The 115,343-nt window shown below is 57.4% G+C and carries 102 protein-coding genes and 2 tRNA genes (1 of these 104 cut by a window edge); 30 read left to right on the top strand and 74 right to left on the bottom strand.

From position 1 onward, the window contains the following. Nucleotides 1-74: 74 nt before the first annotated feature. The 7 genes from PQR62_RS04335 to ndk form a co-directional block, all read right to left on the bottom strand. Entirely contained in the window at nucleotides 75-719 is a 645-nt protein-coding gene (locus PQR62_RS04335) for a YfgM family protein (RefSeq protein ID WP_408155177.1), read from the bottom strand. Between the two features lie 22 nt (nucleotides 720-741). Further along, on the bottom strand, nucleotides 742-2,100 hold the full coding sequence (hisS, locus tag PQR62_RS04330) for a histidine--tRNA ligase (protein WP_408155175.1): 1,359 nt from the start codon (nucleotides 2,098-2,100) through the stop codon (nucleotides 742-744). Between the two features lie 274 nt (nucleotides 2,101-2,374). Next, nucleotides 2,375-3,640, bottom strand: a complete 1,266-nt coding sequence (gene ispG / locus PQR62_RS04325; protein ID WP_408155173.1) for a flavodoxin-dependent (E)-4-hydroxy-3-methylbut-2-enyl-diphosphate synthase — start codon at nucleotides 3,638-3,640, stop codon at nucleotides 2,375-2,377. A gap of 22 nt (nucleotides 3,641-3,662) precedes the next feature. Then, a complete protein-coding gene (locus PQR62_RS04320; RefSeq protein ID WP_408155171.1) occupies nucleotides 3,663-4,754 on the bottom strand; it encodes a RodZ domain-containing protein in 1,092 nt (363 codons plus the stop codon). Continuing rightward, nucleotides 4,747-5,160: a hypothetical protein gene (locus tag PQR62_RS04315; protein WP_408155169.1), complete on the bottom strand. Its 414-nt coding sequence runs from the start codon at nucleotides 5,158-5,160 to the stop codon at nucleotides 4,747-4,749. The genes PQR62_RS04320 and PQR62_RS04315 overlap by 8 nt, the downstream gene beginning before the upstream one ends. Next, nucleotides 5,157-6,329 (bottom strand): dual-specificity RNA methyltransferase RlmN, encoded by a 1,173-nt coding sequence (rlmN, locus tag PQR62_RS04310; RefSeq protein WP_408155167.1) that lies wholly within the window; start codon nucleotides 6,327-6,329, stop codon nucleotides 5,157-5,159. Before rlmN ends, PQR62_RS04315 begins: the two co-directional genes overlap by 4 nt. Nucleotides 6,330-6,402: 73 nt before the next feature. Further along, nucleotides 6,403-6,828, bottom strand: a complete 426-nt coding sequence (gene ndk, locus PQR62_RS04305; protein WP_408155165.1) for a nucleoside-diphosphate kinase — start codon at nucleotides 6,826-6,828, stop codon at nucleotides 6,403-6,405. 238 nt (nucleotides 6,829-7,066) lie between these two features. On the opposite strand from ndk, the gene PQR62_RS04300 reads away from it, so the two are divergent. Then, a complete protein-coding gene (locus PQR62_RS04300; protein WP_408155163.1) occupies nucleotides 7,067-7,759 on the top strand; it encodes a Bax inhibitor-1/YccA family protein in 693 nt (230 codons plus the stop codon). A gap of 148 nt (nucleotides 7,760-7,907) precedes the next feature. On the opposite strand, the gene rlmD is transcribed toward PQR62_RS04300, so the two are convergent. The 21 genes from rlmD to PQR62_RS04195 form a co-directional block, all read right to left on the bottom strand. After that, nucleotides 7,908-9,263: a 23S rRNA (uracil(1939)-C(5))-methyltransferase RlmD gene (gene rlmD / locus PQR62_RS04295; RefSeq protein WP_408155161.1), complete on the bottom strand. Its 1,356-nt coding sequence runs from the start codon at nucleotides 9,261-9,263 to the stop codon at nucleotides 7,908-7,910. Nucleotides 9,264-9,423: 160 nt separating this feature from the next. Then, entirely contained in the window at nucleotides 9,424-10,443 is a 1,020-nt protein-coding gene (rpoS, locus tag PQR62_RS04290; protein ID WP_408155159.1) for an RNA polymerase sigma factor RpoS, read from the bottom strand. Nucleotides 10,444-10,446: 3 nt separating this feature from the next. Beyond that, nucleotides 10,447-11,439, bottom strand: coding sequence for a peptidoglycan DD-metalloendopeptidase family protein (locus PQR62_RS04285; RefSeq protein WP_408155157.1), 993 nt, complete (start codon nucleotides 11,437-11,439; stop codon nucleotides 10,447-10,449). A 264-nt stretch (nucleotides 11,440-11,703) separates the two neighbouring features. Next, on the bottom strand, nucleotides 11,704-12,663 hold the full coding sequence (locus PQR62_RS04280) for a protein-L-isoaspartate(D-aspartate) O-methyltransferase (RefSeq protein WP_408155155.1): 960 nt from the start codon (nucleotides 12,661-12,663) through the stop codon (nucleotides 11,704-11,706). After that, the gene (surE, locus tag PQR62_RS04275) at nucleotides 12,660-13,397 is read right to left on the bottom strand and encodes a 5'/3'-nucleotidase SurE (protein ID WP_408155153.1); all 738 of its coding nucleotides are present in this window, start codon (nucleotides 13,395-13,397) and stop codon (nucleotides 12,660-12,662) included. The genes PQR62_RS04280 and surE overlap by 4 nt, the downstream gene beginning before the upstream one ends. Before the next feature lie 104 nt (nucleotides 13,398-13,501). Then, nucleotides 13,502-13,894, bottom strand: a complete 393-nt coding sequence (locus tag PQR62_RS04270) for a hypothetical protein (protein WP_408155151.1) — start codon at nucleotides 13,892-13,894, stop codon at nucleotides 13,502-13,504. Nucleotides 13,895-14,036: 142 nt separating this feature from the next. Further along, nucleotides 14,037-14,987, bottom strand: a complete 951-nt coding sequence (locus tag PQR62_RS04265; RefSeq protein WP_408155149.1) for a flagellar brake protein — start codon at nucleotides 14,985-14,987, stop codon at nucleotides 14,037-14,039. Nucleotides 14,988-15,094: 107 nt separating this feature from the next. Further along, nucleotides 15,095-17,230 carry a DNA repair helicase YoaA gene (gene yoaA / locus PQR62_RS04260; protein WP_408155147.1) on the bottom strand — a complete coding sequence of 712 codons (2,136 nt, stop codon included), beginning with the start codon at nucleotides 17,228-17,230 and terminating at the stop codon, nucleotides 15,095-15,097. A gap of 357 nt (nucleotides 17,231-17,587) precedes the next feature. After that, nucleotides 17,588-17,794: a YdcH family protein gene (locus PQR62_RS04255; RefSeq protein ID WP_408155145.1), complete on the bottom strand. Its 207-nt coding sequence runs from the start codon at nucleotides 17,792-17,794 to the stop codon at nucleotides 17,588-17,590. Between the two features lie 254 nt (nucleotides 17,795-18,048). Then, entirely contained in the window at nucleotides 18,049-18,951 is a 903-nt protein-coding gene (locus tag PQR62_RS04250) for a hypothetical protein (RefSeq protein ID WP_408155143.1), read from the bottom strand. Nucleotides 18,952-18,959: 8 nt separating this feature from the next. After that, nucleotides 18,960-20,057 (bottom strand): cell division protein ZapE, encoded by a 1,098-nt coding sequence (zapE, locus tag PQR62_RS04245; RefSeq protein ID WP_408155141.1) that lies wholly within the window; start codon nucleotides 20,055-20,057, stop codon nucleotides 18,960-18,962. 179 nt (nucleotides 20,058-20,236) lie between these two features. Beyond that, nucleotides 20,237-21,664, bottom strand: coding sequence for a dihydrolipoyl dehydrogenase (gene lpdA / locus PQR62_RS04240; RefSeq protein WP_408155139.1), 1,428 nt, complete (start codon nucleotides 21,662-21,664; stop codon nucleotides 20,237-20,239). A gap of 215 nt (nucleotides 21,665-21,879) precedes the next feature. Next, the gene (odhB, locus tag PQR62_RS04235; RefSeq protein ID WP_408155137.1) at nucleotides 21,880-23,136 is read right to left on the bottom strand and encodes a 2-oxoglutarate dehydrogenase complex dihydrolipoyllysine-residue succinyltransferase; all 1,257 of its coding nucleotides are present in this window, start codon (nucleotides 23,134-23,136) and stop codon (nucleotides 21,880-21,882) included. 80 nt (nucleotides 23,137-23,216) lie between these two features. Beyond that, nucleotides 23,217-26,081, bottom strand: coding sequence for a 2-oxoglutarate dehydrogenase E1 component (locus PQR62_RS04230; RefSeq protein ID WP_408155135.1), 2,865 nt, complete (start codon nucleotides 26,079-26,081; stop codon nucleotides 23,217-23,219). A 396-nt stretch (nucleotides 26,082-26,477) separates the two neighbouring features. Next, nucleotides 26,478-27,782: a citrate synthase gene (gene gltA, locus PQR62_RS04225; protein WP_408155133.1), complete on the bottom strand. Its 1,305-nt coding sequence runs from the start codon at nucleotides 27,780-27,782 to the stop codon at nucleotides 26,478-26,480. 139 nt (nucleotides 27,783-27,921) lie between these two features. Next, nucleotides 27,922-28,191 (bottom strand): FAD assembly factor SdhE, encoded by a 270-nt coding sequence (locus PQR62_RS04220; RefSeq protein WP_408155726.1) that lies wholly within the window; start codon nucleotides 28,189-28,191, stop codon nucleotides 27,922-27,924. A 128-nt stretch (nucleotides 28,192-28,319) separates the two neighbouring features. Continuing rightward, nucleotides 28,320-29,030 (bottom strand): succinate dehydrogenase iron-sulfur subunit, encoded by a 711-nt coding sequence (locus tag PQR62_RS04215; protein ID WP_408155131.1) that lies wholly within the window; start codon nucleotides 29,028-29,030, stop codon nucleotides 28,320-28,322. Between the two features lie 11 nt (nucleotides 29,031-29,041). Further along, nucleotides 29,042-30,820 carry a succinate dehydrogenase flavoprotein subunit gene (sdhA, locus tag PQR62_RS04210; protein ID WP_408155129.1) on the bottom strand — a complete coding sequence of 593 codons (1,779 nt, stop codon included), beginning with the start codon at nucleotides 30,818-30,820 and terminating at the stop codon, nucleotides 29,042-29,044. A gap of 2 nt (nucleotides 30,821-30,822) precedes the next feature. After that, a complete protein-coding gene (gene sdhD / locus PQR62_RS04205; RefSeq protein WP_408155127.1) occupies nucleotides 30,823-31,188 on the bottom strand; it encodes a succinate dehydrogenase, hydrophobic membrane anchor protein in 366 nt (121 codons plus the stop codon). 3 nt (nucleotides 31,189-31,191) lie between these two features. Further along, entirely contained in the window at nucleotides 31,192-31,602 is a 411-nt protein-coding gene (gene sdhC, locus PQR62_RS04200) for a succinate dehydrogenase, cytochrome b556 subunit (RefSeq protein WP_408155125.1), read from the bottom strand. A 166-nt stretch (nucleotides 31,603-31,768) separates the two neighbouring features. Next, entirely contained in the window at nucleotides 31,769-32,554 is a 786-nt protein-coding gene (locus tag PQR62_RS04195) for a GntR family transcriptional regulator (RefSeq protein ID WP_408155123.1), read from the bottom strand. A 523-nt stretch (nucleotides 32,555-33,077) separates the two neighbouring features. Between PQR62_RS04195 and PQR62_RS04190 the strand changes: the two genes are divergently transcribed. The 5 genes from PQR62_RS04190 (at nucleotide 33,078) to PQR62_RS04170 (ending at nucleotide 40,035) form a co-directional block, all read left to right on the top strand. After that, nucleotides 33,078-34,067, top strand: coding sequence for a malate dehydrogenase (locus PQR62_RS04190; protein ID WP_050477250.1), 990 nt, complete (start codon nucleotides 33,078-33,080; stop codon nucleotides 34,065-34,067). A 72-nt stretch (nucleotides 34,068-34,139) separates the two neighbouring features. Then, a complete protein-coding gene (locus PQR62_RS04185) occupies nucleotides 34,140-35,132 on the top strand; it encodes an HpcH/HpaI aldolase/citrate lyase family protein (RefSeq protein WP_408155121.1) in 993 nt (330 codons plus the stop codon). A gap of 58 nt (nucleotides 35,133-35,190) precedes the next feature. After that, the gene (locus PQR62_RS04180) at nucleotides 35,191-35,763 is read left to right on the top strand and encodes a hypothetical protein (protein WP_408155119.1); all 573 of its coding nucleotides are present in this window, start codon (nucleotides 35,191-35,193) and stop codon (nucleotides 35,761-35,763) included. A gap of 136 nt (nucleotides 35,764-35,899) precedes the next feature. Next, complete coding sequence (gene acnA / locus PQR62_RS04175) at nucleotides 35,900-38,593, top strand: aconitate hydratase AcnA (RefSeq protein ID WP_408155117.1); 2,694 nt, start codon at nucleotides 35,900-35,902, stop codon at nucleotides 38,591-38,593. 194 nt (nucleotides 38,594-38,787) lie between these two features. Further along, nucleotides 38,788-40,035, top strand: a complete 1,248-nt coding sequence (locus tag PQR62_RS04170; protein WP_408155115.1) for a DUF2863 family protein — start codon at nucleotides 38,788-38,790, stop codon at nucleotides 40,033-40,035. Nucleotides 40,036-40,230: 195 nt separating this feature from the next. Here the strand turns inward: PQR62_RS04170 and PQR62_RS04165 are convergent, their stop codons facing one another. The 15 genes from PQR62_RS04165 to phaC all read right to left on the bottom strand — a co-directional run bounded on the left by PQR62_RS04165 (nucleotide 40,231) and on the right by phaC (nucleotide 55,815). Continuing rightward, complete coding sequence (locus tag PQR62_RS04165; protein WP_408155113.1) at nucleotides 40,231-40,737, bottom strand: chemotaxis protein CheW; 507 nt, start codon at nucleotides 40,735-40,737, stop codon at nucleotides 40,231-40,233. Between the two features lie 20 nt (nucleotides 40,738-40,757). Further along, nucleotides 40,758-42,908, bottom strand: coding sequence for a chemotaxis protein CheA (cheA, locus tag PQR62_RS04160; protein ID WP_408155111.1), 2,151 nt, complete (start codon nucleotides 42,906-42,908; stop codon nucleotides 40,758-40,760). A gap of 61 nt (nucleotides 42,909-42,969) precedes the next feature. After that, complete coding sequence (locus tag PQR62_RS04155; RefSeq protein ID WP_408155109.1) at nucleotides 42,970-43,335, bottom strand: response regulator; 366 nt, start codon at nucleotides 43,333-43,335, stop codon at nucleotides 42,970-42,972. Nucleotides 43,336-43,451: 116 nt separating this feature from the next. After that, on the bottom strand, nucleotides 43,452-44,006 hold the full coding sequence (locus PQR62_RS04150) for a chemotaxis protein (protein WP_408155107.1): 555 nt from the start codon (nucleotides 44,004-44,006) through the stop codon (nucleotides 43,452-43,454). 39 nt (nucleotides 44,007-44,045) lie between these two features. Next, nucleotides 44,046-44,972, bottom strand: coding sequence for a flagellar motor protein MotB (gene motB, locus PQR62_RS04145; RefSeq protein ID WP_408155105.1), 927 nt, complete (start codon nucleotides 44,970-44,972; stop codon nucleotides 44,046-44,048). Nucleotides 44,973-45,045: 73 nt separating this feature from the next. Continuing rightward, nucleotides 45,046-45,906 (bottom strand): flagellar motor stator protein MotA, encoded by an 861-nt coding sequence (motA, locus tag PQR62_RS04140; protein WP_408155103.1) that lies wholly within the window; start codon nucleotides 45,904-45,906, stop codon nucleotides 45,046-45,048. 167 nt (nucleotides 45,907-46,073) lie between these two features. Next, nucleotides 46,074-46,835 (bottom strand): class I SAM-dependent methyltransferase, encoded by a 762-nt coding sequence (locus tag PQR62_RS04135; RefSeq protein ID WP_408155101.1) that lies wholly within the window; start codon nucleotides 46,833-46,835, stop codon nucleotides 46,074-46,076. A 96-nt stretch (nucleotides 46,836-46,931) separates the two neighbouring features. Next, the gene (gene flhC, locus PQR62_RS04130; RefSeq protein WP_408155099.1) at nucleotides 46,932-47,531 is read right to left on the bottom strand and encodes a flagellar transcriptional regulator FlhC; all 600 of its coding nucleotides are present in this window, start codon (nucleotides 47,529-47,531) and stop codon (nucleotides 46,932-46,934) included. Between the two features lie 143 nt (nucleotides 47,532-47,674). Then, on the bottom strand, nucleotides 47,675-47,992 hold the full coding sequence (gene flhD, locus PQR62_RS04125; RefSeq protein ID WP_408155097.1) for a flagellar transcriptional regulator FlhD: 318 nt from the start codon (nucleotides 47,990-47,992) through the stop codon (nucleotides 47,675-47,677). A gap of 702 nt (nucleotides 47,993-48,694) precedes the next feature. Further along, nucleotides 48,695-49,918 carry a cystathionine beta-lyase gene (locus PQR62_RS04120; RefSeq protein WP_408155095.1) on the bottom strand — a complete coding sequence of 408 codons (1,224 nt, stop codon included), beginning with the start codon at nucleotides 49,916-49,918 and terminating at the stop codon, nucleotides 48,695-48,697. Nucleotides 49,919-50,110: 192 nt separating this feature from the next. Next, a complete protein-coding gene (locus PQR62_RS04115) occupies nucleotides 50,111-50,554 on the bottom strand; it encodes a hypothetical protein (RefSeq protein WP_408155093.1) in 444 nt (147 codons plus the stop codon). Nucleotides 50,555-50,573: 19 nt separating this feature from the next. After that, nucleotides 50,574-51,950, bottom strand: a complete 1,377-nt coding sequence (gene rimO / locus PQR62_RS04110) for a 30S ribosomal protein S12 methylthiotransferase RimO (RefSeq protein WP_408155091.1) — start codon at nucleotides 51,948-51,950, stop codon at nucleotides 50,574-50,576. Between the two features lie 314 nt (nucleotides 51,951-52,264). Next, nucleotides 52,265-52,822, bottom strand: coding sequence for a polyhydroxyalkanoate synthesis repressor PhaR (gene phaR / locus PQR62_RS04105; RefSeq protein WP_408155089.1), 558 nt, complete (start codon nucleotides 52,820-52,822; stop codon nucleotides 52,265-52,267). 269 nt (nucleotides 52,823-53,091) lie between these two features. Continuing rightward, the gene (locus PQR62_RS04100) at nucleotides 53,092-53,832 is read right to left on the bottom strand and encodes a 3-ketoacyl-ACP reductase (protein WP_408155087.1); all 741 of its coding nucleotides are present in this window, start codon (nucleotides 53,830-53,832) and stop codon (nucleotides 53,092-53,094) included. Nucleotides 53,833-54,051: 219 nt separating this feature from the next. Then, nucleotides 54,052-55,815: a class I poly(R)-hydroxyalkanoic acid synthase gene (phaC, locus tag PQR62_RS04095; RefSeq protein WP_408155085.1), complete on the bottom strand. Its 1,764-nt coding sequence runs from the start codon at nucleotides 55,813-55,815 to the stop codon at nucleotides 54,052-54,054. A gap of 56 nt (nucleotides 55,816-55,871) precedes the next feature. On the opposite strand from phaC, the gene PQR62_RS04090 reads away from it, so the two are divergent. Then, a complete protein-coding gene (locus tag PQR62_RS04090; RefSeq protein WP_408155083.1) occupies nucleotides 55,872-56,144 on the top strand; it encodes a hypothetical protein in 273 nt (90 codons plus the stop codon). A gap of 174 nt (nucleotides 56,145-56,318) precedes the next feature. Here PQR62_RS04090 and PQR62_RS04085 read toward each other — a convergent pair whose 3' ends face one another. Continuing rightward, entirely contained in the window at nucleotides 56,319-56,597 is a 279-nt protein-coding gene (locus PQR62_RS04085) for a GNAT family N-acetyltransferase (protein WP_408155081.1), read from the bottom strand. A 4-nt stretch (nucleotides 56,598-56,601) separates the two neighbouring features. Next, a complete protein-coding gene (locus tag PQR62_RS04080; RefSeq protein WP_408155079.1) occupies nucleotides 56,602-57,366 on the bottom strand; it encodes a sulfite exporter TauE/SafE family protein in 765 nt (254 codons plus the stop codon). Nucleotides 57,367-57,557: 191 nt separating this feature from the next. Here PQR62_RS04080 and PQR62_RS04075 point away from each other — a divergent pair, with 191 nt between their 5' ends. From PQR62_RS04075 to epsC, 3 genes are all read left to right on the top strand, one after another. Next, a complete protein-coding gene (locus PQR62_RS04075) occupies nucleotides 57,558-58,463 on the top strand; it encodes a LysR family transcriptional regulator (protein WP_408155077.1) in 906 nt (301 codons plus the stop codon). A 283-nt stretch (nucleotides 58,464-58,746) separates the two neighbouring features. Beyond that, the gene (locus PQR62_RS04070; protein WP_408155075.1) at nucleotides 58,747-58,908 is read left to right on the top strand and encodes a hypothetical protein; all 162 of its coding nucleotides are present in this window, start codon (nucleotides 58,747-58,749) and stop codon (nucleotides 58,906-58,908) included. A gap of 262 nt (nucleotides 58,909-59,170) precedes the next feature. Next, on the top strand, nucleotides 59,171-60,097 hold the full coding sequence (gene epsC, locus PQR62_RS04065; protein ID WP_408155073.1) for a serine O-acetyltransferase EpsC: 927 nt from the start codon (nucleotides 59,171-59,173) through the stop codon (nucleotides 60,095-60,097). A gap of 154 nt (nucleotides 60,098-60,251) precedes the next feature. On the opposite strand, the gene PQR62_RS04060 is transcribed toward epsC, so the two are convergent. After that, nucleotides 60,252-61,895 (bottom strand): methyl-accepting chemotaxis protein, encoded by a 1,644-nt coding sequence (locus PQR62_RS04060; RefSeq protein WP_408155071.1) that lies wholly within the window; start codon nucleotides 61,893-61,895, stop codon nucleotides 60,252-60,254. A 433-nt stretch (nucleotides 61,896-62,328) separates the two neighbouring features. On the opposite strand from PQR62_RS04060, the gene PQR62_RS04055 reads away from it, so the two are divergent. Then, a complete protein-coding gene (locus PQR62_RS04055; RefSeq protein WP_408155069.1) occupies nucleotides 62,329-63,900 on the top strand; it encodes a methyl-accepting chemotaxis protein in 1,572 nt (523 codons plus the stop codon). 131 nt (nucleotides 63,901-64,031) lie between these two features. Here PQR62_RS04055 and PQR62_RS04050 read toward each other — a convergent pair whose 3' ends face one another. Beyond that, nucleotides 64,032-65,120 (bottom strand): NADH:flavin oxidoreductase/NADH oxidase, encoded by a 1,089-nt coding sequence (locus PQR62_RS04050; RefSeq protein ID WP_408155067.1) that lies wholly within the window; start codon nucleotides 65,118-65,120, stop codon nucleotides 64,032-64,034. A 91-nt stretch (nucleotides 65,121-65,211) separates the two neighbouring features. Here PQR62_RS04050 and PQR62_RS04045 point away from each other — a divergent pair, with 91 nt between their 5' ends. Next, nucleotides 65,212-65,514: an ArsR/SmtB family transcription factor gene (locus PQR62_RS04045; protein WP_408155065.1), complete on the top strand. Its 303-nt coding sequence runs from the start codon at nucleotides 65,212-65,214 to the stop codon at nucleotides 65,512-65,514. Between the two features lie 396 nt (nucleotides 65,515-65,910). After that, complete coding sequence (locus PQR62_RS04040) at nucleotides 65,911-66,129, top strand: hypothetical protein (protein WP_408155064.1); 219 nt, start codon at nucleotides 65,911-65,913, stop codon at nucleotides 66,127-66,129. Between the two features lie 94 nt (nucleotides 66,130-66,223). On the opposite strand, the gene PQR62_RS04035 is transcribed toward PQR62_RS04040, so the two are convergent. From PQR62_RS04035 to PQR62_RS04025, 3 genes are all read right to left on the bottom strand, one after another. Beyond that, complete coding sequence (locus tag PQR62_RS04035; protein WP_408155063.1) at nucleotides 66,224-66,730, bottom strand: DUF1269 domain-containing protein; 507 nt, start codon at nucleotides 66,728-66,730, stop codon at nucleotides 66,224-66,226. Between the two features lie 227 nt (nucleotides 66,731-66,957). Next, on the bottom strand, nucleotides 66,958-67,206 hold the full coding sequence (locus PQR62_RS04030) for a hypothetical protein (RefSeq protein ID WP_408155062.1): 249 nt from the start codon (nucleotides 67,204-67,206) through the stop codon (nucleotides 66,958-66,960). A 145-nt stretch (nucleotides 67,207-67,351) separates the two neighbouring features. After that, complete coding sequence (locus tag PQR62_RS04025; protein WP_408155060.1) at nucleotides 67,352-67,636, bottom strand: hypothetical protein; 285 nt, start codon at nucleotides 67,634-67,636, stop codon at nucleotides 67,352-67,354. A gap of 372 nt (nucleotides 67,637-68,008) precedes the next feature. On the opposite strand from PQR62_RS04025, the gene PQR62_RS04020 reads away from it, so the two are divergent. From PQR62_RS04020 to PQR62_RS04010, 3 genes are all read left to right on the top strand, one after another. Further along, nucleotides 68,009-68,572, top strand: a complete 564-nt coding sequence (locus PQR62_RS04020) for an FxDxF family PEP-CTERM protein (protein WP_408155058.1) — start codon at nucleotides 68,009-68,011, stop codon at nucleotides 68,570-68,572. 174 nt (nucleotides 68,573-68,746) lie between these two features. Then, entirely contained in the window at nucleotides 68,747-69,472 is a 726-nt protein-coding gene (locus PQR62_RS04015; RefSeq protein ID WP_408155056.1) for a Crp/Fnr family transcriptional regulator, read from the top strand. A gap of 144 nt (nucleotides 69,473-69,616) precedes the next feature. Further along, the gene (locus PQR62_RS04010) at nucleotides 69,617-70,306 is read left to right on the top strand and encodes a Crp/Fnr family transcriptional regulator (RefSeq protein ID WP_408155054.1); all 690 of its coding nucleotides are present in this window, start codon (nucleotides 69,617-69,619) and stop codon (nucleotides 70,304-70,306) included. On the opposite strand, the gene PQR62_RS04005 is transcribed toward PQR62_RS04010, so the two are convergent. Then, nucleotides 70,301-70,648, bottom strand: a complete 348-nt coding sequence (locus PQR62_RS04005) for a hypothetical protein (RefSeq protein WP_408155052.1) — start codon at nucleotides 70,646-70,648, stop codon at nucleotides 70,301-70,303. The two genes, PQR62_RS04010 and PQR62_RS04005, sit on opposite strands and share 6 nt — an antisense overlap. A gap of 341 nt (nucleotides 70,649-70,989) precedes the next feature. Here PQR62_RS04005 and PQR62_RS04000 point away from each other — a divergent pair, with 341 nt between their 5' ends. The 4 genes from PQR62_RS04000 to PQR62_RS03985 all read left to right on the top strand — a co-directional run bounded on the left by PQR62_RS04000 (nucleotide 70,990) and on the right by PQR62_RS03985 (nucleotide 73,709). Next, on the top strand, nucleotides 70,990-71,256 hold the full coding sequence (locus PQR62_RS04000) for a hypothetical protein (RefSeq protein WP_408155050.1): 267 nt from the start codon (nucleotides 70,990-70,992) through the stop codon (nucleotides 71,254-71,256). A 129-nt stretch (nucleotides 71,257-71,385) separates the two neighbouring features. After that, the gene (locus PQR62_RS03995; protein WP_408155048.1) at nucleotides 71,386-71,880 is read left to right on the top strand and encodes a YciE/YciF ferroxidase family protein; all 495 of its coding nucleotides are present in this window, start codon (nucleotides 71,386-71,388) and stop codon (nucleotides 71,878-71,880) included. Nucleotides 71,881-72,399: 519 nt separating this feature from the next. After that, nucleotides 72,400-72,825: a response regulator gene (locus PQR62_RS03990; protein WP_408155046.1), complete on the top strand. Its 426-nt coding sequence runs from the start codon at nucleotides 72,400-72,402 to the stop codon at nucleotides 72,823-72,825. 566 nt (nucleotides 72,826-73,391) lie between these two features. Then, complete coding sequence (locus PQR62_RS03985) at nucleotides 73,392-73,709, top strand: hypothetical protein (protein WP_408155044.1); 318 nt, start codon at nucleotides 73,392-73,394, stop codon at nucleotides 73,707-73,709. A gap of 129 nt (nucleotides 73,710-73,838) precedes the next feature. Here the strand turns inward: PQR62_RS03985 and PQR62_RS03980 are convergent, their stop codons facing one another. Then, entirely contained in the window at nucleotides 73,839-74,465 is a 627-nt protein-coding gene (locus PQR62_RS03980) for a PEP-CTERM sorting domain-containing protein (RefSeq protein WP_408155042.1), read from the bottom strand. 503 nt (nucleotides 74,466-74,968) lie between these two features. Here PQR62_RS03980 and PQR62_RS03975 point away from each other — a divergent pair. Further along, complete coding sequence (locus PQR62_RS03975) at nucleotides 74,969-75,400, top strand: response regulator (RefSeq protein WP_408155040.1); 432 nt, start codon at nucleotides 74,969-74,971, stop codon at nucleotides 75,398-75,400. A 223-nt stretch (nucleotides 75,401-75,623) separates the two neighbouring features. On the opposite strand, the gene PQR62_RS03970 is transcribed toward PQR62_RS03975, so the two are convergent. The 3 genes from PQR62_RS03970 to PQR62_RS03960 form a co-directional block, all read right to left on the bottom strand. Continuing rightward, entirely contained in the window at nucleotides 75,624-75,992 is a 369-nt protein-coding gene (locus PQR62_RS03970) for a response regulator (protein WP_408155038.1), read from the bottom strand. A gap of 87 nt (nucleotides 75,993-76,079) precedes the next feature. Beyond that, the gene (locus PQR62_RS03965; RefSeq protein WP_408155036.1) at nucleotides 76,080-79,862 is read right to left on the bottom strand and encodes an ATP-binding protein; all 3,783 of its coding nucleotides are present in this window, start codon (nucleotides 79,860-79,862) and stop codon (nucleotides 76,080-76,082) included. A 904-nt stretch (nucleotides 79,863-80,766) separates the two neighbouring features. Then, nucleotides 80,767-81,390 (bottom strand): TetR/AcrR family transcriptional regulator, encoded by a 624-nt coding sequence (locus tag PQR62_RS03960; protein ID WP_408155034.1) that lies wholly within the window; start codon nucleotides 81,388-81,390, stop codon nucleotides 80,767-80,769. 62 nt (nucleotides 81,391-81,452) lie between these two features. Here PQR62_RS03960 and PQR62_RS03955 point away from each other — a divergent pair, with 62 nt between their 5' ends. Further along, entirely contained in the window at nucleotides 81,453-82,517 is a 1,065-nt protein-coding gene (locus PQR62_RS03955; protein ID WP_408155032.1) for an NAD-dependent epimerase/dehydratase family protein, read from the top strand. Nucleotides 82,518-82,757: 240 nt separating this feature from the next. Here the strand turns inward: PQR62_RS03955 and PQR62_RS03950 are convergent. Next, nucleotides 82,758-82,848: transfer RNA gene (locus PQR62_RS03950), tRNA-Ser, on the bottom strand. Between the two features lie 278 nt (nucleotides 82,849-83,126). Beyond that, the gene (gene acs / locus PQR62_RS03945) at nucleotides 83,127-85,109 is read right to left on the bottom strand and encodes an acetate--CoA ligase (RefSeq protein WP_408155030.1); all 1,983 of its coding nucleotides are present in this window, start codon (nucleotides 85,107-85,109) and stop codon (nucleotides 83,127-83,129) included. Between the two features lie 327 nt (nucleotides 85,110-85,436). On the opposite strand from acs, the gene PQR62_RS03940 reads away from it, so the two are divergent. From PQR62_RS03940 to PQR62_RS03925, 4 genes are all read left to right on the top strand, one after another. Further along, on the top strand, nucleotides 85,437-86,054 hold the full coding sequence (locus PQR62_RS03940; protein WP_408155028.1) for a YqhA family protein: 618 nt from the start codon (nucleotides 85,437-85,439) through the stop codon (nucleotides 86,052-86,054). A gap of 31 nt (nucleotides 86,055-86,085) precedes the next feature. Beyond that, nucleotides 86,086-87,627 (top strand): fumarate hydratase, encoded by a 1,542-nt coding sequence (locus PQR62_RS03935; RefSeq protein ID WP_408155026.1) that lies wholly within the window; start codon nucleotides 86,086-86,088, stop codon nucleotides 87,625-87,627. Nucleotides 87,628-87,781: 154 nt separating this feature from the next. Further along, nucleotides 87,782-88,597, top strand: a complete 816-nt coding sequence (gene murI / locus PQR62_RS03930) for a glutamate racemase (RefSeq protein WP_408155024.1) — start codon at nucleotides 87,782-87,784, stop codon at nucleotides 88,595-88,597. Between the two features lie 165 nt (nucleotides 88,598-88,762). Beyond that, nucleotides 88,763-88,838: transfer RNA gene (locus PQR62_RS03925), tRNA-His, on the top strand. A gap of 109 nt (nucleotides 88,839-88,947) precedes the next feature. On the opposite strand, the gene PQR62_RS03920 is transcribed toward PQR62_RS03925, so the two are convergent. The 8 genes from PQR62_RS03920 to PQR62_RS03885 form a co-directional block, all read right to left on the bottom strand. Then, complete coding sequence (locus tag PQR62_RS03920; RefSeq protein WP_408155022.1) at nucleotides 88,948-89,097, bottom strand: hypothetical protein; 150 nt, start codon at nucleotides 89,095-89,097, stop codon at nucleotides 88,948-88,950. A 175-nt stretch (nucleotides 89,098-89,272) separates the two neighbouring features. After that, on the bottom strand, nucleotides 89,273-89,413 hold the full coding sequence (locus tag PQR62_RS03915) for a hypothetical protein (protein WP_408155020.1): 141 nt from the start codon (nucleotides 89,411-89,413) through the stop codon (nucleotides 89,273-89,275). A 451-nt stretch (nucleotides 89,414-89,864) separates the two neighbouring features. Continuing rightward, nucleotides 89,865-90,314 carry a glycosyltransferase family 8 protein gene (locus PQR62_RS03910; protein ID WP_408155018.1) on the bottom strand — a complete coding sequence of 150 codons (450 nt, stop codon included), beginning with the start codon at nucleotides 90,312-90,314 and terminating at the stop codon, nucleotides 89,865-89,867. Between the two features lie 91 nt (nucleotides 90,315-90,405). Next, nucleotides 90,406-93,006, bottom strand: a complete 2,601-nt coding sequence (locus tag PQR62_RS03905; RefSeq protein WP_408155016.1) for a fimbria/pilus outer membrane usher protein — start codon at nucleotides 93,004-93,006, stop codon at nucleotides 90,406-90,408. 61 nt (nucleotides 93,007-93,067) lie between these two features. Beyond that, nucleotides 93,068-93,895, bottom strand: coding sequence for a fimbrial biogenesis chaperone (locus PQR62_RS03900; RefSeq protein ID WP_408155014.1), 828 nt, complete (start codon nucleotides 93,893-93,895; stop codon nucleotides 93,068-93,070). Nucleotides 93,896-93,997: 102 nt separating this feature from the next. After that, the gene (locus PQR62_RS03895; protein WP_408155012.1) at nucleotides 93,998-94,522 is read right to left on the bottom strand and encodes a fimbrial protein; all 525 of its coding nucleotides are present in this window, start codon (nucleotides 94,520-94,522) and stop codon (nucleotides 93,998-94,000) included. Nucleotides 94,523-94,918: 396 nt separating this feature from the next. Beyond that, nucleotides 94,919-95,587, bottom strand: a complete 669-nt coding sequence (locus PQR62_RS03890; RefSeq protein ID WP_408155010.1) for a response regulator — start codon at nucleotides 95,585-95,587, stop codon at nucleotides 94,919-94,921. Between the two features lie 406 nt (nucleotides 95,588-95,993). Further along, nucleotides 95,994-96,251, bottom strand: coding sequence for a hypothetical protein (locus PQR62_RS03885; protein ID WP_408155008.1), 258 nt, complete (start codon nucleotides 96,249-96,251; stop codon nucleotides 95,994-95,996). Here PQR62_RS03885 and PQR62_RS03880 point away from each other — a divergent pair. Continuing rightward, nucleotides 96,246-96,503, top strand: coding sequence for a hypothetical protein (locus tag PQR62_RS03880; protein WP_408155007.1), 258 nt, complete (start codon nucleotides 96,246-96,248; stop codon nucleotides 96,501-96,503). The genes PQR62_RS03885 and PQR62_RS03880 overlap by 6 nt on opposite strands. Here PQR62_RS03880 and PQR62_RS03875 read toward each other — a convergent pair. The 3 genes from PQR62_RS03875 to PQR62_RS03865 all read right to left on the bottom strand — a co-directional run bounded on the left by PQR62_RS03875 (nucleotide 96,490) and on the right by PQR62_RS03865 (nucleotide 97,907). Beyond that, nucleotides 96,490-96,636 carry a hypothetical protein gene (locus PQR62_RS03875; protein ID WP_408155005.1) on the bottom strand — a complete coding sequence of 49 codons (147 nt, stop codon included), beginning with the start codon at nucleotides 96,634-96,636 and terminating at the stop codon, nucleotides 96,490-96,492. The two genes, PQR62_RS03880 and PQR62_RS03875, sit on opposite strands and share 14 nt — an antisense overlap. Beyond that, entirely contained in the window at nucleotides 96,633-97,415 is a 783-nt protein-coding gene (locus PQR62_RS03870; RefSeq protein WP_408155003.1) for a ferredoxin--NADP reductase, read from the bottom strand. Before PQR62_RS03870 ends, PQR62_RS03875 begins: the two co-directional genes overlap by 4 nt. Nucleotides 97,416-97,634: 219 nt before the next feature. Then, complete coding sequence (locus tag PQR62_RS03865) at nucleotides 97,635-97,907, bottom strand: hypothetical protein (RefSeq protein ID WP_408155001.1); 273 nt, start codon at nucleotides 97,905-97,907, stop codon at nucleotides 97,635-97,637. Nucleotides 97,908-98,126: 219 nt separating this feature from the next. Between PQR62_RS03865 and PQR62_RS03860 the strand changes: the two genes are divergently transcribed. Next, nucleotides 98,127-99,902, top strand: a complete 1,776-nt coding sequence (locus PQR62_RS03860; protein ID WP_408154999.1) for an autotransporter assembly complex protein TamA — start codon at nucleotides 98,127-98,129, stop codon at nucleotides 99,900-99,902. 124 nt (nucleotides 99,903-100,026) lie between these two features. Continuing rightward, nucleotides 100,027-104,163: a translocation/assembly module TamB domain-containing protein gene (locus tag PQR62_RS03855; RefSeq protein ID WP_408154997.1), complete on the top strand. Its 4,137-nt coding sequence runs from the start codon at nucleotides 100,027-100,029 to the stop codon at nucleotides 104,161-104,163. 137 nt (nucleotides 104,164-104,300) lie between these two features. On the opposite strand, the gene PQR62_RS03850 is transcribed toward PQR62_RS03855, so the two are convergent. The 3 genes from PQR62_RS03850 to PQR62_RS03840 form a co-directional block, all read right to left on the bottom strand. After that, entirely contained in the window at nucleotides 104,301-105,287 is a 987-nt protein-coding gene (locus PQR62_RS03850) for a magnesium and cobalt transport protein CorA (protein ID WP_408154995.1), read from the bottom strand. Between the two features lie 164 nt (nucleotides 105,288-105,451). Beyond that, on the bottom strand, nucleotides 105,452-106,342 hold the full coding sequence (locus PQR62_RS03845; protein ID WP_408154993.1) for a DMT family transporter: 891 nt from the start codon (nucleotides 106,340-106,342) through the stop codon (nucleotides 105,452-105,454). Between the two features lie 81 nt (nucleotides 106,343-106,423). After that, nucleotides 106,424-107,833: a DHA2 family efflux MFS transporter permease subunit gene (locus PQR62_RS03840; protein WP_408154991.1), complete on the bottom strand. Its 1,410-nt coding sequence runs from the start codon at nucleotides 107,831-107,833 to the stop codon at nucleotides 106,424-106,426. A 264-nt stretch (nucleotides 107,834-108,097) separates the two neighbouring features. Between PQR62_RS03840 and PQR62_RS03835 the strand changes: the two genes are divergently transcribed. Further along, nucleotides 108,098-110,032: a chorismate-binding protein gene (locus tag PQR62_RS03835; protein WP_408154989.1), complete on the top strand. Its 1,935-nt coding sequence runs from the start codon at nucleotides 108,098-108,100 to the stop codon at nucleotides 110,030-110,032. Nucleotides 110,033-110,114: 82 nt separating this feature from the next. Here PQR62_RS03835 and PQR62_RS03830 read toward each other — a convergent pair whose 3' ends face one another. The 3 genes from PQR62_RS03830 to PQR62_RS03820 all read right to left on the bottom strand — a co-directional run. Next, complete coding sequence (locus tag PQR62_RS03830) at nucleotides 110,115-111,617, bottom strand: efflux transporter outer membrane subunit (protein WP_408155724.1); 1,503 nt, start codon at nucleotides 111,615-111,617, stop codon at nucleotides 110,115-110,117. Between the two features lie 99 nt (nucleotides 111,618-111,716). After that, nucleotides 111,717-114,953 (bottom strand): efflux RND transporter permease subunit, encoded by a 3,237-nt coding sequence (locus tag PQR62_RS03825; RefSeq protein WP_408154987.1) that lies wholly within the window; start codon nucleotides 114,951-114,953, stop codon nucleotides 111,717-111,719. 12 nt (nucleotides 114,954-114,965) lie between these two features. After that, nucleotides 114,966-115,343, bottom strand: the 3' portion of a protein-coding gene (locus tag PQR62_RS03820; RefSeq protein WP_408154985.1) for an MdtB/MuxB family multidrug efflux RND transporter permease subunit. The gene runs 2,775 nt beyond the window's last position; only the last 378 of its 3,153 coding nucleotides appear in the window; its start codon lies off the right edge, out of view; the stop codon is at nucleotides 114,966-114,968.

Raw genomic sequence — 115,343 nt, 5'->3', positions numbered from 1 at the left:
TCTGAGCGAATGAATTGAGTCGCGGGCCGCCATGCGGCCTCGGAATGCATGAAATTTCAGGTTCAGTTTCGGTATCAGGCCTTGGCCGGAGCGCCGCCAATCGCATCCAGCTTGAGCTGAATCAGCTGACGGCCCGGATCTTTTTCTTCCGTCTTTTCCAGCGCCAGCTGGTAAGCAGCGCGTGCATCATCACGCTTGCCCTGCGCCAACAGGATATCGCCCTTGCGATCGGCGATGGTGCCGGCAAACTGCACCGGGTAATCGGCGGACAGCACCTTCAGCGCTTCATCGTAAGCCTTGGCATCAAGCAACACGCCGGACAGACGCACGGCTGCGATCGCCTTGTATTCTGCGCCGCGACCGTGATCGATGACCCATTGCAATTGCTTCTTGGCGTTGTCGGTGTCATTCGCTTCGAATGCCGCCTTGGCGGCAACCAGCGCGCTCATTTCAGCATAAGCCGTGCCACCGAACTTGTCCTGGATATCGGACGCCATGCGTTGTACCTTGGCATTGTCGCGGGTTTCCATCGACTTCTGCAGCTCTTCGTACAGCATGGAAGCCTGCGCCGACTGACGGCTCTGATAGGTGTTCCAGCCGGTCCACGCAGCGTAGCCGGCCAGCGCGATGATCAGAACCCAGGTCACCAGGCTGCCGTACTTGCCCCACCAGGCCTTGATGGAATCAAGCTGTTCTTGTTCTTCGAGATCGTATGCCATGAATATTTACTGGTAACTGAAATTAAGGATGGTAATGAACGTGGTCGTGATCATGGTCATGATCGTGACCATGGCCGACGATCTGGTCGACCACATAATCGACGACGGCATCGAATTCGACGCTGACCTGATTCTGTTCTGCGCCCTCTTCCGCGCGCAGGTGTTTGACCACCGCGGTATTGGCGGTCACTTCGTCTTCGCCGATGATCACCGCAAAGGCAGCGCCGCTGCCGTCGGCGCGCTTCATCTGCGCTTTGAAACTGCCGCCGCCGTTCGCCGATGCGCAATGTAGCACAACATCGAGTCCGGCAGTCCGCAAACGTTCCGCCAATACAAATGATTGCAGTTGTGCGGCTTCGCCTTGATGCACGACGTAGACGTCGCACTGGTTCGGCGCGTATTGCTCGCCGCTGGCTTTCATCAACTCCAGAATGCGCTCCACGCCCATCGCGAAACCGCAGGCCGGCGTCGGCTTGCCGCCGAACATTTCGATCAGCGGATCGTAACGCCCGCCGCCGCAGACCGTACCTTGCGAACCCAGTTGATCGGTGACCCATTCGAACACGGTACGGTTGTAATAATCCATGCCGCGCACCAGACGCGGATTGATGGTGAACGGAATATTGTTGTGATTCAGAATCTTCTGCACGCCTTCAAAGTGCGCACGCGATTCTTCGCCGAGGTAATCCAGCAGCTTGGGCGCGGCATTGACCATCTCTTGCATGGTCGGATTCTTCGTATCAAGGATGCGCAGCGGATTGGCATGCAGACGACGCTGGGCATCGGTGTCCAGCAATTCCTTGTGCTGCTCGAAATACGCGATCAGGTCCACGCGATGCTTGTTGCGCTCTTCGGCGTTGCCGATGGAATTGAGCTCCAGACGGATATCGCTCAGGCCGAGGTCATCCCACAGGCGCTGACACATCATGATCAGTTCGGCATCCACATCCGGGCCGGTGAAACCGACTGCCTCCGCACCCACCTGATGGAATTGACGATAGCGGCCGCGCTGCGGACGCTCATGACGGAACATCGGCCCGACATACCACAGACGCTTGGGGCCGTCGTAAGTCAGATTGTGTTCCAGCGCAGCGCGCACCACGCCGGCGGTATTTTCCGGACGCAGGGTCAGTTGATCGCCGTTCATGGAGTCGGTGAAGGAATACATTTCCTTCTCGACAATATCGGTCACCGCGCCGAGGCCGCGCGCAAACAAGGCGGTCGGTTCGACAATAGGGGTGCGGATCTGCTGAAAGCCATAGCTCTTGAGCACCGAATGCACGGTGTTCTCGAACAACTCCCACAGAGGCGCATCAGCAGGAAGAATGTCATTCATCCCTTTGACGCCAACGATCTTTTCGGCTTTCTTTTGCTCGGACATGCGGACACCAGATAGTGTTGTGTTCTTCAAAAATGGAGCGGCGCCGCTCTCGTTGTTTCCGCGCGGCGCTGCTTCGCTATAGGACTGTGATTCTTGTCACGATTCTTGCCATGATGCTGCGGCTGAGGACGCATCGCAGCATGCGTCTGGCTTGTGGTCTCGCTGTATTGCGTCATGCCTGCCGCGCGCCGGTCGGCACGCTGGCCCGGGCAATTATTCGACCCTGGCTTCCAGCAATAAATCGATGTCGATCAGGCGACGATCAAACCGGTCATCACACCGCAGCTTGCTTGCCGTAGTGCGATTGCACGTATTCCAGCACGATGCCCTGAAACTCTTCGGCAATACGATCGCCGCGCAAGGTCATTCGCTTCTCGCCATCAATGAACACCGGCGCAGCCGGCGATTCGCCGGTACCCGGCAAGCTGATACCGATATTGGCGTGCTTGGATTCACCGGGGCCGTTGACGATACATCCCATCACCGCCACGTTCATGCCTTCCACGCCGGGATACTCACCCTTCCAGATCGGCATCTGATCGCGCAGATAGGTCTGGATCTTGTCGGCCAGATCCTGGAATACGGTAGAGGTGGTCCGACCGCAACCCGGGCACGCAATCACCATCGGCGTGAATTTGCGCAAGCCCATGGTCTGCAGGATTTCCTGCCCGACCACCACCTCCCTGGTGCGATCACCGCCCGGCTCCGGCGTCAGCGAAATACGGATGGTGTCGCCTATGCCTTCCTGCAGCAGCACCGACAAGGCCGCCGTAGAAGCGACGATACCCTTGCTGCCCATGCCCGCCTCGGTCAGGCCGAGGTGCAGCGGATAATCGCAGCGGCGCGCCAGTTCACGGTACACCGCGATCAAATCCTGCACGCCCGACACCTTGCACGACAAAATGATCTTGTCTCCGGCCAGACCCAGCTCTTCGGCGCGCTGGGCGTTTTCGATGGCCGAGGTCACCAGTGCTTCATACATCACCGCCTGCGCCGGCCATGGCGTCGCGCGCTGCGCGTTTTCATCCATGATGCGCGCCAGCAGCGCCTGATCCAGGCTGCCCCAGTTGACGCCGATGCGTACCGGCTTGTCGTACTTGCAAGCCGCTTCGATCATCTGCGCATACTGCGTATCGCGCTTGGCGCCCTTGCCGACGTTGCCCGGGTTGATCCGATACTTGGACAAGGCTTGCGCGCACTCCGGATAGTCCATCAACAAGGTATGGCCGTTGTAGTGGAAGTCGCCGACCAGCGGCACATCCACACCCATGCGATCCAGTTGTTCGCGGATCGCCGGCACCGCTGCTGCAGCTTCCGGCGAGTTGACAGTCAGACGCACCACTTCGGAACCGGCACGCGCCAGATCCTTGATCTGAATCGCGGTGCCGATGGCGTCGGCGGTATCGGTATTGGTCATCGACTGCACCATCACCGGCGCCCCGCCGCCCACCTGAACTTGATGAGCGCCCTGGCTGATAGTTACCTGGCGGCTGACGCGGCGGGCCCAGGGGCCGGAAGCAATCGGAGAAGACGAAGACATAGCTGTTGGCTGAGTTGGCGGTTTAATTCAGATTCAGACGAGCAACATTGCCGCCGTTGCTGACCTTCAGGTCCAGCGGCTGACCGCGCAAGGAAGCATCGACACCGGCCGCATTCCCGATCACCAGCGCACTGGCATCGGACACATCAAAAGTTTCGGTGCTGCCGGCCTTCAGCAGACGCGAAATGATCGTGGTCTTGTCCGCGCGGCGGATTTCCACCCAGGAATCTTCGCGCAGAGTCAGACGCAGCAAATCCTTGCTGCTGGTAATTTTCAAACCGCTTTCGGCCGCACTGGTATTTTCACCCACTGCAGGAATATTTGCCGCAGGCGCCGAACTTGCAAGCGGCTTGACCGGCGCCTGAACCGGAGCAGGCATCGCTGCCGGCGGCGGTACGGAGGCGACGGCTGGAGTTGCCGGCACGCTTGCAGCCGGCGCCTCGATCTTGCTGGCATTTTCTGTGCTGGCGCCGTTAGTCAGTTCAACACGGGCATTGGCAGGCAGCTCGGTAGAAGATTCCGCAGCCGCCGGCGCAGTTTGCGCCGCTGCGTTCGCATTTTCGCCGGCTTCCGGCGTCGCCACAGCCGATGCATCGCTCTGGCTGGCCTTGAGCCAGGCCAATTGCGGCACATCATTCAATACATTGCCCCAGCGCACCGCGCCGGCGCCGGCCAGCAGCACCACCACGACCACGCCCGCTGCGATCCAGGCGGCACTTCCGCCCGAACTGCCGCGATTGCCGAGGTTGGGCAAAGGTGTTTGTGAAAACGGCGTCGACAGACTGCGCTGCGGCACGATGGCATCACGCTGAGCGGCCGGACCATCTTGCGGCAGTCCCAGCAGCAGGGCACTTGCGTCCATTCCCATCAACTTGGCATAGGCGCGCACAAAACCGCGCGCAATCGCCAGACCGGGTAAAGCGCCAAAATTATCCGCCTCGATGGCCGCAACCTGACGCGGGGCCAGCTTCAACTGACTGGCCACCTGCTCGACCGACCAGCCGCGGGCCTGACGTTGCGCGGCCAGCAAAGAGCCGGGCGCAACTGGCGGCGGTGGTGCCATGGATGCAGCGACTTCAGGATTTTGCGATTCGTTCATTTGCTGATCACTCATCAAATGCTCCACGTTGATAAGCTGCGTATTCTGGAAAATTCACTGAAAAACCTGCAGTCAAGGCCGACAAATTTCTCAGGGAATGCCGGCTTGCCACACGGCCCGCCGAGTAATATTTCAAGCGGCCGGCAAGCGCATTCCACACTTGCCCCGCACGTGCCGCAAAAAATGCCGCGCTCTGGCCTGACAACCGCTCTACCTGATCCGCCGAGCGCGCATTCGCCATGCACACACGCACCCGGCTCGCCACTTTCAGGCATGGCAAACCGAATGCAAAAAAACTGAAATCGAGATTCTTGAAAGGGGTTGGCAGCAACGGCAAATACGCTCTCAAAAACTTTGAGAAATCAAAGATGCCGATGCTGCTCAGAGAAGCAAGCTGCGAATTCCGCCCGACTATGCTCAACCGGATATCTCCACGATGCGCCCGAAATTCTTGCCGAATTTGTCCTGATACTCGGTCATCTTCTGCATGCGTTCCTGCACGCGGGTGCGATCCTTGACTTCGCCGGCCAGTTGACCACAGGCCGCATCGATATCATCACCACGCGTCTTGCGGATGGTGGTGACGATGCCGGCATCCATCAGCACCTGCGCGAAGGCCTTGATACGAGGATTATTGGAACGCTTGAGACCCGACTCAGGAAACGGATTGAACGGAATCAGATTGAATTTGCATGGAATAGCGGTATCGCCGTTCAGCACCAGATCGACCAGCTCGCGCGCATTCGCGTCACTGTCGTTGACTCCGTCCAGCATGCAATATTCAAAGGTGACGAAATCGCGCGGCGCGAATTCCAGATAGCGTTTGCAGGCCGCCATCAATTCACGCAGCGGATGTTTTTTATTCAGAGGAATCAGTGCATCGCGCAAGGGATCGTTCGATGCATGCAAGGACACCGCCAGTGCCACCGGACACTCCTGCGACAGCTTGTCGATCATCGGCACCACGCCGCTGGTCGAGAGCGTCACGCGGCGGCGCGACAGGCCGTAGGCATTGTCGTCCAGCATCAGACGCAGCGAAGTCACGGTCGGCTCAAAATTGAGCAGCGGCTCGCCCATGCCCATCATCACCACGTTGGTGATCTGACGCTCGCCCTTGGGGCCGCCTTCTATGCCCTTGGTCTTGCGCAATTCGAATTCGGCCATCCACAGCTGGCCGATGATTTCAGACACCGACAGATTGCGATTGAAGCCTTGCTTGCCGGTCGAACAAAAACGGCAGTTCACGGCGCAGCCCGCTTGCGTGGAAATGCACAGCGTGCCGCGATTTTCTTCAGGAATGAATACGGTTTCGACCGCATTGCCCTGGCCCACGTCGACCAGCCACTTGCGCGTACCGTCGGTGGAGGTGTGATCGCTGATGATGGCTGGCGCGCGAACTTCGGCGCGCGTCATCAGCTTTTCGCGCAGGGATTTGGCCAGATCGGTCATCTGACTGAAGTCAGCGACGCCGTACTGGTGTATCCAGCGCTGCAATTGCTTGGCGCGAAACGGCTTCTCACCCAACTCGCCGCAATAAGCGACAAGTTGCGCGGGATCCAGATCCAGCAGATTGGTGAGAGCTGTAGTCATACTATTTTCCGTAGCCAATCATTGAAGTATTTCATAAACACATCAATTCAAAGGCCTGAATTGACGGAATAAATTAACGCGAATAGATGTTCAGTGCCGGGAAGAAATAGGCGATTTCAGCCTTGGCAGTGTCAGCAGCGTCCGAACCGTGCACGGCGTTAGCGTCGATCGAGTCAGCGAAATCGGCGCGGATTGTGCCCTTTTCTGCCTTCTTTGGATCGGTTGCGCCCATCAGGTCACGGTGCTTCAGAATTGCGTTTTCGCCTTCCAGAGCTTGCACGATCACAGGACCGGAAACCATGAAGTCGACCAGATCCTTGAAGAAAGGACGTTCGCGGTGAACCGCGTAGAAACCTTCTGCTTCAGCGCGCGACAGGTGCATCATGCGTGCAGCGATGATTTTCAGGCCTGCGCCTTCGAAACGGGAATAGATCTGACCGATCACGTTCTTTGCGACGGCGTCCGGCTTGATAATCGACAGGGTGCGTTCAATTGCCATGAGTAAAAACTCCAATAAAAATAATGGCTTAAAGCCATAAATTGATGATCCAATGAACCTTGTATTTTAGCACGAAACGGCCGAAATACAGCGCATTTACCCCGCACTGCACTGACTAAGGCGCCGCCTGCCATGGATTCATGCAAATAGCCCTCGAACTTCGCCTGGTCCGCCCCTGTCTTAATCAAGCTTTCCCGTGCTATGCTTGACTCGCATTTTTAACGCAACAGGAGGACGCATGAACCAACATTTAGACACCACCTTTGGCAATGCCGGCAGCGTTTCGCGCACGCGCAATCGTGTGCTGCGCAACACATACTGGCTGCTGGCGCTGTCGATGATTCCGACCGTGCTGGGCGCCTGGCTCGGCGTACAACTGCATTTCAGCCTGATGGCAGGCAGCCCGATGATCGGCTTCGTGCTGTTCATGGCAATTGCCTTCGGCTTTTTCTACGCGATCGAAAAAACCAAGAATTCCAGCCTCGGCGTGGCAGTGCTGCTGGGCTTCACCTTCTTCATGGGTCTGATGCTGTCGCGGCTGATCGAATTCACGCTGGGTTATTCCAACGGCGGAACGTTGATCATGACGGCCTTCGGCGGTACTGCACTGGTGTTCGGCGTGATGGCCACAGTTGCAACTGTGTCCAAGCGCGACTTCTCCGGCATGGGCAAATGGCTGTTCGCCGGCCTGCTGGTGATCATCGTTGCCGCAGTCGCCAACATCTTCCTGCAATTGCCAGCTTTGCAACTGACAATTTCGGTGGTGGCGATCGCGATCTTCTCGGCCTACATCTTGTTTGATGTACAACAGGTGATCAACGGCGGTGAAACCAACTACATCTCCGCAACACTGCGCATTTATCTGGACGTCTACAACGTCTTTGTGAATCTGCTCTCGATTCTGGGTATTGTCGGCGGTAATCGCGACTGATAGACATGAATGCCGCGAAAGCGGCAACAAAAGAAAAAGCCAACCTTCATGGTTGGCTTTTTTTCATCCTGAACTCGGGCGCGCTGCCGAAAACCGCAGGCAGCCCGAATCGCAAATGCCGGCTCGCCATCTTGCATCTGCATTCAACTCAGGCCAGATCAAACACCGCAATCGACTCTACGTGCGCGGTATGCGGGAACATGTTGACCACGCCAGCCAGCTTCAGAACATAGCCGGCGTTCTGCACCAGCAAACCCGCGTCGCGCGCCAAGGTCGCCGGATTGCATGACACATAAACAATCCGCTTCGGCCTCAGTTCCGGTTGCGTTGCGCTCAGGTCGCCCAAGGCGTTGCAGATTTCCATCGCACCCTCGCGCGGAGGATCGATCAGCATGCGATCAAACTTGCCCAGCGCGACAAAATCCTCTGCCTTGGCCTCAAACAGATTACGGCAGTAGAAGCTGGTCTTCTCCGAAACATGATTGACCTTGGCATTCTCCAGTGCGCGCTCGGTAAGCGCAATGCTGCCTTCGATGCCCACCACTTCACGCGCCAGCGTAGCGAGAGGCAAGGTGAAGTTGCCAAGGCCGCAAAACAGATCGGCCACGCGATCCTCAGGCTGCACATCCAGCAGACGCAAAGCACGCGAAACCAGCACGCGATTGATCTGATGATTGACCTGCGTGAAGTCGGTCGGTTTGAACGGCATCTTGATGCCGAATTCCGGCAAGGTGTAATGCAATTGCGACTGCGCAGGGTAGTAAGCTTGTGCGGTATCCGGCCCCTTGGTCTGCAGCCAGAACTCGACCCGGTACAGATCGGCAAAGGCCTTGAGCTTGACCTCGTCTGCGGCCGACAGCGCCTCCATGATGCGCAAGACCAGCACCGTCACCTTGCTACCCTTGTCGCCTTCGCCGACCGCCAGCTCGATCTGCGGCACGCCGTCCCGAATGCTCAGTTCGCTTACCAGCACACGCAGCGGCACCAGCATCTGCGACACATTGGGCGGCAAGATTTCGCAGGTCTTCATGTCGGCGATGAACGAAGAGTGACGCTCGTGAAAACCGACCAGCACGCCCCCCTTCTTGGCCACATGACGCACCGAAATCCGCGCGCGGTAGCGATAACCCCAGGTCGGCCCATACACCGGCCGCAACATGGTTTCAGCCCTCGTCTTGCCGATATGCCAGAGATTGTCTTCCAGCACGCGCTGCTTCATAGCGACTTGCGCCGCAGGCTCCAGATGCTGCATGGCGCAGCCGCCGCAGACGCCGAAATACTCACAGGCCGGCTTGACGCGTTGCGAGGATTCACGATGTACGGCGGTGAGTTTGGCGGCTTCCCATTTGGGCTTGCGGCGGAAGGATTGAAAGCCCACCCGCTCGCCAGGCAAGGCGCCCTCGACGAAAATGACCTTGCCTTGGGAGCCGTCTTCATTGCTCAGATGGCCGACGCCGCGACCTTCCATGTCGAGCGATTTGATATCGATGATGTCTTGTTGCATACCGGAAACTTGGGGCAGGACTGTATCTGCCCGATGAACGAAAGGCGCTATTGTGCGCGATCTGTGGAATGGATGGAAGAGCGGGAGAACAACGAAAAGCAGAATGAAAAGCGAGGGTTTCAGGCAGACTCAGCGCACGCCTCGTCCAAGACTTCAGATCTCAGAACAAGGCATCCTTGCCGACGCCGCGCGCGGTCAGCATGCGCTTCAGCTTGAGGAGCGCCTCCTGCTGCACCTGACGTACGCGCTCGCGGGTGATGCCCATCTCGGTCGCCAGCTGTTCCAGCGTGGAAGGATCATCATTGTCTAGACCGAACCGGCGCGCCACCACCACGCGTTGTTTTTCGGAAAGACTCTTCAGCCACTCCCGGATCAGCAGCGACATTTCATGGCTTTCAGCGCGGGTATCGGGATTTTCTTCGACCGCGCTTGGCAGCAGATCCATTAAACTGCCCTGGGGATCATTATCCAGCGGCGTATCCAGCGAGGCGGCATGCTCGGACAGCGCCAGCACGTCTTGCACGTCTTCCACCGGGCGATCGACCAGATGCGCGATGTCTTCGGCAGTGGCATCGCGGCCATCGTGATGCTGAGCTTCGAGGTGATATTTGGCGCGCAGCACCTGGTTCAGCTCACGCACCATGTGCACCGGCAAGCGCACCGTACGCGCCTGATTCATGATGGCGCGCTCTATGCTCTGGCGTATCCACCAGGTGGCGTATGTTGAAAAACGGAATCCGCGCTCAGGTTCGAACTTGTCGATGGCGCGCATGAGGCCGAGGTTGCCCTCTTCGATCAGGTCGAGCAAGGCCACGCCGCGATTGATGTAGTGCTTGGCGATCGACACCACCAGACGCAGATTGTGTTCGATCATCTTTTGCCGCGCCAGAAACTCGCCCTGCTTGGCCAGCGTCGCAAAATGGAGTTCTTCGGCCGCCGACAGCAAGGGCCGCGTGCCGATCTGATTCAGGTAATGCTGGGTGGTATCGGTGGACAGCTCGGCTGCCAGCACCTTCTTCAATTCTTCTACGCCTTCAGCCGGCGCCGCTGCTTCGGCTGAGTCCTCAGCCGCATCGTCACCCTCAATCACCTCAGGCTCTTCATCGCCGTCAGGCTGCTCTCCCATGTCGTCCATCCGGGGATCTTCAGCTGGCAGGTGATCGCGGTGATTGATGGTCATAAGCTAACGAGAGGGTAAATATTTTGAGGGATCGACAGGCTTGCCCTGCTGCCGGATTTCAAAGTGCAATTTCACGCTGTCGCTGTCGGAATTGCCCATCTCAGCGATTTTCTGCCCCTTGGTCACACTCTGGCCTTCTTTCACCAGAATCGTCTTGTTGTGCGCGTAAGCGGACAGCAGATTGTTGGTGTGCTTCACGATCACCAGATTGCCGTAACCGCGAATGCCGCTGCCTGCGTACATCACCTTGCCGCTGCCGGCTGCCAGCACCGGCTGGCCACTCTTGCCTGCAATGTCCAGACCTTTCTTGCCGCCGTCGAATGTGCCGACCACTTTGCCCTCTGCCGGCCACATCCACGACACGCTGTCGTCATCACCCGAGTTTGTCTTGTCGGTCGCAGCATGTTGCGGCTGCGGCTCCGGCTTGGCAACGCCTGCGGCGGCCGGTGCCGCAGGTGCAGCTGTTGTTGCCGGTGCGCTGGTCGGCGCGGTATCCGGCTTTTCCAGCTCCGCCAACGTGCTGTCGGAGTAAGCCCGCTTGTCGCCGCGCGGACCGATCTTGTTCGATGCCATTGCTCCGCTTGCAACCGGAGCAGTCCCCGAAGGTGCGCCCAGCGGCTTGACTTCTACGCCGGAGCTGGCCGGCGCAGCGATCGCGCCTGTCTGCGCGCCGCCGCTCAGATTGCTGTCAGGCGGCGCTACGCGCAGCACCTGATCGACCTTGATGTCGTTTGGATTGGTCAGGCTGTTCCAGGCGACGATGTCGCGATAGCTTTGCCCCACTTCCAGCGCGATGCGATACAGCGTGTCGCCCTTCTTCACGGTGTAGTAGCCGCGCCCTTGCGGCGCTGCCGCTGCGGCTGGCTTGCTCACCTCTACAGGTTTGGCGTCTCCCGTACGATCAACAATCGGAGCGGCAGTACGCGGGGTGGTGGTGCCGCACGCGGCCAGCAAACTGACAACCATCCCCAACAGGGCAAAACGAATTTTCTTCATGCTCGTTACAATTTAATTTTTTACAACGCTAGCGTTGACCCGCGCCCGACGCGAGAAGTTCATCCGGACAAAACGAGATCCGGCGCTGCAACGTATCCCACCGCGCCGTATTGTCATTTATCCATCATTCATGATTGCGTGGCCGTCGGCGGCAGAACAACTTGATATACGCCGGCCAGCCCACGCATTCCCCACAAGGTAAGACATCGCAGCAGTGCGCTTGCGGTGATCTGCCCTGCTATTCACTATTTTTCACCTGCTGTTTTATATCGTTCCCGGCCGCAGCGGCACAAAGTGGCACTGCTCCATGGTGGTACTGGTCCATTCGAATTTGCCGACGCGCTCGATCAGTTCCAGCACTTGCTGGCGGCCACCGACCGGCGCTACCAGCCGGCCGCCAATGGCCAGTTGTTCGAGCAAGGCCTGCGGCACTTCGAGTCCGGCAGCTGCCAGAATGATGCCGTCGAATGGCGCCACCTGAGGCAGGCCAAGCATACCATCTCCGTAATGCAAGCGGATGTTCGCGATCCGCAGCGGCCGTAAATTGGTTTTGGCCAGTTCATGCAGCGGCTTGATGCGCTCTATCGAATAGACTTCCTTGGCCACCCGCGACAATACCGCCGCCTGATAGCCGCAGCCGGTGCCGATCTCCAGCACCCGCTCCAGCCTGCCGCCGTTCTTGTTGTCACGCATCAACTCAATCATGCGGGCCACGATGTAAGGCTGGGAAATCGTCTGATGATGGCCGATGGGCAAGGAAGCGTCGATGTAAGCCTGGCTGGACAAGCCGGGCTCCATGAACATGTGGCGCGGCACGGCCTCCATGGCCGCCAGCACCAGCGCGTCCTTGACGCCCTGTTTGGCCACGCGCGCCACCATCGCCTTGCGCACCGCTTCGGAAGCGCCCGGCGCAGCATGATTGGACGAATTGGTCTGCGTTACCGGCATCACGTTGCGTACCGCCGTCTTCGGCGCAGCCGTCGCACTGAGCAGCGCATTGGGCGTTTGCGGCGACTGAATCGATTGCTTCAGCAAACCCTGTTGCACCGGCTTGAGCGAATCGCGCTGGGGCGTCACCGGCACGGCAACGTTGCGGGCGGCAGTCTGCGTGGTCACGCTGACGCGCGCATTCACGGGCGCCTTGGCGGGTGCATTCGGGCCGGATTTTTTCTTGTCCACCACGGAAGACAAGGTCAGCGGAAAGCGGCTGGTCTTGCCGGTCATGCCAGCGCCTTTTTCAGATTATCCAGCTGCGCGGTGTGAGTCAGATCGATTTGCAGCGGTGTGATTGACACGTAGCCTTGCGCCGTCGCGTGGAAATCGGTGCCCTCGCCTGCATCACGGGCGGCGCCGGCAGGGCCTATCCAATACAGATCGCGGCCATGCGGATCGGTCAGCTTGTGTACCGGCTCCGAGGTATGCCGCTTGCCCAGACGCGTGGCAACGCAGCCCTTGATCTGCTCATAAGGCAGGTTGGGAATATTGACGTTCAGCAGATAAGGCTTTGGCAGACTGTCGAACTGGCGTTCGACCACTTCGCGTGCGATGCGGGCGGCAGCTTTCAGTTCGGCCCATCCCTTGTGCTGCTGAGAAAATGCGATCGCCGGAATACCGAACAGATAACCTTCGGTGGCGGCAGCAACAGTGCCCGAATACAAGGTGTCATCGCCCATGTTCTGTCCCTGATTGATGCCGGAGACGATCAGATCGGGACGCTCGCTCAGCAAACCGGTCAGCGCCACATGCACGCAATCGGAAGGCGTACCGTTCAGATAATAAAAACCGTTGGCGGCCTGCTCAACCCACAGGGGGCGATCCAGCGTCAGTGAATTGGAGCTGCCCGAACGATTGCTGTCGGGCGCAACCACGGTGATATCGGCGATGGGCGCCAATACTTCTGCCAGGGCAATGATGCCGGGCGCAAGATAACCATCGTCGTTGCTGATCAAAATCTTCATGTAAGTCGAGCCAGTCTGGAATCCAGCGCTATTTTAGCCGGAGTCCCCCCGGCAAAACTGGCGCAGAGGAAAAATTGATTGCAAACGCAAGCGGCCGGCGCAGGCTAGACGTTGACCGGATCGGGATTGCCCCACAAGGTCTGCAAGGGCGACTCAAAACGCTCACCGCCAGCCGGATCCAGCAACTGGGCGCAGATCACCTTGCCGCCGCGTTCGATCACGCGCACCCGCATTGCAGGACTTTCCCATAAATAGACCCGCCGCCCCCAATCCCAATCGTCGTGCTGTGCCGGACAACCGATGCGCGCGAACAGCTTTTCCATGGGTTGATCGGCGTAGTTGCTCCGATCGCCGAAGAAGCCTTCCAGCTCCTGGCTGGAGCTCGACGCCGGGCTATATTTACGCTTGCCCCAGCTTGGCACGCATTGCTTGAGCAGCGAGCGCGGCACAGCCCAAAGAATCAGTACAACAGTCAACAAGGTAAGAAATATAGTCATTGCATGCAATCCGGCGGAAGCGTCAGACCGGAATTAATCTGTCAATCGTAAATGTGTTGCGAAATCCTGAGGCACTTCAAGGGGCCTCAACTGTTCTACTGGCGTTGCTTAAAAAATCTGAGCGCCCGATGCACTCATCACGCTACTCTTGCTCGCTCATGGCCTGATAAATGTAGGCCGACAAGATCAGGCGATCACGCGCTGTCAGTCCGGCGAATTCGATCCCGTATTTCTGCAGTTGCGGATCGCTGTCGGCCTCCACCGTTCTCAGCACGAACGGCAGATCCAGGCGCAGACTCTCATCGGCTACCGGCGCCACCAGACGCAGTTGTCCGGTGCCGCCTTTCTGCACCTGCAGCTTGCCAGGCAAAGGCGGCGCCAGCACCGAGGCGCCATTGATGCTGAGATCGAGCAACACGGCCGGCAGCGGTTCGGCACTGCCCAAGGCCAGATACCCCTCCTGCGAGACATCGACCCGGGTATCCTGGCGGATCACGGTGCTGCGCACTTCCTTCGGGCACGTCAGATGCATGTAGACGTACGGCGTCTGCTGATGCTTCAGCAATTGCGCGCTGAATGCATAGGCGCGCTTGCCTGTCAGCGCGCGCACCACGAAGGACTGCCCTTCGCGCATGAAGACATATTTGCCATCCTTGACCGGCGCGCTCACCAGCAGACTCTTGCCCGCCAGGCAGCCGATCAGATTGACGCTGTAGCGCAGATTGGCGTCCTCCTTCATCTGCAGCCACAAGGTGTCGCCGATGCGCCAGCGCACATCCTGCAAGGCCACCACGCTTTCACTGCCGCGTACCGCGCCCGATGGTTTCAGATGCCGGCGGCCGGCGGCGGCGCGTTTTTGCAGCACGTCGCGTGCTTGCGGCAACGGCACGGATTCGGTATCCGGCTCGCTGACCCAGTTGCTGTTGCGGTACAAGCCGTCACGCACCAGCCCTTCCAGTTGACCCGCCGTTTCGATGACGGTGCCGCGCGCCAGCAACAGTTCGCCGGCATCGTTATAGATCGGCCATGGTGCGGGTTTCCCCAATATCAATTCGGTCGCGCGGACCGGCACCAGTGAAGTCGAACTCGACATTGTTTTTCCCTTATAGGCCTGCTGAGCCAGGCCAGCGGCGGATTCGTCTTACACGACAAATTTTATTCTCTCGACGGTGATCGGTGACCGTCGTGCAAGGACCTGTATCAGGCCGCGCCGATCTGCGTTACCGCTGCGCTCGCCTCGGCGCTCTTGATGGCCGCCTGGCGCAGAAAGAAATCCTGCACCACCGACAGTTCGCGCGTGCGCTTGAACGGCGGCAGACTTTGCCAGATCCGGCGGCCATAGCCTTTTGAAATCAGGCGCGGATCACACAGCATCAGCACGCCGCGATCGCCTTCGTCACGGATCAGGCGCCCGGCACCCTGCTTCAGATTGATGATGGCCGAGGGCAACTGATGATGCACGAAACCGTTCAGGCCCTGCTTTTCCATTTCGATGATGCGCGCCGCCAGCACCGGATCGTCCGGCGGTGAAAACGGCAGCTTGTCGATGATCACCAAGGACAAGGCATCGCCGCGCACGTCCACGCCTTCCCAGAAACTCTGGCTGCCGATCAGCACGCCGTTGCCGGAAGCGCGGAAGCGATCCAGCAATTCGGTGCGCCCTGCTTCGCCATGCACGAACAGTGGAAACGGCAGCTTGCGCGCCTCGAACTCGGCACGCAGACGCTCGGCCGCGCGATGCACCGCGCGCAAGGTGGTGCACAGAAAGAAGCAGCGGCCGCCGGCCGATTCGATGGCCGGCAAGGCGGCGTCGATCACCGCGTCGGTGTACTCGAATGAGTTCGGTTGCGGCAGGTTCTGCGGCACGTACAGCAAGCCCTGCTGCTCGTAGTCGAAGGGACTCGGCCAGGATTGCGCCGGCTCGTTCCACAACCCCATCTGCGCCGCGTAGTGATTGAAATCCTTCTTCACCGCCAGCGTGGCTGAAGTAAAAATCCAGGAGCGCGGTGAACCTTCGCGCTGCTTGTTGAAGATGGGCGCGATCGACAAAGGCGTGCGATGCAATTGCAGCGAGGACGCGTAGGCTTCGACCCACAGCACGTAAGTCTGCTTTTCTTCGCCGTCCTTCTTGTCACCGTTTTTTTCGCTGCTTTTGTCGCTGTCTTTTTTCGCTGCCGACTTTGCCGGTTTGGCATCGGCGGCCTTCGTCACCTTCACATCCTGCGGACCGTTCCAGCTATCGAGCTGACGCATCAATTCGATCGCCCGGGTACGGCATTGCTCTATCGTCTCAGCGCGCTCGGCATTTTTTTCCAGCACCGCCAGCAACTCGTCCAGGCAATCCTTGAGCGTGTCGAGGGCCGGGAAAAACACGCTGGACGGTGCAATCTGATTCAAGGCCAGCCGTATCGAATCTTCAGGGAAGGCCAGACGCAAATCGCGTGCGGCGCGTTCCACCGGCGACACCACGCGCGGCCAGTCGGCGCCATCGCGCGCGTGCGACAAGCCTTCGGCCAGCACATCGCGGCACAACTCCAGCACTTGCGAAGTCGATACGGTTTCGCCGAAGAACAGCGTGGCGGTTTCCGGCAGTTGATGCGCCTCATCGAAGATCACGGTATTGGCGGCGGGCAGCAATTCAGCGATACCGTTGTCCTTGAGCGCCACGTCGGCAAAAAACAGATGGTGATTGACCACCACCACATCGGCCTGCTGGGCCTCCTTGCGCGCCTTCATGACGAAGCAGTCCTGGTAATACTGGCATTCGGCGCCGAAGCAGGTGTCGCGCGTGGAGGTCACCAGATTCCAGACCGAAGCGGTTTCCGGCACCTGCGTGAGCTCGGCCTTGTCGCCCGAGGAAGTGGTCTTCATGAAGCGCGAAATATCGCGCAGATAACCGACGTCTTCGCGCGCGGTCAGGCGACCGTTCTGCAGCGTGCGTTCCAGATGAAAGTGGCAGACGTAATTCGAACGGCCCTTGAGCAAGGCAATCGAGACCGGCGCATTGAGCGCCTTGCGCACGGTCGGGATATCGCGCATGTAGAGCTGATCCTGCAGCGTCTTGGTGCCGGTCGATACGATCACCTTGCCGCCCCACAGCAAGGCCGGCACCAGATAGGCGAAGGTCTTGCCGGTACCGGTGCCGGCCTCGGCGATCAGTGTGCCCTGGCGCGCGATAGCGCCGGCGATGGCCTTGGCCATTTCGGTCTGTGAATGGCGCGGACGATAGCTGCCGACAGCGCCGCCCAAGGGGCCGCCGGCGCCGAACAAGCGGTCGATTTCGGCATCGTGGATACCTGGCGATTCGGTTACAACGGTATCTTCGATCGAACTCACTGCGGCATGCCTATGGTTGAATATTGGTGATGGGAGAGCGCATCCTGAGGCTACGCCTGAGCCCTGTGGCTCATCGGTGCCAGGGCATGCGCGCTGAGCGCGGCCTGGTAGCAACTGCGCCAAGAACCCGGCGCTTCAGGTACGGCCTTACTGCCGGACGGTTAATGATGCCTGCCATGCAAAAGGCGCCAGATGCGTATTTTACGCGGGTGCACGGCAGCGCGTGGCAGTCTTGCGCGGATCAGCCTTCAGACCAGGCTTTGGGGCCGACGGCGTACGGGGCAAATCGGATTTCTTATTGATGAGCGGGCATCAGGCAACGGCATCCAAAATGAAAACGCTTTGCAAAGACCGCACTCAAGCCGGAATATCCGGCACCAGTTGCATTTTCAGCAAGGCAATATGATCTTTCAGTTGCAGCTTGCGCTTCTTGAGGCGGCGCAGCTGCAATTCTTCGGGACGGGCGTCGCGGGTGAGCATCTCAATCACGTTATCCAGGTCTCGGTGCTCCACTTCCAGTTCGATGATACGGCGCTGAATATCTTCACGATGCGTGATGGTCATATGGGCTCTGAATGATGTCCGAAAGCAAATCCGCGCTTTGGCCGGGGCTCACCGGCGGGAGTTTTGGGCGGACAAAGCTGCAAGGCGACAGTTTAATCCACCCGGGGCGTGGCAACAATCGCCATATGTGCTGTGGCGCAAATGCAAAACCGCCCGCAAGGCGGGCGGCCGGCGATTGCATGGAGCAAATCTGTCGTCCGATGTTGCCGGACGACAGCGCCGCTGATGCAAACGTTGATACGATTATTTGGCGCTTATTTTGCCGGCGTCGCGTTACTGTCGACCGGTTTCTGTCCCTGGCTTTCACGCTTGGCGGCGCGCTCGCGTTCGTTTTCGGCCTTCTTGGCTTCGACGTCCAGCTTGTGCTGCTCAGCATCCTTGATGCGCTGCTGATAGTCCTTGGCATTGGCCGCGCGTTGAGGCGCTTCGGCTGCGTCCTTGGCCTGCTGCGCCTTCATCTTCGCGTCTTGCTCGCGCACGCGGTAATCGGCCGGCACATCCTTTTGCTGATCCTTGCGCTGCTGCACCTGTTGCTGCTTGGCCTGGCTATCCTTCAACGTGCGCGCCGACTTGGCGGCCTTGTCCTTCTGTTCCTGTATGCGCTGGGCGGAATCGGCCTCATCCTTCTTGCGCTGATCGGCCAGCGCGCGATCGCGATCGTCCACCGTGGCCTGACGCTTGTAGGCATTGGCTTCAACTTCGACCTGCTTGATCTTTTTCTCGGACGCGCGATGCTGGTACTTGGCGTCTTCCAGACAGGAAGAGACCAGGAATTTCTTGTAGCAGGCGCGCTGCTCATCCAGATAGATATCGGCCAGCACACCGCGATCCTGCCCTGCTTCGATCAGCGCGCGATCGGCCTGTTCGACGGTATGGATGGAGCCGGACGGATAGCGTTCGTTGAGCGGCGCACGCGCAGCGATTTCATCCCATGCGGGCGACGGCATTGCGGTGCTCGCGGTGGATGCGGTAGCTGTTGCTGCAGCCGCTTGCGACTTCAGCGGCCCTTGCGTTTGAGCCGGAGTTTGAGCCTGCATTTGCGCAGACGCCGCCAGCGGCAATCCGCAAGCCAGCATTGCGCTCAGCTGCAATGTCGCTTGCGCCAGAGTCTGGCGCGTGCGTTTTGAAAAATGACCTTCCATGTCTACCTTGTCCATGTTCAACATCAGGCCAGCCTGTCGGCGGCGAGGCGGCGATCGGAGTCCAGATACTCCTTCGACTGCATTTCAATGATACGTGAAACGGTGCGGTGAAATTCATTCGACAACGTTCCTGCGGTGTAAAGTTCGTCCGGCGCCACTGCGGCCGACATGATCAGCTTGACCTTGTGATCGTAGAACACATCGATCAGCCAGGTGAAACGGCGCGCTTCCGACGACATCGAGGCCGACATCTGCGGAATGCCCGACAGGATCACGGTCTGGAAGCGGCTTGCCAGTTCCAGGTAATCATTCTGCGAGCGCGGGCCGCCGCACAAGGTGGCAAAGTCGAACCAGATCGCGCTGCCGGCGCGGCGCAGGGCCTTGATTTCGCGCGCTTCGATGTGCACGCGCGGATCTTCGTCGGCAGTCTCGGCAACGCCGGAAAAAGCCTGGCGCAGCGCTTCATCGGTTTCTGCATTGAGCGGCGTGTGATAAATCTTGACCTGCTCCAGCACGCGCTTGCGATAGTCGATGCCGGCGTCGATGTTCATCACGTCCAGCTTTTCCTTCAGCAGCGCGATGGTCGGCAGCATGCGGTCGCGATGCAGGCCATCCGGATACAGCGTGCCGGGTTCGTAGTTGGAGGTCATCACGAACGAAACGCCGTGATCGAACAGCGCCTTCAGCAGGTTGTACAAAATCATGGCGTCGGCGATGTCCGACACGTGGAATTCGTCGAAGCAGATCAGGCGGTATTTCTTGGCGATACGCTTGGCCACTTCATCCAGCGGATTGGCGATGCCCTTGAGCTCGTCCAGCTGGCGATGCACCTCGCGCATGAATTCGTGGAAGTGCAGGCGCGTCTTGCGCGCCAGCGGTACCACGGAATAGAAGCTGTCCATCAGGAAAGATTTGCCGCGCCCGACGCCGCCCCACATGTAGACGCCACGCGGCACATCAGGGCGATTGATCAGCCGCTTGAAGGTGCTGGAGCGCTGCGCCTTGAAATCCACCCATTCTTCATAGGCGCGCTGCAGCCTATCGATGGCGCGCTGCTGGGCTTCATCCGATGTATAGCCGCGCTCGGCCAGCGCATGATCGTAAAACTCGCGGACATTCATGATTCAGTTTTTCATTCCGTTTTTTCCGGCGCCATCTTACCGCATTCGCAGGCGGCACCGGCGGTCGGTGCGCCAGACCATCAACGACGATCTGGCAGGAAAATAAAAATGGGCGAGCCAGGCTCACCCATTTTCACTTCATCCCAAGGATGTGCATTGGCTTGCGCCAATGAACATCATCAGAAGTTCAGTGCACGCTTGTCGACTGCCAGCGCTGCTTCCTTGGTCGCTTCCGACAGCGAAGGGTGAGCATGGCAGATACGCGCGATGTCTTCCGCCGACGCGCGGAACTCCATCGCCACGACGGCTTCGGAGATCAGTTCCGAGGCCATTGGGCCGACGATGTGCACGCCGAGGATTTCATCGGTCTTGGCATCGGCCAGGAACTTGACCATGCCCGAGGTATCGCCCAGCGCACGTGCGCGGCCGTTCGCCAGGAACGGGAAAGTGCCGGCCTTGTAAGCAATGCCTTCGGCCTTCAGTTGCTGCTCGGTCTTGCCGACCCAGGAGATTTCCGGCGAAGTGTAGATCACCCAAGGGATGGTATTGAAGTTGACGTGACCATGCTGACCGGCGATACGCTCGGCCACCGCAACGCCTTCTTCTTCCGCCTTGTGCGCCAGCATCGGGCCGCGCACCACGTCACCCACCGCCCACACGTTCGGCAGATTGGTCTTGCAATCGCCGTCGACTGCGATGAAGCCGCGCTCGTCCAGCTTCAGGCCAACGCCTTCGGCATTCAGACCGTTGGTGTTCGGAGTACGGCCGATCGAGATGATCAGCTTGTCGAACACGGCCTTTTGCGCATTGCCCTTGTCGTCCGCGTATTCCACGGTGACATCCTTCTTGCCGGCCTTGATTTCGCCGATCTTCACGCCCAGGTTGATCGCCAGGCCTTGCTTGACCAGCAGCTTGTGCGCTTCCTTGGCAATCTGTTCGTCAACCGCGCCGAGGAAAGTCGGCAGCGCTTCCAGCACGGTCACTTCCGCGCCCAGACGACGCCAGACCGAACCCATTTCGAGGCCGATCACGCCGGCGCCGATCACGCCCAGCTTCTTCGGCACTTCGGTGATGGCCAGTGCACCTGTGTTCGACAGGATCAGTTCTTCATCGAACGGAGCACCCGGCAATGCGCGTGCATTGGAACCAGTCGCAACGATGATGTGCTTGGCGGTGACGCTTTCTTCAGTCGCGCCTGCCACCTTGATTTCATAGCCGTTGGCATCGCCCTTGACGAAAGAACCGCGACCATGGAAAAAGGTGACCTTGTTCTTCTTGAACAGGTACAGGATGCCGTCGTTGTTTTGCTTGACCACGGTGTTCTTGCGACCCAGCATTTGCGGCAGGTTCAGGCTCAGACCCTTGACATCGATGCCGTGGTCCTTGAATGCGTGACCGGCATGCTCATAGTGCTCCGACGACTGCAGCAGCGCCTTGGATGGAATGCAACCAACGTTGGTGCAAGTGCCGCCAGGAGCAGGACCGCCCTTTTCATTCTTCCACTCATCGATACACGCCGTGCTGAAACCCAGTTGTGCTGCACGGATGGCCGCAATGTAGCCGCCAGGACCACCGCCGATGACGACCACGTCAAAATTCTTGCTCATGTTTTTTTTCCTAACTTTGTGTGTCGCGGACAAACACTCCGCGGATACAAAAAAGCGCTGAACGAAACAAGCCGTTCAGCGCGTAGCCGGCTTTGTGGCATGGCAGGCAAGCGTAGCGAGCGCCCCGAGGTCGTCGCGAGAAGCGCAGCCGTACGGTTGTACGGCGAGCATCACAGCGGCGAGATCGGGTCGCGCAGTAGCTTGCCTGGCATGCATTACAAGTCGAGCAGCAGTCGTGCCGGATCTTCCAGCGCTTCCTTGATCGCCACCAGGCTCAGGACGGCTTCACGGCCGTCGATGATGCGGTGGTCGTAGGACAGTGCAAAGTAGTTCATCGGGCGCACCACGATCTGACCGTTTTCAACCACGGCGCGATCCTTGGTGGCGTGAATGCCCAGAATCGCCGATTGCGGCGGGTTGATGATCGGGGTCGACAGCATCGAACCGAAAGTACCGCCGTTCGACACGGTGAAGGTGCCGCCGGTCATTTCTTCGATCGACAGCTTGCCGTCCTTGGCCTTTTGACCGAATTCGACAATCTTCTTTTCGATGTCGGCGATCGACAGCTGATCTGCATCACGCAGAACAGGCACCACCAGACCGCGCGGCGAACCGACGGCGACGCCGACGTCGAAGTAGCCGTGGTAGACGATGTCGTTGCCGTCAACCGAGGCGTTCACGATCGGGTATTTCTTCAGTGCGTGCACCACGGCCTTGACGAAGAAGGACATGAAGCCCAGCTTGACGCCGTGTTCTTTTTCGAAGCGATCCTTGTACTTGGCGCGCAGGTCCAGCACAGGTTGCATGTTCACTTCGTTGAACGTGGTCAGAATCGCGTTGGTTGCTTGCGATTGCAGCAGACGCTCAGCCACGCGTGCGCGCAGACGACTCATCGGCACGCGCTCTTCAGGACGGTTTTCCAGACCTGCCTTGATCGGCGCAGCAACTTGTTGCAGTGCCGGTTTGGCAGCAGCGGGAGCCGCTGCTGGTGCAGCTGCCTTCGGTGCGCTGACTGCGCCCAGCACGTCGCCCTTGGTCACGCGGCCATCTTTGCCGGTGCCGGTCACTTGCGAGGTGCTCATGTTGTTGTCGGCCAGCAGCTTGGCTGCGGCAGGCATCGCGACATCCGACTTGGTGGCCGATGCGGGTGCAGCGGCAGGTGTCGGTTCGTTCAAAGCAGGTTGTGGTACTGGCAGCGGCTTGACTTCCAGCGGGCTGACTTGTGCGGAGGCTTCAGTATCCAGAATTGCGATGACTTCGCCGGCGACGACAGTAGCGCCATCCGACTTGATGATCTGGGTGATCACGCCGTCAGCTGGCGACGGCAGTTCGAGCACAACCTTGTCGGTCTCGATGTCGATCATGTTTTCGTCACGAGTGACGGGCTCGCCAACCTTCTTGTGCCACTGCAGCAGAGTTGCTTCAGCAACGGATTCTGACAATTGCGGGACTTTTACTTCGATTTGTGCCATGTAACTTCTCCGATTCGGGTTATTCGTTTCAACGAACGGCTACGCGCTGCCCTCGCAGCGCGTAGCGTTTCAATGTGGGTTTATTTGGTCAGGACAAAGCCCTTGAGCTTGGAAAATGCAGTCTCGATCAACGCCTTTTGCTGCGCATAGTGCTTGTCGTAGTAACCGACGGCAGGCGATGCGCTGGCCGGACGGCCTGCATAGGCGAGCTTTTGACCTTCGCTCAGGTTTTCAAAGATGTTGTGCTGAATTTGCAGCCATGCACCTTGGTTTTGCGGTTCATCCTGCGTCCACACCAGTTCATTGAAGTTCGGGAACTGCTTGAGGGCGGCGGCGAATGCCTTGTGCGGGAACGGATACAGCTGCTCCACACGGATGATCGCGGTATCGGTCTGGGCACGTTCCTTACGGGCGTTGACCAGATCGTAGTACACCTTGCCGGAGCAAGCGACGATGCGCTTGACCTTCTTTGGATCGATCTTGTCGTCCTGCTCGGGGATCACGGTCTGGAACGAACCCTTGGCCAGATCGGCCAGCGGCGAACCGGCATCCTTGTTACGCAGCAGCGACTTCGGCGTCAGGATGATCAGCGGCTTGCGGAACAGGCGGATCATCTGGCGACGCAGCAGGTGGAAAATCTGCGCAGCGGTAGTCGGCTGCACCACTTGCATGTTGTTGTCTGCACACAGTTGCAGATAACGCTCGAGACGCGCGGACGAGTGCTCAGGACCCTGGCCTTCGTAACCGTGCGGCAGCATCTGCACCAGACCGGAAGCACGGCCCCACTTCACTTCGCCGGAGCTGATGAACTGATCCATGACAACCTGAGCGCCGTTGGCGAAGTCGCCGAACTGCGCTTCCCAGATGGTCAGAGTGTTTGGCTCTGCAGTCGAATAACCGTATTCAAAACCCAGCACCGCTTCTTCCGACAGCACCGAGTCGATCACCGTGAATGGCGATTGACCCTCGGCTACGTTTTGCAGCGGCACGTAAGTACCTGCATCCCAACGTTCGCGGTTCTGATCGTGCAGCACGGCGTGACGGTGAACGAAGGTACCGCGACCTGCATCCTGGCCGGTCAGACGGATTGCGTAACCCGACGACACCAGTGTTGCATAGGCCAGATGTTCGCCCATGCCCCAGTCCAGATTCATCTCGCCACGCGCCATGGCTGCGCGGTCGTTGATGACCTTTTCAACCAGCGCGTGCGCCTTGAAGCCTTCAGGAATGGTGGTGATCTTGGCGCCCAGGCGCTTCAGCTCAGCCAGCGGCACGGCGGTTTCTGCAGCGTCGGTCCACTTGCGGTTCAGGAACGGCAGCCAGTCGACGGCGTACTTGCTCTTGAAATTGGTCAGCACCGGATCGATGGTGTGCTTGCCGGCATCCATCGCATCGCGGAAGGCCTTGACCATGACTTCGCCGCCATCGGCAGGAATGGTGCCTTGGGCAGACAGCTTGTCGGCGTACAGCTTGCGGGTGCCCGGGTGTTGCGCAATCTTCTTGTACATCAGCGGCTGAGTCAGCGCCGGCGTGTCTTGCTCGTTGTGACCCAGCTTGCGGAAGCAGATGATGTCGACGACGATGTCTTTCTTGAACTGCATGCGGTAATCGACAGCGATCTGGGTCGCGAATACCACCGCTTCCGGATCATCGCCGTTGACGTGCAGTACAGGCGCTTCGATCATCTTGACCACGTCCGAGCAGTACAGCGTCGAACGGGAGTCGCGTGGGTCGGATGTGGTGAAACCGATCTGGTTGTTGATCACGATGTGCACGGTGCCGCCGGTGCCGTAACCACGAGTCTGCGCCAGATTCAGGGTTTCCATCACAACGCCCTGGCCGGCGAAAGCTGCATCGCCGTGCACCAGGATCGGCAACACTTGCGCGCCATCCTTGTCGCCGCGACGCTCCATACGCGCCTTGACCGAACCTTCAACCACAGGGTTGACGATTTCCAGGTGCGATGGATTGAACGCCAGCGACAGGTGAACCGGGCCGCCTGGGGTGCTGATGTCGGACGAGAAACCTTGGTGATATTTGACGTCGCCGGCCGGCAGGTCATCAGCGTGATGGCCTTCGAACTCGGAGAACAATTCTTGAGGGGTCTTGCCCAGGATGTTGACCAGCACATTCAGACGACCGCGGTGGGCCATGCCGATCACGATTTCCTGCACACCCTTTTCGCCGGCGCGCTGGATGGTTTCATCCAGCGAGGCGATGAAGCTTTCGCCGCCTTCCAGCGAGAAACGCTTCTGGCCGACATACTTGGTATGGAGGTAACGTTCCAGACCTTCAGCTGCCGTCAGGCGATCCAGAATGTGCTTTTTCTTTTCCGGCGAGAAGTTCGGCACGGCACGGGTTGGCTCCAGACGTTCCTGGATCCAGCGCACTTCGTCCGGCGCAGAGATGTAGGTGAATTCAGCGCCGATCGAACGGCAGTAGGTATCGCGCAGGGAATTCAACAGATCGCGCAGGGATGCGGTCTCGCTGCCGAAGTAGGTATTGTTGATATTGAACACGATATCCATGTCGGCGTCGGAGAAGCCGTAAAACGCTGGATCGAGTTCAGGGATGCTTGGACGTTCCTGGCGTTGCAGCGGGTCCAGATTGGCAAAGCGCGAACCGAGGTCACGATAGCCGGCGATCAATTGCGTTGCAGCAACACGCTTGCGACCCATTTCGGAGTCGGCGGAAGCAACTACGGTACGGATCGGGCCTTGCTTTGCACGTTCGGCGAACGAAGCGATGACGGGCGCGTGAGCGACGTCCGGGCGGTTCGAACCATCGGTGGCAGGCACATGCTGCACCGCGTCGAAATAGGCGCGCCAGTTGTCGGGTACGGATCCGGGATTATTGAGATAGGCTTCGTACAGTTCTTCCAGGTACGGAGCGTTCCCACCGAAGAGGTAGGAGTTGAGGTTGTACTGCTCGTAGAGCTGCGTCATGCTTGCTCACCTTTCTTCGCGTTTCGCGAGATTAGCGGGTTCTCTTTAACCTTCCGCGACACGGCCTGACCGGTTAGCGGATTGCACATCAAGTTGTGGGGGAAGGACCTTGTCTACCTGAATTTTTTCTATACATCCAGTCAGCGCTGTCCGAATTATATATCCTTCTTTCCAATAAAAAAGCGAATCCTCAGGATTCGCTTTTTTATTTATTGCTATTGCAGCTTATTGCCACATCGGCTTGAAAACGCCGACACAGGCCGTTTCGTCTATCTTGTCAGGCACGCTTCTATTACCTGGACAGCGCTGTTTTTTCCCCTGCCCGCCTTTGCCTGATGCTCGGAGCCAAGGTATCTGGACAGGTTAAAAAATGAAACGCTCGTGCTTTAGTGGCTATCAGCCGCGCTTGTCGATAGGCGTCACGTCGCGATGCGCCGAACCGACAAACAACTGACGTGGACGGCCGATCTTTTGCTCCGGATCCGAAATCATTTCGTTCCATTGCGCGATCCAGCCGACGGTGCGCGCCATCGCGAAGATGCAAGTGAACATCGACGTCGGGATGCCCAGCGCGCGCTGCACGATACCCGAGTAGAAGTCGACGTTCGGGTACAGCTTGCGCGATACGAAATAGTCGTCTTCCAGCGCGATCTTTTCCAGTTCCATGGCCAGCTTGAACAATGGGTCGTCATGCAGACCCAGTTCATTGAGCACTTCGTAGCAGGTTTCACGCATCAGCTTGGCGCGTGGATCGTAGTTCTTGTAGACGCGGTGACCGAAGCCCATCAGCTTGACGCCGGAGTTCTTGTCCTTCACTTGCTTGATGAACTCAGGAATCTTGTCGACCGAACCGATGCTTTCCAGCATGGTCAGTGCGGCTTCGTTGGCGCCGCCGTGTGCAGGGCCCCACAGGCAAGCGATACCGGCTGCGATACACGCAAACGGATTGGCGCCCGAAGAACCGGCCAGACGCACGGTCGAAGTCGATGCGTTCTGCTCGTGGTCTGCGTGCAGGATCAGGATACGATCCAGCGCGCGCACCAGCACGTCGTTGACCTTGTACTCTTCGCATGGATTGGCAAACATCATGCGCATGAAGTTGGCGCTGTACGACAGGTCGTTGCGCGGATACACGAACGGCTGACCGATGTTGTACTTGTAAGCCATGGCGACCAGCGTCGGCAGCTTGGCGATCATGCGGATCGCCGAAACGTCACGGTGCTTAGGATTGCTGATGTCCAACGAGTCGTGATAGAACGCCGACAGCGCACCGACCGAACCGGTCAGCACAGCCATCGGGTGAGCGTCACGGCGGAAGCCGCGGAAGAAGAAATTCATTTGCTCATGCACCATGGTGTGCTGAGTCACGGTTTCGACGAACTCTTCCTTCTGCGTTGCAGTCGGCAGTTCGCCGTGCAGCAACAGGTAGCAGGTTTCCAGGAAGTCGCAGTTGACCGCCAGTTGCTCGATCGGGTAACCGCGGTACAGCAGCTCACCCTTGTCGCCGTCGATGTAGGTGATCGACGAATTACATGCCGCAGTCGACATGAAGCCCGGGTCATAAGTGAATTTGCCGGTGGCGCCGTACAACTTGCGAATATCGATTACGTCCGGGCCGATGGTGCCCTTGTAGACAGGAAAATCTACGGATGAGGACCCGTCGGAGAACGACAGGGTAGCTTTGATATCAGTATTAGACATAGCTTTTCCTTTTGCTGAGAGATGAAACCGTTAATCAAAGACCGCGAACCGGTTTCCTGTAGCGCCACTGCACTACCGGGCCTGGAACGCTTTTGAGCAAAATCTGCCCGGCTTTTGGCCGGGCGCGAGATCGGGCAGATCAGGCATTACGCAATTTTTTCAGCAACGCATGTACATGCGGCAAATCCACTGCTGCATCGGGCTCCTTGCGAGCCAGCAGCAGCTCCATCAAATCGATGTCCGTCAGATCCATCAGACGCGAAAACGCGTCCACTTCATCGTCCGTCATTCTCTCTTCGTTTTCGTCGAGATAGCGGGTCAGAATCAGATCGTTCTCCAGCAAACCACGGCGCGCGCGCCAGCGCAGACGCGCTCTTTTTGCCGGATCTTCCTGATGACGGATAGTCATTAAAGCACTCACTTCCATACTATGACCGGATCGCGCCGGCCCGCCTGAACACCGTCTTTACTGCCAACCAGACGGCGCGGAGACGGGAATCATCCCGTCTCCGCCTTACAGCATCTTGACAGCTGTTCTTACACCGCGCGACGAACCATCAGTTCCTTGATCTTGCCGATCGCCTTGTTCGGGTTCAATCCCTTGGGGCAGACATCGACGCAGTTCATGATGGAACGGCAACGGAACAAGCGATACGGATCTTCCAGCTCATCCAGACGCTGACCGGTCGCCTGATCGCGGCTGTCGGCGATGAAGCGGTAGGCCTGCAGCAGGCCGGCAGGACCGACGAACTTGTCCGGATTCCACCAGAACGACGGGCACGATGTCGAGCAGCAGGCGCACAGAATGCACTCATACACGCCATCCAGCTCTTCGCGCTGTTCAGGCGACTGCAGACGTTCCTTTTCAGGTGGAATGCTGTCGTTGATCAGGTAAGGCTTGATCGAATCGTATTGCTTGAAGAAGTTGGTCATGTCCACGATCAGATCGCGGATCACCGGCAAACCTGGCAGCGGCTTCAGAACGATAGGCTCCGACAGCTCATTCAGGTTGGTGGTGCAGGCCAGACCGTTCTTGCCGTTGATGTTCATGGCGTCGGAACCGCACACGCCTTCACGGCAGGAGCGGCGCAGCGCCAGCGAATCATCGACATCGGACTTGATGCGTTGCAGGGCATCCAGCAACATTTTGTCGGTCGGCTTCAGCTCAACCGTCAGATCCTGCATGTACGGCTTGTCGTCCTTGTCCGGATCGTAACGGTAGATTTTGAATTTCAGAGTGCGAGTCATGTTGCGACCTCTTAGAAAGTACGTGCTTTAGGTTTAAATGTCTCAACGGTCAGCGGCTGCAGATTGACCGGCTTGTAGTCGAGACGATTCCCCTCGGAAAACCACAGTGTGTGCTTGAGCCAGTTCACGTCGTCGCGCTGCTCGAAATCGCTGTGCGCGTGGGCGCCGCGGGATTCCTTGCGAGCGGCAGCCGATGTGATGGTGGCCTTGGCGGTTTCGATCAGGTTGCCCAGTTCCAGCGCTTCGACTCGCGCCGTGTTGAACACCTTGGACTTGTCCTTGAACGAAACATGCTTGCGGCGCTCGTCCAGCTCCATGATCTTTTGGGCGCCTTCGTTGAGCAAGGCATCGGTACGGAACACGCCGCAGTACTTTTGCATGGTGGCGCGAATGTCGTTGGCGACATCCTGCACGCGCTCGGAACCGGTGCTGGTTTCCAGACGTGCCACACGCTCCATCACGCGATCGATTGCATCAGCCGGAACCGGCTTGTGGCTACGATCCTGCAGACGGCTTTCAACGATGTGATTGCCGGCGGCACGACCGAACACCACCAGATCCAGCAGCGAGTTGGTGCCCAGACGATTGGCGCCGTGCACCGATACGCAGGCGCATTCGCCGATGGCGTACATGCCCTGCACCACTTCCTTGTACGAACCATTCTTTGGCGCAACCACCTGACCATACACGTTGGTCGGGATACCGCCCATCTGATAGTGAATGGTCGGCACGACAGGAATCGGTTCCTTGGTGGCGTCGACGTTGGCAAACTTGTGCGCGATTTCCAGAATCGACGGCAGACGCTTCTGAATGGTTTCAGCGCCGATGTGACGCAGATCCAGCAGCACGTGATCCCTGTGCTGACCGACGCCGCGGCCTTCCTTGATTTCCTGGTCCATCGAACGCGACACGAAGTCGCGCGGCGCCAGATCCTTCAGCGTCGGCGCATAGCGCTCCATGAAACGTTCACCGTTGCTGTTGATCAGGATGCCGCCTTCGCCGCGCACGCCTTCAGTAATCAGCACGCCTGCACCAGCCACGCCGGTCGGGTGGAACTGCCAGAACTCCATATCCTGCAGTGGCAGGCCGGCGCGTGCCGCCATGCCCATGCCATCGCCGGTATTGATGAAGGCGTTGGTCGAAGCCGCCCAGATGCGACCGGCGCCGCCGGTAGCAAACAGCGTCGTCTTCGCGTGCAGCATCATGATTTCGCCGGTTTCCATTTCCAGCGCCACCACGCCGATCACATCGCCTTCGTTGTCGCGGATGATGTCGATCGCCATCCATTCAACGAAGAAGTGAGTCTTGGCGCGGACGTTGCGCTGATACAGCGTGTGCAGCAGTGCATGACCGGTACGGTCGGCTGCAGCACAGGCACGCTGCACCGGCTTTTCACCGAAATTCGCAGTGTGACCGCCGAACGGGCGCTGATAAATGGTGCCGTCCGGATTACGGTCGAAAGGCATGCCGAAGTGTTCCAGCTCGTAGACGGCCTTCGGTGCTTCGCGGCACATGAATTCGATGGCATCCTGGTCGCCCAGATAGTCCGAACCCTTGACGGTGTCGAACATGTGCCAGTACCAGTTGTCTTCCGACATATTGCCCAGCGAAGCGCCGATACCGCCCTGAGCGGCGACCGTGTGCGAGCGGGTCGGGAAAACCTTGGACAGAACTGCCACGTTCAGACCGGCCTCAGCCAGTTGCAACGAAGCACGCATGCCGGAACCGCCGGCGCCGACGATGACCGCGTCAAAGCGACGGGTAGTGATTGTGGATTTGATAGCAGCCACGATTACATTCTCCACAAAATCTGCGCCGCCCATCCGGCGCAACCGATCAGCCACAGAATAGTGGCAACTTGCAAGACCAGACGCAGTGCGACCGGTTTGACGTAGTCCATCCAGATGTCGCGCACGCCGATCCAGGCGTGATAGAACAGCGCCATGAATGCAACGAAGGTGGCGATCTTGAACCATTGATGCGACAGCAGCGCCGCCCAGCCTTCATAGCTGAAATGCGTCGAGGTCAGGAAGCACACCAGCAGAATCACCGTGTACACCGCCATCACAACCGCGGTGGCGCGTTGCGCCAGCCAGTCACGCAGGCCGTAATGCGCGCCGACGACCAGGCGCTTCGATCCGATATTGTTGTTTGCCATTTTTTAGAATGCTCCGAACAGTTTCAATGCAACCACGATCATCAGCGTGATGCTGACGACCAGAACGCCGGTCGACGACTTGCGCGCGCTGTCCTTGTCCAGACCGATGTGGTTGTCCATGATCAGATGGCGAATGCCGGCGCAGAAGTGGTGGAGATAGGCCCAGGACAGAGCCAGAATGATCAGCTTGACGAACCAGTTGGAAGCAAAGCCCTTGAGATATTCGAAGGTGCCTTCGGATAGCAGGCTGTTATCCAGCAGATACAGGATGAACGGCAGCATCAGGAACAGGAACAGCCCGCTGATGCGGTGCATGATCGAGACCAGCGCAGCCAGCGGCATACGGTAACCAGCAATTTGGGTAAGGTGTATGTTACGAAATTGCGGCCGTTGTGGTTTAGCGGCTTCAGACATACAAGGTTCTCCTCAGATTAAAACAATCTTGCAATTTTCGCCGATTTTACAAATCATCACCAACAATTATTCTGCTGCGCAGCAAACCGGTGCATCCCCGCACAGCCCCTTCCGGCGCACTTGAATACGAGCAACATCCGCACTCCAAGCACCGCAAAAGGCACAGTCAGCTAAGCTCGCTCTGGTAGTGATAATTCATCGTCAAATACAAACCGCGCCGCATTTCCACCGGCTTGTCGCCATAGGTAAAGGAAGCGCGATCCACACTCAACAATGGCGTTTGGGGCGGAACGCCCAGTAATTTCGCAGACTCCGGATCCGCCCCCACGGCACGAATCTGCTCTTCAGCGCGAATCATGCGTGTCCCGAACTCCGATTCAAAGAGACCGTACAGCGGCCCTTTGTATTCCATCAGGCGCTCCGCGGTCAGGCCCTTAAAGATAAGGCCCGGCAACCAGATTTCTTCTAGGATGGTCGGAACGCTGTTGAAAGATTTTACCCGCTTGATGAAAATCACCGAGTCGCCGGATTTGATATCCAGTTGCCGCGCCACTTCGGCCGGCGCGCGCATGCGCTTGGTTTCGATGATTTTGTTCTCAGGACGCTGCGGCTCGTCGCTGTCGGCCATCAGCCGAAGGAAGCGGAACTGCGCCTGAGTTTCGTGATGCGTGGCGACGAAGGTGCCTTTACCTTGCCGCCGCACCACCAGATTTTCTGCAGCCAGTTCATCGATGGCTTTGCGCACCGTGCCCTGACTGACCTTGAAGCGATTGCCGAGCTCCACCTCGCTGGGGATCAGCTCGCCCGGCTTCCACTCACCCGACTCCAGACGCTGAGTGATCAGCGCCTTGATTTGCTGATATAGCGGACTGAAAGTCGGCGCTGCGCTGACAACAGTAGAGCCCACGCCTTGCGCGTCACTGGAATTCGAATTGGGCTGAACGTTGCTCATAGGCCGAGATTTCACCACAAAACCTTCCCCGACGTCCAGCACAAACTATTAAATAAGATGTCTTATATAAGATATAAGATAGCCATTGACAGGCTGCGCATGCAAGCCTAAACTCGCGAGCAGATTTTGCAGTAATGCGCGTAACGCGCAGCCAGCCGGCGCCGCCTTGATGACTATTGCATGAAATCGGCGCCACCGCAAAATGCGGCGAAAAAGTAATTGAGATTCATTCGCATTTTGCGCAAGCCAGCGTGAATTCATATGTAAGAAATCGGCAGCCCTGCTCTTACATATATTAAGCCACATCGGAAAATCGAAGAGACGCGCAAGAGGCGAAAGCAACTGACTCGCCGCGTTTTCAACGGTATGATGGCGGTCTAATAAGAATACGAGGAAGTCGCGCATTTTGCGCAAACAAGAAGCAACCGCAGACGGCCTTGCCGCGCAATGCGCGACGTGACCGCAACGGAAACTTCAATGCAGTCCGGAATGCTTTTTTTCATCACCTCTTTGGAGATTCAACATGGCTAAAGCCCCCAAGCGTGTCGCCGTCACCGGCGCCGCCGGTCAAATCGGTTATTCCCTGCTGTTCCGCATCGCCAACGGCGATCTGCTCGGCAAAGACCAGCCGGTCATTCTGCAACTGCTGGAAATCCCTGATGAAAAGGCCCAGAAGGCGCTCAAGGGCGTGATCATGGAAATTGACGACTGTGCATTCCCGCTGCTGGCTGGCGTGACTGCACACAGCGATCCGATGACCGCATTCAAGGATGCCGACATCGCTCTGCTGGTCGGCGCACGTCCGCGCGGCCCAGGCATGGAACGCAAGGATCTGCTGGAAGCGAACGCACAAATCTTCACCGTGCAAGGCAAGGCACTGGATGCAGTCGCTTCGCGCGACGTCAAAGTACTGGTGGTCGGCAACCCAGCCAACACCAACGCTTACATCGCCATGAAGTCGGCACCTAACCTGCCAGCCAAGAATTTCACCGCCATGCTGCGCCTGGACCACAACCGCGCGCTGTCGCAAGTTGCAGCCAAGATCGGCCAACCAGTGTCGGCCATCGAGAAGCTGTGCGTCTGGGGCAACCACTCGCCAACCATGTACGCCGACTATCGTTTCGCTACCGCAGACGGCAAGGCAGTCAAGGATCTGATCAACGATCAGGTCTGGAACAAGGACACCTTCCTGCCCACAGTGGGCAAGCGCGGCGCAGCGATCATCGAAGCGCGCGGGCTGTCCTCGGCAGCCTCGGCAGCCAACGCAGCGATCGATCACGTGCATGACTGGATCCTCGGCACCAACGGCAAGTGGACCACCATGGGTGTGCCATCCGACGGTTCCTACGGCATTCCTGAAGGCACCATGTTCGGCTTCCCGGTGACTACCGAGAACGGCGAATACAAGATCGTTCAAGGTCTGGAAATCGATGAGTTCTCGCAAGAACGCATCAACATCACGCTCAAGGAATTGTCCGAAGAGCGCGAAGGCGTCAAACATCTGGTCGGCTAATTGATCAGTGCGCGGCGTGCGGATGTCCGCCGCCGCGCCATTTCGAATACCTAACGAATTCAATCAGCAGCAATGCATCCCTCCCAGGTCTTGTTCCCAGGTCAGCAGCAACCGGTATCGCTTCCGGTTTGCGATCATTACGCCGGATCAGAAAAACTGATGCGCAAGTCGATCGCCCTGCAACAGGAACTCGGCCCTATTTTCGATATCACGCTCGATTGCGAAGACGGCGCCAGCGCCGGCAATGAAGCCGCTCACGCGCAACTGGTCGCGTCGCTCATCGCCGGTCCGGAAAACCGACACCGCCGCATCGGCGCCCGCGTTCACGACGTCGGCAGCCGCCACTTCGAGCAAGACGTTTCCATCATCTGCTCCACCGCCGCGCAAGCGCTGGCCTTTGTCATGCTGCCCAAGCCGGAGAGCGTGGACGATGTGCTGCGCGCGCTGGATGCGATCAATCGCAAGGCACAGCCGGCCGGGCGCGATGCGCTGCCGCTGCATGTCCTGATCGAGACCCATGGAGCACTGGCCGACGCGCACAAGATCGCGGCGTTGCCGCAGGTGGAATCGCTCTCTTTTGGCGTGATGGATTTCGTTTCCGCACATTACGGTGCGATTCCGAGCGCGGCGATGCGCTCGCCAGGACAATTCGACCATCCGCTGGTGCGCCGCGCCAAGCTGGAAATTACCGCCGCCTGCCATGCGCACGGCAAGGTGCCATCGCATAACGTGACCACCGACATCAAGAATCCCGCCACCGTCAGCGCCGATGCGCGACGCGCGGCATCAGAATTCGGCTACACCCGGATGTGGAGCATTCATCCGGATCAGATCAGACCGATCGTGCAAGCCATGTCGCCTTCCGTCGAGGAAGCCGATGAAGCGGCACACATTTTGCTCAAGGCTCAGGCAGTGCAATGGGGTCCGATTCAGCATCAAGGGAATCTGCACGACCGGGCAAGTTACCGCTATTACTGGTCCATCCTGCAACGGGCACACGCCGCCGGCGTGCGTCTGGCGCCGGATGCGGCCAGCCTGTTTCCGGCTGCGGCCGGGCAGCAGTGAAAGCGGCCCTTCGACAGTATCAAAGCAATCATTCATTCCGAAAAGAGTTAGCAGTTACATGAAAAAATACCTGACCGCCGTTGCCCTTCTGAGCGCCCTGTTTGCAGCCGCCGGCATCCATTCCGCCGTCGCGCAGACTAGCCAGACCAGCGACACCACCAAGACGAAGACGACCACGGCCAAGAAGAAGGCCCCCGTCAAGAAGAAGTCCGGCACCAAAGCCAAGGCAGGCGCAGCTGCCGCCGCGGCCGCTGCACCGGCCGCCGCCAAGATGCCCTTCTCGTCCGAAGCTGAAGATGACGAAAGCGAACCGGAACTGGGCGGCACCAAGTCGGCGGACTTCAATTGCGAACTGAGCCAGAAACTGACCATCTGGAAGAACGACGACGATGACAAGCACATCGCCATTCGCTGGAACAAGCGTATTCATCGCCTGACCCGCGTCTCAACCACGACCGGCGCCAACCGTTTTGAAAATCGCAAGATGGGCCTGGTCTGGATCGGCATCCCGGCCAAGGGCATTCTGCTCGACTCGAAAAAGGGTCAGCAGTTGGCCAATGAATGCAAGAACGCCGACCAGCAGGCAGCAGCTGCAGCCCCCGTGGCTGTGGCGGCAGCGCCCAAGAGCTGAGCCGGCAACAGCCATCGACTGAACCGTTTGCAACACCCGTTTTAAGTTTTTGAATCAGGCATTACCGCGCAGCATTGCAAAGCAAACCAGATTCGACTAGCTAACACCACCAATAGCCATCTAAGGAGAAGAGGCCATGTCCCGCAACACATTGAACACCCTTAAGGAATTCAAGATTTCCGGTTCCAAGAAAGGCAAGTTCTACTCCCTGCCCGCCCTGGAAAAAAAACTTGGCGTCAACATCTCCCGTTTGCCGGTTTCCATCCGTATCGTGCTGGAATCCGTCCTGCGTAACTGCGACGGTCAGAAAGTCACCGAAGAGCACGTCAAGCAATTGGCGAACTGGGGCGCCAAGGCCGCCCGCGTTGACGAAATCCCGTTCGTGGTGGCACGCGTGGTGCTGCAAGACTTCACCGGCGTTCCGCTGCTGGCCGACCTGGCTGCGATGCGCAACGTCGCCAGCAAGCTGGGCAAGAATCCGAAGAACATCGAACCGCTGGTGCCGGTCGACCTGGTCGTTGACCACTCGGTACAGATCGATCACTTCCGCGAAAAGAAGGCGCTGGACCTGAACATGAAGCTGGAATTCTCGCGCAACAACGAGCGCTACCAGTTCATGAAGTGGGGCATGCAGGCATTCGACACTTTCGGCGTTGTGCCTCCGGGCTTCGGCATCGTGCACCAGGTGAATCTGGAATACCTGGCGCGCGGCGTGCACAACAAGACCGGCGTCTACTACCCTGACACACTGGTCGGTACTGACTCGCACACCACCATGATCAACGGTATCGGCGTGGTCGGTTGGGGCGTGGGCGGCATCGAGGCGGAAGCCGGCATGCTGGGCCAGCCGGTCTACTTCCTGACACCGGACGTGGTCGGCGTGAACCTGACCGGCCAGCTGCGCGAAGGCTGCACCGCAACCGATCTGGTGCTGACCATCACCGAACTGCTGCGCAAGACCAAGGTCGTGGGCAAGTTTGTCGAATTCTTCGGCGAAGGCACCAAGTCGCTGTCGCTGACCGACCGCGCCACCATCGCCAACATGGCGCCGGAATACGGCGCGACCATGGGCTTCTTCCCGGTCGACGAAGCAACCATCGACTACTTCAAGGGCACTGGCCGCACCAAGGCTGAAATCGACGCGTTCGAGTCCTATTTCAAGGCACAGAACCTGTTCGGTATTCCAAAGGCCGGCGACATCGACTTCACCAACGAAGTGTCGCTGGATCTGGGCACCGTGGCACCGTCGCTGGCAGGTCCGAAGCGTCCGCAAGACCGTATCGAAATCGGCAACGTCAAGTCGACCTTCGCCGACCTGTTCGTCAAGCCGGTCGCAGAAAACGGCTTCAACAAGAAGATCGAAGATCTGACCGCGAACTACACCAACACCGATGGCGTGAATGTGAAGAACGGCGACGTGCTGATCGCCGCGATCACATCCTGCACCAACACCTCGAATCCGAGCGTGCTGCTGGCCGCGGGCCTGCTGGCCAAGAAGGCGGTGGAAGCCGGCTTGAAGGTTGCTCCGCACATCAAGACTTCGCTGGCCCCTGGCTCGCGCGTCGTGACCAAGTATCTGGAAGCGGCAGGCCTGCTGGGCTATCTGGAAAAACTGGGCTTCGGCGTGACCGCTTACGGTTGCACCACTTGCATCGGCAACGCCGGTGACCTGACGCCTGCAATGAACGAAGCCATCGTCAAGAACGACATCGTGGCGTCTGCCGTGCTGTCGGGTAACCGCAACTTCGAAGCACGGATTCACCCGAACATCCGTTCGAACTTCCTGGCGTCGCCTCCGCTGGTTGTGGCTTACGCCATCGCCGGTAACGTCAATGTCGACCTGATGACACAGCCGGTCGGCAAGGGCAAGGGCGGCAAGGAAATCTTCCTGGGCGACATCTGGCCGACTTCGCAAGAAATCGAAAAGCTGCTGAAGTTTGCGATGAACGCGAAGGTCTTCAAAGAGAACTACGCCGACGTCAAGGGCGCTCCTGGCAAGCTGTGGGAAGCCATCAAGGGTGTGGCCGCAGGCCAGGTCTACAACTGGCCAAGCTCGACTTACATCGCTGAACCGCCGTTCTTCGAAAACTTCACCGAAGTGCCGACTGCAGCCGCAACCGGCATCACCGGCGCCCGCGCGCTGGGCGTGTTCGGCGACTCGATCACCACCGACCACATCTCCCCGGCCGGTTCGATCAAGGACTCCAGCCCTGCCGGCAAGTGGCTGCAAGCCAACGGCGTGTTGAAGGCAGACTTCAACTCCTACGGCTCGCGTCGCGGCAACCACGAAATCATGATGCGCGGCACCTTCGCCAACGTACGCATCAAGAATCTGATGGTGCCAGGCATTGAAGGCGGCGTGACAGTGCATCAGCCTAGCGGCGAACAAATGGCGATCTATGATGCAGCCATGAAGTACGTTGGCGACGGCGTGCCAACCATGGTGTTCGGCGGCGAAGAGTACGGTACCGGCTCCTCGCGTGACTGGGCTGCCAAGGGCACTCAGCTGCTGGGCGTGAAGGCTGTGATCACCCGCTCCTTCGAGCGTATCCACCGCTCGAACCTGGTTGGCATGGGCGTGTTGCCGCTGCAATTCCTCGGCACCGACAGCGTGCAGACGCTGGGCATCACAGGCGAAGAAACTTTCGACCTGAAGGGCCTGGAAGGCGAGATCAAGCCACAGCAGGAAGCTACTCTGGTGATCCATCGCAAGAACGGTGAAACCAAGGAAGTCAAACTGCTGCTGCGCATCGATACACCGATCGAAGTGGACTACTACAAGCACGGCGGCATTCTGCCATTCGTGCTGCGTCAACTGCTGGCGGCCTGATTCAAGGCCATTCAGCAAGGACACCCCGCACTGCGGGGACGCAAGACAAAAAACGCCGGTTTCTACCGGCGTTTTTTATTGCCCGCCGACATGCGCGCGGCCTATCTATACAGCGGCCCGGAATCAATCACCGCAAGGGATGGGCGGCAAATCAACTACAATACTAGGCTTGTTCACCGTCACGATTGTCATACATGCGCCGTCCTGCAAAACGCTCTTCTTCCAAACTGTCTGCCGATAGTCAGCACCTGGTCACCTATGCGCAAGCCATCGCGCAAGCCTCCAGTCGCCTGGAGGAAAAAGCCTGGCAGAATCCGCTCGATACACTGCTCAACAAACTGCTGAAAACATCGCACCAGCCGCAGATTGACGCCGCGCTGGATCATCTGTTCAAGGCCGATCTGGAGGCCTACGATGTGCTGATTGAAGCAGTCGAAGCCGGCAGCGAATCGACCACGCTGGAACATGAGGGCCAGAGCTACGACGTGCAATTGCTGGTGCTGCCGGTGCTGGCGTGGACCCGCTTCAATATCGCCTCCGGTCCGATCACGGCCGACATGCAAAATGCTCTGGGCGCACATCTGCATGCGCACGTGCTGGCCACCGATGCACGTTTGTCGCTGGCGCCGGCACTGTTCGCCATTGAGCAACTGCCGCGCGATCACACGGAAGTCTTTGCGCTGATGCAGCGCATGGGCCAGGCCGCCATCAGGCGCGGCCCGCTTGCATTGCCGACGGAACAGCAACCGACCGCCTCCTTCCTGGCCGATACCCGCTACCTGATCGCAACGGTTGTAGTGGCCAGCGGCACAGCCCTGTTCCACTGGCAGGAAAGCGAACAGCAGAGTCATTTCTCGGCCGGCAAAAGTGCCGCCCTGGAGGCCTGGAAGCAGCAAGCCACGCCGCTGATGACGCGTCTGCTCCCCGGTTGCAATGTGGAACTGCTGCTGCCGCAGGCTTACTACTTCGGTTGCCGCGAAGCCGACAAGCGCATCCGCCCGGCCTCGATCCGAGCCGCAGATTATTTCCTGACCCAGACTTTCGATATCTCTTCGGTCGAGCTGCACGCCAACATCGGCGGCTTCAGCGAAGACCTGAACGGCCAGATCGATGAATACCGCATCGGCTTTTCCATCGGCGGCGACCCGACCATCGTCTACGGCACCGTGTGGCCGCTTTATGAACAGGAAGACGGCGACGATCTGACGCCGCTGCTGCCGGCCGGCGCCGGCATGCTGGAATCGATGCGCATCAGCCCGCTGCAGGAAATCCTGACCATCCTGCGCGAATGCGGCATCGTCCACATCAAGCATCACAACGAACGCTTCACCATGGAGTTCTGCGACGATTGCGGCGCCCCGCTGTTCCCCGACAGCGAAGGCGAACTGATGCATGCGGAAATGCCGGAAGATACGCCACCGCCGGCGGAACACTTCCACTAAGGACAGGCAAATAAAAAAGCCGGACTTGAATCAGTCCGGCTTCATGCAAAAAGGCATCGACCGCAGCGCGGCAGATGCCTTTTCTTTTTTTCTAATCGCCGGATGATGAATTCCGGCGTATGCGCTCAAGCGACGATCAAAGCCTACTGTCTCCTCCTGAATGGAGCACTGCCGCGACCATAAGCAAGCGGTGAATCAGGCCGCCAGCTTTTCGATCAGTCCCATCTCTGCGCTCGACATCAGCTTGTCGATGTCCACCAGAATCAGCATGCGCTCATCCAGTGTGCCCAGACCGATCAGATAGTCGGAGTCGAAAGTCGTACCCATTTCAGGGGCCGGCTTGATTTGCTCTTGCGTCAGAGTGATCACGTCGGACACGCTGTCGACCACCATGCCGACCACGCGGCCGGAGATGTTCAGGATGATCACGACGGTGAACTGGTCATACGTCGGCTCGCCCAGCTGGAACTTGATCCGCATATCGACGATCGGCACGATGATACCGCGCAGATTGACCACGCCCTTGATGAAGTCAGGCGAATTGGCAATACGGGTCACGGTTTCATAACCGCGGATTTCCTGCACCTTCAGGATATCAATACCGTATTCTTCCTTGCCCAGGGTGAAGGCAAGAAACTCGTTACCGTTGCTGTCGGCTTTTTCGCCAAAGCCGGAAAGATTCTTGGATGTGTTGTCAGACATGGTCAAAGCCCCTTCAAAAATCAGGAAAATACAGATTCATCATTCAGTTGCCGACTTGATCGCAATAAAGCCGCGACATCGACAATCAGCGCAACGCCGCCATCACCCAGAATAGTAGCACCAGAAATGCCTGCTACCTTGCGGTAATTCGACTCCAGATTCTTCACAACGATTTGTTGCTGCCCTATCAAGTCGTCCACGAACAGCGCGGCTTTCTTGCCATCGGACTCCAGAATGACCACCAATCCCTGCGAAGGATCGGTGAAAGACGGATCGATGTTGAAAATCTGATAAAGCGGGATCAGCGGCAAATACTCTCCGCGCACCTTGATCACCTGGCCCTGCCCGCTGATGTCCTTGATATCTTGCGGCGCCGGCTGCAACGATTCAACCACATAGCCCAGCGGCAGAATATAAATTTCATGGCCGATGCGAATCGACATGCCATCCAGGATCGCCAGCGTCAGCGGCAGCGAAATCGAGATGGTGGTGCCAAAACCCTTGCTGGAGCGGATATCCACGGCGCCGCCCATGGCCAGAATATTGCGTTTGACCACGTCCATGCCGACGCCGCGGCCGGAAACATCGGTCACCTGCTCGGCGGTCGAGAAGCCCGGTGCGAAAATCAGTTGCCAGACTTCGGCATCGGTCAGACTGTCGGAGACCTGCATCTCTTGCTGGCGGGCCTTGGCCAGAATACGTTCGCGGTTCAGACCGCCGCCGTCATCCGACACTTCAATGATGATATTGCCGCCCTGGTGTTCGGCGGACAACGACAGCGTACCGGCTTCGCTCTTGCCGGATGCCCGACGTGCCTCGGGCATTTCGATGCCGTGGTCGATACTGTTGCGCACCAGGTGCGTGAGCGGATCGACGATGCGTTCGATCAGGCCCTTGTCGAGCTCAGTCGCAGCGCCGTGCGTGACGAATTCCACACGCTTGCCCAGCTTGGTCGCCAGATCGCGCACCATGCGCGGGAAGCGCGAAAACACGTAATCCATCGGCATCATGCGAATCGACATGACTGATTCCTGCAGATCGCGGGTGTTGCGGGTCAACTGATTGACGCTGTTGAGCAGATGCTCATGCAGCATAGGATCGAGCGTGCCGACGCGCTGTTCAATCATGGCCTGCGTAATCACCAGCTCGCCGACCAGATTGATCAGTTGATCGACCTTCTCGACGCTGACGCGGATCGAAGATGATTCATGGCCTGCCTGTTTGGCGGCTTTCTTTTCAGCGGTCTGTTCGGTGATCGGCAACGGCGCGTCGTCAGGATGCACCGCTTCCGGCTCGGCATTGACTTTCTTTTCGCTGATGTCCAGCGGGATGAAGCCGGGGAAGAAACCGTAACCGCGCTCGCGATCGACCGCATCCTGCACTTCGTCATCGTCGAAGAAACCGTAGCCTTGCTGGCGTTCGAGCTCTTCTTTCGGCACGAAGGGCGCGAAGAAACCGTAGCCCTGCTCTTCTTCCTTGCTCTGCACAGGGATCACGGCCTGCGAGATTTTCAGATCGGCGACATTGACGATGAAGGCGCAGATGGCGACGATGTCGTCCACGCTTTCCACCGTGTCCAGCATGAAGGTCCAGTGACCATCCTCAGCCTTGCTCTTTTCGATCTTGCCCAGCATCGCCAGCTCTTCCGCCAGGGCATCGGCATCGCGCTCGGTAACGGTGGGCAGATCGATGCGATAACGCTTTGTGCCGCCGGGGCCGATCAAAGGCTGCGGCGCAGGCGCGGCTGCAACCGGCGGCGCTTTTGGCGCAGGCGGCGTGCCCTGGGCCTTGGACAGCGATTGCAGCAGCATGCGCACGTCGCCGACCGCATCGAGGTCGACCACGGCGCCATGCTTATGGCCGTCCAGCATGGATTTCAAAACGTCCTTGGCTGCCAGGAAGGCATCGACGTGCTCGGACGTCAATGCCATCTCGCCTTGCCGGAGTCGATCCAGCAAGGATTCCAGGACGTGCGTAATTTCGGTGATGTCGGTCAGGCCGAAAGTCGCTGAACCGCCTTTGATCGAGTGCGCCGCGCGGAAAATCGCGTTCAGATCTTCCTCATCCGGCGACGCGACATTGACGGCCAACAATAGCTTTTCCATTTCGGCGAGGCCTTCTTCGGCCTCGTCGAAAAACACTTGGAAAAACTGGCTCATATCAATGCTCATGCCTGGGCTCCGTCACGAATGCGGTGGTTTTATTGTTGTTCTTTTTTTAGTGATGAAAAAATCACCCGATCACTTTTTTGACCACTTCGGTCAGACGTTGCGGATCGAATGGTTTGACCAGCCACCCGTTCGCCCCCGCTGCCTTGCCTTTGGCTTTCATTTCATCGCTGAACTCGGTGGTCAGCATCAAAATCGGTACCTTCTGATAGCTGCTCAGACCACGCAATGAACGAATCAGCGTAAGACCATCCATGCGCGGCATGTTCTGATCGGTCAGCACCAGATCAAACGTCTGTTGCTTGGCCTTGTCCAGCGCATCCTGTCCGTCCACCGCTTCGGTGACCTGATAACCGGCGGCCTTCAGGCTGAATACAACCATCTGGCGCAGCGATCCGGAATCGTCCACCGCAAGAATCGTTTTAGACATCGTTACTCCCTGTTCTCCATTTACGGCCGTCAATAGCGACAGACATTATGCCGTACCCATCATCATCATTAAAACCACTTTTGCCGTTTGGCACTATCCGACATGCACCACCGGCATCAGAACAGCTCGATATCGCCGCTTTCCATGCGCGTCTGGCGCACGGCCTTCCACAGACCGTTCTCCAAAGCGGTGAGCCGCTGCTCCATAGAGTCGACGGTATTGGCGAGCAACTCTTCCAGATCAGCTTCCTGCTGACCTGCTTCGGGCGTGATTTCGAAACTGTTGGCGCTCAGCACACCGAGTGCTTCGCGCAAGCCGATCACTCGCCGCACGATGCGCTCGAGCAGTTGGCTGGTCATATCCTGAAACTGCAGTCCGGTGACCGCGGTGTTGACATGCAGATTGACATCGTTCTGCATGCTCTTGAGTGCATCAATGCTGTCCTGATCAAGCACGCCACCGCTGCTCATGACGGTTTCCAGTCGCTGCTGCTGAAGCTGAACCGCGTGATGCAGCTCCATGAAGCTGGTGCCGAGCTTGCCAATGGCTTCGCCCAGCAAGATGTTGGTCTGCACCAGATCGGATTCCACTTCGGTCAATTGGCGGCTACCGCCGCTTGCCGTGTCCAGCAGCAAGCGCTTAAGCTCTTGCAGCATTCTTTGTGTCGGCATATCCCGCTCTCTTCCCCACGAGGTCAATGAAACATCCGGTTAATTTTTTGTCGGTACAGCCAGGTTTTCCTGCACTTCTTCATCGGTTGATACATTGACCGAGCCGCCATCCTTCTCGACCATTTCTTCCGCCTTCTTGTTCATCACGATGATGCTGATGCGGCGATTGATCGGATTGAACGGATCTTCCTTGTCCAGCAGCACGGCGGACGACAAGCCCACCACGCGCAACATCTTGGATTCATCCATGCCGCCGGCGATCAGCTCGCGCCGCGAAGCGTTGGCGCGGTCGGCCGACAGCTCCCAGTTGCTGTAGCCCTTTTCGCCGCTCGAATATGGCGTCGCGTCGGTGTGGCCGGACAGGCTGATCTTGTTGGGAACGTCGTTGAGCGTCTTGCCGATCTCTCGCAAGATGTCGCGGGTATAAGGCTGCAACTGCGCACTGGCAAGCCCGAACATGGGACGATTCTTTTCGTCCACGATCTGAATGCGCAAACCTTCGGAAGTAATGTCGATCAGCAGCTGATTCTTGAATTGCTTGAGCGTGGGATTGGAGTCCATCGCCTTTTCGATGCGCTTCTTGAGCTCATCCAGTCGAGTACGCTCGGCGCGTTCCAGTTCTTGCTGAGCAGCGCGGATGGTGCGTTTGTTGACGACTTCATTTTCGCCTTTGCGCAACTGGCCGTCCTGACGCGTCAGATCCTTGCCGCCGCCGGGAATCACGGTGTTGGCGTCGCCGCTGCCGGAGCCGCCGGCCATTGCCACCTTGAGCGGCGTCTTGAAATATTCGGCGATACCGTTGAGGTCGCCCTTGGCGGTGGAGCCCAGCAACCACATCAGCAGGAAGAACGCCATCATCGCCGTCACAAAGTCGGCGTAGGCGATCTTCCAGGCGCCGCCGTGGTGTCCGCCGCCGCCCTTCTTGATGCGTTTTACGATAATGGGACGTAGCCCTTCGTCGGCCATGTCTCTACTCCTGCTGAATGCTGGTCAGTGCGGCTGGCCTGATGACCGATACCGGCGCGCGTGTTTTCACGAATTATTTACCCTTGGCTTGCTTCACGTGCTCTTCCAACTCCATGAACGATGGACGTTCGGTAGAGAACAGCACCTTGCGACCGAACTCGATCGACAGGGCCGGAGCATAACCATTCAGGCTGGCCAGCAACGTCACCTTCACGCACTGATAAATCTTGGTCGACTCATGCAACTTCTGTTCCAGCAGACTGGACAGCGGGCCCACGAAACCGTAAGCAAGCAAAATACCGAGGAAGGTACCGACCAGCGCGTGCGCAATCAGCATGCCCAGCTCGGATGGCGGGATGCCCACCGATTCCATCGTGTGCACCACGCCCATCACCGCCGCCACAATACCGAACGCCGGCAGACCGTCGCCCAGTTTGGCGATGCAGTGCGCAGGAATCTCACCTTCGTGGTGATGCGTTTCGATTTCGTTGTCCATCAGATTTTCGATCTGAAAGGCATCCATGTTCCCCGACACCATCAGCCGCAGATAGTCGGTCATGAATTCGATCAAGTGATGGTCTGCCAGCACGCCGGGATATTTGCTGAAGATCGGGCTGTTTTCCGGTTCTTCGATATCGCCTTCGATCGACATCAAGCCTTCTTTACGAGACTTGGTGAGGATTTCGAACAGCAGCGCCATGAGCTCCATGTAGAGCGCCTTGGTGTAGCGCGAGCCCTTGAGCACGGTCGGCAAAGCCTTGAGTGTGGCTTTGATTGCCTTGTTGTTGTTACCAACCAAAAACGCACCGGCAGCGGCGCCGCCGATCATCAGCAGTTCCAGCGGCTGAAACAGCGCCCCGAGGTGGCCCCCAGCCATCGCAAATCCGCCGAAGACGGATGCCATGACAATGACATATCCAATTATGACTAACAATTGCCTACTCCCGTCCCAGTGGCGTTCAGTATTTTCTAGGTAATCAGATTACATGTATTCAATGCAAGCAAATGAGGGAATACACATCCGAAAAACGTCCTTCCTTTTCAATTACGGCGCAAAACATGGAAACTTGATAACCCGGTAAGGTATTTACATGTAGTTCGCTACATATGCCAGCCATGCAAAATCGGCCCATGCTCTTTCGGCTGGATCACGATGTCGGGCGCATGGCCGGGAATCTCAAACTCGTAACTGAACAAGAGGCTGCCTGGCCGCATTTCGGCCTTGGCTTTGCTCCATAAGGTCTGCATCGCTGCCGGCGACAGATAGGCGAAGACTACGTCATAGTCGGCGAAATCGAGCAGCAAATAATCGCCGCGTACAAAGCTGCAACGATTTCCGCTCAGGCTTGCGCGCAGCCGGCTGACCAGCCATGGCAGCGGCGCGATCTCGATCCCGATGAATTCGCTCTCGGGTCGTTGCCGCGCCAGATGCAACACGGCGCCGCCCAGACCGCTGCCGATATCCATGAAACGAATCACGCGATGCTTGGGCAGCAATTCTTCAACCGCGCGCCACACTGGCAAACCTGAGGGATAAAACGGCACCTGGCTACGAAAGGTCGACCAGAACAGCACCAGCAGAAAAAGGAAGACCGCGAGAAACAGCCAGGGAGGAAGATGCAGCGCGCTGACCAGCAAGGCTGCGACCGGGAAGAAAAACAGAATATAGAGCCACCACACCGCCAGCCGGCAGGCGCGTGCGATCACAGCCGCAAACAAGCCGTGCAGTAAAGAAAACCAAATGGGTGAAATGGAAAAACCTGCTGGCTCGGCGAACAGGTCAATCAGATTGGCGAGCGCCAGAGCGACGCACAATATCAGCAACGCCTGAATGGCCGGCGTCCGCCACAGCGGACGCCTCATTTCTTGCGATTCCTTGCTCATCGCGGCATGCGAATCATGCGGCGTTCAATCTGCGTTATCACTGCACCCCGCAGCCGACGATGTTCAATCAAGACCTCAGACCAGTGCGGCTGCCATCGGCGCAGATACCGGCATCGGCATCGCCAGAGATTCGAGCACTGCCGTGACTGCGTCCTTGGCCTTCTTGGTCTTGCCGGCGCGCGATGGCATGTGGCACAGACCGCAGAGATAATCCTGATGCAGATCCAGACGATGCACCACGAAATGACCACGACACTTGCAGCACCCCGTGGTCGTCAGCATCTTGCTTTCGAAGAAGCGCACCAGCGTCCAGGCGCGCGTCAGCGACAGCACCGGCTCATTGGACTCAGTCTGACCGACCTGCTCAAGATAGAGCTTGTAGGCCTTCATGATCGCTTCGATACCCGAGATGCGAGCATGCTCGCTCAGGTATTTGTGAATATTGATAAACAAGGAAGAGTGAATATTCGGCTGCCAGGTGATGAACCAGTCAGTCGAAAATGGCAGCATGCCCTTCGGTGGCGACACCCCCTTCAATTCCTTGTATAGCTTGAGCAGACGCTCACGCGACAAGGATGTTTCCGACTCCAGCAACTGCAGCCGTGCCCCCAGATTGATCAGCTCTATGGCCAACTGAATTTCCTGCGCTTCGGTAACGACGCTTTTCTTAGCCATGACAACTACCCCCGATGTTTTCAAAACAGCAATACTGCTCAACTACAAACATAAAACCCCAGGACTACCAAATTTAAGCGACAACATCTCACTGCGGAGACGCGGCGCAATACCGCACTCCGGTCATTATTTTTTTGCTTGCTTCAGGAAATCTGTTCGCTGGGCTGGCATGCCATCAGAATGGCAGCATGCGACTGCGCCAGACTTTTGTCTTTATTGTAATTAGTCAGCATGCCGAGGATCGCACCGTCGTCAAAACGGAAACGGGTCAGCATCATATTGGTACCGGCAAGCTTCATGATCTGGGCATTGCTCAGCCCTTGGATCAGTTCGGCGATTTCAGCGCTGATGCCAAGGCGAAAAATCGCGGTGGCTTTATCGGAACGAATCATCTGTTGTGCCAACATCAGGTAACTCAAATTGGCATCACGGATCTCTGCCATCATGTCGTTGGAATTCATGTACACCCCCATGCGCTGAAAAAATGCCACTTACAGTCAGTTACATTTACTTGCCTGTGAGTCAATTCTGAGGGGGGGCACAAAGGCGGGAAATTAGTCTTAGTCGGTATTTTAGATGAGCGATGAGCCGTTTATTTTTGTAGGTATTTGTCTTACAAAAATTTTATTATATTTTTATTGCTGCGCTTGAAAGGCTGGAAAGCCTTTGTTTACATACTTGGGTTTAGTTTTCGGCTATTTTTGAAATAGAAAATTTCCATGGCGAAATCATCAAAAATATTTCAAAAACGACAATTCTTTAATATGTAAATTCCCTCTTATCAGAGGGCCTTTGTTGCTGGAGCACGACTAGCTCATTAGAAATTGAGGGACTTGCTAACGTAATTTATGATTTAACCGTCTTTTTTGGTAAAAACTTTCACGCTTTTACAAAAAATTACCCATTGCACCCGCCATTTATTCAATCTTATCGTTCTTGCAATATTCATCTAATCCCCTGCCCTTCCTCTTTTCCTACACCACGAAGATCGGGGACTCGCTCCAGCAACAATGTAGCGATACGGCAGGTCTTGTTTTATAAAGCGGCGTCGCTCGTAAAACTTGCTGCCTGGCAGCAGATTCTTAATACAATCTCTGCATCACTCCCGGCTCAAAAAACTGACATCCGTGCTCCTGAAAAGCTGGATGCCCTGTTTTCCATGACTACATTTGCGCCAATGCTTGCTCCACATCGCGCATCAGATCTTCCACCGATTCCAGACCAACATTGAATCGCACGAGCTGGCCCAATTCCGACCAATTCTCGCGCATGCCCTTCATGCGATAGGGCACGCATAAACTGTGCGCGCCGCCCCAGCTGTAACCGATCTTGAACAGCTTGAGGCTGTCGACGAAACGATCGGTTTGCTCTTCCGTGAAACGCTCATTGAAAATCACCGAAAACAAACCGCCGGCCCCGGTGAAATCTCGAGTCCAATGCGCGTGCCCGGGGCAATCCTCGAATGCCGGATGCAAAACTTTGCTGATTTCCGGTCTTTGCTTGAGCCAATGCGCCAGCTTGCGCGCGGCGGCATCGTGCGCTTCGAAGCGCAACTTCATGGAAGGCAGGCTGCGCAGGATCAGATAAACATCATCCATGCCGACACCGAATCCCAGGTGCATGTGCGCCACCTCGAGCTTCTGATTCAGAGCCTGGTCGCGCACGATCACCGCGCCCATCAACACATCCGATGCGCCCGACTGATACTTGGTCAATGCCTGCATCACGATATCGACGCCATGCTCGAAAGCCGAAAAGGCAAGACCGGCCGACCAGGTATTGTCCAGCGCGACCAATACCCCCTTCTCGTGGGCCGCCTTGCAGATGGCCGGCACATCAGGCACTTCCATCGATACCGATCCCGGTGCCTCTGCCCAGATCAGACGGGTATTGGGCTGAATCAATTCAGCAATGCCGGCGCCGATCATGGGATCGTAGAAGCGTGCAGCAATGCCAAAGTCGCGTTGCATCCATGCCCCCAATTCACGGTTCGGGCCGTAGACGTTATCTGGCAGCAGCACGTCGTCGCCACTTTTCAGACATGCAAAATTGACCATCACGATGGCCGCGAGCCCGCTCGGCGTTACACGGCAATAGGTGCCGCCTTCGATTTCGGCCAGCCGCGCTTCGAGCGTAAAACTGGTCGGCGTGCCATGCAATCCATAGGTGTAACCCAGCTTCTCGCGCCAATCCCGCGAACGCATCGCCGCGACATTCGGAAACAAGACGGTGGAGGCGTGATGAATCCCGACAGGAAACGCTTCGAAACCAGCCGGCGGCTGATATTCGCTATGAACGAGTGCAGTTTGATGAGAGTTTTTTTGCGCAGACACAGATGACCTCAAAAAGAAATTCGGCGCAATGAAGATGCGCCGGAATGCCTTCATTTTATGATCATCGCATTGACTTGTCTCTTGCAAATGTCCGAGCAAGGAGCATAAGCGCCCCTATTTGATGCGAAACATGCCAAGACAGAGCAGGTCCAAAAGTGGAGAACTATATATAGAGTATTGATCAAGTATTTTCGGCAGCCGAAAAAACAGCCCCCCCTCCCGACAAAAGGGGTGCGCTGAATGTCTTTACTGCGGTGGCAACTGCAGGAAAAACGGCTTGCTGACGGTGCCGTCGTAGTTGGACCAGGTCCCGCTGATGCGATCGCCGTTGCGATGCCCGTCCCATTGGCCGGAGACATCCTTGCCGTTGCGCGACTCTTCCATCAGCAGATCGTCGCCCGCGACTTCGCCGGCGACCAGAATCTGCGCGGATTGACCGAAAATGAAATAGCGGCCTTCAAGGCCGTCCTCATCTTTTTTGGGTTGCAGACTGAGTTGAATTTTTTCGCCATCGATATCGCCGTGCAGCACCAGAGCTTGCGTCATCAGACGATGTTGCAAGCTGGCCGGATCGGCATCGACAGGAACAGCGGAAGACGGCGCGCCGGCGGCGCCACTGTCTGCCGCCCGCACATTTGCCAGGCCGATGGCAGAACTCAGCAAGACCAGGGCGGCAAACTTCGCCGTCAACCTCAGAACACCCCGCATATCAGTCAGCCGAGGCCCACAGATCATGTGCGTCCGCCGCCGTCACGGTGACGTCGACGAACTGACCGACCACCAGCTTTTTGTGCGGTTCGAATGGCGGCTTGACGTAGACCACACCGTCAATTTCAGGCGCGTCCGAATACGTACGACCGACACCGCCGTTGCGATCGACTTCGTCGATCAACACGCGCATGGTCTTGCCGACTTTGGCTTGCAGACGCTTCTTGGAGATCTCTTCCTGTAATTGCATGACGCGGCCGCGGCGTTCTTCGCGCAACTCTTCCGGCACCGGATTGGCGATGTCGTTGGCAGTTGCCCCCTCCACGGGCGAATAGGCAAAGCAGCCCAGCCGATCAATTTCGGCTTCTTTCAGGAAGTCGAGCAGGTATTCGAATTCGGCTTCGGTTTCGCCCGGGAAGCCGGCGATGAAGGTAGAACGGATTGTCAGATCCGGACACATGGCGCGCCAGGCCTGGATGCGCTCAATGTTCTTTTCGCCGTTGGCGGGGCGCTTCATGCGCTTGAGCACGTCGGGGTGTGCATGCTGCAGCGGCACATCCAGATACGGCAGGATTTTTCCTTCGGCCATCATCGGAATGATCTGATCCACGTGCGGATACGGATAGACGTAGTGCAATCGCACCCACGCGCCGTATTGTGCGGCCAGTTCGCCGAGCGCACCGACCAGTTGGGTCATGTGTGTCTTGATCGGCTTGCCGTTCCAGAAGCCGGTGCGGAATTTGACATCGACGCCATAGGCGCTGGTGTCCTGCGAAATGACCAGCAACTCCTTGACGCCGGCCTTGAACAGGTTCTCGGCTTCCAGCATGACATCGGCGATCGGACGCGACACCAGATCGCCGCGCATGGATGGAATGATGCAAAAACTGCAACGATGATTGCAGCCTTCGGAAATTTTCAGATAGGCGAAATGCTTGGGCGTCAGCTTCACACCCTGGGGCGGCACCAGATCGATGAACGGCGCATGCGGCTTGGGCAGATGCTTGTGTACTGCCTGCATCACCTCGCCCACCGCGTGCGGACCGGTCACTTCCAGCACCTTGGGATGAATTTTCTGGATGATGTCGTCGCCGGCGGCATCCTTCTTCGCCCCCAGGCAACCGGTCACGATAACTCGGCCGTTTTCGCTAAGCGCTTCGCCGATGGCGTCCAGCGACTCCTGCACTGCAGCGTCGATGAAGCCACAGGTATTCACGATCACCAGATCCGCGCCATCATAAGACTTGGCGGTGTCGTAGCCTTCAGCGCGCAGCTGGGTCAGGATTTGCTCGGAATCGACCAGCGCCTTGGGGCAGCCGAGTGAAACGAAACCGACTTTGGGCAAAGACGGCGGAGTGACGGTGGAAGCGTTGGACATGATGAGAAGCTGGCTAAAAAACGGCTAAATACGGACCAAGAGCGTCTGACGAAATACAGCACATGGACAAGGACATCACTGCGTATTGCCAGAAGACGCAACGCCGCGAAAGGCGTTTTGTCTGGCGCTCTAAAAGCGGCGAAACAAAATCAAGGGCGTTATTGTACCGCGTCGCCCGCCCGGCCTTCGCGCTGTGTTGCTGAGAGGGGAAAGTCTGTCCCGGCGGAAACACCGGAAACCTGACAAGCGGCGCAGAACGCGCCGCCCGGGATAGTTGCTGAACTACCTCTATATATAGAGGTAGACAGGCGGACTTACTTCTTCGTCGGATCGATAGGAGCGAATGGGAAAGTCCCGAACATGTTCTTGCTCTGGCTCTGCATCTGCTCCTGCATCTGGATGAACAGATTTTTGCTCTGTTCGATGTAGTTGCTCATCATGCCCTGCATCATCGGCCCTTGCACGTTCATGAACTGGGTCCACATTTCGGGACTGAAAGGCTTGCCTTCGTAGAAGCCTTTGGAATTCTCAGCCAGCTTGTTCTGAATGTCGATGAAGGTCTGGATGTTCTTTTCCAGATAGTTGCCCATCATGCCCTGCATCGCATGGCCGTAGTAACGGATGATCTGCGACAGCGCGGCGCTGGAGAACATGGGTGCGCCATGCGACTCTTCTTCCAGAATGATCTGCAGCAAAATGCTGCGGGTCAGATCATCGCCGTTCTTGGCGTCAATGACGGTGAATTCCTCATTGTCCAGGACCAGCTGCTTGACGTCGGTCAAGGTGATGTAAGAACTTGTCTGTGTGTCGTAAAGACGGCGATTCGGGTATTTTTTGATTAACCGTTCGGCCGAATTTTTTGGTGTAGTCATCTGAAGTCCAGTCTCTCTCATTAAGCTGTCGGGCAGCTGTTGTTTGCAGCGATTGCGGGCCACTTCAGCTTTCTCAGCCCGCATGCGATTGGGGCCTTGGTATGCCCTCTTTCTATGACCTTGCTGTCGGCGCTGCATTATTTTGCAGGGCAACATGCACAGGCATTATAGGGGGGAATGAGCAGGATGAGGCAAGCGAATATTGGCGGAGCTTGACCGGCAGGAATCGCTGCGGCGGTTATCGACGATGACCGCCGCAGCGTTCAGGCTTAGCCCATGTGCATGCCGCCGTTCAGCGAGAAGTCCGAACCGGTTGCGTAACCACCTTCGGAAGAAGCGATCCAGGCCACGATGGAAGCGATTTCCTCTGGCTCGCCGAGGCGTTTGACCGGAATGCCGGAGACGATCTTTTCCAGCACTTCGGGACGAATGGAACGCACCATGTCTGTGCCGACATAGCCCGGCGACACGGTATTGACCGTCACGCCCTTGGTCGCCACTTCCTGCGCCAGCGCCATGGTGAAGCCGTGAATGCCGGCCTTGGCGGTGGAATAGTTGGTCTGCCCGAACTGGCCCTTCTGACCGTTCACCGAGGAAATGTTGATGATGCGACCGAAACCGCGATCAGCCATACCATCGATTACCTGCTTGGTGACGTTGAACAGCGAATTCAGATTGGTGTCGATCACCGCATCCCAATCGGCCTTGCTCATCTTGCGGAACTGACCGTCGCGCGTGATGCCGGCATTGTTGACCAGCACATCGACTTCACCGATCTCAGCCCTGACCTTTTCAAACGCAGCCTTGGTAGATTCCCAGTCGCCGACGTTACCCTCGGACGCATGAATGTCGAAGCCCTGCTCGCGCATGCCTGCCAGCCACTTGTCCTTGCGGGAAGAGTTAGGGCCGCAACCGGCCACCACTGTGTAACCATCTTTGCACAGGCGGGTGCAAATGGCGGTTCCGATGCCACCCATGCCGCCTGTAACGTATGCAATACGCTTAACCATGTCCTGCCTCCTAGTGTGTGGATAGTCATTACCCCGGGCCAAGCCTTTGGAGGGATGCGCCCGGTTTGTCTCTCGCCTGTACCCTGCTTTTTATTGTGTGCGATTCAGATTCGCGCGTCACGAACCTGTCGCATTTTTTATGCCTGCTCTGATAAGAGCATCGGCTTACTGATTCATTATTCGTTTGGCCCTGTTGCACGACTTCTCAAGCCCAAGCCTTCACTCGGCTTTTACTTTGACGTAGCGCCCCGGAGCCGGCTCGATAGCTTCGTAAGCAGCATTGCCGGCTTTGCGCGGCGCAGCAATTTGTTTGCCTGCGTGCTTGCCGAGAAAAGCCGCCCACTCGCCCCACCAGCTGCCGGGATGATCCTCCGCAGCCGCCAGCCAGGCATCGGGATCAGCGCCGATCTTGTCGTTGCTCCAGTAATTGCGTTTGTTCTTCGATGCCGGATTGATCACGCCCGCGATATGACCCGATGCGCCCAGTACAAAACGATTGAGCGACGGCTTGCCGGGATTGAGCAAAGCAGTCGACGCATATGCGGACCGCCAGGGCACGATGTGGTCATCGCGTGAAGCGTAAATAAAGGTGGGCGCACTGATCTTGCGCAGATCGATTTTCTCGCCGGCGATGGTGAGCTTTCCGGCTTCTTTCAGCGCATTTTCCAGATACATGTGGCGCAGGTAATAGCAGAACATCGGGCCCGGCAAATTGGTGCTGTCGGCGTTCCAGTACAGCAGATCGAAAGCAGTCGGGGACTCGCCTTTCAGATAATTGGACTCGACGTAATTCCATAGCAGGTCATTCGGCCGCAGACTGGAAAAGGCGCTGGCGAAATCACGGCCGGCCATCAGGCCGCGCTTGCCTATCATGCGCTCGCGCATGCCCAACTGAACTTCGTCAATGTAGACATCGATCTCGCCGGTGTCGACGAAATCGAGGAAAGTGGTCAGCAAGGTGAGGCTGGCAACCGGCTTTTCTCCGCGTGCCGCCAGCAAGGCCAGCGCACAACTCAAAATGGTGCCGCCGACGCAAAAACCCAGCGCATTGATCTGCGCTTGTTTGCTGATCTCCTGCACCACGTGGATCGCCTTGACCACCGCAGCGTCGACGTATTGCTCCCAGGTCACCGACTCCATCGAGGCATCGGCATTGCGCCAGGAAATCAGGAATACCGTATGGCCTTGCTCGACCGTATAGCGCACCAGTGAATTGTGCGGCTGAAGATCGAGGATGTAGAACTTGTTGATGCAAGGCGGCACGATCAACAGAGGACGCGTGTGCACCGTCTTGGTCAGCGGCTTGTATTGAATCAGCTGGAACAGTTCGTTCTCGAACACCACCGAACCTTCGCTGGCGCCGACATCCTTGCCGACTTCGAAGGCCGCTTCGTCAGTCTGCGAAATGCGACCCTTCTGCAAATCGGAAAACAGCTGGGCGATACCCTTGGTCAGGCTCTCGCCTTTGGTCTCAAGAATCTTTTGCTGCGCGACCGGATTGGTCGCCAGAAAATTGGCCGGCGACATCGCATCGATCATTTGCTGCACCGCAAAACGAATCTTGTGCTTGACCTTGTCGCCGGCTTTGACCGAATCGACCATCGACATCAGGAAGCGCGAATTCAATTGATAAGCGGCAGCCTGAAACGCGTAGTAAGGATTTTCTTGCCAGGCTGGGGCAGACAAGCGACGGTCGGTAATCGCAGGCACCTTGGAAGCGACCACGTTTTGCCAGAGATCGGAAAACTGCTGCGCATAATCCTGCTGCAGGCGCAGCAACTCTGCCGGATCAAGGCCTGCGCCCAGATCGGATAGCTGCTTGTAAAGCGCGGAGGGATCGATTTGCTGCGGCGGCATGAAAGGCGCTGCAGGCGCCGATGCGGCAAATTGTGTCGGCCAGCTCTTCCAGAGTTGAGGGTCGGACAACTGCGCCAGCCATGCGGAAATATCGGGAGAAGGATGCTGCGGACTCTGCTTTTTCATGCTCGGATCTGCAATTTTTCGCGTATCTTTACGGTTTGTCTCGAAGCTGGATCACCATGTACATCGTCGCAATCGCGTGGCTCTATGTCGTCTTCATGATGTCCATCACAGAACAGTCCGCGATCGCCGGAGTGATCACTTTCTTCCTGTACGGCGTATTTCCATTGACAATAGTTTTATACCTGATGGGTACGCCGCAACGCAAGCGGAATCGTGAAAAGATCGCAAAATGGAAGGCCGCTCAAGCCGAGCAGGCGGCACGTCAAACGGCAGCCGCGGCGCGCGCGGATAGCGATGATGTGAACCGGGAAGCGCGTGAGAGAAAATAAGCCTGCGTCGAGAAAATTATGCGCATGCCGCATCAATGAGGCCGCTCAAAAAACGTCCCCTTCTTTTTGTTTCAGTGCAACCGTGGCAACTACGATATCGATGCAGTAGCGAGTTGCAGTCGGCCGGACACATCCGCCTTCAGAAAGACCGTTTGAATTTCGCGGCACATTCGCTTAGCTCAAGCGAAATTCCAGCATCGCCCCTCCCCGCTCGCCATCTGCACTGCACTTAGAGTGAGCCCGACACAGATTCAACAATGCGGTCGCGATGCCGCGTCGACGCCACGCCGGCAAAACAAATATCGTCAGCTGCGGATACTCACTCAAAGCATCCTGCGCAGGAAGCACTTCGAGCAAACCGACCAGGCGTCCGCCCGCGTAAGCATGAAAGCGGCTGAGCGCGCCACATGCAATCGGGCCTTCGTAGCTGATCGGCAATTCATGCGGACTCATGAAATCACCATGCACGCGCGGCAAGCTCCACGCCCAACAACAGCAAGCCGATGAAAAAATAGCGCTTGAAGGTCTCAGGTCTGACCTTGGCGCGTATCCACTGACCGAGATACATGCCGGCCAACGCGGGCAACACCGCCAGCAAAGATACGCCTGCGTTAGCCGCATGAAACATGCCGCCGGTGCCAAGGTTGACCGCCAGGGCAAGTGTCGACACCGTAAACGATAGTCCGAGCGCCTGTATCAATTCGTCGCGCTGCAAACCCAGCGCCTGCAAATAGGGCACCGCCGGAATCACGAAAACGCCGGTCGCCGCAGTAATCAAACCGGTGGCGACACCCACCAGTGGCGACCACCATTTTTGCCGCACCGGCGCCACTGAAAAATTGACCTGCGCCAACCCGGCCAGCGCATACAACACCAGCGCGCCGCCCAATGCAACGAAGGCAGTTGCCCCGCTCTGGCCGCGCATAAAGCCCATACCCATCAAGGTGCCGGCTACGATGCCCAGTTGCATGCTCCACAGGCGGCGCAGCAAAAACATGAAACTGCCGCCCGCCAACAGTTGCCAGACATTGGTCACCAGTGAAGGTACGATCAGCAAAGCCGCTGCCTGCACCGGCGACATCAGCAAACTCAGCAGCCCTACCGCCACCGTCGGCAAGCCAAGACCGATTACGCCCTTCACGCATCCCGCCAGCAAGAAAACCGCGACAATCCAGAACAAAGTGACGGCATCCATGCCGATGAATGAGAGCGCTGTTTGCATGAGAATCCGAATCGAAAACCGAAGAATGCGCTCAGTGTGCCTGCGCTCGTGCCAAGACGAAATGTGGAATACACTGAGCCTGCCTTCGGCAGATCCGAAGGCAGATGCCAACCGGCCAAGATGATCGCGCTCTCCCAAGCGCCTGCACCTCGCCCGCGGCGCAATCAAACGCGACCAGCACACCAACAAACATGAGCCTGCGCTTCGATCTCAACGATCTGCAATTATTCCTGTATGTCGCCGAGAGCGGCAGCATCACGGCCGGCGCCGAACGTGCGCATCTGGCGCTGGCGTCTGCCAGCGCGCGCATACGCGCCATGGAAGATACGCTGGGCGCCATGCTGTTGCTGCGCGAACGGCGTGGCGTGCGCGTTACAGAAGCCGGACGCGCGCTGGAGCATCATGCGCGGCTGATGCTGCATCAGATGGACCAGATGCGCGACGAGCTCAATCAATACGGCAAAGGCTTGAAGGGCCATATTCGCCTGCTCAGCAATACCTCCGCCATGACCGAGTTTCTGCCGGATGCGCTAGCGGCTTTTCTGAAAGAACATCCACACATCGACATCGATCTGGAAGAGAAACTCAGCTACGAAATAGTACAGGCGGTGACCGGCGGCGTAGCCGATATCGGCATCATTGCCGACTCGGTCGACAGCGGCAGCCTTCAGACCTTTGCGTTTCGCGATGACCATCTGGTCGCCGTGCTGCCGCGCCAGCATGCGCTGGCCAGACGAAAATCGCTGCACTTCGCTGAATTGCTCGATCAGAATTTCATCGGCCTGAGCGGCGACGCTGCGCTCCAAGAACATCTGTCAGGACATGCCGCACGCGCCGGAAAACGTCTGCGCTATCGCGTGCGCTTGCGCAGTTTCGACGGCATCTGCAAGATGGTCGCCAGTCAGGCCGGCGTCGCTGTCATCCCCGCAACTGCAGCGCGCCGATATGCTGAGGAAGCGGCTGCGAGCGAGATCCGCTATGCGCGCCTGAGCGATCCCTGGGCCGCGCGGCGCTTGCTGATTTGCGTGCGTGACGCAGATGCGCTACCCGGCCACACGCGCGAATTGCTGCTACAGCTTCAGCACGCAACAGAATAAAACCGGCGCATCAGAAATGGCCTTGCGCCTCGCGCTTGCACTGACATGCAAACGAGGCATTCAACTCTGCCGCAATAAATATCGCACGCAAAAATCAGCCTCGATCCGAAATTCAGAGTGGCCGACCACATTCTGCTACTATTCACGGTCTGCAAGATCCGAAGAAATCGAGGGCAGCAGTTTCCCGCACCTCGTCCCGTCAACCCGGAATCGCAAAATAATAATGATGACGCCTAAAGAAATAATCCTGCTATGCCCGTCGTGCCGCCAGCCGGTAATGAAGATGAAGTCCACCGACCGGCCGATCCAGGAAACCAAAGTCAAATGCCCGTGCTGCAATACATCCACCCGGATTGCCCGTCTGACAACCTTTGAAGGCGAAAGCTTTCAGCTCTATCTGCGCAATCTTCCCGCGACCAACCCGCGCGCACTGAGCGCCCGCTGAGTCGAAACGCCGCAGCCGCTATCGCGCTCTGATAGCGGAGCAACTGTCCAGCAGCACGATGCAGGGACAATTCTTCAGCACAATTCTGCGGCCCCCATCACTGCACATTCGCGGCACGCTTTGGCAAAACGACAAGATTCTCTGTCGCCGCATTCCGCCAGTACAAGCATTAATCCCCGTAGTCTGTGAGCGCCTCCATCCCGACGTCCCGTCGCGACTTGATCTATCCTTATCGGATATTCCAATCAGAGGTGGTTTCAGCATGAGCACCAGAAATTCATTTGAGCAGCAAGCCTTGACCGACAACGCCGCGCTCGGCCTCGACGCCGTAGTCGCCGGCCTGCGCACGTCGCGCGAAATCGCCAACAAGATCCGCTACCGTGGCGATGTGCGCGAACTGCCTTCGCGCGAGGCCTTGAAGAAAGTATTGCAAGGACTGTCGGCAGCCATGTTTCCGACCCACTACGGCCGCACCGACCTGAACGATGAGACCATCGACTATTTCGTCGGCAACACCCTCAGTTCGACGCTGCATGTTTTGTCGGAACAGATCCGGCGCGGCCTGCTGTTCACCGACAATGAACCCGGCGACAGCGATGCACTGCGACAGCAGGCGACACTGATTACGCGTGACTTCGCGCAAGGCCTGCCGGCCATTCGCGATGTGCTGGTCAGCGATATTCATGCAGCCTTTCAGGGCGATCCGGCCGCCACCAGCATTTCGGAAATTCTGCTCTGCTATCCCGGCATCACCGCCATCATTTACCACCGCCTCGCACATGCCTTGTATCAGTTGGGCACCCCGCTGCTGGCACGCCTGATTGCCGACATCGCACATTCCGCCACCGGCATCGACATCCACCCGGCGGCGCACATCGGCAGCAGCTTCTTCATCGATCATGGCACCGGCGTCGTCATCGGCCAGACCGCCATCATCGGCCGCAATGTCCGTCTCTATCAGGCTGTCACGCTCGGCGCCAAACGTTTCCCGGCGGATGAAAACGGCGCACTGATCAAAGGCAACGAGCGCCACCCCATCGTCGAAGACGACGTCGTCATCTACGCCGGCGCCACCATTCTGGGCCGCGTCACCATCGGCAAAGGCTCGACCATCGGCGGCAACGTCTGGCTCACCCGCAGCGTACCGCCGGGCAGCAGCATTACCCAGGCGCAGATGTGCAGTGAGTGAGACAATTTCGATTTGCAGACACCAGCATCCTGCTGACGGCGATATTTAAAGCCGCTCGCAAAAGAAAACGCCCGACCGTTGAATCAACTGTCGGGCGTTTTTCATCTGGCTGCGGCCTGACAATCGCCAGGCCGGTTCGCGAATAAACTTGCGCTTAGCCTTCGATACGACTCAGCATGACCGGAGTCCTGCCTTGACTGCTCACTGCATTCGCCATGCGTGGTTCACGCCTGCCATGCATGCCCGGCATATCTGCAGATTTGCCGTCCAGCTTGAAGACGCTGACCTCTTCCGCCAGCTTCTGCGCCTGCTGCTGCATCGATTGCGCGGCCGCTGCGGCCTGTTCCACAAGCGCAGCATTTTGCTGGGTGGCTTCATCCATTTGCGAGACGGCCTGATTGACTTGCTCGATGCCGTCGCTCTGCTCCTGGCTGGCGCTGGTGATTTCCATCACGATGTCAGTCACGCGTTTCACGCTGCTGACGACTTCATCCATGGTCTGACCGGCCTGCTCGACCAGCTTGCTGCCGCTGTCGACCTTATGCACCGAGTCGTCGATCAGCACCTTGATCTCCTTGGCGGCTGCGGCCGAGCGCTGGGCCAGGCTACGCACCTCGGAGGCGACCACGGCAAAGCCGCGGCCTTGTTCGCCGGCACGGGCGGCTTCGACTGCTGCGTTCAAAGCCAGGATATTGGTCTGGAAAGCGATGCCATCGATCACGCTGATGATGTCGACGATGCGCTTCGATGAATCATTGATGGAGCTCATGGTCTGCACCACTTCATCGACCACGCTGCCGCCGCGCACCGCGATGTCGGAGGCGTTGACCGCCAGTTCGCTGGCCTGACGCGCATTGTCGGCGTTCTGTTTCACGGTTGACGTCAATTGCTCCATCGCCGAGGCGGTCTCTTCCAGCGAACTGGCCTGTTCTTCGGTGCGGGACGACAGATCCAGATTGCCGCTCGCAATTTCGCTGGAGGCCGTCATGATGGTTTCAGTGCTGCCGCGCACACCGCCGACGATGCGCTTCAGATTGTCTCCCATCTCTTTGAGCGCATTGAGCAGCTGGCCGGTCTCATTGCGCCCGCCCTGTTCGATCTGAACCCGCAAATCGCCCGCCGCAATGGTTTGCGCGATCAGCACCGCCCGCTGCAAGGGTTGCACGATGGCGCGGGTGGTGATGGTGGACAAGGCGATCGTCACCAGCAAGGCCAGCACGGCGATGCCCCACAGCATCTTGATGGCGGAGTCGTAGGCATCCGCACTTTCCTGCACCGCCTGATTCATCAGCGTCTTCTGCAATTCGACAAAGTCTTCCAGCGCTTTCAGGGTGGCGGTCTGCAGCGGGATGACGCTCATCAAGGTCGCGCGCGCCGCAGCGCCGTCGTTGGCATCGAGTTGCGCATACACCGGCTTGAGTGCCGCAGAGTATTGAGTCCGCACCGACGCCACCTTTTGATACATCGCGCTTCCTTCAGGGGTATTCGATATTTCCTCCAAGCGCTTGTAATTGCGGGTATTGGTTTCGGACTGCGCCTTCATGTCTTTTACGATCACCGCTTTGCCGTCGGCGCTTTGTTCGTCGAGGGCGCGATACATCAGCAGGGCGATGCGGAACGTGCCCTGCTTGATTTCATTGACCAGTTGCTGTTTCACGGCACGGTCGTTCGCCACATTGTCTGTGGCGGCATTCATCACCGACATCTGTCGGTTGGCCACCAGGCACAGAATGGCCAGGAGAAGCAGCACGATGCCGAAGGTGCCGGCAAGCCGGAATCCGATTTTCAAGTTTTTCATGATGGTTTGACTGAAGTAAAAGAAGGAGACGCAAAGCGGTCTGAGCGGTTTCGCGAGCAGATGGTCGAGTTCGCACGCTAAAAGGCAAAAGTAATGCGAAGAACCAAACGAAGATAATTTCGTTGCATTACCGAAATTATACGAAGTAATGTCCTCGATAAAGTGCAAGGCGGAAATATTTGTGCTTCGCGTCAATGAGGCGGCATCGCGTTGTGCTCAACCATCCAATCAGCATTTCCACGGGGAAATTTCAAAAAAAACATCTGTGATTCAGATCCCACAAGTTTTTTGCCCGGGCCAGGCAATTTCCCACTGCATGAGAAAAATATGGCCAAATTTATGATTTTTCTGACAATTACATCCACACGTAACTTTCCTACTTAATATGCGAAGCTAAGCCGTAAAAAATTACTAGAAATCTCTCGAGGAAATAATGAAGTATTCAGATCTGAACATCGGGGCACGCTTATCCATATCATTTGGTGCGGTGCTTATATTGCTGTGCATTCTGGCCGTGGTCGGCTGGCAGGCGCTGGCGTCGAACAACAAGCGGGTGGAAGTCATCGTTGAAGAAAACAATGTAAAGATTGCCGGCGCGAATGCGATGCGCGGTTTTCTCAACGTGGAAGTTCGTTCCTTGCGTAACATCATTCTCTACACCGATGCAGCGATACGAAAAGATCAGAAAGAGCGCTTGCTTGCCTCACGCAAGCAATACGACGAGAGCTTTGACAAGCTCAAGAGCCTGGTAAAAAGCGAGGCGGCCAAAAAGCTGACTGCCGATATCGAGAGCGACAGAAACAAGCTGCGCCCGGAGTTCGACAAAGTCATCGCGCTGGCCGATGCATCGAACGAGAAGGACGCAGCAAACTATCTGTTGAGCAACGTGCAGGCGCCTCAGAACCAATGGTTCGGCGACATTCAGGCAATGATCGACCTGCAGGAGAAACAGAACGTACAGAGCATCGCGCAGATGCGGGACGACTACCGACTGACACTGGAGATCTTGCTGGCAGTGACGGCTGCTGCTGTCGCCGCCGGCGTGCTCTCAGCCTGGCATGTCACGCGCAGCATTACGCGTCCGCTCAATGAGGCGGTGGAGGTCGCGGAACTGGTGGCGGCCGGTGACCTGACCGCCGTGATCAAGCCGGTCGGCAAGGATGAGACCGGCCAGTTGATGCGCGCGCTGCAGGCGATGAACGAGAATCTGGCGCGCATCGTGCGCGAGGTCAGACGCGGTACGGACACCGTGGCAACAGCGTCCAGCCAGATTGCCACCGGCAATCTTGAACTGTCGTCCCGCACCGAAGAACAGGCCAGCTCGCTGGAAGAAACGGCGTCCGCCATGGAGCAGTTGACCTCCACCGTGAGTCAAAATGCGGATCATTCGAGAGAAGCCAGCGAGATGGCGATATTGGCCTCCGATGTCGCCGTTCGGGGCGGCAGCGTGGTGGCGGAAGTAGTGGCGACCATGGACGGCATCAACGAATCCTCACGCAAGATTGTCGACATCATCAGCGTGATCGACGGCATCGCCTTTCAGACGAATATCCTGGCCCTGAATGCGGCGGTCGAAGCCGCCCGCGCAGGCGAACAGGGTCGCGGTTTTGCGGTGGTCGCATCCGAGGTGCGCAATCTGGCGCAGCGATCCTCGGCGGCCGCCAAGGAAATCAAGCTGTTGATCGACGATTCGGTAACCCGCGTAGCCGGCGGCAGCAACCTCGTGGCACAGGCAGGGATCACCATGGAAGAAGTAGTGACCAGCGTGCGGCGCGTGTCGGACATCATCACCGAGATCAGCGCCGCCAGTCGTGAACAGAATGACGGCATTGGCCAGATCAATATTGCAATGACACAGATGGATCAGGTCACCCAGCAGAATGCTGCGCTGGTGGAAGAAGCCGCCGCCGCTGCCGGCTCGCTGGAAGATCAGGCCGCCAAGCTGCTGCAAGTGGTCAGCATCTTCAAGCTGAAATCAGGCCAGGAACATATCGTCGACGTCTGAGTCGACAAGCTGGTCTTCGCTTTCATCGGATGCAAGACCTTGAACCCGGCCTGTGTGCCTGTCTTTGAGTCTGTCTTCAAGCCCGTCCGTCTCACGCGGCCAAACCGCATGAGACGGACGGCGCTCTTCAATCAATAGCGCTCAAGCCAGTGCGCGTAGGGCGCCGGCAAAGTCCACGACGCGCGCTCGACACCCAACTCCTTCGCAGCAAAATACGCCCAGTGCGGATTGGCCAGATGCGCCCGTCCGACCATGACCACATCCAACTGCTGATCCTTGACGACCTGCTCGGCAATCGTCGGCGTGCCGAAGCCCCAGGCCGACGAGACCGGCACATCCGCTTCGCGACGCACACGCTCGGCCACCGGTCCCATGAAAGCCGGGCCCCACGGAATCGAGGTCTCGGGAATGGTAAAGCCGACGCTGACGCTGATCATGTCCATGCCGGCAGACTTGAACTGGCGCACCAGACCGATCGACTCAAGCAGTGTCTGCTCGTCGCGGCCGTCATATTCGATTACGCCGAAACGCACCGTCAGCGGCAGGTTTTCCGGCCAGACTTCGCGCACTGCCTGCAAGGTTTCCAACAGAAAGCGCGCACGGTTCTCGACGCTGCCGCCATAGATGTCATCACGCTGGTTCGAATGCGCAGAAAAGAAACTCTGCGCCAGATAGCCGTGCGCAAAGTGCAGCTCCAGCCATTCAAAACCGACTTCAAGCGCGCGACGTGCGGAGTCGACGAAGTCTTGACGTACGCGGGCGATATCGTCCAGCGTCATGGCTTTCGGCTGCTTGGGCAAACCGGCGCCGAATGCAATCGCCGACGGTGCAATAGTCTGCCAGCCGCGCGCGTCGCCCTCGGTGATATGGTCGTCGCCTTCCCATGGAAGATTGGCGCTGGCCTTGCGTCCCGCGTGGCCGATCTGAATGCCCGGCACCGAACCGGCGCCCTTGATGGCTTGCACGACCGGCACGAAAGCCTGCGCCAGATCGTCGTTCCAGATACCCGTGCAACCCGGCGTGATGCGCCCTTCAGGCGCCACCGCCGTGGCTTCAACGATCACCAGGCCGGCACCGCCGCGCGCCATGCTTGCATAATGCGACAGATGCCAGTCATTGATCTTGCCTTCGACGGCCATGTACTGGCACATCGGCGGCACCGCGATACGATTGCGCAGCGTGACGTCTTTCAGTTTGAAGGGCTGGAATAGAGCGGACATGAGGAACCTTTCTTTATGAATTAATTTGTTCGTTATTTCGAATATATTCGAACAATGGAAGGATTATAGACCAAGGTGTATCATTCTGCTGATGCGCCCCTACAAACACCCCGCCGCCAGCGAGTTCGCTCTCGAACGCGTTCTATACGCCTTGAGCGATTCCATCCGGCTGGACATCGTGCGCCACCTGGCTCGCGTGGAAATGGCAAGCTGCGGCGAACTGGACGGCGGACGCCCCAAGTCCACCGTCTCACATCATTTCAAAGTCTTGCGCGAAGCAGGTCTGGTCTTGACCGAAAACACCGGCACCTTGCATATGAACACGCTGCGCCGTGCCGATATCGACAGCCGCTTTCCAGGATTGCTGACGGCGATACTGAATCAGCACGCCTGAACCGGCATCAAAGAAACGCCCGGTCATCGAACAGATGGTCGGGCGTTTTTGCGAGCAAGGGGGAGGTTTGAATCTACGCCGCCTTATATGGTGCTCGCTCCCGTGCAACGCCATTAATCCGGCAACCGCATGCCGGATAAAACAAGGATGAATCAAGGGAAGGTGCCGGCACCGGCGCCCCCCCTGCTGCGCGGCATTGCTCGCGGCAGCAGACCCGGCGGCGATCCGGCAGACTGCATCGATTCGGGCAATATTCTTCACAGGAAATGTGCGGCGGACCGGCACTGGGCGCAAGGCACAGCATAAGCACAGGCCGCCCCACTTTTCAGGCTTGAAAAGGCGCATAGTGCGAGATAGCGCATCATCCGGCTGACGTTATTGAGGGAGGCACGAATCATGAACAAGAGAGCACAGTTGCTGAAGCAGCTTTTCGATTTGAAAGTTGCGCATGATCGCGCTTCTGCCGTTCTTCTCAGAATTTCAAGAGCGGCGGTCAATATCAATAGCGGCGCCCCGCTGATCCTCACCAGAGAGCTCCTGCAGGAATATCGCGATGCTGCGAAAGAGGCAAAACTCTGCGCATCGCAAGCACAAATTATCGTCGCAGAGATTTAAAGCTGCTGCCGTCTCGCCCCTGCGATGGCTGGCATCTCTGGCATCGATGCGCAACGAATCACGGCTGATTTCGCTACGTCAACAATCCATCATTTTATGAAGCCAGGCTTTGCATGCGCGTCATCGGCAAGAGGTAGTTCAGCTTCGCCACGTCCTCCGTGCTTCCGTGCACCAGCAATACATACTTGTCGGTCTTCAGTTCGCTTTCATACTGCATCGCCTGATGACCGGTCGCACCAAAATCGCTGAATGCAGCGCCCAAAGCAGTAATGCCTCCGCCCACCGGAGCGCCGTCAAAATTGGAAACGAGCATCGCAACAATCGGGCCGGCCATCACCAGCAAGCCGATTCCGGGAATATAAAATACGCCGGATGACAGAAACAGTCCCCATATCCCGCCCCAACAAGCGCCGCGTCTGCCCCAGACCTTGATCTGACCGCCTCTGGTATAGAAGCCGATGGGATTCCTTTCGCTGTGATACCCCTTGCCTATCAAGGACAGTTTATTCACGTCGAAGCCGGATCGATTCAAGGAGTGGATGGCGTCTGCCGCTTCGATGTGATTACTAAAAATATAGCTCGCTGACGCAGTTGTTTGCATGAACCCTCCTTCAAAGCAACCGGCAGGCTGCGCGATAGAAAATCAAGATATGTCTAAGGACATGGGCTGTCTGCATGGCAGCGCATACAGCTTGCAACAGTCATCTCGAAAAAAATGGCCGCAGTGCGGCCATGTGAGCAAAGCGCAAAACCTCAGCCCAAACCAGCACCTCATCCTTCGTGCTTGAGACAATCGCCATTCACCGATGCGGGCGACATCTCATCCCCTCAGCGCTTCCGGTTGACTGGCTTGCTATCGACGGTCGCCACCGGCTTGCCGTCCAGGTATTTCTGGCCCGGGGCCTGGCGCTCTGCCGGGTGAGGAGATGGGCGAGCAGTTTGATGCCCGTACTGAGCGTGAAGCGTTCCTTGAATGCGCTCGGCAGCCGCAGCGTTCAGACTGGCTTTGTTCTCGGTATGACTCTGGGCTTGCGCAGCGGATGGATGCTTTTTTGCGTGTCGATTCTGATCTGCCATGGGGGGCTCCTGAGAAGTTGGTCTACTGGTTTCGCCGGCGAATTCGACCTGTACTTCCGGAGGCGATGAAACATGATCCGCTGAAAAAAAGCAGCGGCGTACTGCATCGTTAACCACGATCATGCAGAGCTGCCGGCTGAGCAGCTCAGCGCACAAAGATAGCGTGGTAGCCGTCGCCGGGCCGATCAGGATCGCTGAGTTCGTCGAAAAAATTAAGCGCCGTGAGCTGAGACAGTGCCTGAAAAAAATCCTCTGAGCCATTTGCGCCGATAACGCGATAGATCTCACCATCCTCATTCCGAATGGCAATACGCAGAGGCATCTGACAGGCATCCGCCAACGAAACTGAACGCACCGGCATACAGCCCACCAGCCCGCCATCGAAGCTGCTTCTTTCGATACCTGCCACCAAGGCGGTCTTGCTCATCATGTCTATCCCTTGCGCGTGGCCTTACACGATATGCATATGCAGTCCGATTCGATCGCTGCAATCTAACAGCCGGTAACAAACTCCTCCGTACGCTGGCGCGCATACACGATCTCATTTGTGAGCAGCTGTTGCACATGTCACTGAATATTGAAATTCCGATCTGCAATGTGCGCTGACGCACCGATCTTCTTCATCCGATACGCCACTCTCCACACGGGCGGTTAATTACGGCATCGCAGCAGATACGGCGAGCCGGAATTCATACACGAGTGCACTTTTGGAGGAAACGTTTGAAGTGCCGCACAGCATTAAATCTCTTAAGAAAATTCTCCATTAACTATGTAAATCATCATTTATAAAAGAGGTTATTCCGTGAAAAAATTCATTCTGAAAGCACTCGTTTCCGCATCGCTGGTGGCCTCTTGCGCAGCGGCCAATGCAGCGACCGACATCAACAATACATCGACCCTGGTCTTCACCAACAACACTTCGTTCATCGGGGCAACTTACGGCAGTGCCGCCGTCGGCAAGACCTTCACCGAAGATTTCACCTTCACTCAAGGTGGCGGTTTTGGCCTTACTGCGGCAGTCGTGTCCATTACGCTTGGTGCGCTCTCAGGCGTGAATATCACGGGCTTCACATTGACCGGCAACGGCATCACGGCGACCGGTTCGCTTGCGTCAAGTTCAGGTCTGCAAACCTGGACCTTGACCGCACCGAGCCTGGCCACCGGTATCTATACCCTGGCCGCAGTGGGTAAGGTAACCGGCACCACGGGCGGCAGTTTCGGTGGCAACGTGAACGTCTCACCGGTGCCTGAAGCATCAACGACCGCGATGATGTTGGGCGGCCTGGCGCTGGTGGGTTTCATTGCCGCGCGTCGGCGCCGTGTAACAAATCCAGCCGGAACGACCGGGAATCTGATGCCGGCATAACAACTATTCGCTCTGCCTTCTTAAAACTGCCCGCTCGACGGGCAGTTTTTTTGTCCTTCTTTTCAAAGGATGATTTTCTATGTTCGGTATCGAACATATCAATTCTTATATTTCCGATAAGCTAAGAACTCATCACGAACATTCCTGTGCGCGGCCCCTTCAACTGGATACTCGATGCGCCAAAAGGACTCTCCATTCAAGAATCATCTGCTCGCCGAACTCTCCCCGGTGGTCCAGCAACGCATTCTTCCTCATCTTGAGTGGATCGATCTCCCACTCGGAACCGTCCTTTATGAGTCTGGTGATGCTCTGCAGCATGTCTATTTTCCAACCAACTCCATCGTGTCGCTCCTCTATGTCATGGAAAATGGGGCTTCGGCAGAAATCTCGGTAGTAGGCAATGACGGATTTGTCGGACTCGCTATTCTGATGGGTGGAGAAAGCACACCAAGTCGCGCCATCGTTCAAAGTGGCGGCTCAGCTTTTCGATTGCTGGCGGCAAGATTCAAAGATGAATTCCACCGCGACACACATACTCTCCATCTGATGCTGCGCTATGCGCAGGCGCTGTTTACTCAGATGAGTCAAACGGCCGTGTGCAACCGACACCACTCGATCGATCAGCAACTATGCCGCTGGCTGCTGCTGTCGCTGGATCGCATCTGCGGCAATCAACTCCAAATGACGCAGGAATTGATTGCCAATATGCTGGGAGTCCGGCGCGAGGGGGTGACGGAAGCAGCCGGAAAGCTGCAGCGCCTGGGTGTGATCGAGTACAGCAGAGGCAACCTGACCGTCTTGGATCGCCCCAAGCTTGAGACGCTATCTTGCGAATGTTATGCCGTCGTCAAGAAGGAGACCGAGCGTTTGCTTCCTGGATACTGTTCGCCAGGCAATTAGCCAAATTCAGACGGCGAAAAACTCCGCTTTATGTACGGCAACAGACGGTCTGACATGATTGATCAAGTTCATACTCGGCCCATTAAAAAGCAATCAAACCATTCACTCAGGCCCGACCTTGGTTGCGAATGAAAGAGTAGTGAATTGGACAATGGCGAAAACCAACTTATCGCAAACCTGCCAGGAAAAGACCGAGCGCATTTGCTCAATAAATGCGCATTGATCCCGCTTCCATTGGGCCAGGTGCTCTCTGAATCCGACGTCGCCATGCAGGCCCTTTATTTTCCGGTCAGCGGATTGATCTCTGTTCTGGCACGCGTGCCGAACAATCCCGATCTGGAAATTGGGATGGTGGGCCGGGAAGGTCTGTTCGGTCTGCCCTTCGCACTCGGCCTGACGAGCTCGCGCATACATGCATCAGTTCAGGTACCAGGGGACGCATGGCGCATCACCGCCCAGGCGTTTCGCGAGGAGCTGCAGGGAAACATCGGGCTGCAGCTGAGCCTGAATCGCTATCTGCACGTCGTGATCGAACAATTGCAGGTCTCGTGCGTCTGCCTCAGATTTCATACGATAGGTGAACGGTTGGCCACCTGGCTGCTGACAAGCCTGGACCGGTCGAACGCTTCCGAACTGCCTGTTACTCAGGAGTTGATCGCGACCATGCTGGGGGTTCGCCGCGTGGGGATCTCCACTGCAGCCAATCTGTTTCGCCAGAAGGGATTGATTGAATACAATCGAGGACGGCTTACCGTATTGAATCGGACTGGTCTGGAACAAGTCGCGTGTAATTGTTACGCGCAGAGTCTGCGCATTTATAAAGAAGTCCTATAACACCATGGGAATCGGCACCAGAACCTTGAAGCGGGATTTGCTTAAGGCTGTGACCGGGCCTTTGTAAATCAAGATGGCCTGGTATCGACCTCCGCTGATAGACATGGCGCCCTGCTCATTAAACAGGTCGAATTGCGAGAGATTTTTGAGCACACTGAAAAATTCGCCTGTCGAATTTGCCCCGACCGCCCGGTAGATATCCCCATCCTGATTGCGAATCCCGATCAACAGGCTTTGCTCCCGCATTGCGTAAATCTTGACGACCTGAATTTTCAGCTCTTTCACGAGCTCGCTATCGAAGTGGCTGCTAACCACGCCGCCGATAAGCGCTGTAGTGACCATGCCAGTCTCCCTCTCTTGAGAACTTGCTCTTCACATGCGAGGCCAGCGGTATCCGTACGCCGGTTGCATTACATCATCCTAGCGCCACGACACGATCGCCTCCGTGCGTTAGCCAACTTAGCGCGTGATTAATACAACATCAAGATCTCTTGGCGGCAGATTTTTGGCGGCGGTCATGCGTAAGGCTGGATCAGCCAAACTCCGCCTGTTTAAAACAGTATTTTTAACCCTTCCGCTGACACTCTTTTCACGCGTACGCCTACATTTTGTTGAAATCCATAGGCCTACTATTCATGTGCCATTCGCATGATGCGAACAAGCGATCACTTAAGGAGACATGAATGAATACCAAACTCAAATTGCTAGCAGCAACGCTGCTCGCTGCGGCGTTCAGCACGGGCGCCTGTGCGCAGACGGCTGCACCGTCGACACCTGCCGCTGCCACTTCAAGCGGCAGCGATATGAAGTCCGACAAAGACATGAAATCGGACAAGATGATGAAGAAAAATAAAAAATCGGGAAGCAAGGGTAAAAGTGCTCCCAATCCCGATGCCAAACAAATGAAGGACGGCCCTATGGGCACTTCGCCCGGCGGCAATGGCGGCTGATCAGCGAAGGAGTCCGAACGCGTCAGGGAACGGACTCCTTCACGCGGCGCTGCACATGCAGCGCCATTTTCTGCGCACGTCTGCATCCGCTACCCCACTTCATACCTGCAATGAAACCGGAGATTTATCATGACTGCCAAGACCTTGAACGACCTTTTCATCCATAGCCTTTCAGATCTTTACAGCGCTGAAAAACAATTGACCAAAGCACTGCCCAAACTTGCGCGGGCAACGACCAACCCTGATCTGAAAGCAGCTTTCCAGACCTATCTGGAAGACACCAACGCAAAAATTGAACGCATTGATCAGGTCGTGGAAAGCACCGATCTGAAACTCAAACGGGTCAAATGTCTGGCAATGGAAGGTCTGGTCGAAGAAGGCAAGGAGCAGATTGACGAAGTTGAAAAAGGTCCGGTACTGGACATGGCGCTGATAGGCGCAGCGCAGAAGGCCGCACACTACGAAATCGCAACTTACGGCACGCTGTGCGCATTGGCGAAAAAGCTTGGCTATGGCGACGCCGTCAAGTTACTCAGAGAGACGCTGGAAGAAGTGAAGGCTGCGGATGAGAAACTCACAGAGCTTTCGGAACAGGAAATCGCAGAAGAAGCACTTGAACAATAATTATTGAAGGAGATCGCTGCGGCGATCACGTTTCATGCCGCCGGTATCGCCGGTATCGCCGGTCTGGCAAGCTCGCACTGCAGGCAAGCGTTTCCGGGACCCCGCGCACCACTCCCCCATCGTTCAAACTTATATTACTCACGCCCCGGCACCATGCTGCAGTTTTCCACTTAAGTGAATATTTTGCGAGCAATCTCAAATACCGAAGCGTTGGGCACGCGACAGTCCGATGAACAGGCGCGAATACATAAAGGTTTGCAGCGAAGCAATATATCTGGGCAAATAAAGTGAAAATCGCTGCCGAAGAAAAAAACAGATTGCGAGCCTCTGCAGGTACAGCGGTTTCCTCAGCCGAGACCCCGGCAAAAAATTTGGAGGCGTCGCCCAATGTCAGCGCCTTGTCAGAAGGCCTTGATGAAAATCAACATTCAACAGCAATTATGCGAGTGAGAATTATGAATTTACCAAGGTACTATTGATGAATATTCCCCGCTGAGGAATAGTCTTACGGGGAATATCTTGGGCGCACCGTTTCGACATACGCTTCTGCTGGTAGAGGACTCTCAAGATGTTCGCGAGTTGATGAGCGAAATCTTCCAGGAGTACGGCCTGCGGGTTATTGCAGCAGTTGACGGCCTGGACGCCCTGGCAAAAATAGAAAATAACGTACCCGATGTCGTGCTGACCGATCTGCGCATGCCTAACATGACCGGACTGGAGCTGGCCAGACATCTCAGAGCCCACCCGGTTTTTTTCGACATTCCGATTGCTGTACTCAGTTCAATCGTGCCTGAAAACCTCAGCACTGCGACTGAAATCGACGTTTTCATCAGAAAACCGTGTTCCGTTGATTACCTGGTGAAGACCATCAATCAGATGCTCTTGAATGTGCTCAACGGAATCCATGCCCAGAGACGCCAGGCAGCTCGAAGAGCGCTGAATTAAATCAGCATCACCAGAAAAAAACCGCCTCAATGCCGGCTTTGAACGGAACGCCATGCGATATGTATTGCGCGTTCCTCAGCTGCAAATGAATCCGGCGTCGGCAATGAGGTCCTGAGATCGCAGCCGCTGAATCACCGCTTCACACCATCCGATGCCAGGCCTTACAACGGCCACTTCGTCAGCGCATTCGCCCGGAACACTGATGGCTGGAAACAGCAAACACCACCTCACGGCACATGCGCGCCATCAATCGCCCACGCCCCCGTCAGCTAGTCGCGAGTAGCCCAGCTGGTACTCATAATGCTCATTCTGACCGTAATAGTTGCCTTTTGACATGCTGCTCCTGAAAGGAGCAAGTCAACGCGATGAGGCAGCCTATCCAGCATCTCGCTGCGGCAGTATCAGGAAATTCCTGATATCGCCACACGCGGTTTAAAGGTGTACTAGTGCCAGATACGCGATAGAGCTTTTGCGTATCAGCACCGCGACCGGACATCGAACTAAAAACATCGGCTCGGTACATTCGAGTGAATTGGCCCGGCGCTAACCATCTCGCTCAATCGCCAATGGACCTGCACATGCACAAATGTACGATCCATCTCCTCGCAGCCTTCCTGTCAGCAATGCTGCTGTCTGCATGCGGCGAACCGCCCTCGGATGCGATGCTGAAACTTGCCACGATACATATGATGCGTGACGCAAAGATGTCGTCTGAAATCATCGAAAAAGCCAAGGTGGCGGCGGTTGAGAACGTGAAATGTAAAAATGAATCCACAAAAGGGCATTGCGATTTTGAGCTGGCGGGGTATCACATTTCAGTAGATTTGGCGAAGACCGGCGACGGCAAATGGGTCGTCATTCCCCCATCCACATCACCGTTCTAGTTAACAGATCAATCTTCATCTGATTGGCGGAGTGGGGATTCCTCGCTACCCGGGATGGCGCTCGGGCGTCGCGTTTCCCAAATAAAAAAAGCTGCCGAAGCAGCTTTTTCTTTTTGAGTTGAACGCGCCTCAGTCCGCCTTGCGACGGCGACGGCCTGCAAGCAAGCCCAATAAACCAAGGCCCAGCAAAGCAACTGTACCCGGCTCGGGAACTGCGGCAGGATTCTGATTCAGCACAATGCTATCCACCAAAAACCATTTTGAGACAGCGTTTGCACGAATTTCCAGCTTGCTTACACCGCTAAAATCGGATTCAAGATATTGAAACGCATTAGTAAGGTTCAGGATGCTGCTGGATGCAATCAAGGAGTTGCTGGCATCGTAAGCAAACAATTGGATGGTGCTGGCGTTGGCACTATAAGAGCTGCCAAGGTTCGCAAAATATGCGCCAGTCACATCGGTCAATTGTGCAAAAGAGATGTACAAACTCTGAACGCCACTCCAATTCCAAGCATAGCTGCTACCACTGACAGGAGTCAGGCTTTCACCCGAAACCCGATTAACCGTAGTTGCGCTGGCCCACCCGGTGCTGGCATTGCCAGAACTGCTCCAAACGTCCCCCTGATAGCTATTGCTGATTCCCTGACTTGAAAAAAGAGTACGGGCAGAAAGATCGTCAAACGAGATTACGCTTGCATTTGCCGCACTGCCAATCACGAACACCAGCGCCGCCAGCATGAATTTTTTGAATGACACGATAATTTTCCCGGAAGTTTTTCTAGTGAATGGCCAATCACAGCAAGCTGTATGCCATACACCTGAGTTGCCCAGCCAGTAAGGGTTTCGGGCTGATCGTGGCAACTCACTGTAAAAATATCCGACGTTCTTTTGGCGACGTCTTTTGCTTCGGCAAGACCTTCCCCCACGCGCCTTGGCTTGTTACGGGCCTCAGATCATGGCGGACTCCCAAGCACGATCAGGCAAATCGTCAAGGCAATGTAAAGAATCCCGACAATTCAAAAAAACAAAGAGCGTCCATATAGGAAAAGGGAGCCGATGCGCTGTCGCCATCGGTGCCGACAAGGTCGGCCGCAGCCGTCAAACGTGAATCCGAACAGGCGCTTCCACCTGACAACTATCTTGCGTGGGCCACACATAAATACAATTTAAACAACATCATCCCAAGCAGAAATTGTCTTTTCGATAATGTAAAATTAACAAAATTTCCTCAGGGGAGGGATAGTTTTCGTAGGAAAGTCATGAAGGAACTACTGGGCCAAACGATTCTTGTCGTCGACGATATTGAAGATACGCGTGATTTCTTGTGCGTACTCTTTGAGCAGAACGGGATGCGCGCGATCGCTGCAGCAGGCGGGCATGACGCGCTAAGAAAAATCAGGAAAGACCGGCCGGCCGTCGTATTGACTGACCTATGCATGCCGAAGATGACGGGACTGGAACTGGCACGACGTCTTAGATCACATCCTGCGTTTATCGATATTCCTATCGCACTTATCAGCGGCACGCTACCAAAGGATCCCACCGCCTCACCCGATATTGATGTATTCCTCAAGAAGACATGCACCCTTGAGTATCTTCTTAAAACGATCAATCAAATGATCCTCAATACCCTCAATGGAACACAAGCAAAAAGACGGCAATCCCTTAGAGATCGTCAGGCTCAGAACTAAAAATTTGCTCATAGCGTAAGGGCAAACCGCACACAGCAAGGCCGGGCCATGAGAATCGCGTAGCGCAGCGAATATTAAGTAGCAGCCTTGAAAAGGTCTCCCGTCCTGGAGCCTTTACTACTGCCGGCGGAGAGGGGGGCGAGTTAACATGCGTTTGCTTCACTGTTGATTTGCATCGAAGCTGACCACTTCTGCAAGCAATTCAACACTCACTCGCACTACCTCAACGAAGCGTCTTTTTCACGGTCTTAATCACTTCTTCTATAGAGCAAGGTTTTCGCAAGAAGACATCTACTTCCGGTATTTCAGATAAATCGCTGGGCAGAGTCGCGCTCAACAGCACAATAGGTATGTTCAAAAACTCCGGCTGTGCTTTGAGATAACGCGACATTTCCAGTCCGTTCATATTGGGCATACGCAAGTCCGTCAAAATTACATCAGGCATGTCATTTCTGATTTTCGCAATCGCGTCCGCGCCATCCACTGCGGTAATAACGAGCATCCCCTCATACTCGAAAACTTCGCCCAACATCTCTCTTGTTTCCTCTGCGTCTTCGACCACTAAAATAGTGTGTTGCAGTTTTTGCCCCATTATCATTTCTCGCTAAAACCGTTTTCTGAAGAACGCCTGTCAGCTTGCCAATAACGAGTATTTCCGCTGGCAACCGCATCGGGCGATTCAACCAAGAATCTCATCCAGCCTCTCCATCGACGTCGGCTTCGTGAGGTGGTGGTCAAAGCCTGCCGACTCAGCAGCCAATTTATCGGACTCGTTGCCTCGCCCGGTCAACGCAACGAGCTTGGCATGTTGTAGTCCCTCAATTTTTCTTAATTCGACTGCCACTTGATAGCCAGACATATCCGGCAAGCCAATGTCCAAAAATACAATGTCGGGATCGAACTGAGCTGCAAGCGTAAGCGCCTCACTTCCCCTCGTTGCCACACGGGCGGTGTGCCCGCGGTACTCCATCAACATCGATAACATCTCTGCACTGTCGATATTGTCATCGACGATCAGGATTTTCAAAGCCTTCGATGCAGACGATTGTTCGTTTTGCCGGCGACGATCCGCGGAACGCTCAACCAATACACGCGGCAAACGGATAGCAAATGTCGCGCCCTTACCGCGGCCAGGGCTGGTAACAGAAACTGCGCCTCCGTGAAGATCAACCAACCGCTTCACCAGATGCAATCCAATGCCGAGACCGCCTTGCGCCCGCTCGACATCGGTTTGGACTTGAGAAAATATTTCAAACACGCTCGCAAGGTTCTCTCGCGCAATCCCCATTCCGTTGTCTTCAACAGTGATGACAGCGTCGGCGCCATCAGAAGTGGCCGCAACTACGATCCTGCCTCGTTCGGGAGTGTATTTCGCGGCGTTATTCAATACGTTGCTGATGATCTGCGTGACGCGATGCGGATCCGCATCGATGATGAGATTCGAATCGTTCACCTCGACGATCAGATTATGCTGACTCTTCTCGATCAGCGGCATGCTGATTTCAACGGCGTTTGCCAACACCGTTTTAACTGCGACACGTTCCTTTTTCAGCTGGATCTTGCCTTCGGTAATCCGGGCGATATCCAGCAAGTCATCCACCAGATGTGTGAGATGCTCCACTTGCCTGTCCATCATTCTATGAATGTTGACCTGACGCTCGTTGTCATTCCCCATCATTTTGATGACTTCCAGGCCGCTGCGAATGGGAGCAAGCGGATTGCGCAATTCATGCGCCAACGTGACTAAAAATTCATTCTGCCGGCGGTTGATCTCGGCCAGATTTTCAGCAAGAACTTCCAACGTGCGCTTGGCTTCGCGTTCTTCATGTACATCAACTACAGTTCCGACAAAACCGATGCTGTCGCCGTTCTCATCAAAAAGCGGCGTGCCGGAGTCCACTACCCAACGGTATTCACCGCTTACATGCCGCAAGCGATAAACCACGCGGAACGGGCTGCGGCTCTCGCAAGAGAAGATGAAATTTGTACGCACTTCATGCTGATCATCAGGATGGATCGCTTCCATCCATCGTTCCTTCTGATCAAAGCCTTGCTGCTGGCCAGTGAAGTCGTACCAGCGCTTGCTCAGATAAGTGCCGCGTCCTGTCTGATCCGCGGTCCAGATGATCGCTGTCGATGCATCCACCAGGGATCTGAAATATTTCTCACTCAGCTGCAAAGCCAGTTTGGCGGCATGGCGGCGGCGGCTGGAATCAACCTGGCTTTTGACCCGGCTCAACAGTTCGTTAGCTGAAAATGGCTTCACAAGATAGTCGTCAGCACCTGCCTCTATGCCTTCGACTTTTGCCTCTTCCCCGGCTCTGGCCGACAGCAGTATCAGGGGCACATCTTTCGTCGCTTCGTTACTTCTGACTTTTTTCAGCAATCCAAAGCCATCCAGTACCGGCATCATCACATCGCTCAACACAAGATCCGGCGGAGCAGCGCAAATCGATTCGTACGCAGCGAGTCCGTCCGCGCAGGCTGTAACGGTCGCATAAGGCTCAAGCAACCTGACAAGGTATTCGCGCATGTCGCGATTGTCGTCAGCAACCAGAATGGTCACCGGCAAAAGCTTGTCGGTGATGGCAGGCATATCGGTAGCGCCAATATTGTTCTGGACCAGCGCTATAAGACTGCCGTTCTCCTGACCCGGCAACCACGCCTCAGCTTCCAGAATGAAGGCGTTGCCTGCCTGAGCGTCACTGCTGATAGCGACCATATCACTACGCGTAATTTCAGCGTCCTGCAGATGCGCCGAACCTAAGGGAATATCGACGTAGAAGGTCGAGCCCCTCCCCAGCTCGCTGGTGACGCCAATTTCACCTTGATGCAGCTTGACCAGTTCCTGAATCAGCGCTAATCCAATGCCGGTTCCCTCATAGGTGCGGCCCTGAGAATTCTCAATCCGATGAAACCGCTCAAAGACACGTGGTAACTCATCTGCCGCAATGCCGGAGCCGGTATCAGAAACTGCCAGCCGCACCACGCTGCCTTTTCTTTCCAGCGACACGCCAATGGTGCCGTGGAAGGTAAATTTGAACGCATTGGACAAGAGATTGAACACAATCTTTTCCCACATATCGCGGTCAATAAAAACCGGCTCATTCAAATCGGCGACTCTGACATCAAATTGAAGACCAGCCTTTTCAATGATGGATCGGAACACGCTCGCCAGATCCTCCGTCAGTAAAGAAAGATTGGTCGCAGCAAAATTCGCCTTGGCGCGGCCTGCCTCAATCCGGGAGAAATCAAGCAGTCCATTGACCAGCTTCAACAACCGCAATGAGTTGCGATGCGTGACTTCAAGCCGCTCCCTTTGCGCTGTGCCCAGCGGTTCGACAGTATCGGACAAGGCATCATCGAGTGGCCCGACCATCAGTGTCAGCGGTGTCCGGAACTCATGCGAGATGTTAGAAAAAAACGCTGTCTTGGCGCGATCGATCTCGGCCAGCTCTTCGGCTTTTCGCTGCTCATGTTGATAGACCAGCACATTGGCCACCGCCGTGCTGATTGCGTTTGAGAGCAAGGCGTAGAAATCGAAGTATTCGTCATCGAGTGCCCGGCAGGCGCTTACCCCCGCGACCACGAATCCGAAGGGAGCATCCGAGCCAGCGACAATAATCGGCAAGATCACTGCATCCGTCGGAATCTCCTCATACGGACCGGCCGGGTGCTTGCCGAAACGCGTGGCCAGATCAGAAACACGTGTCAACGTAAGGCTCTGTGCGATGTCCTTAAACGGCCATCCTTCTTTATCATCAAGGGCAATCGTCAAAGGCGCCATCTGGCTTGCGGGATCAAGACCGGCAATGCCCTGGCGCGTCAGCGTATTGCCCTCCAACTGATAGAAAATCATGAAGGGCACGTCCAGCAATATGGACTCATAGCGCTCGGACAGCCCGGCACATACTTCATCAATAGTCAGGCATTTGCCAAGAACGGAGGATAGATCACGAAGCGCAGATGTCCTTCGTGCGCCAAGCACTTTATCTGTCGATTCAGAGATGGGGTGAAACACTCCCCCGACCTCACCGGACTCAACCCGGATCGGCGAAAAGGAAAAGGTCATGAAGGCTTCTTCAAGATAGCCGTAGCGATCCAGAAACATCCGTTGATCACGGATATACGTGCCCTCGCCCTGATGAGCGCGATCAAACGCATCGCCGACGACCGGCAACGCCGTAGCCCAGCAGACCTTGAAATCTTCCCCCATCGAATGGGGATGCTTCGCACCACAAATAGGACGATAGGCATCGTTGTAAATCTGGATGTCGTGCGGCCCCCATGCGATAAGAATGGGAAAGGTCGATGAAAGGCACAGACTGACAGCGGTTCGAAGGCTTTGAGGCCAGTCCTCGATAGGCCCCAGCGGTGAATCGCTCCAGTCCATGGAGCGGATCAGTTTTCCCATTTCGCCGCCGCCGGCCAGCCAGCTCGCCGTCGAATCTTTCTCAGTCAATTTATATCTCCAAATATCACTTCGTTAAACCGGCGACCGCTCTTCGCCCAGAAAGATACATCCACTGGCCGCCAGACTCGCAACGAAGAAGCCAGGACCAGAATTCAATTGTGTTTGTTATCGACGAGGGGCTGCAGGTAACGACGCTGCTTACCCCTTCTTGCGACGCCCCATATTGACTGTTTGCGGTGCGGGGATGTCACCTATAATCTGCGGCCCGACCTTCTCTGGATAGCGCCCTTCGATCTGGACAACGCAATCTCTGATCCCACGTCATCTTTCTTAAAACATCTGCTGTTCTTCATGAACGACGCAAGACTGCTTTGCGCTTGGCCGTGACTGTGAACGATAAACTGTTTTAATGAAATCACTTTTTTTGCCATGTCGTTTGCATTGGCGTGGGAGAACGGCGAGACACATCGGATGGCCGGCTTTTTCCTGAGACTTAAATGACTTTGTCATCGAACGGCATTTCCCCGCCCCCAATTCATAAGAATTGGCATTTTAATGGCGTGGAATTCAAAAATGCATCCAGAACAGCGTCGCTTTTAGTAGATGCTATTACAACGGAGAAAAGTGGAAAAAGCTGGCATTTCTATGCCAAAACAGCCCCATTTCAGCCTATTTTTCTATTTTTCGGCTTACAAATGAAAACGCCTAACTGTTTAAAATCAACCAGTTAGGCGTTTGTGCTGGCGGAGAGAGGGGATTCGAATTAACGAGATTCTCATGGCCGGCGCAGTCTCGCAAAAAACACCGGCAAAAAGCTGTCATTCTCGGAGCACAATCTAAAGTGCCGGCCCAAAAGCCGCTGCGCGCGGAATTTGTTATTCACTGCGCCAAATAAAACTCACCTAATTACCAGATTTTCAAATGACTTTTAGCTGCAGATCGCAATGTAAGGTCAGAACTCAACGCCAGCTTTAAAAGCGGAAATCAGGGTTGCCATTACCCTGTGCAATGACGGCTCCATCGACACCCCTGCCTTGGCTGCGGCTTCAACATGTAACGGATGAACAAACACCGTCGCAGCATCGCGAACGACTTCCGCCGCACTCTGAACCTTATTGAGTCTGAATTCCTTTTGCTGAACACCGTCCTCAAGAATGGCCTCAAGCAAACGGGTGATCGCCATCGCATAGTTTCGGACGATCTCGGGACGCTCATCCACCACACGCCGATAAAGCAAGTACAGCTCATGGTCATTTTCGAACCGCTCAAGTTTGCGACGATGTAGCGCCAGTACTAAGCCGGTCAATCGTTCCGATGCAGATTGCTCTCCTTCAACAAAAGTTCGCGCCAAGACTTCTTCATCATTCATCGCTTCAGCGACCAGCGCATCAAACACATCCGCTTTCGAACGGAAATGGCGGTAAATGGTGGTGTGTGACGTGCCAAGCTCTCTCGCGATATCAACTATGTTCGTCTTGGCTTCGCCAAATCGACGTACATGAGCACGCGCCGCATCCAGGATTTTTTCCTCAGCGGAGCTCTCGTTGTCAGAGGCTATCGATTTCATTTTGATCATGTTACGAGGATATCGTAATTGTTTCAAAAACGCTATAACGAACAATATATGAAATATGTTCGTTGAATAATGTTTTGTTTTCCAATACTATTTTGAAAACCCAAGGAGAAATAGTGATAAACAAAACATCTGAAGCACGTCGCATTGCATTCGTTACCGGAGGCTCTGGATTCGTAGGCCAGAAGCTGATTCGCACCCTGATCGAGCAAAAATGGGAGGTGCGAGCCCTTGCCAGAAGCCGCGCGGCAATCGAGTTGATCTTAGAGTTGGGGGCGATTCCGATTGAGGGCTCTATGCGCGATCTCGGCGCGTTAACTAAAGGAATGGAAGGAAGTGAGGTGGTTTTTCATGTGGCTGCGCTCTTCAAACTTTGGGGCAAGCAAGCAGACTTTGAAGAAATTAATGTGGGCGGAATGCGAACGCTGATCGGGGCTGCGTCGGACGCATTGTCAGTGAAGAAAATTGTGGCCGTCAGCGCTGCAGCCGTCGTCATGGGTGATCCAGAACCAATGCTACAGATCGAAGAAACCATTGATATCCAGGTTCGTCGCTTCGCTCCCTATAGCTCATCAAAGGCTCAGGCTGAGCAAATTCTGCTCGCGGCTAACGGACGACGTGCCGGACTGGAAACTATTTCAATACGGCCGCCAATGATCTGGGGGGCGGGAATGCCAATGCTCGATCAATTAATCGATACGGTTCATGCCGGTCGCTGGCAGTGGGTAGATAACGGAACGCAAACTTTGTCTACCTGCCATGTCAGCAATCTGGTTGAGGCGCTCATCCTCTCAGCGGATAAAGGAAGAGGCGGGCAAGCGTATTTTGTGGCTGATGCCGACGACGACACGTTCAAGAACTTCATATCTGCCCTGCTCGCTACGCGGAATGTCAGCGTATCTGACAAGTCAGTTCCATTTGGCGTTGCATGGATCATGGCCGGCATCATGGGAGGCATCTGGCGTACCTTCAGAATCAAGGGGGAGCCGCCTATCACGCGCCAGATGCTGCGTTTGATTGGCAAATCTTTCACCATCCGCTGGAGTAAGGCGAATCGGGATTTTGGGTATTTGCCTCTCATTACAAGAGCGGATGGACTTGCCGAGATGTGCCTCGGCACGCAGAAGTAACTTCAGGTTCTTCTCATACCTGCTGCCAGCTTGGGTGAATGAAATATGTGTTTTTTAAATGGAAGAGGTCTGCTATCGACGGCGGCTTGGCTACCGGACGAGGCTGGAGGAGCTTGAGCGCCCAACGCATCTACAGCCGGCGGCAGAGCGCATCAAGCCTCTGCGCTGAGTTTTGAATAGCACAGAGCCTATTGAATAGCACAAATAAAAAGGCTCCCGTCTGGGAGCCTTTAGTACTGCTGGCGGAGAGAGGGGGATTCGAACCCCCGATAGGCTATTAACCTATACACGCTTTCCAGGCGTGCGACTTCAGCCACTCATCCATCTCTCCTGGATTCGGGTCGCATTTTGCGAAGCCGCTGATTATAGCAACTTTTTTTGGCAAAGGCTGACTTTTTTGCCGCTGATGACTTAACCGCCAGGAAAAATGCATTGAGATGCAGCTTCAGGTCACGCCTTCCCATTTCTGCAAGCTCACGCGCCAGCCGCTGATTGCAAGCTCGATAGCAACTGCCCCCACCGCCCCTGCAACGCCAAATCCAGGCGAAATGAAATCGGGCCAGCTTGAAGGCCGGCCCGATGATCTGCAGCTTTCTTACACGTCTCTGACTACTGCGCTTCCTTGAGCTGATCCAGGATCGCCGGATTTTCCAAGGTCGAGACGTCTTGCGTGATGTCCTCTCCCTTCGCCAATACGCGCAGCAGGCGGCGCATGATCTTACCGGAACGGGTCTTGGGCAGATTGTCGCCGAAACGGATTTCCTTGGGCTTGGCGATGGGGCCGATTTCCTTGGCGACCCAGTCGCGCAGTTCCTTGGCGATCTGCTTGGCTTCGTCGCCGGTCGGGCGCGGACGCTTGAGCACGACGAAGGCGCAGATCGATTCGCCGGTGGTCGGGTCCGGTTTGCCGACCACAGCGGCTTCCGCCACCATACTGTTGGCGACCAGCGCCGATTCGATTTCCATCGTGCCCATGCGGTGACCGGAAACGTTCAGCACGTCGTCGATACGGCCGGTGATGGTGAAGTAGCCGTTGTCCTTGTTGCGGATGGCGCCGTCGCCGGCCAGGTAGATCTTGCCGCCCAGTTCTTCCGGAAAGTAGCTTTTCTTGAAGCGCTCCGGATCATTCCAGATGGTGCGGATCATCGATGGCCATGGGCGCTTGACGACCAGGATGCCGCCGTTGCCGTCGGGCAGATCGTTGCCGGTTTCATCGACGATGGCTGCGGCGATGCCTGGCAGCGGCAAGGTGCAGGAGCCCGGCACTTGCGGCGTGGCGCCCGGCAGCGGCGAGATCATGTGACCGCCGGTTTCGGTCTGCCAGAAGGTGTCGACGACCGGGCACTTCTCGCCACCGACGTTCTTGTAGTACCACATCCAGGCTTCCGGGTTGATCGGTTCGCCGACCGAGCCGAGCAGGCGCAACGAGCTCAGATCATATTGCTTGGGATGGATTTTTTCATCGGCGTCGGCCGCCTTGATCAGCGAACGGATGGCAGTCGGCGCAGTGTAGAAAATGCTGGCCTTGTGACGTTGCACCATGTCCCAGAAACGGCCGGCGTTGGGATAAGTCGGTACGCCTTCGAACACGATCTGCGTGGCGCCGACGGCCAGCGGGCCATAGGCAATATAGGTGTGGCCGGTGATCCAGCCTATGTCGGCGGTACACCAGTAAACATCGTTCGGCTTGATGTCGAAGGTCCACTTCATGGTCAGCACGGCCCACAGCAGATAGCCTGCGGAGGCATGCTGCACGCCCTTCGGTTTGCCGGTCGAGCCCGAGGTGTAGAGAATGAACAGCGGATGTTCGGCGTCGACCCATTCCGGCTCGCAGGTTTCAGCCTGTCCTGCCACCACGTCGTGCAGCCAGAGATCACGGCCATTGACCCAGTTGATTTCGCCGCTGCCACGCTTATAGACAATCACGTTCTTGATGGTGTCGCAACCGCCCATGTTGAGCGCCTCATCGACGATGGCTTTGAGCGGCAGCTGCTTGCCGCCGCGCACCTGCACGTCGGAGGTCAGCACGGCGACAGCGCCGGCGTCAATCACGCGCTCTTGCAGCGACTTGGCGGAGAAGCCGCCGAACACCACCGAGTGCGTTGCACCGATACGTGCACAGGCTTGCATCGCGGCCACACCTTCGACCGACATCGGCATGTAGATGACGACGCGGTCGCCCTTCTTCACACCCAGCGATTTCAGGCCGTTGGCGAACTGGCAGACCTTCTTGTGCAGCTCACGGTAGCTGACCCTGGTGACGGTCGCATCATCCGACTCGAAGATGATGGCGGTCTTGTCGGCGTTGCCGTTTTCCAGATGGACGTCGAGGCAGTTGTACGAAACGTTGATCTTGCCGTCTTCAAACCATTTGTAAAACGGCGCTTCCGATTCGTTGAGGGTCTTGGTGAACGGCTGCTTCCATTGCAGATTCTGTTTGGCCAGTTTGGCCCAGAATCCTTCGTAATCCTGTTCGGCTTCCTTGCACATCGCGTGGTAAGCGTCCATGCCGGAAATCGCCGCATTTTTTACGAATTCGGCCGGTGGAGCAAATACGCGATTTTCTTGTTTAAAGGTTTCGATGTCTGCCACGATAGTCTCCAGAAGATAGTTTTTGCTTTGCGCAAAACATAGGCTTTTACACTTACTCAGTCCTTACACTTTGCGGCTTGGTTCCGCAGGCAAGGCCCATGCACGCAGCACACAGGCGCTTCATCAAGCTCTGCAGCCAGTTCAAGAGAAAGAAAGCTCAGCCGATATTGTGGCATAGCGAGGTGTTTCCTGCCGGCACGGCGGACTCGCATTTTGCGCCGGCGGCGGCGCAAGCCGGGGGCCAAGGGAGTGTAAAATAGCGCCCGAATTCGAAACATAATCGAAGCCAGCCATATCTCGCCAAGAATCCACCTGCAGATTGCCTCCATGAAAGATTCACCGTCCTCCAAACCAACTCCAGTGCGCAAGATCGGTGTTCTACCGAACCTGATCTTCATGAGCCGCTGGCTGCAGTTGCCGCTGTATCTCGGTCTGATCCTGGCGCAGTGCGTGTATGTCTACCATTTCTGGGTCGAACTGAGCGACCTGATCGGCGCGGCGCTGGGCAATGCTTCATCACTGGAACACATTCTGGATGCGGTCGCCATCGAGGGCGCGCTGCGCCCCGAAAAACTGAATGAACAAACCATCATGCTGGTGGTGCTGGCGCTGATCGACGTGGTGATGATTTCCAACCTGCTGATCATGGTGATCGTGGGCGGCTATGAGACCTTCGTCTCACGCATGAATCTGGAAAGCCATCCCGATCAGCCGGAGTGGCTGTCGCACGTCAATGCGTCGGTGCTCAAGGTCAAGCTGGCGACGGCGATCATCGGCATTTCGTCGATCCATCTGCTCAAGACGTTCATCAACGCCAATCTGTACGACGCCAAGACTCTGCTGGCGCAGACCGGCATTCACATCACCTTTCTGGTGTCGGCCCTGGCCATCGCTTATTGCGACCGCCTGATGGCGCATCCGCAGGAGCCGCCGGAACCGCACTGACGCCCCTTCATTCAACCCGAGAGAACCAGCCATGACCATCATCAAGCAAGACGATCTCATCGAATCAGTTGCAGCAGCGCTGCAATACATCAGCTACTACCATCCGGTGGATTACATCCAGCATCTGGCGCGCGCCTACGAGCTGGAGCAAAGCCCGGCCGCCAAAGACTCCATCGCCCAGATCCTGACCAACTCGCGCATGTGCGCCGAGGGCAAGCGTCCGATCTGCCAGGACACCGGCATCGTCAACGTGTTCCTGAAGATCGGCATGGGTGTGCGCTTCGAAGGCTTCAGCGGCTCCATCGCCGATGCCGTCAACCAGGGCGTACGTCAGGGCTATATGCACCCGGACAACGTGCTGCGCGCATCGATCGTGGCCGACCCGCAATTCGAGCGCAAGAACACCAAGGACAACACCCCGGCCGTGATCCACATGGAGCTGGTGCCGGGCAACACCGTCGACGTGCGCATCGCGGCCAAGGGCGGCGGCTCCGAGAACAAGACCAAGTTCGTCATGCTCAATCCTTCCGATTCGCTGGTGGACTGGGTCATGAAGACAGTGCCGACCATGGGCGCCGGCTGGTGTCCGCCGGGCATGCTCGGCATCGGCATCGGCGGTACCGCCGAGAAGGCCATGCTGATGGCCAAGGAAGTGTTGATGGACGACATCGACATGTACGAGCTGAAGAAGCGCGGCCCGCAAAACAAGACTGAAGAACTGCGTATCGAGCTGTGCGACAAGGTCAATGCCTTGGGCATAGGCGCGCAAGGTCTGGGCGGTTTGACCACCGTGCTCGACGTCAAGATCATGATGCATCCGACCCACGCGGCATCGAAGCCGGTGGCGATGATCCCGAACTGTGCGGCAACCCGTCACGGTCACTTCGTGCTGGACGGTTCCGGCCCGGCCTACATGGAGCCGCCATCGCTGTCGGAATGGCCGGAAGTGCACTGGGTGCCGGACACCGAAAAGTCGAAGAGCGTCAACCTCGACACGCTGACCAAGGAAGAAGTCGCCTCCTGGAAGCCGGGTCAGACCCTGCTGCTGAACGGCAAGATGCTGACCGGCCGAGATGCCGCGCACAAGCGGATTCAGGAGATGCTGGCCAAAGGCGAAAAGCTGCCCGTCGACTTCACCAACCGCGTGATCTATTACGTCGGCCCGGTCGATCCGGTGCGCGACGAAGTGGTGGGCCCGGCCGGCCCGACGACTGCCACGCGCATGGACAAGTTCACCGACATGATGCTGGAGCAAACCGGCCTGATCTCGATGATCGGCAAATCCGAACGCGGCCCTGCCGCCATCGAAGCGATCAAGAAGCACAAGTCGGCTTATCTGATGGCAGTCGGCGGCTCGGCTTATCTGGTATCGAAGGCGATCAAATCGGCCAAGGTGCTGGGCTTCGCCGATCTGGGCATGGAAGCGATCTACGAGTTCGACGTCAAGGACATGCCGGTGACCGTCGCCGTCGATGCCAATGGCATCTCGGTGCACAACACCGGACCTGCGGAGTGGAAAGAGAAGATTGCCAGCAGCGTTGCGCTGAGCAAGATTCCGGTCACGACGGCCTAGTCTGCAAACTGCGCAAGGAATTCATGCCGGGGTGATTTTCAATTGCCCTTATCATGAGTACCTTGCGCGGCATGCCGCGCGATCCGATCTCGGGTGCAAATTCGGCAATAGTGCAAAGAGCCATACTGTGAACGCAACAAACGAAATACAGATCATGCCGATGACAGCCGATGCCGCCATCGGCATTTTTGATTCCGGCATCGGCGGCTTGTCGGTGCTGCGACACATCCACGCCAATTTGCCAAGTGAGCATCTGCTCTACTTCGCCGACTCGGGCTATGCGCCCTACGGCGACAAGACTGAAGCCGAGATCGTCGAACGCTCGCTGGCGATTGCCTCTTTCCTGCTCGCACAGAACATCAAGGCGCTGGTGGTAGCCTGCAACACGGCCACCGCTGCCGCAATCCAGGCGATACGCACACGCTGGCCGAATCTGATCGTGGTCGGCATCGAGCCGGGACTGAAACCGGCTGCGCAGCAAAGCAAAAGCGGCGTGGTCGGCGTGCTCGCCACGCGCAGCACGTTGTCGAGCAAACGCTTCGCGGCCTTGCAACAGCAGGTTGAGAGCGATACGCAAGTTCGCTTTCTGCCGCAAGCCTGCGTCGGCCTGGTCGATCTGATCGAAAAAGCCGAGCTGTATTCTCCCACCACCATCGGTTTGCTGGAACGCTACCTGGCGCCGCTGCTGGAACAAGAAGCCGACACGCTGGTGCTCGGCTGCACGCACTACCCCTTCCTGCGTGAAGCGATTGCCAGCGTATGCCTGCGCATCAGCGGAACCACGCCCGCAATCATCGACACCGGAGACGCCGTCACTCGCCAGCTCACCCGCCTGCTGCAAGCGCGCACCTTATTGAATCCGAACGATGCCGGATCATTGCGCGGATACACCACCGCCAGCAGCTCCACCTTGCAGCACGCCTTCAGCAGCCTGCTCAAACTGAAACCTGAAGTCAGCGCGCTGGCCTGATGCCCGGCGCCTGATGTTTGAAATGGAGAGGTTTGAATTGGAGAGCTCAGACGATTACAGTTTATTTTGAATCGGCGCACTAATTTAGTTGCCATCCCCCGAAGGTCTTTGTATAATCGTGCGCTTCACTGGTGACGGGCAAGAATTACTTCCCGCACATCAATGGTGGCTGTAGCTCAGTTGGTAGAGTCCAGGATTGTGATTCCTGTTGTCGCGGGTTCGAGCCCCGTCAGCCACCCCAAAAAACCGCAGCGAATCAATAGCTTGCGCTTTTTTAAAAAATCAAAGAACTGAAATTAACAACGGCTTCCCGAAATTAACAACGGAGGCCGTTTTGTTATGCGCTCAATTCACGCATCCGTCTGTGGCTTTCCGCCGTATCCCTTCGCTGCTGGCCACGCTTCCATCTGCTGCGCCGGATAGAGATTCAGCATCGCCCGCGCAAACTCAGGATCGCTGATGAGGGCCAATACTTCGGGCTTGCGATTTACTAGATTCAAGCGACATTCCCAAGATCGAGACAGACAAAAAAACCGCCCGAAGGCGGTAAGTGGAGGACGCGGTGACTAGTTCAGATCTGGCAGAAGTAGCTTTAAATTTCGCTGCCATGCTCGGTAAAGAGCACGCATATTGCTCTTAATTACATGATGTCATTCTCTGAGAGTTTGTGCCTACTCAGAAAGAGAAGACTCCGAAGGCGCGCATCGCTTGAAAGAACCACCGTGGGCTGTGTAATTGGACGGCGACGGCAGCATTCGCACCAGTCGAGGCAAGGATGGTGACTGCAGCGATGAAGCAGGTGGAATAGATGCGCATGTTTTTTCTCCTGGCTGAGGGTTGTACCGCATTCGGTATGTATGCATCTTGAGCCCCGCCCGTTACGTTTACATTTCAACGCCGGCCGTCGATGTTTCAAATGAAACGATGGGTGTAAAAAAACCGCCAGGAGGAGGCGGTTTGGAGGGACGACGGCTCAGTTACTGTGATTTTGCCCGCTGCTTATATTCAATTTGTTTTCCGCCAAAGGCTTCAATAGCTTCGCTGGCCCGGCTGCCGCACGCCGCCGCAAACAAGCCAAGAAGGCCTGATTTTTCCTGTGAAAAACAAAGCCCGCACTTGATGCGGGCTTTGTTTTTTATGCTCTGTCGTCATAGCAGATCGCGTAGATCCACCGGTGACTTGCCGGGAGGCTCTCCGAACCATGGTCACTTCTGCAGATCACGATGATGCATGCGCCGCTCCCACATCAAGCGCCCCCCACCCAAGCTCAGGCAGCACGACGCAAACGCACTTTCTCTCCCATATGCACAGTCTTGCTTCGCAGGTATCTGAGATACCAGCCCAGTGCGCTTAAGTAGCGGCGCTGATGGAAATGAAAATGGGAGCACTGATGCATCTGCTTGTATGTCCGCGGCATGTCCAGCGGCACATCCGACCAGCCTGAATTGCTTTGATGGCGCAGAAATAAAGTCCTCGCCTGCAAATGTGACCAGCCATGCCAAGGCTTAAGCGCTCCGCCAAAATGCAGAAAAACTGCGTCATCGGGAATTGGAATCGATGTGCCGCGTGTACGCAGAATACTCAGCAGCGAATACATCAAATTCCACTTGGCCGGCAAAATCTGTACACGGCCTTCCGCCACCTTGTTCAAGGCATCCTGATCCGGGTAGTCCAGCTTGAAGCGGCCGCTCAAGACATGTCCGTCATCAAGTTTCATCACGAAATCTCTGCCTGAAGGTTTGCTTTGCCCAACTTGCAGAGCCGGTTTGAATGTAAACGGGCTGACGAGTTGCAACGACGTCGCTGTTTTATTTCCCTTCCGCAATACAGGCGGCAGTGATGTTGTCGAAGATCACGCCTTTGGCCTCTTCATCGCGTTTCGGCAGGCTGTAGTTCAGCGAACATTGCTCATTCGCTTCGCTGCCCCATTTCACCAGCAACTTGCCGCTATCCTTCTCCGCTGCACGCATGAAGATGCGTCCTCCCTGCCCTGCCAGACCAACCACATTGCCATGCTCATCGATGGCCTCGGCACCGAACGGCAAGCTTTCACCTTTGGGCATCTGTACCTGAATCAAGACCGAACGGCCGGTGATCGTCGCGTACTTCAACATCACCACAGAGCCGGCGCGCGGCGCCACGCGCTGACTGGTCGATGACAACTCAACGTCAGTCGACAGCCCCTTGGGATCCAGTGCTACCTCGTTCAGACGATAAGGGGTCAGATAGGGCACGACGGCGTAGCCGCGACCATCCACGCGCACGCCCGCAGTGTTGACCGCTGCGCCGCCGGCGTCCTTGGCCTCTACCACGCCTATGGTTTCGCCTACGTATTGCGACAAGGTCACGCCGCCCGGATGCGCAACGATGGCGCCTGCCACGCGTGCAGAACTTTGCGAACTGCCATTGCTGGAACGACCGACGCTGGCGCCCAGATTCGCATACGTGCTGCGGTAATCGGCATTGGCGGATGCGGTGCTTGCCGATTGATCCCTGGTCCCGGTGACGCTGTACGAGAATGCGTTATCGCTGCCGGCGGTACCGTTCAAAGTCGACTGCATACTGCTGCCGCCGCGATCGCTGCGTGTGACCGATGTGCTGAGTGTCGGCGATTGCGCTTCACGGCCCAGCGGGAACGACACGCTGGCGTAGTACTGGGTATCCGTGGCGCCGGTATTCAAATCGCGCTGGCGCTGTATCGAAAAGTTGTAAGTAAATACTCCGCTGGTGTTGTTGTAGCCAAGCTGAAACTGCGTGTTCGAACCCGCACGATTCCAGTAATTCTGCGACGAACCGCTGACATACAGAGAACCGCGCGTGGCGCCCAGGGCCTGGTTGATCACCAATTGCAATTGATGACGCTGCAGATCGACGTTACGGGCGGAGCGTCCTTGCGCGACGAAATCCTTGGCCGACAACATGTCTTGCAAACGCAGGAAGCCGCTGCTCGAATAACGATAAGCCGCCAGCGAGAAATTGGTACCGGTTTCGTTGATGGCTTTGCTGTAATCCAGACGCAGGCTCTGACCATTTCTGGTATCGCCCTGAGCGACCTTGGCATGGGAGTGCGTGAGGCCGGCAGACATGGCACCCAACGGCGTGTTGAATGCGGTGCCACCGAGGATTGACAAGTAATCCGATGCAAGGATTGCACCAGTAAACAAAGTCAGATCATTGGTCATCCCCCGCTCATAAGTAGCCTGCGTGAAATTGACATTGGTCGATTGCGTCGCATTGCGGGTGCGACCGGCCGTCACGCTATAGCGACTATTGCCTGGTCGCAGCAGTTGCGCAATCGATGCATAGGGCACCAGGAAACTCTGGCGGCTGCCATCGGCCTCCAGCACTTCAACATTCAGGTCGCCGCCGTAGCCAGTCGGATAGAGATCATTGATTTCGAACTGGCCTGGCGCGACCGTGGTTTCATACAGCAGATTGCCGTTTTGCATCACGCGCACACGAGCATTGCTGCGGGCGATGCCGCGCACGATGGGTGCGTATCCGCCTTGTGTGTCAGGCAGCATGCGGTCGTCAGAGGCCAGACGCACGCCGCGAAAACCTATGCTGTCGAATAATTGACCCGAGGTATAAGAGTCGCCGATAAGCAATTGACTACGCAGCGGCACGATATCGCGCTGCAGATAGGTCGCAATATTCTGAAAGCGACGCTCGCCACCGCTTTGTTTCGTCATTGACGAATTGTTGCGCAAGCGCCAGTCGCCCACATTGATGCCTCCGTTGAGGCCCAGATAATAGGAGGTATTGCTGGGCGTGCCGTTACCCTGCACGCGAAAGGCGTTGAAGTTGTAACTCAGGATGCCGGCATTGACACCCTTGTCCCAAAACTCGGGACTGATATAGCCGCGTGCACTACGACGCAAGGAGATCTGCGGCAGGCTCAGATCCAGCCGCAGATCGGATGAATCATATTGCGCAGTCGCATCGGAGATCAGTTCGCCAAGTTGCAGGCACGCGCCGCTGGTGCTGGATGCGGCCAGTTTCTCCAGGGCTTCCGGCGACAGACGCTCAAAATCGATACCGGCCATTTCGAGCATCGCTTTGGTCACGCAAGGCGATGCGCTATCGGCGCCACCGATGGTTCGGAAGATGACATCGGTACGCCCGATCCAGTTTCCATTGACATAGATGTCCGAGTTGTACACACCGGGCATGACAGGATTGGTCGTCATGAAGCGCGACACGTCGACGGGCTTGCCATTGCGCTGCGGCAGAAACTGGTCGTTGAATTCGACCTGAGCCAAGCTGATACCAGTCGCAGCTTGCGTGGTGCCGACATACGAAACAGAAGCGGCCAGCGCACTCAATATCATGGCAGTCAGAGGCTTGAGTCTGAATATTTTGTTGTGCTTGTTCATTTCGCTGGCAGCCGCGTCGTTACCTTGCAGCATTCCCTTTCGTTGATCGTTGCAGCTCAATGGCGAGCCGGGATTGAGAAATCGAAAACAGATTTCAGTGAGCCAGAGTGGCGTCTTCCGTGACGGATGCACCGTAGTCGTTGAGCAAGGTGTAAGTAACTTTGGCGTTCGCCGGCTGACTGTTAAGCCCCTTTACGACAACATGCAGCTTGCCGAATGGCTCTACCATGCCGCCGACCTCATCGGCCATTTCCTTGCCGCTGATATTCAGCGCAACCTTGGTGAAATTGATGTGATAAGGCGTGGGATTGCTTGCCTCTACGACGTAACCGGCGGCCTTCTCGTCTGCGACCACTTTCCAGACTACCTGCGATGGCGCCTTGTCCAGCAAGACTTGTTTATTCAGGTCCTTGGGGCGGTAAAACAACTTGATGCGGATGCGAAATGCCATCTGCATGAAATTGGAATCATCCGCTTCTCCATCCTTAGGCTTGGGGGGAATCTCCAGCACATTCAGCCAATAAACGCTTTCGCGATCTTGCGGCATAGCTTCCTTGGTGTGGATCACACGCAAGGTCTGGCCCTTGGCCGGGTCGAGGCGAAACAGCGGCGGCGTCAACACGAAAGGAACTGGCGTTGCATCAGGTTGAGCGTTGGCATCGCCCTTGTCGAACCAGGTCTGAATCAGGCTCGGCGTGCTGCCTTCATTGGTCAAACGGACGGAAACCTCGCGCTCGTTCGAGGGGAAAACGATACGTGTCGCACCGATCACGACACTGGCGGCGGCTTGCGCACAGAACAGCGTCGACAGCGCTGCAATCAAAAATGCCTTCTTCATATTTTTTTTCATGACATGCTCCCTTGAATCAATAATTTGAAAATGCAAAGCGCATCCATAACGAGCTGCGCGATGCAAACTCATCAAACAATATGCAAACGGGGAAGTACAAAAACGAGACGAACTTTAGAAAAGATGCCGGCCAGAGCAGCCGGCATCTGCAACTACTGGTGAACTGCGATCGAATTATTGAAATTCGATGGTGTACATCACGTTGGATGCAACCTTGCCAGCCTCAGCAGAGCCCAGCGAAACGTAACGCGCCAGGTACGGCAGATCAGCAGCACCACTGCCGATGGAAACCCATGGATTGGTCGTGCTGCCCGACTGACCGATCTTGATTTCTTCGCCGCTGGTATTGGCGAGACCGATCTGAACGTTCTTTGCGCCATCAGTGTTGGTCAACTTGAGACGACCGGTTGCCAGATCGACTGTCGGGCCTGGTTCAAAGTAGGCACGCGCCGAACCGCTTGCAGGCGAGCACTCGGTCAGCTTGATGGTGAACACGGTATTACCGGCGGTTGCACCGGCATCCTTCAAAGTGGTGGTCGAAACCTTAGGCAAAGCCACGGTCATGTTAGGAGCACCGTTATTGATCTTGCAGGTTTGACCGGTGACTTCACCGGTGAAGTCGATCTTGCCGTCAGCCGCATAGGAAAATGCCGGGATCATCGCCACTGCGAACATTGTTGCCAATACTGTCTTTTTCATTTTTACTCCGAGTAATCAATAAAATAAAATTTCCTCTGCCGCACACGTCTTCAACAAAGCTTTCGTTGATCCTGCATCGACATGACAGACGAGTCTTGCGATTCGCCATGCAACGCATACCGAAAGAATTTTGCGCACATAGAAAATCTCGTTTGTGAGTGGCGATCAGAGAGCGAAGACAGGAAAGAAAGAATTTCAAACTGATGCAGCGCAAACGGCATAACCAAACACAGGACGCATGTTATCGATCGGTTTTCGTGGTCGAAATAGGAAAAGTCTCAAATTGACTCGCAAGAGATCAAATGGATAGGCGAAAAAAAACGCAGCGTTTATCGCTGCGTTTTTACTTCTGCCTCAGATTCAATCGAAGCAGATACTGAGTGCGCCCCCGCGTACTCAGATCATGCCGGTGGCGTAAGCATACTTGATCAACTCTGCATCAGTCGACAAGCCCAGCTTGCGCATGGCGTTATTCTTGTGCGTGCTGACCGTGCTCGGCGTACGCGACAGGCGATCGCAAATGTCGCTCAGGGAATTGCCCTCGACGAACAGGCGCACCACCTCCAACTCGCTCAGCGTCAGCTCCTTGCTTTGCGCAAAACCGTCGCCTTGTGCCCAGCTGACTTCCAGTTCACCACGCAGCGAGACCGGGAAATAAACCTGCTTGCTGGTCTGCGTCGCCAGGCAGGCATTGATCAGCTCTTCCGCCTTTTCCTTCTTGTTGATCACCGAGAAAACGCCCATGCGATACAGGCGCTTGACCACTGCCGTATTGCACATGGCGGTGTAGACGATAACCTTGGTCGAAGGATGCTCCGCCTTGATGCGCTTGATCAACGAGAAGCCATCCGAATCGTCGCGATCTTCATTGGTCATCGTGAAATCGGTAATCACGATTTCGCAGGGCGCACGTCGTAATGCACCCAGCAGACTGTCGCCATTGTTGGCTTCCAGATCGATACGCACTTCAGGCAAGCGGCCCAGTTCGCTCTTCAATGCTCCCAGAACCACAGGATGATCGTCGGCTATCGCGACGTGCAACACCTTGTTAGAAATAAGACTCACACTACCCCCAAATTAAATAAATATTTAATTGAAAAAACTAAGAAACCACTCACGTTTATTCAGCTTCGGCACACACCCCCAAAGCTCATGCAGAGGACTTGAGCTTCTTCCTCTTGGTTCCCGCATTAATTCGGCGTGATTTCAATAACAGGGCTGTGCGCAGGGACTCGCCCCTATGAAACTCGATGAAAAAACCACAGCAAAAATATTTTTTTGTCTTTTTAAAAAATTACCAAAAAGCAACAGACATTAGAATTTACTCGCGTATACTCTCGAACTTATTCGATAAGCGATTCGCAAATATTAAATAGACCGTTTCGAATTCAAGGATCGTCTGCGTTGTTCGAATTACTTCGAGCAGAGGCAGAACGCGAACGCCCAGGGAGGGCCATCTTTGTCTGGAGTTTTATTTATGAAAACCGCATTTGACCGTCACTTCTCTTTCCTGTTGCTGGCTGCTGTGCTGGCGTTTCCTCTTGCCGCATTCGCCGATGGCGGTCGGATCCGCTTTGAGGGCGCAGTAGTCGAGCCAGTCTGTTCCGTACAGACGCCAATGGTAAACCTGACGACCGACAGCTTGAAACAGCGCAGCAACAAGAAGCAAGTAAGCAAGGCCGATACATTCCAAATGCAGATCAATTGCAATGCTGATCAGGCTGTGCAAATTTCGTTTGACGACATCCGGCCGCATGCCGGCTCGCAGTTCAGCAGCAGCGTCGAGGGCGTGGAAATCAGCCTGACTCACAAGGGCAAGCAGATCACCCCTGGCGACTCGGTGTCGTATGCATTCCACGGCAAACAAGACACATCGGTGCCGATGATGGCCGCATTGCAACGCACTGCAGGCAGCAATGCTGCAGATGCAGTCCCGAGCAAGGTGCGCGGCGCCATTCTGGTGTCGTTCAACTATCGCTGATCATTCGCGAAGCAAAAAAAGCCGCCTGTTCAGGCGGCTTTTTCATTTCGTGCAACTGTTGCGGATGACTTTCAATAACTTCAGAAAGACCGATCGGCAAGCGCTGCGCAACAGCGTATGCGTCCACGATCACCAGTAATCCTCGGTGACGAATTGCCCGCCGCCATTACGGCGCAACGGCGTCATACCGCGCTCTTTCAATATCTCGCGCACTTCGGTCACCATGTCTGGATTACCGCAGGCCATCACGCGCGCGTTATCGACGTCCAGCGCCAGGCCGGTCGCGGCTTCCAGACTGCCGTTGCGCAGCAGGTCGGTAATCCGGCCCTGCAGCTTGCCCGGCGCCGCCGGCTCGCGCGTAAGCAATTGCAGCAGATGCAAGCGCGCCGTTAATCCAGCTGCACGGGCCTGCACTTGCAGTGCGGCCAGTTGTTCGGAGTAACTCCACTCGTCTGCATGGCGCACGCAATGCACCAGCACCAGATCCTCGAACTTGCGCCAGACATCTTGCTGCAGCAGGATGGAAATGAACGGTCCCAAACCGGTACCGGTCGCCAGCATCCACAAATGCTTGCCGTCGACAAAGCGGTCCGGCGTCATGAAACCATAGCTGAGCTTTTCCACCCAGACCGGCGCGCCGGGTTCAAGCTGATCCAGCTTGCTGGTGAACAGGCCCTCCGGCACCACAATGGCGTAGTACTCGAGTTCGCTGTCGTTTTCAGCGGAGGTCACCGAATACGCACGCCACACGATCTCGCCCTCTATTTCCAGACCGAGCCGGGCAAACTGGCCGGCGACGAATTGATAACCAGCAGGCCGCGTGGTGCGAAAAGTCATGAGCTTGTCGGTCCAGCGATGAACCGACACCAGTCTTTCACAGCTGGCCTTGTCTGCGCTTACGTCCACTGCCACTAAGCTCTCCTTGTTGAAACAGAAATTAAGAAAATTCTGAAAATAGCCGGCACCCGGTCTGAAACAGCCACCAAGGCAGTCCAACTACGCGCTCGCCGGATACAATACCCGAGATCGATCGGCAGACAAGGAAACACGGAATTTCAGTGCAGGCATAAAACGCTGCAATATCAAGCTCTGCAATAAGGAAAACCCGAATCAGAGTGGAACTAAGCGCCATCAATCCGGGTCTTGCCGATGGGTCTGCAGATCGTAACTATGCTGCCGGAATCCGAAGATGCCTGAGGATGCCTGATGAAACGAAAAAGCCGAATAAAAGCGGCTCCCCTCGGCAAACAGCAGCAAGCGTTGCAAGCGACATCCTAACCGGGCATGGAAAAATCTGCTGGCAAGCGTCGGCCTCAAGAGATGAGCATGGGATGGGCTTGCAGCCATACCGATGCGGACGGTCATGCTGCGCGACAGCCGGATATTGGCCGACGCGGCAATCATGTCGATTCCGTGAAAGCCGATCCGACAAGCACGAGGAAAATTTCCTGCGCATCGGCGACCTTCACCGTTCGATGCAGTAGTGGCGCCCCGCGCACTCGCACCGATGCGGCGCTCTGCGAAGGTCTGGTCACATGCAATACCCGATCTGATGCTTGCCGATCTCATGCAACACATGCGGGCATCACACGATTTATTTTTTAAGAATACAGAATCTACTCAATGAACTGGACCTGCCGCCTGGCCCTTGCTTTTATGTGGTGCGTCGCCGACGCCGCACACGCCGCCTACAAAGTGGATATCGATGCGCCCTCGCCGCTGCAGAGGCTGCTCAAGGAACATCTCGATCTGGTGCGCTATCAGGAACGCGCAGACCTCAGTCCGGAGCAACTGAAATTCATGGTCGACACCGTGGGTGATCAGGTCACGCAACTGGCGTCCACCGAGGGCTATTTTTCGCCCAAGACCAAGGTCGAGCTGAAGCATGAAACCTCAGCCGACGGTCAGCAGGAAATCAGCCGCATCCAGATCACCGTTGAAGCCGGTCCGATCACCAACATTCACAGCGCCGACATCAGCGCGGTCGGTGCGATCACGCAGCAAGAGCCGCAACGCGTCAGCGATGTGCAGAAAAACTGGTCGCTGCCGGTCGGCAAGCCCTTCCGGCAGGAAGACTGGGACAAGGCCAAGAACGCCGGCCTGCAAACCCTGCAGCAAAGGAAATACGCCGCCGCCAAGATCGCCGAATCGGAAGCCCGCATCGATCCGGACGATCAGCAAGCCGATCTGGCGGTGCGCTATGACAGCGGGCCGGCTTTCACGCTGGGCCCTTTGCAGATCACCGGCACCAAGCGTTACCCGGAAGAAATCATCCGCAACGTCAATCCGCTCAATGTCGGCGAAGAGTACGACGTCAACCGCCTGCTGGCCTTGCAGCGCCAGATCCAGAACACGCCTTACTTCAGCAACGCCATCGTCGGCATTGATGATGATCCGGCGCATCCGGATCTGACGCCGGTCAAGGTACAGGTCACCGAATATCCCACGCAGCGCGTACGCGCCGGCGTGGGGTATGCGACCGATACCGGCGCGCAGGTCGAAGGCCGCTATTCGCACTACAACGTTTTCAACAAGGCCTGGGTGTTCGACAGCCAGTTGCGACTGGAACAAAAACGCCAGTACGGCCTGCTGAGCCTGGGCATGCCGCCGGACGACAAAGGCTTCGTCAACAGCTTCAATACCTCGTATGAACGCACCACGCTGGAAGGCGTGGATCTGCGCAGTTTCCAGACCGGTCTCAAACGCACCCGCACCGGCGACAAATACGACACCACCTATTCGCTGACCTACTACCGCGATCAATTGCAACAGGAAGACGGCGCGACCCTGCCGAGCAATACCGTAGTCTCGCCCGGAACGCATCAGGCCCTGGTGCCCGGCTTCGCCTGGGCGCGCCGCAATGTGGATGATCCTATCTTCCCGCGCCAGGGCAATCTGCTGACGCTGGAAGCCGGCTTCGCGGTCAAGGGCATCATGACCGACCAGACCTTCGGCCGCCTGTATGGACGCTTCAAACAGTTCATCCCGGTCGCCAAACGCGATGTGGTGCTGCTGCGCGCCGAACTGGGCGGCGTATTCACCCAGGGCAGCGCCTCGGCGGTGCCGGCCTCGCTGCTGTTCCGCGCCGGCGGCAACGAGTCGGTGCGCGGCTATAGCTATCAGAGCATCGGCAACGAACAGAACGGCACGGTCTACCCGACCAAGTATCTGGCGGTCGGCAGCACCGAGTATCAGCACTGGTTTACCGAAAGCTGGGGTGCGGCCGTGTTCTACGACGTCGGCGCGGCTGCCGACAACTGGAACAACAAGACCTTTTATCAGGGCGTAGGCGCCGGTGCGCGCTGGCGCAGCCCGGTCGGCACGCTCAATCTGGATCTGGCTTACGGCATCCAGAAAAAGCAGATCCGCCCGCATATTTCGCTGGGCATCGCATTCTGACGGCGCTCTTTGCACCGAGGCCCGGAGCAAAAAGCGTGCAAAAGAAACGGTCGCCGCTTGCGGCCACCGCTGACATGAATAAACAAGCCGCAATGACGGGCTCAATCGATTTGAAGACGCAGGCATGACAGACCAGAATCAACATCCGCCGCAGCAAGATCAGGATCCGAATTCGGATCGCAAGCAGGCTGACAATGCCGGGCGCGGCCAGAACACAGGCAAAAGGAAACGCAGTACGCCGGCCAAGCTGCTGCTGTGGTCGGGCGGCACGCTGGCCGGCGTGGTGCTGCTCGCCGCCGGCGCCGCGATCTTTGCCGTGACGACCGAAAACGGTACACGCATTCTCTGGAATACCGCCGTGCGCGTGATGGACGGCAAACTGTCCGGCACGCTGCTGGGCGGCAGCATTGCTGATGGCTTGCGCCTGCGCGATCTCAACTATCACGATGACAAGCGCATCCTCAAGATCGACAGCATCGATTCGAGCTGGCACCTGTCGCTGGCGCCGCGCAAGCTGACGGTGCGCTATCTGCGGGTCGGCACGGTCGAGCTGAATCAACAGCCCTCGCCGTCGGAACCTACGGTCATGCCGCAATCGCTGAGCCTGCCGCTGGCGCTTGCGCTGAACGACATCTCGCTGAAAAAACTGACGCTGCAACAGGGCACCTCGATCACCGAGCTATCCAATCTCAAACTGCACGGCGACTCGGACGGCATACAGCACACGCTGGTGCTGGACAGCCTCAGCACGCCTTTCGGCGATGCCAGCGCACTGCTGAACCTGAATGGCAAACAGCCCTTCGCGATCAGCGGCGGACTGGAGCTGGCGGGCGAATACAAAAACGGGCAGTTGCAAGAGAAATATCAGATCGCAGCACAGCTTTCCGGCTCGCTGCAAGAACTGGGCGTGGCGCTGAAAGCCAGCGGCGACAAACTCAACGGCACTGCCGAAATCCAGGCCACACCTTTTGCGCCGGTGCCGCTGCAACGCGCCAAGATCGACTTCCAGCATCTGAATCCACAAGCTTTCAGCGCCGGTGCGCCGCAGGCCGATCTACGCATACGCGCAGATCTCGCCCCCCTCGACACAGCGTCTGCACCTGCTCCTGCAGCGGCGACAGGCACCACGCCGGCATTGAACTCGGCATCCGCGGCGCCACCATCCGCAAGCGACATGAAAGTCGGCGGCACCATCGACATCAGCAACGGCAAACCCGGCCGCATCGATCATCAATTGCTGCCGCTGGTCTCGGCCAAGGCCGATGTCGAACTGGATCTCAAGCACCAGAAACTGGCGAATCTGGATATCCGCCTGCTGAAAAACGCGCGCCTGCAAGGCGGCGGCGAATTCCGGCCGGCCAGCGACAAGCAGGCGATGGGCGGTGAATTCAAGTTCCAGATCAGCGATCTCGATCTGAACCAGATTCATGGTCAGCTCAAGGCCTCGCAATTGCGCGGCCCCCTGGATGTCAAGCTGGGCGCGACGCAGCAAGACATCAAACTGGCTCTGGCAGACCGGAATCTCAGCATCAAGCTGGACAGCAGCATCCATCCTGAACAGGTGGAACTGCATCAGGCCCAATTGGCGGCCGGCAAATCACGGCTGGAAGTGGCCGGTACGCTGGCGACCGTGGGCGCCATGAATTATGCAGTCAAAGGCAAGCTGGCCGATTTCGACCCGACGGCATTTCTGAGCGCGGTCACACCGCCATCCGCGCCGGCCGGCGGCAAATCGGCCAAGGCCGCGAAACAGAGCGCGGCTGCGCCATCCAAGCCGGTGGCTGCGCGCATCAACATGGACTTCAATGCCAGCGGCGTGCTTTCGCCCGAGCTGCAAGTGAAGCTGGCCTTCGGAATCCATGACAGCAGCTATGGCGACTTGCCGATGAGCGGCAAGGGCAATATCCAGCTGGCCGGAAAGCGCCTGCTGCCGAGTACCGCCAATCTGCTGATCGCCGGCAATACCCTGAATCTGAACGGCAGCTTCGGCGTCAGCGGCGACAAGCTCAATCTGAATGTCGATGCGCCGCAACTGCAGCGTCTGGGTTATGGATTATCCGGTCTGCTCAAGCTGGACGGGCAATTGACCGGCACCCAGCAGCGCCCCAACCTGCACGCAAACTATCGCGCCGAACAACTGGCCTTCGGCCCGCACCGCGTACAGCGCCTGACGGGCGAAGCCGACCTGCGTACCGATCTGGCGGCCGGCGTCAACTCGCCCAACAACAAGCTGGCGCTGCGCGTCGAAGGCGAAGGCTACAAAGGCCCGCAGGCTGAACTGGCCAAGCTGAATCTGAATCTGACCGGCACCTACGCCAATCACAATCTCAAGCTGCAGACCAATGGCCGTCTGCTGGATCATCCGCTGGATCTGGACTTCGCCGCACACGGCAAGGTGACTGAAAAGACCAGGGGCAATTACGGCTGGACCGGCACCATCGACACGCTCTCCAACAAGGGCCTGCCGCAGATCGCCATGGCTTCGCCGCTGAGCCTGAGCGTGGCTGCCGATGCCATCGATGCCGGCGCCACCCGCCTCAACATCGACCGCATGGCGATCGACCTGCAGCACTTCAGCTATCAGCAAGGACGGATTCGCTCGGCCGGTCAGGCCAAGGCGCTCGACATCGGCCGGATCCTTGAACTAGTGCGCGAGTTCACCGGTACCGAAGCGCCGGTGAAAACCGATCTGGTGCTCGACAGCGACTGGAATTTCGCGCTCGCCGAAAATGCCAGCGGCTACTTCCGGATCGAACGCAAATCGGGCGATATGCGCGTTACGACCAGCAATGGCGAAAGCGCACTCGGCTTGTCCGAACTGAAACTTCGTGCGGATCTGGAAGGCCAGCAGATGAAGTTCGCGGCGCGCGCCAATGCATCCCGCATCGGTACGCTGGATGCCCAGGGCAGTAGCGGCCTGCAACGCCAGGACGGCTTGCTGACGCTCACATCTTCTTCGCCGCTGGCCGCCAAGGCGCAGTTCAAGGTGCCGGAGCTGAAGCGCATCGGCGATCTGATCGGCCCGCAGGTCAGCCTCAACGGCAAGCTGGCGATGGATCTCAGCGCCGGAGGCACGCTCGGCCAGCCCAAACTGTCGGGCGCGATCAACGGCGACGACATGGCGGTAACGCTGTTCGATCAGGGCATACAGCTCAAGGACGGCGTCGCCCGCATCACCATGGACAACAACGTGATTGATCTGCGCCAGATCGAATTCCGCGGCGGCGAAGGCACGCTGCGCGCCAGCGGCAAAGTACAACTGGGAGAATCCAACCCGGATCTGAACGCCACCATCACTGCCGACCGTCTGCAATTGTTCGCCAGTCCCGACCGCCAGCTGATGCTCTCCGGCAAGGCCTCGGTCGCCAATGTGGCCGAACAGTTGCGCATCGACGGCAAGTTCGTGGTCGACAAGGCCTTGTTCGATCTGCCCAAGAGCAGCGCACCCAAGCTCGGCGACGACGTGATCATTGTGCGCAAGGGTGAGAAAGCCAAGGCCGGCGCCAACGCCAGCTCCCAGCAGAAGCTCACCGCCGCCACCGAAAAACCGGCCGGCAAGTTCGCTCCTGTGATGAACATCTCGGTCGATCTGGGCAACAACTTCCGCTTCAAGGGCACCGGCGCCGATCTGCTGCTGCGCGGCGACATGAACGTGCGCAGCGAACCCTACTCGCCGCTGCGCGCCACCGGCACCATCAATGTCGCGGAAGGCACGTATGAAGCCTTCGGCACCAAGCTCAACATCGAGCGCGGCATCATCAACTTCCAGGGCCCGATCAGCAATCCCAACCTGAACATTCTGGCGATGCGCCGCAATCAGGACGTGGAAGCCGGCGTCGAAGTCACCGGCAACGCCAATCAGCCGCGCGTCAAACTGGTGTCAGAACCGAACGTGCCGGACGATGAAAAACTGTCGTGGATGATGTTCGGCCACGGCACCGACAGCTCCGGCATCGGCCAGCGCAATGCCAGCAGTCAGGCGCTGGCGCTGGTCGGCAACTTCGGCGGCAAGAAGATCGCCAAGGACATCGGCCTCGACCAGTTCTCGATCGGCGCCAGCGAATCCGGCCTGAGCAACGACCAGGTGGTCAATCTGGGCAAGGCGATTTCAGAGAAACTGGCCATCGGCTACGAGCAGAGCCTGACCGGCGCCGCCAGCGTCGCCAAGGCCACCTGGCAACTGTCGCAACGCTGGTCGGTGGTGGCGCGCGCGGGCACGATCAATGGTCTGAACGTGGTGTTCAATCGCAGGTTCGACTGAGATCGGGAATGCAGAAAAGAAAACAGGACCGGTGATGCCAGTCCTGTCCTGCTGATGTGAACACCGTCAATCCGACTGCGACAAAAAAACGGCATCCAACAGGGATGCCGTTTTTCCTGGGGCAAGCAACGCGCTCGCTACAGCCATCCCGCCTTGCGTAATCTGCGCCACAGCATCGAGCAGCAGAAGATGATGCCGCCCAGCACCAGCGGAAAACTCCAGCGCCAGTCCAGCCCCGGCATGTGGGCGAAGTTCATGCCGTAGAGGCTGAAGATCATGGTTGGAATGGCGAGAATCGCACCCCAGCCGGCCAGGGTCTGCACGATTTCATTCTGATGAATGGTGACCTGGGCCAGATTGATCTGCACCGCAGACTCCACCATTTCGCGCAGGCGGTCGCCGGTGTCGATGAAGCGCACCACGTGGTCGTAGATGTCGCGGAAATAGGCCTTGCCGTCCTTGGTGATCAGACCTTCATGAAAGCGCAGCAGCTGCGTGCAGATATCCAATACCGGCGACGCCACTGAACGCAAGCGGATCAGCTGGCGCTTGAGCTGATACAGCTCCTGCAAATAGGCCTGCCCGGTATTGCCGCTGGTCTGAAACAGCTGTGCTTCGTAGAGATCGAACTTCTTTTCCAGATCGTCCATGATCGGACGATAGTTGTCGACCACGAAATCCATGATCGAATACAGCACAAAGCTGGGGCCGCGCACCAGGCGATCCGGCAGCATCTCGCAATGCTCGCGCACCTTGGCATAGCTGCGCGAGGCGCCGTGCCGCACCGTGACCACGAAGCGCGGGCCGGTCAGGATGTGGGTTTCACCGAACTTGATCTCGCCGTCCACCAACTGCGCGGTATGCAAAACCACGAACAGGGTATCGCCGTACTCTTCGATCTTGGGGCGCTGATGAGCGGCGTAGGCATCTTCCACCGCCAGTTCGTGCAGATTGAATTCTTCCTTGATCTTGCACATCAGCTCGACATTCGGTTCGAGCAAGCCGAGCCAGACGAAAGTCCCTTCCTGCTCCAGCTCATCGCTGATTTCATCGAGCGTGATGTCACGCAGTTTCTTGCCTTTTTTGTAGACCGTGCAATTGACGATCATGCTGGCGTCGATCATGTATGGCTCCATGTGCGCCGCTGCCGCGAGGTGATCGGATCCGATGCGGATCGCTCAATGTCACGGCAGCGTGAAGGCGCATTATTATTGGCCGCCGGTGCTTGCCGGCTCCCTCCGGCGGTGCCGGTCCGTGCAAGCGCCTGGATGGATGATCCGGCGGAAGTTCAGGCGGCCCGGCGCACCAGCTTTTGTTTCAGGATCTGCGCCAGCACCACTCCGACCAGAGTGATACCGCCGCCGATCGCATGATACGCATGCAAGGTTTCGCCCAGGGCCAGCACAGCGATTATGACGGTAAATATGGGAAACAAGTTCATGAAGACGGTGGCGTAGCTGGCGCCCAGATGCGCCACGCCGCGCATCCACAGGAATTGCGAAACAATGGAAGCGGCAATCCCGGCGAACAGAATCAGCGGGATGTTTTCCGCCGTCAGCGCTGAATGCGCCCCCAGGATGTAGCCAGGCGTCAACGCTACCACCGCGATCAGAATCTGCATGTACAGCAGTTGCCAGGTCGGGAATGGCAAGGCCCAGCGACGCAGCAGCACCCCGTACAAGGCATAGGCAATGGTCGCGATCAGCATCAGGAAATCGCCGATCACCACGCCGTTGGTAAACAAATCAGCGGGATGCCCCTTGCCGATCAGGATCATCAGACCGAACAGCGAAAGAATGCCGCCCAGCAAGGTGCCCAGGGTTGGCGGTTCGCGCAGAAACAGACTGCTCAGCAGCAGCGTCAGCAGCGGCATCAATGAGGCGATCATGCCCATGCTGGTGGCCGATGACGTCACCGCGGCAACGTAAGCCAGACTCTGAAACAGCACCATGCCGAGCAATGCCAGCGCGCCGATCTTGAGCAGATAGGGCCGAAAATCGGCGCGCCTCTGCCAGACCGGCTTCAGCATGAAGGGCGTCAGCAGCAGCGCCGCCAACACCCAGCGATAGAAGGAAATATCCTCAGGCGGTATCACGCCCGCCGCCAGCTTGTTGACGATGGTATTCATCGCCCAGATCAGCACGGCGCCCAACGGGAAAGCCATATATCGGTATTGCATGTTGTCGCTCGCCAAAAAATCGAATACAGAATTGAGTTGCCGCCGGGTTACCCCAAGCCTGCGCCGGCCAGCCGGCTTCACTCAGGCCGACGAAGTCTTGCTTTGTTCGCGCCCCGCCATCTCGGAACCGGCATTGGCCGGCAGCCTGCGCAGCAGCGGAATCGAGAACGAAGCGGCCAGCGCCACCGTCAGGAAAGCCGGCCAGAAATCCTGGGTCACCAGCGTCGCATGGCCCTGCAACTGGTTCGACACTTGCAACGCAAATCCGGCCAGCACCACGCCCATGCCGACCGACAACTGCTGCGCGACGCTGGCGATGCTGGTGGCCTGGCTCAGGCTGCGGCTTTCGACATCGGCGTAGGAAATCGCATTCAGGCTGGTGAATTGCAGCGAGCGGAAACAGCCGCCGATCAGCAGCACGATGAACATCACCAGATAAGGCGTAGTCGCTGAAAACAGGCCGATGCAGGCCAGCGATACGATGCCCAGCGCACCGTTGATCACCAGCACCCGGCGAAAACCATAGCGCTTGAGAATGCGCGCCGCGATGGTTTTCATGAACATGGCGCCGGCCGCCGACGCGCAGGTCAGCAAGCCCGAATGGAAGGCGGAGAAACCAAAGCCCAGTTGCAGCATCAGCGGCAGCAGAAAAGGAATCGCACCGATGCCGAGGCGGAACAGCGAGCCGCCGAATACGCCCGCCTGCAGCGTCGGAATCTTGAGCAACTTGAGATCGATCAGCGGCGTCGGCGTGCGACGTGCATGCCAGACATAGGCCGCCAGACTGAGCGCCCCCAGCACCACGCAGGCCAGAGAGATATCGCTGGAGACCAGATGGCGTCCGGCGGTCGCCAGGCCCATCATCAGCAACGAACAGCCCAGCGCCGACAACACGAAACCGGGCCAGTCCAGCGGCGCCATGCTGTCGGCCCTGGTGTTGGGAATGAAGCGCGTCGCCAGATACAGGCCGAGAATGCTGATCGGAATATTGATGAAGAAAATCCAGCGCCAGTGGAAATAGGTCGTGATGAAGCCGCCCAGCGGCGGCCCCAGCACCGGGCCGAACAATGCAGGAATGGTCAGATAGCTGAGCGCCTTGACCAGATTGGCCTTGTCCACGCTGCGCAGAATCACGAGGCGCCCGACCGGCACCATCATCGCGCCGCCTATGCCCTGAAAGAAACGCGCCGCCACGAACTCCGGCAAGCTGTTCGACACGCCGCACAGGATGGAACCCAGCATGAAGACACAGATCGCCGAGCGGAAAATCGTCAGCGCGCCGAAACGATCCGCCATCCAGCCGCTGATCGGGATGAACACGGCCAGACTGACGAGGTAGGAAGTCAGCGCCAGTTTCAGCGAAATGGGATCGACACCCATGTCCACCGCCAGCACCGGCAAAGAGGTCGAAATGACCGTGGAATCCATCTGTTCCATGAACAAGGCACAGGCAATGATCAGCGGGATGGTGAAAGTGCGGGGAGCGGACATCGGCGCAATATGAGAGAAGCAGGAAAGAAGCTGAAAACTGTCTGAAAAAACAGGAACCGGAACAGCGTACCCGGTCTGAATTCGGGCAATGAGACTCTGAAGCGATATCGAGCAGGAAGCCCGCAGGACAGCCGCCCAGTATACCGTTTAAGCTATGATGCTGCCGGGCGCACCTGCCGGGGCCGACTGTCGGGTGAAAACCGCCTGCAAGCTGAGTCGCCGCCTGAGCGCGCCATCCGCAACAGCCAGAACCACACACCCTCAATGCCGTACAAGTCCATGCCCAATTGCTTCGCCCTGCTCGACGATTACCAGGCCTCGCCGGCGGAACCCCGCTCGCGGCTTTATACCGGCTATCGCCAGGCCCTGAGCTGCGCTGATGCCGCCGCGTTTCCGCTGATGCTGGAGCAGATGCAGCAGGCGCTGCAGCAAGGCCTGCATGCCGTCGCGCTGTGGACCTATGAGCTGGGCGCCGCCTTGCACGACATCCCCGCCGGATCGCATGCGGGTGCCGCCGGCTTGCCGCTGGCGCAAGTGCTGCTGTTTGACGAATGCCGTCATCTGAGTCGTGAACAGGTCGACATCTGGCTTGAGCAACAGGCCGCCCAGGAGAACCGCAAGGCGGACATCAACCCGCAGCATGCCGGGGTCTGCGATGTCAGCGCCAGCGTCGACGAACAGGAGTTCAGCGCCGCCATCGCCCGCATTCGCGACTACATCGCGGCCGGCGACACTTATCAGGTCAACTACACCTACCGCCTGCATTTTTCAGCCTTCGGCTCGGCGACCGCGCTGTATCGCCGCCTGCGCCGCCGCCAGCCGGTGCCCTACGGCGCTTTCATACAGTGCGCAGATGGCCGCAGCGTGCTGTCGTTCTCGCCCGAACTGTTTGTCTCGCATCGCCAGGGCCTGCTGAAAGCCAAACCGATGAAAGGCACGGCACGCGCCGCCGCCGATGACGAAGCCGATGCCGTCGCCATCAATGCGCAGCGCTCGCTGGCGCTCAGCATCGACGAAAAGAATCGCGCAGAGAATCTGATGATCGTTGATCTGCTGCGCAACGACCTCGGCCGTATCGCCGAATCCGGCTCCGTGCAGGTGCCGCATCTGTTCGACGTGCGCCGTTACGGTCAGGTGCTGCAGATGACCTCCACCATCCATGCCCGTCTGCGCCCGCAGACCACGCTGCCCGACGCCATCGCCGCGCTCTACCCTTGCGGTTCGATCACCGGTGCGCCCAAGCGCCGCACCATGCAGATCATCGATGAGCTGGAAAGCCAGCCGCGCGGACTCTACACCGGCGCCATCGGCTGGTTCGATGCGCCGCGTCAGACGCCATCCGGCACGCCGGCCATCGGCGACTTCTGCCTCTCGGTGCCGATCCGCACGCTGGTGCTGGAGGCGCCTGAAGATCAGCGCCCCGGAAGCTTGCGGCGCGGTGTGCTCGGGGTAGGCGCCGGCATCGTCTACGACAGCGACGCGGCGTCGGAGTACGCCGAATGCCAACTCAAGGCCAGCTTCCTCACCGGTCTGGCGCAGGATTTCAGCCTGTTCGAAACCATGTATGCCACGGCGCAAGGCTGTCGCCATCTGGAGCTGCATCTGCAGCGGCTGCGCACCTCCGCGGCGAGCTTCGGCTTTGTCTTCGAGGAACATAAAATCCGCCAGGCGCTTGATCAGACCTGCGCCGGCTTACCAACACCAACCCCCACAACGACTGAGGACGGGCAGGCTTATCGCCTCAAACTGTCGCTGCATCAGGACGGCCGCATCGCGCTGCAACATGCCGCGCTGACGCCCTTGCCAGCGGACGTAAACGTCTTCCTCGCGCCGCAGACGATGAACAGCGCCGATCTATTTCTGCGCCACAAAAGCTCGGTACGCGCAATCTATGATCAGGCCTGGCGTGCGGCGGAAAACCTGGGGGGGTTCGACATGCTGTTCTTCAACGAACGCGATGAGCTGACCGAAGGCGGACGCAGCAATGTGTTCGTGAAGCTGGATGGCGTGTGGCTAACGCCGCCCTTGTCGGCGGGCGTACTGCCGGGTGTGATGCGCAGCGTGCTGCTGAACGCTCCCGAATGGAATGCACAGGAAGCCGTGGTCAGCCGCCGGCAGTTGATCAGCGCCGAAGAAATTGTGGTGTGCAATGCCTTGCGTGGCGCGGTGCGCGTGGTGTTGGCCGAATTGACCGGCTGACATTGAAACGGGTGGCCGGATTGCGCCCCCCGGGCTCAATCCGTTTCAACAAGCTCAGCAAATAAAAACCGCCATCATCTGCCTACTGCGCCCGTCGCTTCTGCGCATCGCGCTCCGCCTGCGCCTTTTCTTCCGACTGTTTCGCCAGCGGCTGCAACTCATTCAGATTCTGATCGCTCCAGCCGCCGCCCAGGGCCTTGGTCAGCAATACGCTGGCGGCCATGCGGCGGTTCAGGATGTCCAGCGCCGAACGCTCACTGGCCAGGGCGGTGGCTTGCGCGGTAATCACATTGACATAGCTCACGGTGCCGGCCTTGTACTGATTGTTCACCAGCGTGACGGCCTGACGCGCCGATTGCAGCGCTTCATTCTGCACCACGGCTTCCTGCTCCAGAATGCGCAGGCTGGCGAGGTTGTCTTCCACTTCCTGGAAGGCGGTCAGCACGGCTTGCTTGTATTCGGCCACGGTGGCGTCATAGGACGCCACCGCCTGGGCCGTCAGCGCGCGCTTGGCGCCGCCGTCGAAAATCGATTGCGCCAGTTGCGGTCCCAGCGACCAGACCCGGCCCGGCAGCGAAAACCAGTCGGCAAAGGTCGAGCTTTGATAGCCGCCTGAGGCCGACAGGGTCAGGCTCGGATAATAGGCGGCCTTGGCCACGCCGATCTGGGCATTGGCGGCAGCGGCGCGCCGTTCAGCCGCAGCGACATCGGGACGGCGCTCCAGCAGCATCGATGGAATACCATTGGGCACCGGCGGTGTGGCGGCTTCCAGCGGTGCTTTCGGCAGCGAGAAATTGGAGGGCGTCTTGCCGACCAGCAGCGCAATCGCGTGTTCCAGCTGGGCGCGCGAAACGCCGTTGTCGAGCGCTTGCGCCTGTGCCGTCTTCAACTGAGTCTGCGCCTGGATCACGTCGGACTTGGCGACGAAGCCGGCTGCGTATTGATTCTGGGTCAGCTGGTAAGAACGCTGGTAGGCCTCGACCGTGTCTTCCAGCAGCTTTTGCTGGGCATCCAGAATGCGCAGTTGCAGATAGTTTTGCGCCAGCTGCGCCTGCGCGCTGAGGCGGGCGGCGGCCAGGTCGGCTGCACTGGCCTGGGCGCTGGCTTCGCTGGCTTCGACATCGCGTCGCACCTTGCCCCAGACGTCGACTTCCCAGGCTGCATTCAAGCCGAAGCTGTAGGAATTGCGCACGCCGGCGCTGGACGAGCTCGACGAACTTGATACGCTGGAAGAACGCGAACGCGTGGCCGAGGCCGTGGCATCCAGCGTCGGCGAGTAGTTCGCGCGCGAACCCTGCACCAGCGCCATGGCGCGGCGGAAATTGGCTTCCGCCAGCGCCAGATTCTGATTCGAGATATCGATCTGAGCGATCAGCGCATTGAGTTGCGGGTCGCCGAACATTTCCCACCAGTTGCCGTTCAGCGCCAGCTCGCGCGGCTGCGCCGGTTTCCAGTCCTGCCCTTCCTTGAAGGCGGCAGGCGACTCGTCCATCTGCGGTCGCACATAGTCAGGACCGACCGAGCAGGCGCCCAGCAGCATGCTCAGGGACAAGGCCAGCAGCGCCGGTTTGAGTGCGCCAGGCATGGCTGAGGCATTTACTTTGATCTGCATCGGGTTGAATCTCGCGGTGTGTTTCATTTCATTCTCCGTGGCGGCCGGCATGGGCATGTATCTGCACATGCTTCAGGCCGCCGATGTTTCTGCGTGCTTGCGGCGGCCGAAGCTGCGATGGCCCCACAGGCGCAGGCGCTCCATATACAGATAGACCACCGGCGTGGTGTACAGCGTCAGCAACTGGCTCACCAGCAGGCCGCCGACAATCGAAATCCCCAGCGGCTGACGCAGCTCGGCGCCGTCGCCGTGGCCGATCGCCAGCGGGATCGCACCCAGCAAGGCCGCCATGGTGGTCATCATGATCGGGCGGAAGCGCAGTTTGCAGGCTTCGAAGATGGCGTCGCGCGGCGTCATGCCGCGATTGCGTTCGGCATCCAGCGCGAAGTCGATCATCATGATGGCGTTCTTCTTGACGATGCCGATCAGCAGGATCACACCGATCAGGGCGATCAGGCTGAAGTCGGTGCCGGTGACCAGCAAGGCCAGCAAGGCGCCGACGCCGGCCGAGGGCAAGGTCGAGATGATGGTGATCGGATGGATCAGGCTTTCGTACAGAATCCCGAGCACGATGTAGACCGCCAGCAGCGCCGTCAGAATCAACAGCGGCTGGCTGCTCATCGACGACTGGAAGGCGTTGGCGGTGCCGGCAAAGCTGCCGTGCACGGCAGTCGGCACACCCAGCCGCGCCAGCGCCACATTGATGGCTTCGGTCGCCTGCGACAGCGACACGCCTTCGGCCAGATTGAACGACAGCGTGGAGGCAATGAACTGGCCTTCATGACTGACGCCCAGCGCGGCGCTGGTCGGCGCAAAGCTGGCGAACGACGACAGCGGCGCCTGGCGCGAGACGGCAGTCGACAAGGTCTGCGACAGGCTGGAATTCGAGGCCAGCTTGCCGGCCGAGGTCAGCGTCGGCGGCGTGCTCAGCGCCGAGGTGGTCGGCGACAGATTGCTGGTGGCGGTCAGGCTGACATAGGTGTTCTTCAGCGTTTCCGGGCTTTGCCAGTATTGCGGCGCCGCCTCCATCACCACGTGATACTGGTTCATGCCGCTGTAGATGGTGGAAATCTGGCGCTGCCCGAACAGATCGCTCAGGGTCGAATCGATCAGTTGCGGCGTGGCGCCCATGCGGATCGCCGTTTCGCGGTCGATGGTGAGCGTGGTCTGCAAACCCTTGTCCTGCTGATCAGTGCTCACATCCTCAAGTTCCTTGAGATTGGAAAACGCCAGGCGGATCTTGGGCTCCCACACCCGCAGCAGATTCAGATCGTCCGACTGCAGCGTGTATTCATACTGCGAATCGCTCTGGCGCGCGCCGATGCGGATGTCCTGCACCGGTTGCAGGAACAGGTTGGCGCCGGCCACATGCGCCAGCTTGCCGCGCAGCCGGCCGATCACGCGGTCCGCCGAAATCTTGCGCTCCGACAGCGGCTTGAGCGTGATGAACATGTTGCCGGCGTTACGCCGGCCGCCGCCGGTGAAGGCCACCACATCCGACACCGCCGGATCTTCCTTGACGATGTCGATGAACTCGTTGAGCTTGACCTTCATCGCCTGGAAGGAGATCGCCTGATCACCGCGAATCCCGCCCACCAGCCGGCCGGTATCCTGCTGCGGGAAGAAGCCCTTGGGCACTACCTTGTACAGATACACATTGAGCACGATGGTGGCGAGCAGCACGATCATCATCAGCGGCGAAAAACGCAGCGCCCAGGTCAGCGAACGCTCATAGCCCAGCAGCATGTCGTTGAAGATGTTTTCGGTGGCGTCGTACAGCTTTTGCAGCCAGGGATGACGACGCCTTTTGATCTCCTCATCGCGCCGCGGATCGTGCCGCAACAGACGCGCGCACATCATCGGCGTAGTCGTCAGCGAAATCACCAGCGACACCAGAATCGCCACCGACAGCGTGATCGCGAACTCGCGGAACAGGCGGCCGACGATGCCCTCCATCAGCAGAATCGGGATGAACACCGCGATCAGCGAAATGCTCATCGACAAGACCGTGAAGCCGACTTCCTTGGCGCCCTGCAAGGCGGCCTGCACCGGTTTCATGCCGGCTTCGATATGGCGCGAAATGTTTTCCAGCACCACGATGGCGTCATCCACCACAAAGCCGGTGGCAATCGTCAGCGCCATCAGCGACAGATTGTCGAGACTGTAATCGAGCAGATACATCACGCCGAAGGTGCCGATCAGCGACACCGGCACCGCAATCGCCGGGATGAAGGTGGCGCGCGCATTGCGCAGGAACAGGAACACCACCAGGATCACCAGGCCCACCGACAGCATCAGAGTGAACTCGGTTTCCTTGAGCGATGCACGAATGGTCGGCGAGCGGTCCATCACCACTTTCATGTCGATGGCAGAAGGGATGGAGGCGTTCAGTTGCGGCAACAGCTCGCGCACGCTGTCCACCGTTTCGATGATGTTGGCGCCCGGCTGCCGGTTCAGGATCACCAGCACCGAAGGCTTGCCGTTGGCGGAGCCGGCATTGCGCACGTCGGCCACCGAGTCTTTGACCTCGGCCACATCGCGCACCCGCACCGGCGAGCCGTTGCGGTAAGACACGATCAGCGGTGCATATTCGGCGGCGGTCTTGGCCTGATCGTTGGCGTAGATCTGCCAGTTGCGGTCGCCGTCTTCCAGAATGCCCTTGGGGCGATTGGCGTTGGTGGCCGCCACCGCAGTGCGGACGTCGGCGCTGCCGATGCCGTATTTGTTGAGCGCGGTCGGATTGAGCTCGATGCGCACCGCCGGCTGCGAACTGCCGCCGACGCTGACCTGGCCGATGCCGCGCACCTGCGACAGTTTCTGCGCCAGGATGCTGTCGGCGGCGTCGTACATCTGGCCCTGCGTCATGGTGTTGGAAGTCAGCGCCAGAATCATGATGGGCGCATCGGCCGGATTCACCTTGCGATAGCTGGGACTGCTCGGCATGCCGGTCGGCAGCAGGCTGCGCGCAGCGTTCAGCGCGGCCTGCACGTCGCGCGCGGCGCCGTCGATGTCGCGCGTCAGTTCAAACTGCAGGGTGATGCGGCTGGAGTTCTGCGAACTGGTGGAGGTCATCTCGGTGACGCCGGCGATGGCGCCGAGCGCACGCTCCAGCGGCGTCGCCACGGTCGCGGCCATGGTTTCCGGGCTGGCGCCCGGCAACGAGGCCGAGATCGAAATGGTCGGGTAATCCACCTGCGGCAGCGGCGACACCGGCAGCAGGCGGAACGCCACCATGCCGGCCAGCGCAATGCCGATGGTCAGCAAGGTAGTGGCGATCGGACGCTTGATGAACGGGAGTGAAATATTCATGGTGTCCCGGACTCAGACTGCAGGCGGCAGCGGTGCAGGCTGGTGCGCGTCGCCATCTTCATCATCGCCGCGACCAAATTCACGCTGGCCGAAGCGCCGGCGCAGGCGGCGCGCCAGACGGTCGAAGGTCAGATAGATCACCGGCGTGGTGAACAGCGTCAGCACCTGCGACACCAGCAGACCGCCGACCATGGTGATGCCCAGCGGCTGGCGCAGCTCGGAACCGACGCCGGTACCCAGCATCAGCGGCAGCGCGCCCAGCAAGGCCGCCATGGTGGTCATCAGGATAGGCCGGAAGCGCAGCAGGCAGGCCTGATAGATCGCCTCGCGCGGGGTCTTGCCTTCGTTGCGCTCGGCTTCCAGCGCGAAGTCGATCATCATGATCGCGTT

Source organism: Herbaspirillum lusitanum (assembly GCF_046025995.1).
GTDB classification, from domain to species: domain Bacteria; phylum Pseudomonadota; class Gammaproteobacteria; order Burkholderiales; family Burkholderiaceae_D; genus Herbaspirillum; species Herbaspirillum lusitanum_A.
The sequence above is the reverse complement of the archived record's forward strand: the minus strand, read 5'-3'. Positions and strand labels throughout refer to the sequence as shown.

Excerpts from the sequence above, each read along its gene's own strand:
- PQR62_RS04280 (WP_408155155.1), bottom strand. The coding sequence starts at position 12,663 with ATGACCGGCAAGACCAGCCGCTTTCCGCTGACCTTGTCTTCCGTGGTG.
- PQR62_RS03835 (WP_408154989.1), top strand. The coding sequence starts at position 108,098 with ATGCCGTACAAGTCCATGCCCAATTGCTTCGCCCTGCTCGACGATTAC.
- PQR62_RS04185 (WP_408155121.1), top strand. The coding sequence starts at position 34,140 with ATGCATCCCTCCCAGGTCTTGTTCCCAGGTCAGCAGCAACCGGTATCG.
- PQR62_RS03970 (WP_408155038.1), bottom strand. The coding sequence starts at position 75,992 with ATGGGGCAAAAACTGCAACACACTATTTTAGTGGTCGAAGACGCAGAG.
- PQR62_RS04180 (WP_408155119.1), top strand. The coding sequence starts at position 35,191 with ATGAAAAAATACCTGACCGCCGTTGCCCTTCTGAGCGCCCTGTTTGCA.
- PQR62_RS04070 (WP_408155075.1), top strand. The coding sequence starts at position 58,747 with ATGAAGTCCACCGACCGGCCGATCCAGGAAACCAAAGTCAAATGCCCG.
- PQR62_RS03995 (WP_408155048.1), top strand. The coding sequence starts at position 71,386 with ATGACTGCCAAGACCTTGAACGACCTTTTCATCCATAGCCTTTCAGAT.
- PQR62_RS04080 (WP_408155079.1), bottom strand. The coding sequence starts at position 57,366 with ATGCAAACAGCGCTCTCATTCATCGGCATGGATGCCGTCACTTTGTTC.
- ndk (WP_408155165.1), bottom strand. The coding sequence starts at position 6,828 with ATGGCAATTGAACGCACCCTGTCGATTATCAAGCCGGACGCCGTCGCA.
- PQR62_RS04155 (WP_408155109.1), bottom strand. The coding sequence starts at position 43,335 with ATGTCTAAAACGATTCTTGCGGTGGACGATTCCGGATCGCTGCGCCAG.
- PQR62_RS04195 (WP_408155123.1), bottom strand. The coding sequence starts at position 32,554 with ATGAGCAACGTTCAGCCCAATTCGAATTCCAGTGACGCGCAAGGCGTG.
- PQR62_RS03975 (WP_408155040.1), top strand. The coding sequence starts at position 74,969 with ATGAAGGAACTACTGGGCCAAACGATTCTTGTCGTCGACGATATTGAA.
- PQR62_RS03935 (WP_408155026.1), top strand. The coding sequence starts at position 86,086 with ATGACCATCATCAAGCAAGACGATCTCATCGAATCAGTTGCAGCAGCG.
- PQR62_RS04150 (WP_408155107.1), bottom strand. The coding sequence starts at position 44,006 with ATGCCGACACAAAGAATGCTGCAAGAGCTTAAGCGCTTGCTGCTGGAC.
- odhB (WP_408155137.1), bottom strand. The coding sequence starts at position 23,136 with ATGGCACAAATCGAAGTAAAAGTCCCGCAATTGTCAGAATCCGTTGCT.
- PQR62_RS03840 (WP_408154991.1), bottom strand. The coding sequence starts at position 107,833 with ATGTCCGCTCCCCGCACTTTCACCATCCCGCTGATCATTGCCTGTGCC.
- PQR62_RS04035 (WP_408155063.1), bottom strand. The coding sequence starts at position 66,730 with ATGCAAACAACTGCGTCAGCGAGCTATATTTTTAGTAATCACATCGAA.
- rimO (WP_408155091.1), bottom strand. The coding sequence starts at position 51,950 with ATGTCCAACGCTTCCACCGTCACTCCGCCGTCTTTGCCCAAAGTCGGT.
- zapE (WP_408155141.1), bottom strand. The coding sequence starts at position 20,057 with ATGAATGTCCGCGAGTTTTACGATCATGCGCTGGCCGAGCGCGGCTAT.
- PQR62_RS04000 (WP_408155050.1), top strand. The coding sequence starts at position 70,990 with ATGAATACCAAACTCAAATTGCTAGCAGCAACGCTGCTCGCTGCGGCG.
- PQR62_RS04300 (WP_408155163.1), top strand. The coding sequence starts at position 7,067 with ATGAACCAACATTTAGACACCACCTTTGGCAATGCCGGCAGCGTTTCG.
- PQR62_RS04045 (WP_408155065.1), top strand. The coding sequence starts at position 65,212 with ATGCGCCCCTACAAACACCCCGCCGCCAGCGAGTTCGCTCTCGAACGC.
- PQR62_RS03895 (WP_408155012.1), bottom strand. The coding sequence starts at position 94,522 with ATGAAAAAGACAGTATTGGCAACAATGTTCGCAGTGGCGATGATCCCG.
- hisS (WP_408155175.1), bottom strand. The coding sequence starts at position 2,100 with ATGTCCGAGCAAAAGAAAGCCGAAAAGATCGTTGGCGTCAAAGGGATG.
- PQR62_RS04285 (WP_408155157.1), bottom strand. The coding sequence starts at position 11,439 with ATGAAGAAAATTCGTTTTGCCCTGTTGGGGATGGTTGTCAGTTTGCTG.
- sdhC (WP_408155125.1), bottom strand. The coding sequence starts at position 31,602 with ATGTCTGAAGCCGCTAAACCACAACGGCCGCAATTTCGTAACATACAC.
- PQR62_RS04255 (WP_408155145.1), bottom strand. The coding sequence starts at position 17,794 with ATGACCATCACGCATCGTGAAGATATTCAGCGCCGTATCATCGAACTG.
- PQR62_RS03985 (WP_408155044.1), top strand. The coding sequence starts at position 73,392 with ATGGACCTGCACATGCACAAATGTACGATCCATCTCCTCGCAGCCTTC.
- murI (WP_408155024.1), top strand. The coding sequence starts at position 87,782 with ATGCCGATGACAGCCGATGCCGCCATCGGCATTTTTGATTCCGGCATC.
- PQR62_RS04250 (WP_408155143.1), bottom strand. The coding sequence starts at position 18,951 with ATGGACAAGGTAGACATGGAAGGTCATTTTTCAAAACGCACGCGCCAG.
- PQR62_RS04165 (WP_408155113.1), bottom strand. The coding sequence starts at position 40,737 with ATGTCTGACAACACATCCAAGAATCTTTCCGGCTTTGGCGAAAAAGCC.
- PQR62_RS04040 (WP_408155064.1), top strand. The coding sequence starts at position 65,911 with ATGAACAAGAGAGCACAGTTGCTGAAGCAGCTTTTCGATTTGAAAGTT.
- PQR62_RS03940 (WP_408155028.1), top strand. The coding sequence starts at position 85,437 with ATGAAAGATTCACCGTCCTCCAAACCAACTCCAGTGCGCAAGATCGGT.
- PQR62_RS04100 (WP_408155087.1), bottom strand. The coding sequence starts at position 53,832 with ATGGTTAAGCGTATTGCATACGTTACAGGCGGCATGGGTGGCATCGGA.
- PQR62_RS03825 (WP_408154987.1), bottom strand. The coding sequence starts at position 114,953 with ATGAATATTTCACTCCCGTTCATCAAGCGTCCGATCGCCACTACCTTG.
- lpdA (WP_408155139.1), bottom strand. The coding sequence starts at position 21,664 with ATGAGCAAGAATTTTGACGTGGTCGTCATCGGCGGTGGTCCTGGCGGC.
- PQR62_RS03960 (WP_408155034.1), bottom strand. The coding sequence starts at position 81,390 with ATGATCAAAATGAAATCGATAGCCTCTGACAACGAGAGCTCCGCTGAG.
- PQR62_RS04030 (WP_408155062.1), bottom strand. The coding sequence starts at position 67,206 with ATGGCAGATCAGAATCGACACGCAAAAAAGCATCCATCCGCTGCGCAA.
- PQR62_RS04320 (WP_408155171.1), bottom strand. The coding sequence starts at position 4,754 with ATGAGTGATCAGCAAATGAACGAATCGCAAAATCCTGAAGTCGCTGCA.
- PQR62_RS03915 (WP_408155020.1), bottom strand. The coding sequence starts at position 89,413 with ATGCGCATCTATTCCACCTGCTTCATCGCTGCAGTCACCATCCTTGCC.
- PQR62_RS03860 (WP_408154999.1), top strand. The coding sequence starts at position 98,127 with ATGAACTGGACCTGCCGCCTGGCCCTTGCTTTTATGTGGTGCGTCGCC.
- flhD (WP_408155097.1), bottom strand. The coding sequence starts at position 47,992 with ATGAATTCCAACGACATGATGGCAGAGATCCGTGATGCCAATTTGAGT.
- PQR62_RS04085 (WP_408155081.1), bottom strand. The coding sequence starts at position 56,597 with ATGAGTCCGCATGAATTGCCGATCAGCTACGAAGGCCCGATTGCATGT.
- PQR62_RS04060 (WP_408155071.1), bottom strand. The coding sequence starts at position 61,895 with ATGAAAAACTTGAAAATCGGATTCCGGCTTGCCGGCACCTTCGGCATC.
- PQR62_RS03905 (WP_408155016.1), bottom strand. The coding sequence starts at position 93,006 with ATGCTGCAAGGTAACGACGCGGCTGCCAGCGAAATGAACAAGCACAAC.
- rlmN (WP_408155167.1), bottom strand. The coding sequence starts at position 6,329 with ATGACTACAGCTCTCACCAATCTGCTGGATCTGGATCCCGCGCAACTT.
- PQR62_RS04170 (WP_408155115.1), top strand. The coding sequence starts at position 38,788 with ATGCGCCGTCCTGCAAAACGCTCTTCTTCCAAACTGTCTGCCGATAGT.
- PQR62_RS04055 (WP_408155069.1), top strand. The coding sequence starts at position 62,329 with ATGAAGTATTCAGATCTGAACATCGGGGCACGCTTATCCATATCATTT.
- PQR62_RS04025 (WP_408155060.1), bottom strand. The coding sequence starts at position 67,636 with ATGATGAGCAAGACCGCCTTGGTGGCAGGTATCGAAAGAAGCAGCTTC.
- PQR62_RS04270 (WP_408155151.1), bottom strand. The coding sequence starts at position 13,894 with ATGACTATATTTCTTACCTTGTTGACTGTTGTACTGATTCTTTGGGCT.
- surE (WP_408155153.1), bottom strand. The coding sequence starts at position 13,397 with ATGAAGATTTTGATCAGCAACGACGATGGTTATCTTGCGCCCGGCATC.
- phaC (WP_408155085.1), bottom strand. The coding sequence starts at position 55,815 with ATGAAAAAGCAGAGTCCGCAGCATCCTTCTCCCGATATTTCCGCATGG.
- epsC (WP_408155073.1), top strand. The coding sequence starts at position 59,171 with ATGAGCACCAGAAATTCATTTGAGCAGCAAGCCTTGACCGACAACGCC.
- PQR62_RS04220 (WP_408155726.1), bottom strand. The coding sequence starts at position 28,191 with ATGACTATCCGTCATCAGGAAGATCCGGCAAAAAGAGCGCGTCTGCGC.
- PQR62_RS03830 (WP_408155724.1), bottom strand. The coding sequence starts at position 111,617 with ATGCCTGGCGCACTCAAACCGGCGCTGCTGGCCTTGTCCCTGAGCATG.
- PQR62_RS04090 (WP_408155083.1), top strand. The coding sequence starts at position 55,872 with ATGTACATCGTCGCAATCGCGTGGCTCTATGTCGTCTTCATGATGTCC.
- PQR62_RS04015 (WP_408155056.1), top strand. The coding sequence starts at position 68,747 with ATGCGCCAAAAGGACTCTCCATTCAAGAATCATCTGCTCGCCGAACTC.
- gltA (WP_408155133.1), bottom strand. The coding sequence starts at position 27,782 with ATGTCTAATACTGATATCAAAGCTACCCTGTCGTTCTCCGACGGGTCC.
- rpoS (WP_408155159.1), bottom strand. The coding sequence starts at position 10,443 with ATGACCATCAATCACCGCGATCACCTGCCAGCTGAAGATCCCCGGATG.
- acnA (WP_408155117.1), top strand. The coding sequence starts at position 35,900 with ATGTCCCGCAACACATTGAACACCCTTAAGGAATTCAAGATTTCCGGT.
- flhC (WP_408155099.1), bottom strand. The coding sequence starts at position 47,531 with ATGGCTAAGAAAAGCGTCGTTACCGAAGCGCAGGAAATTCAGTTGGCC.
- PQR62_RS04120 (WP_408155095.1), bottom strand. The coding sequence starts at position 49,918 with ATGAAGGCATTCCGGCGCATCTTCATTGCGCCGAATTTCTTTTTGAGG.
- PQR62_RS04335 (WP_408155177.1), bottom strand. The coding sequence starts at position 719 with ATGGCATACGATCTCGAAGAACAAGAACAGCTTGATTCCATCAAGGCC.
- PQR62_RS04230 (WP_408155135.1), bottom strand. The coding sequence starts at position 26,081 with ATGACGCAGCTCTACGAGCAGTACAACCTCAACTCCTACCTCTTCGGT.
- sdhD (WP_408155127.1), bottom strand. The coding sequence starts at position 31,188 with ATGGCAAACAACAATATCGGATCGAAGCGCCTGGTCGTCGGCGCGCAT.
- PQR62_RS04050 (WP_408155067.1), bottom strand. The coding sequence starts at position 65,120 with ATGTCCGCTCTATTCCAGCCCTTCAAACTGAAAGACGTCACGCTGCGC.
- PQR62_RS03845 (WP_408154993.1), bottom strand. The coding sequence starts at position 106,342 with ATGCAATACCGATATATGGCTTTCCCGTTGGGCGCCGTGCTGATCTGG.
- PQR62_RS04190 (WP_050477250.1), top strand. The coding sequence starts at position 33,078 with ATGGCTAAAGCCCCCAAGCGTGTCGCCGTCACCGGCGCCGCCGGTCAA.
- PQR62_RS04075 (WP_408155077.1), top strand. The coding sequence starts at position 57,558 with ATGAGCCTGCGCTTCGATCTCAACGATCTGCAATTATTCCTGTATGTC.
- ispG (WP_408155173.1), bottom strand. The coding sequence starts at position 3,640 with ATGTCTTCGTCTTCTCCGATTGCTTCCGGCCCCTGGGCCCGCCGCGTC.
- PQR62_RS03855 (WP_408154997.1), top strand. The coding sequence starts at position 100,027 with ATGACAGACCAGAATCAACATCCGCCGCAGCAAGATCAGGATCCGAAT.
- PQR62_RS04135 (WP_408155101.1), bottom strand. The coding sequence starts at position 46,835 with ATGAGGCGTCCGCTGTGGCGGACGCCGGCCATTCAGGCGTTGCTGATA.
- PQR62_RS03850 (WP_408154995.1), bottom strand. The coding sequence starts at position 105,287 with ATGATCGACGCCAGCATGATCGTCAATTGCACGGTCTACAAAAAAGGC.
- rlmD (WP_408155161.1), bottom strand. The coding sequence starts at position 9,263 with ATGCAACAAGACATCATCGATATCAAATCGCTCGACATGGAAGGTCGC.
- PQR62_RS04215 (WP_408155131.1), bottom strand. The coding sequence starts at position 29,030 with ATGACTCGCACTCTGAAATTCAAAATCTACCGTTACGATCCGGACAAG.
- PQR62_RS04265 (WP_408155149.1), bottom strand. The coding sequence starts at position 14,987 with ATGTCGAGTTCGACTTCACTGGTGCCGGTCCGCGCGACCGAATTGATA.
- phaR (WP_408155089.1), bottom strand. The coding sequence starts at position 52,822 with ATGACTACACCAAAAAATTCGGCCGAACGGTTAATCAAAAAATACCCG.
- PQR62_RS03865 (WP_408155001.1), bottom strand. The coding sequence starts at position 97,907 with ATGATTGCCGCGTCGGCCAATATCCGGCTGTCGCGCAGCATGACCGTC.
- motB (WP_408155105.1), bottom strand. The coding sequence starts at position 44,972 with ATGGCCGACGAAGGGCTACGTCCCATTATCGTAAAACGCATCAAGAAG.
- cheA (WP_408155111.1), bottom strand. The coding sequence starts at position 42,908 with ATGAGCATTGATATGAGCCAGTTTTTCCAAGTGTTTTTCGACGAGGCC.
- PQR62_RS03900 (WP_408155014.1), bottom strand. The coding sequence starts at position 93,895 with ATGAGTTTGCATCGCGCAGCTCGTTATGGATGCGCTTTGCATTTTCAA.
- PQR62_RS04005 (WP_408155052.1), bottom strand. The coding sequence starts at position 70,648 with ATGGTCACTACAGCGCTTATCGGCGGCGTGGTTAGCAGCCACTTCGAT.
- PQR62_RS03910 (WP_408155018.1), bottom strand. The coding sequence starts at position 90,314 with ATGAAACTTGATGACGGACATGTCTTGAGCGGCCGCTTCAAGCTGGAC.